We start from the raw sequence: 115343 nt of genomic DNA, 5'->3' as shown, positions 1-115343 counted from the left end.
AAGCGGATGCTGCAAGAAGCGGTGGATGCTTTAATTGACAATGGTCGCCGCGGACGGACTGTGGTGGGGGCAAATAACCGACCCTTGAAATCCTTGTCCGACATTATTGAAGGTAAGCAAGGACGTTTCAGACAAAACTTGTTAGGTAAACGAGTAGACTACTCTGGACGTTCGGTAATTGTGGTGGGGCCAAAACTGAAAATTCACCAGTGCGGTTTGCCCAGAGAAATGGCAATTGAGCTATTTCAACCATTTGTGATTAACCGCCTTATTCGCAGTGGCATGGTAAATAACATTAAGGCTGCGAAAAAGCTGATATCACGTAATGACCCCAGTGTTTGGGATGTACTGGAAGAAGTAATTGAAGGACACCCAGTGCTACTGAACCGGGCACCGACGTTGCACCGCTTGGGTATTCAGTCTTTTGAACCGATTTTAGTGGAAGGGAGAGCAATTCAACTGCATCCTTTAGTGTGTCCGGCATTTAACGCCGACTTTGATGGCGACCAAATGGCGGTACACGTACCCCTGTCTTTAGAAAGTCAGGCTGAGGCGCGTTTGTTGATGTTGGCTTCTAACAATATTTTGTCACCAGCCACAGGTAAACCTATTATCACGCCTAGCCAAGACATGGTATTGGGAGCATATTACTTAACAGCAGAAAATCCTGGTGCTACCAAAGGCGCAGGCAAGTACTTTGCTTCCTTAGATGACGTGATTATGGCCTTCCAGCAAGAGGAAATTGACTTGCACGCCTATATCTACGTGCGGTTTGACGGGGAAATGGAATCAGACCAACCCGATACAGAACCTCTTGAGGTACAAGAACACGAAGATGGCAGCCGGACATTAAAGTATAAGTTCCGCCGAGTCAGAGAAGACTCTAAGGGAAATCTCGTTTCACAGTATATACGTACAACACCTGGTCGGGTTATTTACAATAAAGCGATTCAGGAAGCGCTAGCAAGTTAGTGATGAGTGATGAGTTAGGAGTTATGAGTTAGGAGTTATGAGTTAAGAGTTATTATTCCTAACTCCTCACTTTTAACTCCTCACTTTTAACTGCTAACTCCTAACTATTAATTCAGGACTAATGACTAATGACTGAAAAAATGATTTTTCGCAATCGGGTGGTAGATAAAGGTCAACTGAGAAATTTGATTTCTTGGGCCTTTACACATTATGGTACGGCGCGAACCGCAGTCATGGCAGACAAATTGAAAGATTTGGGTTTTCGCTACGCCACTAGAGCAGGGGTTTCCATTAGTGTAGACGACCTGATGGTACCACCAACTAAGCGATCGCTCCTAGAAGCAGCTGAAGAAGAAATTCGCGCCACCGAAGCCCGTTACCAACGAGGTGAAATCACTGAAGTAGAACGCTTCCAAAAGGTAATTGATACTTGGAACGGTACCAGTGAAGCCTTAAAAGATGAAGTAGTTGTCCACTTCAAAAAGACTAACCCCCTCAACTCGGTCTACATGATGGCATTCTCCGGGGCGCGGGGTAACATCTCCCAAGTCCGGCAATTGGTGGGAATGCGGGGACTGATGGCAGATCCCCAAGGGGAAATTATCGACTTGCCCATCAAAACCAACTTCCGCGAAGGGTTGACGGTGACGGAATACATTATTTCGTCTTATGGTGCGAGAAAAGGATTGGTAGATACCGCCTTACGGACGGCTGACTCTGGTTATCTCACCCGACGTTTAGTAGACGTATCCCAGGATGTGATTATTCGGGAATTTGACTGCGGCACCACTAGAGGTATTCCCATTCGGCCAATGACAGAAGGTGCCAAAACTTTAATTCCTCTGGCAAATCGCTTAATGGGACGGGTAATTGGCGAAGACGTGGTGCATCCAGTCACAAAAGAAGTGATTGCACCACGCAACACCCCAATTTCTGACGACTTGGCCAAGGAAATAGGCAGGTCTGGGGTGGGAGAGGTTGTAGTGCGGAGTCCCCTAACTTGTGAAGCTGCACGTTCTGTGTGTCAACATTGTTATGGCTGGAGTTTAGCCCACGCCAAGATGGTGGACTTGGGCGAAGCTGTGGGGATTATTGCCGCCCAAAGTATCGGCGAACCAGGCACCCAGCTAACCATGCGGACATTCCACACAGGTGGTGTGTTTACCGGGGAAGTGGCACAACAAGTCCGTTCTAAAATTGATGGGACTGTGAAAATTCCCCGCAAATTGCGGACAAGACAATACCGTACCCGCCACGGTGAAGATGCCTTGTATGTTGAGGCCAATGGCGTCATAATTTTGGAACCGAAAAAAGAAGGCGATGCTACCCCAGCTAACCAAGAGGTGCAGCTCACTCAAGGTTCTACATTATATGTATTTGATGGCAATCAAGTAAAACAAGGCCAGTTGTTGGCAGAAGTCGCCCTTGGTGGACGTACAACTCGGACTAATACTGAAAAAGCTGTTAAAGATGTAGCATCTGACTTGGCAGGGGAAGTGCAATTTGCCGAAGTTGTTCCAGAACAAAAAACCGACCGCCAAGGCAACACCACAACCACAGCCGCACGGGGTGGTTTGATTTGGATTTTGTCGGGTGAAGTTTACAACTTGCCGCCTGGTGCCGAATTGGTAGTAAAAAATGGTGATGCGATCGCTTCTAATGGAGTATTAGCAGAAACCAAATTAACTACTCTCCACGGTGGTGTGGTGCGTTTGCCCGAAGCTACCCCAGGTAAGAGTACCAGGGAAATTGAGATTATCACTGCTTCTGTGGTCTTAGACCAAGCAACGGTAACAGTCCAAAGTTCCCAAGGCCGCAATAACTACTTAGTTTCCACTGGCAACAACCAAGTATTTAACCTCCGCGCCACACCAGGCACAAAAGTGCAAAATGGTCAAGTGGTAGCTGAGTTAATTGACGACCGCTATCGCACAACCACTGGTGGATTTTTGAAATTCGCAGGGGTGGAAGTCCAGAAAAAAGGCAAAGCCAAACTGGGTTACGAAGTTGTCCAAGGCGGTACGCTGTTGTGGATTCCGGAAGAAACCCACGAAGTTAATAAAGATATCTCCTTGTTGTTAGTAGAAGACGGTCAGTTTGTGGAAGCTGGCACCGAAGTTGTGAAGGATATCTTCTGCCAAAACAGTGGTGTCATTGAAGTTACCCAGAAAAACGACATCCTACGGGAAGTAGTCGTCAAGCCAGGGGAACTACTGATGGTGGACGATCCTGAAGCAGTTATGGGACGAGATAACACCTTCGTCCAACCAGGCGAGGAGTTTCAAGGCACTGTCGCCACGGAATTACGCTATATCCAGTATGTGGAGACACCAGAAGGCCCAGCGCTGTTAAGTCGTCCAGTTGTGGAGTTCGCCGTACCCAACAATCCCGATGTACCATCAACCACATCCGTAAGTCAACAAACTGGGCGTTCTATTCAGTTACGCGCAGTACAGCGGCTACCTTATAAGGATTCCGAAAGAGTGAAATCCGTAGAAGGTGTGGAACTGCTGCGAACCCAGCTAGTGCTGGAAATCGAACAAGAAGGCGAACAACAAGACCACAACGCCTCCCCCCTAGCAGCAGATATTGAATTGGTACAGGATACGGAAGATCCAGAAGTTCAACGCTTGCAACTGGTGATTTTGGAATCCTTGGTAATTCGTCGAGACATTACTGCTGATGCCACCCAAGGTAGCACCCAGACAACACTAGAAGTCCAAGATGGACTAACCATCGCCCCTGGTTCTGTAGTCGCACGCACTCAAATCTTGTCTAAAGAAGGGGGCATAGTGCGCGGCGTGCAAAAAGGAACGGAAAATGTTCGTCGCTGTTTGGTGTTGCGGGAAACTGATTTGATTACCGTAAATACCAGCACTCAGCCGAAAGTGAAGATGGGTGACTTACTCGTAGCAGGTACAGAAGTTGCCACTGGAATTTTTACTGAAGAATCGGGGCAAGTCACGAATGTTAAAAAGTTAGGAGTTAAGAGCGAAGAGTTAGGAGTTAATTCTGAAACTGCTAACTCCTCACTCCAAACTCAAAACTACGCTATTACTATCCGCCTTGGTCGTCCCTACCGAGTCAGCCCTGGTGCTGTCTTACAAATAGAAGACGGTGATTTGGTGCAACGGGGTGATAACTTGGTGTTGTTGGTATTTGAACGTGCCAAAACCGGAGACATTATTCAAGGTTTGCCCCGGATTGAAGAATTGCTCGAAGCTCGTAAACCTAAAGAGGCATGTATTTTAGCACGGCGGGCGGGAGAAGTCAAGGTAGTTTACGGTGATGGTGATGAAGCGATCGCCATTAAGGTCGTAGAATCTAATGGTGTGGTCACAGATTATCCTCTGGGGCCTGGACAAAACTTAATTGTCCCAGATGGCTCTCACATCTCAGCCGGACAACCGTTGACTGATGGGCCATCTAACCCCCATGAAATTTTGGAAATCTTCTTTAGCTTGGGTTCCGAAGACGGGGTTTATGCTTGTGCTAGCCATGCTTTGCAGAAAGTCCAAACATTCTTGGTGAACGAAGTGCAAATGGTGTATCAGTCTCAAGGGATTGATATTTCCGACAAGCACATTGAAGTAATTGTGCGTCAGATGACCAACAAAGTCAGGATTGATGATGGTGGTGACACTACAATGCTTCCCGGCGAATTGGTGGAACTGCGCCAAGTTGAGCAGGTGAACGAAGCAATGGCAATCACAGGCGGTGCTAGGGCACAGTATACCCCAGTACTATTAGGGATTACCAAAGCATCGTTGAACACTGACAGCTTTATTTCTGCTGCATCCTTCCAAGAAACGACACGGGTACTTACCGAAGCAGCCATTGAAGGTAAATCTGACTGGCTGCGGGGATTAAAGGAAAACGTGATTATCGGGCGATTGATTCCGGCTGGTACTGGCTACAATACCTATGAAGAAACCAGTGCCATCGATGATTATGCTACTGATATCAGCAGTAGTGTTTTAGATGAAGTTGATGACCCCCTTGATATGGTCTTAGATGACCGCACAGCTCGTACCTATAATTTAGATGCTCCGACTTTGGGAGAGCCTAGTTATGGTAGCCGACGTGCAGAAAGGTCAATTTTAGATGACGACGATGACTTAATCGCCGATGAAGTTGCAGACGAAGAATATTACGAAGACGACGACGAAGACGAAGACGATTTGGACGACGAATAAAACTCAAATCTAAATGATAAAAAGGCAAAGGAAGATTTTCTTTTGCCTTTTTTATTTGCTCTCAATAAATAGACTAATATCAATTCAAAATTCACGCATTAAGAAAACCACACATCATAAGAGTTTGAGCATGTATATTTGTCCCATTCTTTTTTCAAATTGTTATTCATCACATAAAATTGAAGTATCCAATAAGACAGAAAGTAATGAGTAATCTAAGAAGTGATTTGAATGCTTTAACTGACGAGTTACGTAATCGTCGCAGAGGTTATGATGGTTCTCGCGACCAGGGTGGGGTTAGTTATAGCGAGAATAACCACAACGACCACAGTCACGATGAACACGACCATGACGACCACGACGATGACCATCATGATATTTGTGATGACGATGACGGCAATGGAAATTGCGATGATTAGAGAGTTTTAGACAAACAATTTTCTACCTGATAGCAATTTTGTGACTCTCTAAAGATAATTGTATGATGTTACCCCATATTTTAGCGATCGCCACCAACCACGTAACTCCTTTAATTGTGGGGGTAGCACAACGGCTAGTAGCTGTTTTCTTGAGTGACGAGTTGAGGGAGAAACGTAAGAAGCCCAAAATTTCAGACTCACCAAGCAATAGTACAAATACAAATGTCAACGAGTCTCTTTTAAAGGTACTTGGAGAGCAGCAGCAGCGCATAGCAGATCTCAAAGCACAGGAGTTAGACATTCAAGAAACTGCTCTAAACATTCAAAAGGCAATTGCTATTGATAATTCTGAGTATAGAGAAAAACTGCTAGCACTAGAGCATAAAAAGCTGCGGCTTCAGGAATCAATGGCGAGGGTAGACCGAGATTTTCAGGCTAAACAAAGTGCTTTATACCGAGAATTACTGCAAAAACACAAAGAGCAGGAAATCGCTATCCAACTCACTAATCTTCAGGGTTACTGGGATCGAGAGAAGCTACCAACTATTCTAAGTCGCGCCGAGTTAAAAAGTATTTTGGTTGATGGACAGCAGCAACTTCGCCTGTTGATGTTGCTTTCTAAGCCAGAAGTAAGTGAAGCTTGTCCTGCTTTTTTAAAAGAAGAATTGGGGATGGAAGTTGAAAACGAACTTAAACAGTTCATGCAGCAACGTTATCCTGATACTAGTAAAAAGTCTCCAGTTAGGTTTTACAGTAGATTCTTCAGTCAAGCTGTGTTTGATTTAGAAATTGAGCAGCTAAGAAACATCTTGGCTCCAGTTCCCACAGCAATTATTTATAGTAACGTTACTAGTCGTAAAGTTTTTTTTCATATCAGTTTTCTAGGTTTGAGCGGACACTCTACCCTCAATATTACAGAGTCTTTAGATTGGCGATCGCTCTCTCAACAATTAAAAGCTGAAAACCCCGAAATTAGTGATGAAACAATTCTTTGTGAAATTTGTGATTTAATTGTTGTTTTAAATAAATTGCTGGCAGCATTTCTGGCAGATTTATATTACTTGATTGAAGTAGACCCTTATTATGAACCCCAGCTATTTCAAATGGATTTGGGATTGCCATTAGAAGCAGCCACATCCTTTATTCAACCCTATCTAGACCTCCTCAAGGAGATACAACAGCAGCAGCTTCAAGTGCATGAAAGGGAAATTAAAATGCTTCAACAAGCTCAGGTTTGGAAGTGTGTAAATACTTTTACTGGATTTTCTGATTCTTTATACTCAATTGAAATTAGCCCTGATGGACAAACCTTACTTGGCATAAGCCAATCTTATGAAATTGAAGTACCCAAAAAAGAAAAATATTACTACTACAATTCATTTACTAAACCTGATTATCAAAACCATACTATTGGTGGTGTAACTAAAATTTGGAATTTAAATAATGAAAAATTAATTCGTGCTTTTACTTATAATTTTGATGGATTTAGTCCCGATGGAAAACTACTTTTGAAACTGGATAAATATAGTAAAATTACTATTTTTAACCCTGTAAATGGAAAATCATTGTATCAACTATCAGAAAATTTTCATGCCTTTAGCATTGACGGAACGCTGCTGATTACTGATTCATACAATACAATTAAAATTTATAATTCTCAAACAGGAAACTTGCTATTCAATCCTTCTGAAAGAATAGCTAATGATTATCGTAAAGAGAAGCCTATTAACATTAGTCTGAATAGTAAATTGCTTGCTGCTGGTTGTGAAGACAAAAAAATTAGAATTTGGGATATATTCACTGGTGAATTACTTTTTACTCTTCCCGAACATTCATCCTCTATTCACTGTGTAACCTTTAGTCCTGATTATGAATTACTTGCTAGTAGCGACGATAATAGTATCCATATTTGGAATTTTAAGCTACAGAAGCTTGTGCATTCAATTTCTCAAGAAGATGTTTTTGGACTTACTTTTAATCCAGATGGACAGATACTCGTGAGTTCATATCGTTATAGAAACTCTCTGTGTTTGTGGAGTTCTCATACTGGAGAAAACCTCAAATCATTATCGTTTGATGCAAAAATGATTTTTGAAAAACGTCGATTTAATTATTTTGATATGAGTTCATTAATGGATAGAGGTACACCTGACACGAATTATTATATGAAACCCTCCACTATCACCTTTAATGATAATATAGTTCTTTGTAAAGATACAGATAACGTGCTTCACGTATGGAATATTGAGACAGGAGAAAAGCTTCCATCCTGTTCAAAAGATTCAATTCTAATTCCTGATAAACACACCCTCTGTACAATCATTGAAGATGAGACTACAGGTATTTGGGATTTGCAAATTCGGAATCGAGAAACAGGGAAACTGCTTCAAACACTCCCTGGCCACTCAGGTGGAATTGAGCAGGTTGTCTTTAGCAATGATGGTCAAACAATGGTAAGTCTTGGTGGAGATTTGACTCTAAAAGTCTGGAAATGCGAACCAGAAGAACTGCTAGAGGAAGATAGCAATAGAGATTAGTACGAAGATAATCTCCATCGGAATAATAGCCTCTTACACTTCATGATTCTTAATCATGTCAGCTTACTTTTGAGTACCATAATCCAATAGGCTAATCTTAAAGTGACGATTTTCACAAAGCTCAACTACTGAAAAAGGTAGGCTTTGTTTCTCAGTATTTGGGTATAAGCATGTACAAAATGTTGCCAAATTTATGTCATCACTGAGTTGTTAATTAATATCTATAGATAAAATGCCTCTAAAAATAGTTGAAAACTTTGATGGGAGTTTCACTCTCGAACCACAAGCTAAAGAAAGTTTATTCAAATTATTAACTAGTGAAGCTTTTTTAAAGCAAATATGCCAGCAATTACAGTGTGAAAAAATTGAATTTACGGAGTTACTTTTCCAGCCTGTTCCTTATAGCTTAACTACTATTAAGGGAATGCCGGCAGAGTTTGAAAAATATCATGAATCTGATGAATATATCATCATTAATGTACCACCAAATTTCATGTTTAGTGCTAAGATTTTTAAACCCAGTCGCCTTTGTGCTATTTACCGTAAATTTTGAAGAATAATTTCACGCACAGACGCAGAGAACGCAGAGAGGAGATATAAGAGAGATTTTAGTTAAGTGATTTAGGATTACTCTAGAAATTTTGAAATAGAAAGGCAATAGCAAGTTTTTGATTTATGGCTACTGAAACAAATACTCCTGCTTTGGCAAGTTTGGAATACATTCCTTATATTGGCGATCGCGGCCAACTCCCCGAACAATTTCAAGGTAAAATTGGCGTGTATGCTATCTTTAACCGAGAAAAAACTTTACAATTTGTCGGATATTCCCGTGATGTTTATCTCAGCCTGAAGCAGCATTTGATACGTCAACCACAGCAATGTTATTGGGTGAAAGTTCAAACTATAGAACGTCCCAGTCGCACGGTTTTAGAAAATATTGAAAATGCTTGGATTGTTGAAAATGGTAGTGTGCCACTAGGAAATGGAGATTATAAGGAAAAATGGACTAACCCCATTGATGTCAAAAAATTAATGACATCTGAAGAACAGGCAAATTACCAAAATCCAGCCAATGATGAATTAGCAAAAATAAAAGTTATTAAAAATGTGGCGCGGCGAGTAGAAGCGGAAATCCTAAAAGAATTAGAAGCGCGTAGTTTGCAAGTAGAAATTCGCTTTAATCCTAAATTGAAAGAACAAGGGTTACTGGATTTGAAATGAAGGTAGTTTTGGGAAAACTATCTTATGAATATTGCTGGTAATCTTTTATGACAATACAGCTGCTCAACGATCGCTATCAAGTTATCCAGACATTGGGTGCTGGTGGGTTTGGCCAAACCTACCTCGCAGAAGACACTTATATGCCTTCAAAGCGCCGTTGTGTGGTCAAACAACTAAGACCAATTCACAACAACCCGCAAATTTATCAAATAGTGCAAGAGAGATTTCAACGGGAAGCAGCGATTTTAGAAGAACTCGGTGGTGCAAATGACCAGATTCCAGCGTTGTATGCTTACTTCTCTTCAGGTGGGGAATTTTATTTAGTTCAGGAGTGGGTTGAAGGTGATACTTTAACTGCAAAATTCCAAAAGCAAGGGCAATTTAGTGAAGCTGCTGCTTTAGAATTATTCATGAATATTTTACCTGTTTTGGATTACGTCCACTCGAAAAATATCGTTCACCGCGACATCAAACCCGATAACATCATCGTGCGTTATCGTGACGGAAAACCAGTGTTAATTGATTTTGGTGCTGTGCGGGAATCAATGGGAACAGTGGTAAATTCCCAAGGAAATCCTACCAGTTCCATTGTCATTGGTACACCAGGGTATATGCCTAGCGAACAAGCCGCAGGTAGACCAGTTTATTCGAGTGATTTATATAGTTTGGGAATGACGATAATTTATTTACTGACTGGTAGAGTAGCGCAACAATTAGAAACAGATTCTCAAACTGGTGAAATTATTTGGCGACAGTACGCCAGTCATATTAGCCCCATGATGGTAGGAATAATTGACAGAGCCATTGCTTATCATCCACGCGATCGCTATCCTACAGCTAGAGCAATGCTAGATGCTTTGCAGAGCATAGCAAATCCAATTTTGCCCACGCAACCCGTCTCAACTCAAGCAACTTTAGTATCTGCACCACCACCTCAAACAGTGCATGAAAAGCCACAGCCAATTCCTCAAAGTTCTCAAAATAATAGTCAGAATAATATCCTCATCGGTAGTTTAATTGCAGCTGGATTAATTGGTGCATCTGTAATTATTGGTCAAATGCTGACAAAACCTTCTCAACAAATAACAGACAAAACGATATCACCTTCACCAACACCATCAACTATCCCTAGTCCGGTGATAGAAACTCCAAAATTTACACCAACTCCATCTATTTCCACTCAACCTACACCTTCTTCAACTGAGTTAACAACGCCAAATGAGAACACCACTGTTAATACTTATTTTTGGCTTTCTCAAAGACCTGTCATCGATGCAGATTTAGATGGTAAAAGCGGTTTTGAATTAGATATTATGCGAAATTCGATATTTGCTAGCCACGGTCGCCGTTTTGATACGCCTGAATTACAAGCTTACTTTAATAACCAACCTTGGTATCGTCCCATATATTCACCAAAAGAATTTTCACCTAAATTGTTGTCAAAATTAGAGCAACAAAATGTAGACTATATCAGCAAATATCAAGACCGTTATGGCTTGAGATATTTTAAGAAATAAATTTCTGATGCGCTTGTAACTAGAGGCAGAATTTAGACAAAATAAGCTTGTCAAGCATTTTTTTAAAGCTACGATTTCCAAATTTCCCAGTTAAATTAGCAATAGTAAATATAGACTACTTAAAGCTAATTTGAGGTAGACTTTATGACTTTATGGTTAAGGCTTTTGGGTAGGGGAAGCATACAGTCACAAGCAATTATTGAGTTGGAAGCGTTACCATTAAATCATCCATACCAGAAAGCTACACTCGAATTAATCTATAACTTGCGCGAAAACTTGAGAGTCAATCAAGAATTAGAAGCAGATGATCGGGAGTTGATTATGCGATTAGAGCCACTTTATCAAAGAGATAGAGAACAAGCCAAACAAGAAGGAAGACAAGAAGGAAGACAAGAAGGAAGACAAGAAGGCGAACAAAACTTAATACTGCGTCTACTCAATCGTCGTTTTGATGAAATTGATGCTTCATTAATCGAGCGAGTTCAAGAATTATCTATTGAACAATTAGAGAATCTAGGAGAAGCATTGCTAGATTTTACTACTGTTGCTGATTTAGAAAATTGGTTCAACCAACAATAAAGATAAATTCTCATCAGTACATAAGTTAATTTATCACCGAATTTTAGATTTTAGATTTTGGATTGAAGATTCAAAATTTAAAATCTAAACTTGCCAAGTTTTATCCAACTTTAAGCTTACACTGACATCTACTTCAAAGATTCCATGAATTCAATACACTTTTGCATCTGTTGGCGCATGGTTTCTCTATCAGCATGAAACCTCCGTCCATGACCTGGTAGCACCCATTCAAAAGAGTAATTAGCCAAGTTACGCATTGATTTAGTTTGTTCTGGCCAAGAATACCAGCAGACATCGTGGAATGCAACTAGTTGCTGCAACCTTTCTGACCAAGCGAGATGGTCGCCAGTAAAGAGAAACTTGTTTTTATAGAGTAAAACAGTGTGTCCTTTGGTGTGGCCTGGAACTGAAATAATTAATAAATCCTCAGTCAAGGTAAACGGTTCAAAACCAGTTAACTGTATTTCCACATTGCGAGTACCCGCAGAAATTTCATCAGCGTGAAGGATGCGCTGACACTGAAAATGCTCGGCAAACTTTTGATGATCTGCGACATCATCCCTGTGAGTTAGATACATATAACGAATTCCACCCATCTCTTCTATACGCTTGACTAAAGGCGGCGTAAATCGAGGAGAATCCACCAAAATATTCCCTTCTGGAAGTTGAATTAAATAGCTAGCAGCACCGTAAGACTTTTCAGAATGATAGCCACAATGATAAATATTTTCTTCTACTAAAATTGGAAACTTTTCTTGAGCAACTTTGATATCTTTTGGTTTTTCAATTGTGCCAATAGAACTAGTAGGACAAGCTAAAAGTGCTTCTAGCGCTGCTAATGTTTGGGCTTCATTTGTTGGTTGATGATAAACTGCTGACTGTTCATCAATACGGGAAAACACTTCTGGAGTCATCCAGCGACAGGTATCACAATCAATACAAGTAGTATCTACATAAAAATCGCCGTTAACATTTTGGCTGCGACGCTGATTTAAATGAGCCATATTAAAACCTCGTGCTGGGAAGTGATAAACCCTATAGCACTACGCTAGCAAAATTGACTTGAGACTGTAGACTCCTGAAGGTTAGATATAGGCTATCTTAAAAAGGACAGCCTATCTTAACTTAAAGTTAAAAATTGATCGCACCTCTAGCCAAAGAGTGAGATAACATAGGTGCAATCGCTTTATTTCAGGAAATAAATGAACTTCGTCTAGATTACTGACAAAATTCAATTTGGTTTACCATAAAAGGAAGTTCTTTGGTATCATCGACAGCCATTTTTTTCACCCAACTCTTAAGGTTAGGAATCCATTTAAAACCTGCCTTTTTTGCAAGTTCCCTATTGTCATAGGTTACAAGAGCTTTAAAGTAAGCTTTCGGTCTTAACGCCATTTGAAACATGGCGTTCAGGTTCTCCATCCGATCAAAAAGATATGCGATCAATTGACAGTCTGTTAATGCCCTATGATTTCCAAAAATACCAATATCATGCGCTGCTGCTAATTCAATAAGAGATTGACCAGATCGGATTTGACGAGGCCATTCAAATTCAGTACAGGTACAAACCCAACGAAGTGGTTCATTTTTAGAGTTCAATAAAACAGGTAGCAGACTTTTTCCATTATTTGAAGAACCAAACCACTTCTGGTCAAACTCAGCATTGTGTGCCACAATAACTTGCGCCTTCTTTGCCATCTCAGTTATCATCCACACACTTTCAGCCACTTGTTCTTCTGTTATTTCCATTAACGGTGCTGGCTTAATCCGGTTTATATGTTCTGCCGGATTATTCTGTGCTGGGAGAAGAGCTGAATATTGTTTAATGGTGGTTTGATGTTTCACCGAATACAGAATAGCTCCTAGCTCTATAACCTGCCCTGTCTTAACGTCTAAGTCTGTGGTTTCTGTATCAAGGATTAGAACTTGATCAGGTGTAGGAAACTGGGCATTGGATGAAACGAAGGAATTTTGCGTCATAATAGGAGTACAAAATAAATAATTGAAAACATGCCTACCAAGTTGAAACCTTGGGGGCATTTTTTTGGCTTTTTACAGCCGAATATATACAGATTACTTTACCAATGTTACTTTGTCAACACTAGCGTTATTAGTTTATTTAGTGTTATTACGGAAGCGTTACTAATATCTGCTAGTGGTGATATTGTTATAGACTTCTTGATTAAGTTTTAAGTACTGAATAGAGAATTTATGAGAAAAATTTGCTGTAGGTTAAAGGATTTTATGGAAAAAGGGGATTTATCCCAATACCAACTAGCCAAAATAACTGGTATTAGTGTTAATGCCATTGGGAGGCTTTACAAGGAAGAGTTTGACCGTATTGACTGTAACACGGCTGCGGTTTTGTGCGAGTACTTCCACTGTGACTTAGGCGAGCTGTTTCCACTTGTAGCTGTCTCCTCAGCACGAGTAAAAGAGGATGAAATTTTACAAAAATATCAAGCTGGAGAGAGAGACTTTTCTGGAGTAGACCTGACAGAGGCAAATCTCAGTAGTGTAAACTTAAGCGGCGTAAACCTAACTAGAGCTATTCTTGCTAGAGCCATCCTACAAAAGGCTGATTTAAGCAAGGTAAATTTGGATCAAGCAGACTTGGGACAAGCAAATATGGAAGGGGTCAACCTAAATTCTGCGAGCCTAAGAGCAGCAAAGCTTAGTTCAGCTAAATTAGTTTCTGCAAAACTGAGCTATGCCGAACTGACTGAGGCTGATCTCAGTGAGGCTGACCTAGACAAAGCAGATATGAGATGGGCAAACCTCAGTAGAGCAATCTTAAAAGGAGCAAAATTACATGATACAGATATAGTTAGAGCTAATTTAAGACAAGCAGACTTGACGAATGCCAAACTCAGAAACGCAAATTTGAGTTGGGTCGACTTACGTGAAGTCAAGCTTATGAATGCTGATCTTACTAATGCGAGGCTAGAAGGCGCCAGCCTAACTGATACTGATCTCAGTAAAGTGAATCTTACTAGAGCCAATCTTAATTACGCTGACCTTAGCAGAGCCAACCTTAATAATGCTGACCTGATTAATGCCGAATTAACTAAAGTAAATCTCAGTGGAGCTAATCTTAGCCAAGCTAATCTTAGCCAAGCTAACCTAACTCAAGCCAACTTTCAAGACACTAATATAAGTAATATCATTTTGACTGGTGCCAATTTGAGCCACACAAACTTGAGTGGCTTTAATCTCAATAGTATTAATTTAAGTGGGGCTAATTTAAGAGGTGCTAATCTCAGTAATGCCTCTCTAAAGGGTACGAACTTTAGTCACGTCAAATTGGATGATACAGATATGAAGTATGCTGACTTAACTGATGCTGACTTAACTGGGACAGATATTTATGGTAAAGACCAGTATGGTGTGATACAGCCGAAGGCGGACATAAGGGGAACAACACTACCTGAAGGAGATGTTTACAATGATGATATGAGTAATGATAATGATATGGATTATGAGCGCAGTCCTGAAGACAAGTTATCTGAACATTTCTAGTGGTTAGGCTTGAATTGATTTTTGCTCAGAGAGTGATTGCAATAGTATTTGATCGAGTTTCGTGAATTAGATAACTTACCCATCAAGTATGGGTAGAGTATGACCCAAACGCAATCCCAGTAAAATCCATCCTTCTAGACTATCTTGCAAATCTTCTCGGCAAGCTTCTAGTGTTGTAGCGTTTGCCCAAACTCCTTGACATTCTGGAATTTCGCCATAGAAAGTTCCATCTTCAAGCAACTCGTAAGTTGCTTTGTGCATTGCTGTACGAATGTAATTTGTCAACATTTATATTTTTTACAACTTCATTCAGCTTTTTAATCAATTTTGTGATAGTTAAAATTTTACTTATAATTTTTAATTTATAAAAATGCGATCGCGCCACTTTACCAAACGCGATCGCATTAATTTTTCTCGCCTTAACTAATAAAATGCAGTCTATTAATTACTGCACTAATTAGATGATGAGTAATAGGCAAACTATCAATTACCATTCCCAGACACAACAGCATCATGTAGGAAATGGAATAGAGAAATAACTCTCTAGCGACAGTACGATCTTCTGGATTTTGCAACAATCGCCAAGATTTGTGGATAAATAATCCTCCCAAACTCAGAGCGATCGCAGCATAAAAAACTCCACTCGCACCTAAGGGATAAACTAATAACACTGTTGCAACGACAGTAATCAAGGTATAGTACCAAATTTGCCGCACTGTTGCCGTATCCCCTTTAACTACTGGTAGCATCGGTATCCCGACTTTTGCGTAGTCGTCCCGAATCATCAAAGCTAGCGCCCAGAAATGTGGCGGTGTCCACAAAAAGACGATGGCAAAAATTAACCATGCTGCCCAGCTTAAAGTGCCGGTGACAGCAGCCCAACCCACCAAAGCTGGAATTGCTCCAGCCGCACCACCAATGACAATATTTTGGGTGCTGTGGCGTTTTAGCCAGTGGGTATAGACCAAAACATAAAAGACGATGCCAGAGAAAGCTAGCACCGCAGCTAACAAATTGGCGAAAACTGCCAGTAGTGTAAACGAAAGTGTTGCTAGAGCGATCGCAAAAATTAGAGCATCGCGCGGCTGCACCTTACCGGAAGGCATGGGGCGATGACGAGTCCGCTCCATGTCATAATCAATATCCCGGTCGTAGATACAATTAATTGTCTGGGCGCTTGCAGCAGCCAGAGTGCCACCAGTCAGAGTTACTAGTAACAGCAATGGGTCTACCTGTCCCTTAGCAGCAATCCACATACTGCCAGCTGTGGTAATCAAAAGCAACGGAATAATCCGAGGTTTAGTTAGCTGGTAGTAACTTTGAATTACTTGGATAAAAGTTTGGTGGTGGCGAGAGACATTAGTCTCAATCATGTTGACTCTGGTTCCTTATTTTTCAATAACTTATATGCAGCCCCCGCTCAAGCTGGCTCTTTCGGCCGAACGAAAATACTTTTTCACACCTTCGTGGGTCCCATTATCAGTGCTGAGTTAGGAGTTAGGAGTGAGGATTTATTCTCCTTGTCCCCTTGTCACCTTGTCTCCTTACTCAGCACTCAGCACTCGTGACTCAGCACTAACTGAATCACGCAATGAGAGAACTGTGAAAGCCACTAAAGTACCAAGCAAAGCAGCTCCTACAGCTTGGTGAGACACAGTGAGAGGTTCGACTTGGAGGTGTAATTTGAAAGTGGCGACTCCTAACAAAATTTGTAAGCTCAACAATGCGCCAGCCATATTTGCCAGTCGCCGCAAGGCTGGATGTAGCGCCGGTGTACGCCAACTGAAAAATACCATTGCCAAGGTTGCCACAGTTGGCGGCACCAAACCAGCAATATGGCTGTACATTACGGTACAAAGTTGAGAATCGCCGAAGCATTGGTGTAGCGCCCAACGAGATCCTACTAAAGCACCTAAGAGACTTTGCAGGTAAACCAAAACAGCAGCAGTTAAACCGACCCAAGGCAACTTACCAACGGTTCCAGTCCCCTGATAGGGTGTGAGTGCGGTGCCGATAATCAACAGAGTGGTAAAAAACAATAACGCCGTTCCGAGATGGGCGGTAACGATATCAAACCGCAACAATTCGGTGACGGTGAGTCCTCCTAAGACACCTTGGAAGACGATGAGAAACAGGGCGAATGTAGATGCCCAAGGCAGCCAACTGGGTAGCGAGCGACGGTGCCACCAGGATAAACCAAAAAGTGCGATCGCGCTGACACCAATTAAGGCAGCATCTAATCTGTGAAACCACTCTAAGAATACCTGGAAATTCATTTGCTTGGCTGGCACCAATTCGCCATAGCACAAGGGCCAATCTGGGCAAGCAAGCCCAGCATTCATCACGCGGGTGGCAGAACCTATCGCCATCAAAATCAAAGTGGCTATGCACATTCTCCACACCAAGCGACGAATCATTTCCTTGGGCTTTTGTTGCTGAAGAGCCGCTTCATTTTGTTGTTGTAGGACAATTTCATTCATGAACAGTACCTTCTGCCCGCTCTTGGTGGATCTCTAATAGATTCTTAATTTTCAATACTGAACAGACACTTTGCAAGAGCGGGGGAACCCCGACAAGCAAGTGTCCTCCCCATCTCCACCCTAGCGTATACTCTAGGGGTTTATAGATTGGCACTCACTTATACTTTGAATCACTCTCGCTATGTTTTGCCTGAAGCTTTAGGTATTTTTCAAGATGTGAAAAATTTATTGGTGGCAGTTAATTTAACCATCCTAAATTTTTCCTTAAATTTTTCTACTGATTTGCATCTATTTTTGGGAATATCTGTTAGTCACCTTGTACTCAAAATTAGTAAGATAGTCAAAAAAATTAATAAAAATTTCAGATAATTGAACTCTATGTCTCATAGCCTAGACTACCTTAGTAAGTGAGCAGCTTTAAGATAACGTAGTAAATTCAATCAAGTAAGCCGTGAAGATTCCAAGTTCAATATGGACATTACTCATTGGCATCGTGCTAACCCTCACCAGTATTTGGTACGGTCAAAATCATGGTCTGTTGCCAGCAGCAGCCACTGATGAAGCCGTCTTAGTCGATGGTCTATTCAATGCGATGATGGTCGTTTCTACAGGTATATTTCTGATAGTCGAAGGTGTTTTGATTTACTCTGCATTTAAATACCGTCGGCGTGCAGGTGATAATGAAGACGGGCCACCAGTTGAGGGCAATGTACCTTTAGAAATACTCTGGACGGCGATCCCAGCAATTATCGTTATCGGTATTTCTGTTTACAGTTTTGATGTGTACAACGAAATCGGTGGCTTCGATCCTCATGCCATCCATGAAGCCCCGATTACTCAACAACAGTCGATGACAATGCCTGGGCATGGAAGTGCCATAGCTGCAACATTGAGCGATACACCTCCTAGCACCGAACCCAACCTCAATCAAGAAAAATCTGATGAGGCTATGCAAGACCCAGCGACAGCAGAAGTCCGCAATGCTGACCAAATTCCCCAAAAGCGGGATGCTCCAGGTGTCGGTAGTGTTGCTCCCACAATTGGAGGCAGTCCCGATAAAGCAGGTAAACCAGCAGCATTGCAAGTCAACGTCACCGGTCTACAATATGCCTGGATTTTCACATATCCAGAAACTGGGATAACCACAGGTGAACTGCACGTTCCCATCGGTAAAGAAGTGCAAATTAATATGACAGCCAACGATGTGATCCACGCTTTCTGGGTGCCAGAGTTCCGTCTCAAACAAGATGCAATCCCCGGTAGGCAAAGTGAGATTCGCTTCACACCCAACACAGTAGGTGATTATGCTCTAATTTGTGCTGAACTTTGTGGCCCATACCACGGCGCTATGAGAACAACAGTGGTAGTTGAGCCACAAGAAGCATTTGAGCAATGGCAACAAGAGCAGTTAGTTGCCAGTAAAGAAACTCTAAATAAAGCTGTTGCCCTTAACCCTGCGGATTTATCCCCACATGAATTTCTTGCCCCCTACACAAAGGATATGGGAATTCAACCAGAAATGCTCCATCAAATTCACCACTAGTCAATATGTCATTTAGTCAAAATCTAATGACTAATGACTAATGACTAATGACTAATGACTCACTCCTATGACACAAGCTCAGTTACAAGAAACTGCCAATATTCCCGCTCATGGTGAAGAACCACCAGTGAGGAAATGGCAAGATTACTTTACCTTTAATACCGACCATAAGGTAATTGCGATTCAATATCTAGTCACCACATTCATTTTTTACTGTATTGGTGGCGTGTTGGCTGACTTAGTTCGTACAGAACTACGGACGCCAGAAGTAGATTTTGTCACCCCAGAAGTCTACAACAGCTTGTTTACGCTGCACGCTACAATCATGATTTTTTTGTGGATCGTGCCAGCTGGTGCGGGTTTTGCTAACTTCTTGATCCCCTTGATGATTGGGGCCAAGGATATGGCATTCCCACGCTTGAATGCTGTTGCTTTTTGGATGATTCCGCCTTCCGGTTTGTTGCTCATCGCTAGTTTAGTGGTCGGTGATGCCCCCGATGCAGGTTGGACTTCCTACCCTCCCCTGAGCTTGGTAACAGGTCAAGTAGGTGAGGGAATTTGGATTATGAGTGTCCTCCTACTCGGTACATCATCGATTTTGGGGGCAATTAATTTCCTCGTCACATTGCTGAGGATGCGTATCCCAGGCTTGGGATTCAATCAATTGCCTTTGTTCTGCTGGGCGATGTTTGCCACTTCAGCCTTGACTCTGGTATCTACGCCAGTGTTAGCAGCAGGTTTGATTCTGCTGGCTTTTGACTTATTTGCCGGGACGACATTTTTTAATCCCACTGGGGGCGGCGATCCTGTTGTTTACCAGCACATGTTCTGGTTTTACTCGCACCCAGCAGTTTACATTATGATTTTGCCTTTTTTTGGGGCAATTTCAGAAGTTATCCCCGTGCATTCTCGCAAGCCAATTTTTGGTTATAAAGCGATCGCCTACTCTTCCCTGGCCATCAGTTTTTTAGGGCTAATCGTTTGGGCACACCACATGTTTACCAGTGGTATCCCCGGTTGGCTGCGGATGTTCTTTATGATCACCACCATGATCATCGCCGTACCCACTGGTATTAAAATATTCAGCTGGTTGGCAACCATGTGGGGCGGAAAAATTCAACTCAACTCCCCTATGCTATTCGCAATGGGCTTTGTTGGTACCTTTGTGATTGGTGGTATCAGTGGTGTGATGCTAGCAGCAGTACCCTTTGATATTCACGTCCACGATACCTATTTTGTAGTGGCACACTTGCACTACGTTTTGTTTGGTGGTAGCGTTCTGGGCATTTACGCAGCGATTTACCACTGGTTCCCGAAAATGACGGGACGAATGCTCAATGAATTTTGGGGTAAAGTTCACTTTGCCTTGACAATCGTCGGTTTAAACATGACCTTCTTACCCATGCACAAACTAGGGATGATGGGCATGAACCGCCGTATTGCTCAGTACGATCCCAAATTTACTTTACTCAATGAAATCTGCACCTATGGTGCTTATATCCTGGCAGTCTCCACATTTCCCTTCATTATCAATGCAATTTGGAGTTGGTTGTACGGAGAAAAAGCTGGTAATAATCCCTGGAGGGCACTAACCTTAGAGTGGATGACTACCTCACCGCCAGCGATCGAAAATTTTGAAGTCACCCCAGTACTAGTTACAGGCCCCTACGACTACGGCTTGGAAAAGGCTAAAGAAGGTGTACCCTTATCTGACCCCAATCCAGTCTTGTCTGCTGGCCCAAACTCCGTATTAAGAGCAAAACCCGACCCAGCGGTTGCTGCTAATCCGGAAGATCGGAAATAAATTTATTGGGGCATTGGGCATTGGGCATTGGGTATGGAAAGAAGACAAGAGCAAAGACTTACTCTAACTTCTCCCCTACTTCCCCATGCCCCATACCCCATGCCCCATGCCCTATTCCCCAATCTACATTTATCAAGATTCATGCAAAGTCAGACAATTGACCCAGCTAAAACTGAACTGAATCATCACCATACAGCAGAAGCAGCTGTCGGCCATCATGAAGAACATCCAGACCATCGTTTGTTTGGGCTAATTGTCTTCCTGATTGCTGAAGGAATGATTTTTATGGGACTATTCGGAGCCTATCTGGCTTTCCGTGCTACCATACCTGTTTGGCCTCCAGAAGGTACTCCAGAGTTAGAACTGTTGCTACCCGGTGTTAACACTGTGAACCTGATTGCTAGTAGTTTTGTGATGCACAATGCCGATACTGCTATCAAAAAGAATGATACGCAGGGAGCGCGGATTTGGCTAGCAATTACCGCTGCGATGGGTGCTGTGTTCCTGGTAGGACAAGTATATGAATATACTCATCTCGAATTTGGTTTAACTACCAATTTATTTGCCAGTGCATTTTATGTTTTGACTGGTTTCCACGGACTGCACGTTACCATCGGCGTTTTAGCGATTCTGGCCGTGTTGTGGCGATCGCGCGTTCAGGGACATTACAGTAGCGAAAAACACTTTGGCATTGAAGCCGCTGAAATTTACTGGCACTTTGTTGATGTGATTTGGATTATTTTGTTCGGATTACTGTATTTGCTGTGAGTATTAATTAGTTATTAGTTGTTCACTCCACGCGAACAACTTTACAAGCCTCCTTTGGAGGCTTTTTTATTTTCAGTATTCAGTGATACCAATTTGGAATTTTATAGCAAGGAACTGGGTAATTCAAGTCTCCACTCCCGAAGACTGAAATCAGGAGTGGTGTAGTTCTGTCAAGACGTAAATCGCTCGTAAAAGCTGGATAATAAACTTTCAAGCTATTGCCTGTTATCTATTCCGTGTTACTTATTGCTTTTTATACTAATATAAAGACATAGAGTTTTCATGAGTTAGGGTATTGCATTTACTTTATTCGTCAAAACTTGTATTATTTATATTTATTTATAAATAAAAAATTCAATTTCCAGCCCAATCATAAAGCTGCCTCCAAGCTATATGAACGGGAAGATAATTGCCTCAAAATTGACAAATCAAGGGGCGAGTATTCATTTTCTCACCCAAGCTATAAGAACCTCTGAATGGTCAGCAATTAGCAGTATAATATACGCCACATGAGCCAGAACCCTCTCATTAGAAAAACATTCAGGAGTAGCTTTGAGACCGTTAAAGTGTTAGAAAGCCCAGAATCAGGTAAAAACTACTCTTTAGCAAGTGTAATACGTAATAGATATCATCAGAGTTTTGTTAGAAAAACACTTAGGAATCGCTTTGAAATCATCAAGCAATTGGGCAGCGGGGGATCTGGGGATACATACTTAGCCATAGACCTAGACCTACCGGGAAGACCGCATTGTGTTGTTAAGCATTTCCACCCAAAAGATTCTAATCCTGCGGTGGGGGCGATCGCTAAAAAATTATTTGTCAGAGAAGCAGAAGTTTTATATCAGCTGGGTAACGACCACGAACAAATTCCGAGACTGTTTGCTCATTTTGATGAAGGTGGGGATTTTTATCTAGTCCAAGAATACATTGACGGTCATTCTTTGACTCAAGAAATTATCCCAGGGCAACGGCTGAGGGAAAATGCAGTCTTGATTTTATTAAAAGACATTTTGGAAGTGTTAGTCTTCGTTCACGAACACAACATTATTCACCGAGATATTAAGCCCCAAAATTTAATGCGGCGACACTCCGATGGCAAGATTGTGTTAATTGACTTTGGGAGTATTAAAAAAATTGGTGCTTTAGGAGCGGGTTTAACAGTTGTGGTTGGTACTCCTGGTTATATGCCAAGCGAACAAGCCAAGGGAAAGCCAAAACTTTCTAGCGATATCTATGCAGTAGGTATGATTGGTATTCAAGCTCTCACGGGCTTAGTACCAAGCCAACTACAAGAAGATCCTGAGACAGGAGAAGTAATTTGGCGGCATCACGCACAGGTAAGCGATGCTTTTGCTGATATTTTAGACAGAATGATTTGCGATCGCCATAGTCAACGTTATCAATCTGCCGCCGAAGCTTTGGAAGCCATTAATTCCTGTTTGCTGGGATTAGAGTCATCGCCATCTGCTGGTCAAAAGCAAAATATTATCGATAGCTATTTTTTAGCTTACAGGAATTTTATTTTGTTGTTGGGTATTGGACTGGGTGCTAGTACTAGTTTGATAGTAATTATATTAATCTATACATTCCTGAATGCAAGTACATTCTTGCCACAGCAACCTACTCAACTAAAAAATATCATACAAAAATTTATTCATCAGTCACAGTTAACTAATTTAAATAACTTAAATAGCAACACAGAATTAAAGAAAAGCAATTGCAGCATTGCCAATAGCACCGAAGAAATTAAATTTAATTGTCTTAGAGACAATTAAGAACTTTTAAGTAAATAAATTAGGACTTACGCAAAAACTCTCTTAGACTCTTATTTCTCTGAGGGAAGCCTCTTAACCCGTTTAAAGCACTGGTTCCTGTTGATCCTTTAACTTTGTTCAGCCTTGACTGTCAACCGTCAACAGTTAACAATCTTTTGTGGAATATTTTTTTACTTGGAAGTCCCTTAACAACCGTATTAGCTTACAAATTGCACAACATCAAGTTAATTGGCTGTTAAAAATTAACTATCAACCATCAACAATCAACAACTAAGATAAAAACATACGCAAGTTAAATGCGTGACTACTTAGCTATAAAAAATTGCTTTAGGACTTACTGATAAAAGCTTTATCTAAAACTTAAATATCTACAGATTTTTATAGTGTAAATACGGAGAAATTACTGTAGTATAAATACAATCAATAAACAAAATTTAAAGATATGGACAATACAAACCAAAGAAAAACTTTAATTAACAGCGAAATAGCCCTGTTTCTCAGAGGTTTGATTATTGGTAAAGTATTAACACTGATGGTTATTGGCGGATTGCTTTGGTGGTTACTCAAGCCAAATTTCTTATCTCGTAACAGTGTTAACTCTTACTCCCCTAATCAAAACGTAAACACCTCCTTTAGTGAAAGTTCGACTTTTCAGACAATTGTGGATGTTCCTAGCGGCTCATTTAACTACGGTGGTAGTACAGCTTGGGCATCTATCCGGCAATTAGTAGATTCTCAGATTCAAAGCGATCGCCCTGAACTACAATTACGCTACATAGACCCTATAAAAGACAGTCCTGGCTCTAGCTCTGGTATTCGTATGTTGCTCGATGGCAAATTAGACTTTGCTCAGACTTCCCGTCCCCTGACAGATGAAGAACAAGCAATTGCAACACAGCGAGGCTTTACCCTCGAACAGCGCCGGGTGGGTATTGATGGAATAGCAGTGGTAGTCAACCCATCACTCAAGGTATCAGGTTTAACTGTTGACCAATTGCAGCAGATTTATTCGGGGCAAATTACTAACTGGCAACAACTAGGTGGGCCCAACTTAGCTATCACACCTTTCTCTCAACGACCAGAAAATGCAGATACACTAATATCCACGAGCAACAACAACTCAAAGGGGCAAGCACTTGGCTCCAATGTACAGTATGTCTACTCGACTACAGAGGCAGTACGCCAACTCAGCAAAACTCCTGGTGGCGTGTATTATGCTTCTGCCCGTTCAGTAATTCCTCAGTGTACTGTCAAAGCTTTACCATTGGGTCGCACTTCTGGTGAGTTAATCCCCCCCTACCGCGAACCTCTAGTATCAGCTGAAAATTGCCTACGTCAGCGCAATCAAGTAAATACTGAGGCTATTAAAAATGGTAGTTATCCAATTACTGCTGATATGTTTGTGATTATTAAGCAGAATAAAGGGCGAGAACAGCAAATAGGCGATGCCTACGCCAAACTTTTATTAACTGAACAGGGGCAAAAAGCAATTGAGCAAGCTGGTTTTGTGGGAGTTCGTTAATCAAATCTCCAAGATAATTAAATGTTATTAGTTTGTGACAGAGTGCTGCACAAAAGCTGACAACATTAGACTTCTTGCAGAAGTCGGGAAAAAGGGAAGGGGAAAGGGGGTGCATGTTTGGTATTTTCCCTTTCCCCTTTAACCCCTTCGGGGTTCGCCAGTCGCTCATGGGGGAAACCCCCAAGACCGCGCTGGCTCACCTTTTCCCTTTGACCACAAGATTCCAAAAAGCACTTTTGCAAGAGGTCTATTGATGCAGGCAATGTACAGCGCCCAGCCACAGAGAGTTTCAATCAGCCTAAATTATTACTCACTGGGCGATTGGAAATCGCAGCTACACAGATTAAATCCACCTACATAGGTTTGAAAAACTTGATTTGGTGTTAGTCCAGGCAGGTGTACTAAGCTTTGTGTAGTAGCGAATTCCATTCGCCCAATACTTTTCAAACATCCTCTAAGCAGCTGTATCGGAACGTTCTATTTGCTGCCGAATGGTTTCAATAGAAGCATTAATACCAGCCAGCTTTGACTCGAAATCATCTCGCAGCCAAATCAAGAATTTTAATTTCCGTTCTAAGCTAGCTTTGTGCGAAATGGGCTGGCTTCCATAACAGGCATTACCCCAAAAAGGAAACATAATTTACCTCTGTATTTAGCTGTTGTAGGAGTGCAGTATATTGCACCATTATATTTTGACTAATAACAATCAGACTGGTGTGTGTAATAACCGATCTTTATTGTACGGGCTTAACGAATGCTTGCTAAAAATTGTCCCAACAGATGATGAAATTATTCCATTGGATAGGCATTAATTTTTTCTAGATCTTCTTTTGGGAAACATTTGAAGTAAATATAGGAATTCTATTTCAGTTGTGAATAATATCGGTGTTGATTGTTGACTGTTGACCGTTGACAGTCAACAAACCTAACACGTAATATTTCACAAATGATTTAGGATTGCTATATTAAATTGGCAATACGGTTTGGATAAGCAGTATGAACTTCCCTTGTGGTCTGGGAAAAGGTTAAGGGGTAAAGGATGTATTTGAAACCTTTCCCCTTTGCCCTTTCCCCTTTAACCGAACCGTATTAGGAGGTATGGTATCGACTCGTTCGTGCAGTTCTTGAAGTTGTTGGTTTAATTCCCTCTGTCGTTTGATTAAAATTTCCAAATCTTGCTTTGTTGCTAAATCTGCTCTACCGGGAATGACTTGATTTAGCTGATTTAGGCACGTATCCAAGCCAGCAGCAAATTCATAGCGCGTAACTGGGCGCGAACCTTGATATGTTTCGTCAGGATACCCAGATAGACAACCTTTCTGGGGAACTGTGTTGTGTCCATCCCTTGGTATTTGTGACCAAGTTTTTGATGGATAAAAAATAATTGTTGTCAGCGCCAAGGTAGTTGTAAGAGTGGCGAGTGGAAGCAAGTTAGTAATTAATGACATCTTAAACATTGGTCACAGCTACAAAGCATTTCTTTTTCACTTTATCAACTGGAAGATAATGGAACTGCAAATCAAGGATTTGTTCGTTATTAAGAACGTAAATACACTTACAACCCTGACAAATGATAATTTTTGCTAGTTAGCTTTATTTGCATCAGTCTAGTTAATTCCTTGCATAAACACTCATTGGTTCCTTGATAAACCGGGTGTAAAGATGCTTAAACGTAGATTTAATCACGCGGGGCATACCAAAATCAATGGGCATTAATTTATCTGGTAGCCGCCAATCTTCTACTTTTAATAAGTCAGGATTTAAATGTGGAAATTCGATGTTAGCAAGTTCTGGACAAATTCCTAATTTTTGAGAAGCTGCAACTGTTGGTACTTGTTCCGGAGGAACATTGAGGATTTCCACCATTGCTCGATCTAAAGCAAATATATCTGATGCAGCTGCTAAAATGCCTAGTTGGCGAGGTTCGCCGTTACTAGGGCCGTTACCTTCATGACCGATGATGCCATCTAAGATGGTTAAGTTGGGGTTAATTGCCCTGGCGGTTTCTACTAACATTTGGGCAAATCTGTCGGTGTCTTTGCCGGCTTCCATGTGCCACCAAGCTTTCATTTTGCCGGGGACGCAACCGAACAAGTTTTTGACACCCAAGGTTAATGTTAATTGGGCATGGGATTTGACTTTCGGTAGGTTAATCACCACATCTGCTTCCATCGCTTCTTTAGACAAGCGCAGGTGGTTAAAATTCTGACTCACAGTTTGGTAACGCTGTCCGTGAAAATCGATGATGGGAAGCTTGAGTTCTTCTAAAATAGGCAGATAGCCATTGGCCACCGCTACTCCCTTGGCGCTACCAAAAGCCGGACTATCACCCAAAAATGGCTTACCGCCGACTTCAATTACCATTTGGGCAACTGCGTAAACTAGTTCGGCACGGGTGATACACTCTTTACCAGGACGCGCACCTGTGAGGAGATTGGGTTTGAGTAAAACGCGATCGCCTTTTTTCACAAATGCTGCCATTCCTCCAAAAGGTTCCAGCAATATCACTAGAGATTCCCGTAAAGCCTCTAGTTCGTAGGAAGTAGCCCGAATCAAGCTAACGGATGATTTTTGAGTTTGCATAGATAATAAATCACAAGTAATAAACAGCGCCAACAGTCAAAGCCCTTAGGGCTGTTAAAAGGTTAAAGGTTAAAGGGAACCCCATAACTCAAGTTAGGGGCTTGATACAAGCACACTGCATTTCTCGTACTACGTATCTTAAAATACATCTTTTTCTTTTTTCCATGTTTAAAAACTCTTTCTTGTATCCTTTCTCCCTTCCCCTTCCCCCTTACCCTTTTCCCTACTTCTGCAAGAAGTCTATCCAAATGTAGAGACTAGCAGTGCTACGTCTCTACAAAGATTTTGATATCATCCAGAATCGTTGTTTTTATTCTCGACTCAGAGGTAAGATAGCACTCATTTGTTCTAGATTTAACACTGTAGCTAAGTCTGCTTCATTCATTAATCCTCGTTCTAGGACGATTTGCCGTAGGGATTTACCAGTTTCTAAAGATTCTTTGGCCACAGCTGCGGCGTTTAAATAACCAATGTGAGTGTTGAGTGCAGTTACCAAAGCTAAACTGCCTTCGGCGTATGCTAAACAACGTTCTTTGTTGGCTGTAATTCCCTCGATGCAACGTTTGGTGAGGGCGGCGATGGTATTACCCAAAATTTCGATGCTGTGAATTAGGTTATAGGCAATTAACGGCATCATGACGTTTAATTCTAATTGTCCCGCTTGGGCGGCAATAGCGATCGCATTGTCGTAACCCATCACCTGAAAACATACCATTGATGTCATCTCCGCCATCACTGGGTTATATTTTCCTGGCATAATTGAGGAGCCTGGTTGCACTGGCGGCAGTTGAATTTCTTTAAAACCAGTTTTTGGCCCTGAATCCATCAACCGCAAGTCATGAGAGATTTTCGCTAAATCCTGGGCTAAGTTCCGCAAAGCACCGGAAACGTTGACAAATGGTGCCATACTTTGCATGGCAGCCATTAGGTGGGGTGCAGGTTCTAGGGGGGTGTCAATTAACTCTGAGAGAACTTCCACAACACGGGCGCGATAAAGAGGATGAGTATTTAACCCCGTTCCCGCTGCACTACCTCCCAAACCCAGCACCATCAAATCTCCGGAGGCGGTGTAAATCCGGTTTTGGTGTTCTGTGAGGATTTGTGCCCAAGCCCGAAAATTTTCACCCAAGCGTACAGGTACAGCGTCTTGTAAATGAGTTCTGCCGGATTTGACGATATCTTGAAATTCTCCAGCTTTGTTTTCTAAGGTGGCGATCGCTTCTTCTAAAGCTGGGTGTAATGTGTGAGTAAGTGCCAATAATCCACCAATTCTAATTGCTGTGGGAATTACATCATTGGTAGACTGTCCATAGTTAACGTGATCGTTAGGACTAATACGTTTATAATTGCCCTTTTCATCGCCAAGAATTTCTAAGGCGCGATTTGCTAAAACTTCATTGACATTCATGTGGTGCGAAGTTCCCGCACCCGCTTGATAAACATCCACAACAAACTGTTCCCGCAACTTCCCGGCTAAAATTTCATCGGTTGCTTGCACAATGGCCTGACTAATATCTTGGGGAATGCAACCAAGTTCACCATTCACAATTGCTGTAGCTTTTTTAATTAATAAACAAGCATCTACGTAAGTAGGTAAAGGCTTAATGCCACTGATAGGGAAATTTTCTATTGCTCGTAGTGTTTGAATGCCGTAATAAACATCACTAGCTATTTGGCGATCGCCCATTGAATCGCGTTCGACGCGAAATTCTATCTTGTCAGTCATAGTATTGTTTAGATGATCTCAAAATACAAATCATGCCATGCAAATGATACCGACGCCATTTTTACAAAAAAATATGCTGAAACTCTGTTAGCTACAAATTTTTTCAATAATTAAATATTAGTCTCAATTTTTAGGAAAACGCGACAACTAACAACTAACTAAGCGCTGTCAAATCATTTAATTTCAGCTAAACTAACGTTTAAATAAGAGCAGGAAAATATTATGATTAAAACACCAACTCGCCGTATATCTTTAGAGGCATTTTTACAATTACCAGAAACGAAACCAGCCAGTGAATTTGTTGATGGTGAAATCATTCAAAAACCTATGCCTCAAGGAAAACATAGCAGACTTCAAGGTGGATTAGCGACTGCAATTAATCATGTCACAGAACCCACAAAAATCGCCCTAGCTTTTCCAGAATTACGCTGTACCTTTGGTGGACGTTCCACTGTTCCAGATGTTGCAGTATTCGCTTGGGAAAGAATTCCTATAGATGAAAAAGGCAATATTGCCAATGTATTTAATACATATCCAGATTGGACAATTGAAATTCTCTCACCTGAACAAAGTACCACCAAAGTTACCAAAAACATTTTACATTGTTTAAATCATGGTTCTCGCTTAGGTTGGTTAATTGACCCAGAGGAATATAGTGTTTTAGTGTATCCACCACAGCAACAACCAATGTATTTAGAGAACGAAGAAGATATCTTGCCAGTACCCGATTTAGTCAGCGATTTACATTTGACATTAGGGCAATTATTTGGTTGGTTAAAATTATGAAAACAGAATTCAGGAGTCAGTCGTCAGAATTCAGAATAAATTCTGTACGAGTGGTGACTGATTGATTCTGAATTCTGAATTCTGTATTCTGTATTCTTCTTCAAAGATAATTCCTCAACCCAAATCATGACTTTACCTAACTGGATTACTTTTTCTCGTTTGCTCGGTGTACCATTTTTGCTATATGGTTTGTACAACCCTACCTCTGAGGCTAGGTGGTTATGTTTGGCGATTTTTTTAGTGGCGGCGTTGACAGATTGGTTGGATGGCTATTTAGCAAGAAAACTTAACCAAATTAGTGATTTAGGTAAATTTCTTGACCCCTTAGTTGATAAATTTTTGGTACTTGCACCGTTAATGGTGTTGATTGAACTGGGAAAAGTGCCAGCATGGGGAGTGTTTTTGATTTTAGCGCGGGAATTAGCGATCGCTGGTTGGCGGGTGAATCAAACAACAATTACCGGGGCGAACATTTGGGGTAAACTCAAAACAGTTAGTCAAATAGTGGCGATCGCACTTTTAATTGCACCATTACCTGAAGTTTGGCAAATTCCATCTTTAATTGCTTTTTGGATTTCTGTTGCTTTAACTTTAATCTCTGGCGCTATTTATCTTTTACCCCAAAAAGCTAGCACTGCTGATTGAAAACATCTAATGTTTTGTAAGTTCAAGTGTAAAATTTCTCCATGTAATAATCACAAAATATTTGTAGCTAACTCATCAATTTCTTCCAGTGCCTAAAAAAATTCGGGAACTGAAAGCAATGCTCCTAAAAGCTGGATTTACTTATCGAAGTGGCAAAGGCAGTCATACAGTATGGAGCCATCCTTTGCTAATTTACAGCCTCACTTTGTCTGGTAAAGATGGAGCAGATGCAGACCGTTACCAGGAAAAAGATGTGAAAAATGCGCTCATAGAAGTAAAATACCTTGAGCAAGAAGACGGCAAAGGAGAAGAATGAAACCACAATATAGTATTCTAATTCAGTGGTCAAATGAAGATCAAAAATACATTGTTAGCTTACCTGAGTTTGGCCCCTACGCACACACTCATGGAAACACCTACGCTGATGCTCTCAAAAATGGTGAAGAAGTGCTAGAACTTTTGATTGAAGATTACCAAGCACAAGGAAAACCATTACCAGAACCTTTGACTGCAAATGTTTCGTTTCAGTTTGTGTAATCCTCACCTAATTATTAGCAGTTGTTAGCAATGAGCGCTCATTGATGGGAAATCAAAGGACAATTACCTGCACAAAGATTTGGCGTAAAGACTAAATTTAATTACTCTTTTTGACTTGCAAGACCTTTAAAACTCCACAATTGCAGTGTCCAACTCAAAACATGAGTTTTGATTCATTTCTACACTGGCTAAATTAACTCTTAGCTCAATACCAAATTCCTAAAAACTATAGCTTGGTAATCCAGTAACATCAGTTTCAACAGCAAATAAATCACCAGAGTAGAAACTTTTGTCAATCTCGGCTTGGCTGAGTCCAACTGAAGCAGTGGTAATATAAAGTGTTTGCAAATTTTCGCCACCAAAGGTGCAACTCGTAACGAGTGGAACGGGTAGCTTTATCCGCAATATCTCTTCACCTTGGGGATTGAAACAAATCACACACCATCCATTCCACATGGCTGACCAAATATTTCCTTGGCTATCTATAGTTAAACCATCTGGATAGAAAGATTCCTGAGTTAAATCAACAAAAATTCGGCGATTACTAATATTGCCTGTTACTGAATTAAAGTCATAAGCATATATTTTTTGTTGAGGAGAATCAGTTAAGTAAAATATATTTTCATCAGGACTCCAACCCAAACCATTAGATATAGTCAATCCTGTTTCCATCACATGTAATGAGCCATCAGCATCATAACGATAAAGACTAGCTTCTGGTTTTTCGACAGTAGACATTGAGCCAAACCAAAAGCGACCTTGGGTATCGCATTTAGCATCGTTGAGACGATTATTAGGTAGATTTTTTTCAACTTCCAAAATCGGGGTAACTTCACCTGTCTTGATATTGAGGAATGCTAGGTGATGGCGCAGTGCCATCGTTAATTTATCTTGACCTGCGATGGCGATCGCACCCAGCACATCTCCCACATCAAAAAAGCGATTTTCACCCGTTATTGGGTCGAATTGATGCACTCGATGGTTAAAAATATCTATCCAGTAAAGCAGCTTTTTAGTGGAGTCCCAAATCGGCCCTTCACCCAAACGGCAACGGGCTTCTAAAATATTATGGAGTGGATATTGTAAGACCTGGCTCATTTTTTTAACCAATAATAGTATTTACAGACACTAATTTCACTGAATTTTAGGCAATTATTAAAAAAGTTTGCCAAGCGCTGAAAAATTAGCGGCGAAATTACGAGAATTGGGCATTAACCCCGATGAAGAGTAATTAGTTGACTGTTGAGAGTCAGCAGTCAACTAATTTCCTAATTAAACAGCTTTTAAAATTTCTTCATCTAGAGAGAAATCCACTTCAGCTTTATCTCGGCCAGAAGCGAGATAATCATTTTCCAAAGAATCTTGTAATCCAGAAATTAAATCATATTCGGGATGCCAGTTTAATTCTGTTTGGGCTTTGTTTACTGAAGCAAAGAAATGTTGTACCCGCATCGGAAAAGCTTTGCGCTTGCCAAAATCAAACTTTTTCGGGTCATAATGGACGATTTTAACAGCATCAGGTGATTTACCAGCTGCTATAGCACTAGCACGGGCTAAACCATCAAAAGTAACAAAGCGATCGCCAGATACATTATAAATTTGTCCCACCGCTTGTTGATTGCCCAAAACTTGAGTCATTGCCTTTGCTAAATCTTTGACATGACCTAATTGGGTGATATGCAACCCATTTCCAGGGATAGGAACGGGGCGATCGCGGACAATTCTGTCAAAAAACCAGCTTTCTAAGTCATTATAATTACGCGGCCCGTAGATATAAGTGGGACGAATCGAAGTAAAGGGCAATCCCAGTTGAGTCAGGTAAGCTTCAGTTTCATGCTTACCCAAGTGGCGACTTTTTGGATCTACTGCATCGCCCTCCACATGGGGAAGTTGGTCAGATTTGAGATACACTCCTGCCGAACTCATGTATACAAAATGTTGCACTCGGTCTTGAAAAATCTCCGCAAGTGGTTGAGTATCACTGAGTTCTCGCCCATTATTGTCAAAAATGGCATCAAAATTTTCTTGTGACAATTTTGCTTTTAATTGGGCAGCATCGGTGCGATCGCCTATAATTTGTCCTACTCCCTGTAAAGAAGGTGCTGGCCGGTTTCCACGGTTAAACAGCACCACCTCATGTCCTTGTTCCACCAATTGTTGAGTTAAATAAACACCAATGAACCGAGTACCACCAATAATTAGAATTCGCATACCATTCCCATTCCTAGATCAGTTTTCTTTCAGCCACTGGGGATTGAGGGGAATAGGGAGGTAGGGAGGTAGGGAGACAAGGGAGACAAGGCAGACAAGGGAGATGGGGAGGTGGGAGGTAAGGGAAGAATAACTTTTAACTCCAAACTCCTCACTCCTCACTCTCAATGCCCCATGCCCCATGCCCCATACCCCATACCCCATGCCCCATACCCCATGCCCCAATCTGAGGTTATCAGGTTGCAGTATCCATCTGGAACCTGTGAAGGAAAGATTGCGTCTGTGGCTATAATCTGGGGCGCTTCCCATTAATTACAAAGGGAAACTTTTCAGTTAACCTCATCAGTAGCTTAACGATTTTCTATTTATTACAAGTTAGCTGTGCCCTTGAAATATGCTCTGGTTCATGAGTGGTTGACACCCAAAGCCACAGGTGGTTCAGAACTCGTTGTACGGGAAATTTTGAATCACATTGATGCTGATTTGTATGCCCTCATCGATTTTGAATCCATCAACCCTGAAAGTTATTTATATAAACGTCAAATTGGCAAGACGTTTCTTCAACACTTTCCGTATGCTCGTAACGGTATACAAAAGTACTTGCCATTGTGGCCTTTGGCAATTGAACAAATGGATTTGCGACACTATGACGTAATTCTGTCTTCCTCCCATGCTGTTGCCAAGGGAATCCTGACCACTCCAGATCAGTTGCATATTTGCTACTGTCACAGCCCTATGCGCTACGCCTGGGACTTGACTTTTGATTATCTACGCCAAAGCAAGCTGGGTAATGGCCTACCAGGGTGGGTGACTAGATATTTATTACATCGTTTGCGCCAGTGGGATGTATTGAGTGCTAATCGTGTTGATTATTTCATCGCTAACTCGCAGCACACAGCTAAGCGGATATGGCGTTGCTATCGGCGAGAAGCAACAGTGATTTACCCACCGGTGAATATTGACAAATTTCCATTTTTTCAGGAAAAAGACGATTTTTACCTAACAGTTTCTCGGCTAGTGAGTTATAAGCAAGTATCGTTGATTATCAAAGCTTTTAATCAACTACAACGACCTTTAGTAGTAATTGGTACAGGAGATGAAATGAAAAAGATTTGTGAGATGGCAAATTCAAATATCCAAATACTGGGATGGCAACCCGATAATGTGGTAAAAAAATATATGGCTAGCGCTAAGGCGTTTGTGTACGCAGCTTGCGAAGATTTTGGTATTGCCTTAGTGGAGGCACAAGCCTGTGGTACGCCAGTAATTGCCTACGGTGCTGGGGGTGCTTTAGAAACAGTGCGAGATATTCGCTCTGATGTGGATACAGGGACAGGTATATTCTTCAGGACACAAACAGAGGCAGCTTTAGTGGAGGCAGTAGAAGAATTTGAAGTACATCAGGGTTCATTCAATTGTGAGTATATGCGATCGCACGCCGCGCAGTTTTCACCGCGAGTCTTTGCAGATCGTTATCTAGATTTTGTAAACAAGTGCAACGAAAAAAGACCTTTTTGGAATACTGGTCTTGGTTCATAGGACTTATTTTTTTAGGCTTTTGGCAATTTATCCCCAGAAGCATCTCATTTTGGCTTTAAGATTGGGACTATGTGTGGTGTGGATTATTAAGGAGTATGATGACTGCCCAGAGCTCACTCCTCTCCGGCAAGCGAGGCATACGGCAAGACACTAAAGCGTCTTTGCGTACTCTCCTAAAACGGGGTCAAAAAACAAAGACGCCTAAGGTTAAACCTAAAGGTCTATCTTTTCAGGGTTTAAACGGAGAGTTTGCTAAACGACTGTTCGATATAGTGTTTTCGCTGTCAGTGTTAATTTTATTCTTTCCTGTCTACTTAATCTTGGCCTTGTTGATTGCTTTGAGTTCAGAGGGCCCGATTTTTTATGTTCAGGAACGGGTGGGTAAAAATTACAAACCTTTTAACTGTATTAAATTCCGAACAATGGTCAGCAATGCGGACGAAATCCTCATGCAAATGATGGAAACATCGCCCCAATTGCGACAAGAATTTGAGAGCAGTTTTAAACTCAAGCAAGACCCACGAATTACTAAAATTGGTCGATTTTTGCGAATTACTAGCTTAGACGAGTTTCCCCAGTTTTGGAACGTTTTAAAAGGGGATATGAGTGTAGTCGGCCCTCGACCATTAGTAGCGCAAGAACTACCAAAATACGGTTGTTACATTGATGAGATTTTAACCATCCGGCCAGGAATTACTGGTTTGTGGCAGGTTTCTGGACGTAATGACATTCCCTACCCCCGACGAGTCCAAATCGACCTGCATTACGTAAAATTCAGGAATTTATGGCTCGATTTATGGATCATCTTAAAAACCGTTGATGTAGTGATTTTGCCTAAAAATAACGGAGCATACTGAGTAATTACTTAGGGCTGATTTTGGGGGCAGCCAATGCCCCTAAGCACTGGTTTTCAGTGTTAATAAACAGCTACACAAATGAAATAATCTTATTTTCAAAGCATTCAGAACACTAAATAGCAAAAACTTATCGAATTCAAGCAACTTTATTAACTCTTCATAAAAATCAGATAATTTATAAAATTTTTACAACCTAAAAGTGGTAGCATACCGCAGAATAATTCAGGGAAAATATTGAACTTAGGAAATTAAGTTTAACTTTTCACATCACTTGTTATTAAGTAAATATAAGTAAAATTATTTACTTAAAAATTACACTATCCGTTAGAACTAGTAGGTTTACTATTAGGCAATTCAGCAATTACCTGCTAGGTTGTATCAGATCGCTTGTAACATTTTAATCAAAAAAAATAAGGGATAGTTGAGCATGACGCAAAAAAAACGAGCCTTGATTACTGGTATTACCGGTCAAGATGGTTCATATCTGAGTGAGTACTTGTTAGAACAAGGCTATGAAGTTCATGGGATAATTCGCCGCACATCTACCTTCAACACAGACCGCATCGATCACATCTACGAAGACCCACACAAAGAAGGAGTCCAGTTATTCCTGCACTATGGAGATTTGACCGATGGAACAACACTGCGACGCATTTTAGAAGAAGTACAGCCAGTAGAAATTTACAACCTCGGCGCTCAATCTCATGTGAGAGTCAGCTTTGACTCACCAGAATACACTGTAGATTCAGTGGGAATGGGGACACTGCGTTTATTAGAAGCAATTCGAGACTACCAACACCGTACCGGAATCCAAGTGCGATTTTACCAAGCGGGTTCCTCAGAAATGTACGGATTAGTACAAGCAATCCCCCAAAGCGAAACCACACCATTTTATCCCCGCAGTCCCTATGCTTGTGCCAAAGTATACGCCCACTGGCAAACAGTAAACTATCGCGAATCTTACAATTTGTTTGCTTGTAACGGCATACTGTTTAACCACGAATCACCCCGTCGTGGTGAAACCTTCGTCACCCGTAAAATCACGATGGCAGTAGCCAATATCGTAGCCAAAAAACAGAAAAAGATCTATATGGGAAATCTCGACGCTAAGCGAGATTGGGGCTATGCCAAAGATTACGTGAAAGCAATGTGGTTGATGTTGCAGCAAGAGCAACCAGACGACTACGTGATTGCCACAGGGGAAACTCACTCAGTGCGAGAATTTCTGGAATTGGCATTTAAGTATGTCAATCTCAATTGGCAAGATTATGTCGAATTTGACGAACGTTATCTGCGTCCTGCGGAGGTAGAGTTGTTAATTGGGGACTCCAGCAAAGCACGGCAGCAGTTAGGCTGGACACCATCAGTAACCTTTGAACAATTAGTTGCCTTAATGGTAGAAGCAGACTTACAAGCCTTGGGTTACACTTCACCCAACGGCAATGGTTCGCAATTTCCCCACGAAGTTGCTACTCTTCGTCAAGAACTTGGCGCTTTGCACTTCTGATTGAGACCACAGAGGATAAAAATATGACCGCCTTAGAACTCAAAAATAAACGCATTCTGGTCACTGGTGGGTCAGGGTTTCTCGGTCGTCAAGTGATAGATCAACTGCGCCAAGCAGGTGCAGAGAATGAGAAGATTACAGTGGTGCGATCGCGTGATTGCGATCTGCGAGTTTGGGAAAATTGCCAGCGTGCAGTTGACCAACAAGACATCGTTATCCATTTAGCAGCTCATGTTGGTGGCATCGGTCTCAACCAACAAAAACCCGCAGAGCTATTCTACGATAACTTGATTATGGGCAGCCAGCTAATTCACGCTGCATATCAAGGCGGAGTAGAAAAATTCGTTTGTGTTGGTACCATCTGCGCCTATCCCAAATTTACGCCAGTACCATTCAAAGAAGATGACTTGTGGAATGGCTACCCAGAGGAAACCAACGCACCTTACGGAATTGCTAAAAAAGCGCTTTTAGTACAACTACAAGCTTACCGCCAACAGTATGGCTTTAATGGTATTTATCTACTGCCTGTGAATTTGTATGGCCCGGAAGATAATTTCGATCCGGGAAGTTCTCATGTGATTCCGGCGTTAATTCGTAAGGTTCACGAAGCCCAAGTTCAAGGAGACAAGCAACTATTTGTTTGGGGTGATGGTAGTCCGACTCGCGAGTTTCTCTATTCTGTGGATGCAGCGCGGGGCATTGTTATGGGCACCCAATTCTATAACGAATCAGAACCAGTGAATTTGGGTACGGGTGATGAAATTTCCATTCTTGATTTAGTAACTTTGATTAGTCAATTAATGGAGTTTAAAGGTGAGATTGTTTGGCAAACTGATAAGCCAAATGGTCAGCCAAGACGCCGTTTAGATACTGAACGCGCCAAGCTTGCTTTTAATTTCACCGCTGGTGTTAGCTTTGAGCAAGGGCTAAAAAACACCATTGAGTGGTATCGCCAACACGCTGCATAATCTGACGGTGGGCAGTGCCCACCGTCAGATTTTTTGAGCAAAAATTAGGTACTAAACTGTATTTTGCTATATAACTCACTTACTGTTTCACAAGTAAGTTGTTAAATGTGGACAGACTTAATTATCAACTAAATAAAACACAATTACGGCGTACTTTACTCAAAAAACGTCAATCAATGTCTGTTGAGGAGTGGAGAGAAAAAAGCGATCGCATTTGCTTTCATTTACAAAACTCTACTTTGTTTAACCAAGCAAAAACAATACTCGCTTATTTTAGCTTTCGCCAAGAACCAGACCTCAGTCCATTATTTACAAATACTCAATACCGTTGGGGATTTCCTCGCTGCGTTAATCAATCCCTGTCTTGGCATATTTGGGAGACTGATGATTCTCTTCAAAGTGGCGCTTATGGCATTACTGAACCGCATTCTGATGCGCCAACTTTAGATCCTGAGGAAGTTGATTTGATTCTCACCCCCAGTGTAGCTTGCGATTATCAAGGATATCGCCTGGGTTATGGCGGAGGTTATTACGATCGCTTACTCAGTTCACCAGAGTGGTTGACAAAGCCCACTATCGGAATTGTATTTGATTTTGCCTATTTACCCCAACTACCCATCGAACCTTGGGATAAACCATTAAAGAATATCTTAACGGAAACTGGGTTGACTCCCTAAAACTAAAGGTTGAGGATGATGATGAAACATCATCAAAATATTTTTCATGAGTAATCCAGTATCATCTACCACTGACGAACAAGCCACAATCGACGAAATTGTAGCAACTAGCCTGCAAGCTCAACAACAAACAGGCCCAGATTTGCGCCAAATCCATAGCAAAAGTCACGGACTGCTTTGGGGAGAGTTTATTATTGAACCGAACCTTCCTGAAGACCTAAGAGTGGGTTTGTTCAAAACACCCCAAACCTATCCTGCTTGGATTCGTTTTTCTAATGGTGGTGCGCCTGAAAAGCGGGGGAAATTTCGCTCGGATAGCCAACCTGATGTTCGCGGTATCGCTATCAAGGTGATGAATGTAGAGGGGCAAAAAATACTAGATGATGAGGAAAAAACTCAAGATTTTATCCTCAACAATTATCCTACTTTTTTTACTAAAGATATTCGTGATTACGCTGATATCTTTAAAGCAGGTAGCGGACAACTTAGCCCAGAACGTTTAGAAGAACTTGGTTATGCCTTTGCTTTGTTACAAAAAATTACTAGTAAGAACGTAGGCAATCCACTTTTGATTCAGTATTGGAGTATGGCTCCGTTTAAATTTGGAAATCGCGTTGTGAAATTATCTGTTAAATCTCAACAGATTGAACAGCCTCCACAAACACTTCCAGAATCAGAAAACTACCTCCGAGAAGCAATAGTTAACCTGTTGACGGTAGAAGGTCAAGAAGTATCTTTTGATTTTCTGATTCAGTTTTATGTCGATGATGACAAAACGCCAATTGAAGACCACGTTAAAGAATGGCAAGAAGCAGATTCACCATTTATTAAAGTTGCAACTGTCCGCATTCCCAGCCAGAAATTTGACTTTGAAGAACGTAAACGTTTAGATGAAGGTATATTGTTTAGCCCTTGGCATACATTACTTGAGCATGAACCTGTTGGTAGTGTAAATCTTTCTCGCAAAAAGCTTTATAGCGAACTTGCAAAGTATCGGCGAGAACAAATTGCCAAACGCTTACGAGAACCACAACCTTATGCAGAGGTTGGAGATTCACCACTATAATTTGATTGCCAATTGTAGAATGATACAGCAGAATTCAGGGGTCAGAATGGGCTACGCCCGGCTACGCTAACAGAATTCAGAAGGAATTGGAGATGTAGTTGTCGCGCAAAGCAACGCACCTTGAATTGTTGACGGTGCGTTAGCCTACTGGCGTGTCTAGACTAAAATAGTGCATTAGTAAACTCTTGTGGGGTGGGCATCCTGCCCGCCCGGACGGGTGAGGACACTCATCCCACAATAAAATCTATTGCAATATTTTAGTCCGGTCACGCTACTACTGGACTGACTCAAATCAACCTATGATTATAAAAAACGATCGATTCTTTAAAAAATTATCTTAGTCAGAAATTAATATTTATCAAACTCGCAAGTTATTAATCAAATGTTGAACTCGAAAAAATCACGATCGCAAACTCTATTAATGTATACGCTATTGGGAGCGATCGCACTGGTGATGCTGTTTCCTTTGCTGTGGCTAATCAGTACAGCCTTAAAATCACCTACAGAAAATATTTTACAGTCCCCGCCACAGTTGTTGCCTGCATCGCCTACACTGGATAACTTTTCTCGTGTTTGGCAATCTTTACCTTTTGGACAATATTTATTTAACAGCACCTTGGTGTCAGTGCTGACTGTTGGCTTGAATCTACTATTTTGCGCTTTAGCTGCTTATCCCTTGGCAAGGTTATCATTTGCGGGGCGAGATTGGATTTTTATCGCCGTCGTCTCTACAATTATGATTCCGTTCCAAATTGTGATGATTCCTCTTTACATTTTGACAGTGCAGTTGGGTTTGAGAAATACTTATTTAGGGATGATTTTCCCCAGCTTGGCTTCTGCGTTTGGGATTTTTTTGTTGCGCCAAGCTTTTATGAGCGTTCCTAAAGAAATAGAAGAAGCCGCCCGTATGGATGGCAGCTCGGAGTTGGGTTTATGGTGGTATGTGATGCTACCAGCAATTCGCCCAGCATTAGTAACCTTAGCAATTTTTGTATTTATTGGTGCTTGGAGTGACTTTTTGTGGCCTTTAATTATCATCCAAGACGAAAATTTATACACTCTTCCTCTAGGAGTCGCCAAGCTAGCCGGGACATTTTCCCTTGATTGGCGCTTGGTAGCAGCTGGTTCTGTAATTGCGATCGCCCCAGTATTGTTACTATTTATATTTGTACAACGTTACATTGTACCCACGGAAACAGGTAGCGGGGTAAAGGGATAAGAAAGACGCAAAGAGTCAGAGACGCTCTTACACGGCGAATAACCAATGCCCAATGCCCAATGCCCAATGCCCAATTCAGTAAGCACCAGTCTTTTTCAAGACTACCCAAATTGTTTTCATAATTAGACTCAAGTCGTAAGTTACAGACCACTTACGTTGATAATCCATATCCATCTTGACGATGGTTTCAAAATCTGTGATGCTCGAACGACCGTTAGCTTGCCATTCTCCAGTAATCCCTGGTTTGACTCGCAATCTATCCCAGTGGTGTGGGTCATAATTCTTGACTTCATCAAGGGTTGGTGGACGAGTACCAACTAAACTCATGTCCCCTAGCAAAACGTTCCAAAACTGTGGGAATTCGTCTAAGCTAGTACGCCGCAAAAATTTGCCCACCGGAGTAATTCGAGGATCGTCAACAGATTTAAAGATGTGACCTTTGGCTTGGTTATCAACTAGATGCTTGAGTTTATCGGCATCCATAACCATAGAACGGAATTTCCATATGCGGAAGGGCTTTCCATTCAAGCCGCAGCGAATTTGAGAATAAAATATGGGATTTGGATCGTAAATTAAAGTAACAATTCCTACAGGAATCGCCACCAAAAACGTAATAATCAGCCCGATAATGGCTCCAATAATATCAATTAATCGTTTTGCAAAGCTCACAGTTGAGGGATGTGAAGGCTGTTGCGAGCAATCAAGAGAATAAGAATAAATCACAAGAGCTAAATTATCTACAACATGAATTTTTGCATCAGTAGTGTAGACATAGACATAATTTTTATGGGAATTTTAATGTTTTTGTTTTCACTACTGAGTAATAATATACACAAAAGCACAATTAGAAAAAAACTCAAGACCTCTAGTTTACAAAATCTTTCAATTAACTATCATAATTGTAAATATATAATATACTACTGGAAAAATTCCAAAAAAATGCTATATCTGCTTTTGATGTTGACGGTTGACCGTCAATAGGCAAGGGTGCAATTTAAATGGGGAATTGCGGAGGACTAGATGGGGAGTGGGGAAGATAACTTTGAACTCGTAACTCAACAAGCAACAGTCATCAGTCATCAGTCAACACTCCCAATACCCCATAACTAATGACTGCGAACTTCCAGGGCGAAATTCACTATATATGGTTCCTCCAGTGATTGCTGATTGCTAGCTTTGATGGCATTGAGATAGCGGCGTAAAGACAAAAGTTGTTGAGAATTGGGGCGGTAGGTGAGACTGCCTTGTTTTTCAAAAAGTGGTGCAGTGGCGATCGCTTGATAGTCGGGATTTTCTTGAGAACTCTGGGTGAGCCAAGTTGAATCTGTGACTGAAGGTATCAAACCGGAAGGTAGTTCACCCTCCAAAAAAGCTAACAGGCGTTGCTGACAACTGCGAGTGTTGATACCGCGACCTTCAAATAATTGGATAACTTCACCGAAAGATAAAGGTCTTTCTGGTAGCAAACGTAGCAATTCTGTAAATAGAAAATAATCAGTGTATTGTTGTCTGGGTGTATCTAATACCTGGGGATGCAAAGGTAGCATCGCCAAACCATAGGCAACTCGACTGCAATTAGGAGCGCCGTTTTCGCCGAGATACAAATCTTGAATAATTTTCGCGCTGGGGAGTTTTTGTCGTAGCCAACGGTTCACCGTGCCTATACATGCTACGCCACCAGTGAGGATAGCTTGATTTATGGCTTCTGTGGGAATACCACGAGCTACTAATAATTTGTTGAGTTCGCGGTTCAAGCGGCGGACAAAGGGGATAAATACTTGGCTTTCTAAATCTCGTCTGTGTAAAATCCACCGCTGATCGGCTAATTCCAAGGTAAAAGAATCTTGGTGTTGTAAAATCAGCTTCAAAGCCAGTGCTGCATCTAATATTGCTTGTCCCAGCAAGGAACTCTCTAGACGCTGCTGGAGACGAATGCGAACAGCAATATCTGGTTCCCCGACTCTGGGTAGTTGCAATTCTTCTAGGCCTAAACTCTGCCACTGCATTTGGTCTAAACCAGGAATTGATGGTTGCCATTGCCAGGGATTAGTGGTAGCAGTTTTACTTTCGTTTGGGGTTGCTAAACGTGGTTGCCGAGATTTTGGGGGCAAAAGCAGCTGACAAATAATGTCTTGTTCAATTCCCTTGCCAGCATAAGCAAAACTGTGGAGCATGAAATCATTGTATGTCAGTTGTGTCAGGGTTTCTGGTACATCCACTAATAACATTTCTGTGGCAGCTGCCCCGATATTAATGACAAGGGTGTTGCCCAAAAGAGAATTTTCGCTGGTTTTTGCCGGCAGAGAATCTGCATCTGGATTTAATTTTAATTTTATTTGCTGGCCATTAGCAGCATCTAGTTCTGGGAGTAAACTGGCGATCGCTTCTTCAACAAAAAAGACTTGCTGGGGATGTTGCACAAGTTTACTAGTGAGTACAGCTTCTCTAACATTGAAACGATATTGTTCTGACCAACTAGATGGACAAGTGCAAATAACACCAGCAATATGATTAATAATTTGAGAAAAATCTTGTTCTTTAATTCCCACAGCAGCAGCTATTAAACCAGGGGTGGTACTGCCTCGATCGCACTTGAGAGTTAACAGTAGCTTTGAGAGCGATCGTACAACCCAAATTAATGGCCCTGCCGAAAATTCATTTAATTGTAAAACAGGTTCCCATTTTTGCCGTTCGCTTTTGTACGCAATGGCTACTTGTAAATAAGGTTTGAGTTGTGCTGAGTAAAGATTATTTGTTGAATCCGATCTTGGAGGTGTAGGATTCTTATCTTGGGCAACAGCCGCGGGTACTGTTTGTTCGTGTGCTTCAATACTGTCATTTTCACCTTGGGGTACGGAGGCTGTGGGCAGATAAACTTCTGTTGGTAAACGAAAGGATTGTTGAAAAGAAGTTGTTCCCCGTGAATTTTCTGCTGACCAGTAGATAGGATGTACAACCAAAGATGAACTATTTAATAAAGCTGCGGAAATTCCTGTTGTACCTAAATCAATTCCTAAATACCAAACTGATTGGAGAACATTGGTTGAAACTTCTGTGTTGTTTATTGAGGAATTTGCAGGTAAAGAGCTTTCTGAAATAGAATTTGTCTCTTGCTTTTTTTTTTCAGTTTTTGTGTCTAAATCTAAGTTAGCTTCTACTCCAGTAACTAGGAAACTATTGGTGATTTTTTCCAAATTTTCTGGTTTTTCCTCAGGCAAAATCGTGGGGATTGTTGCTTGGATTTCAGCAACAGATTCCTGAGAATTTTCTAAATTTGTAGCCGATTCCAAATCAGAATTTAGCTGGCGATGGAAATTAGCTAAATCTAGATCTAATAGTTGCAACTGTTCTTCATTTAAGGAAATATCAGGGATGACTGGAACTTGATTTGACTCTAGAGAAAGTAGGTTTTCTTGTGGCGAAGCTGGAATATAGTTTTCTAAAGCAGGTTCTTGTCCATCACTTATAGTCTCTGTGACAATAACTTCCCTTGGTTTGGGTAACTCAATGTCTGGTGTTTGGGGAGTAATTGCTGCTGTAGTTGTAGCATTAATTACAGGCAATGGTGGTTCCGGAAGTTGCCCTTCGGCACTTACCTCAGGTAATAAGTCAGTTAAAGTGTTAATTGTATCGTCAACTTCTGGCTGAGTATCGAGTTCCGTCGGCAAACTTTCTGCTGAAGCAACTTCCAGTGGCGCTGGGTTGGTATCCTCTGCAAAAAATAATTCTTCCCCTGAATCTGTGTTTTCTACGGTAGCCGGAGGGTTGGTCAAATGGAAAAAATCCGGGTCTGGCTCTGCAACTGGTGTATTGAATATCACATTTTCAGAATCTACAGTTGGAGAATCATTAATGGTAGTAAACAAACTCGCATAAAGTTGGTCTACTTCATCAGTAATTGAGTTAGAAATTTCTTCTGGTAATTCAGCTGGACTTTCAAAAGATTGAGATGAGTCTAAGCCAAGTTGCAACAAAACTGCATCTAAATCTTCTGTGAGGGTAGTAGTCTGTAACTCAGGATTAATTGATGAAGTTTCCGGCTGTATCAATTCTAAAAGTGGCAGTGGAAATTCAGCATCGATATCAGCTGGCAAAGTAGGTGATGCAGGTGGTGTTTCAGCTTCTATTCCCAAAAAAGATGACTCTGAACTAGGGGACTGTTGCTGCAAATACTCCGTCAAATTGTTGAGAAAGCTAGCCATCAACTGTTCGCCTTGGATTCCCTTGCTATGCATTCTTGCTAGTGCTTGGGATAAGGACTCGTAATAGGTATTAATGTTGCGTTGTAGTGCGTCAAAGACAACATTTACAGTTCCATCTAGTGATAACAGGCGTCGATCTAACTCCTGAGCCAGTCTTGTTAACCGCTCTACACGCTCTGGGGATTCTAAAAAAGCTTGGCTAGTAAAAGATACTGGTTCTGAGTTTGGGTCATGGATTCCTGCGGAAGAAGTGGTGGAATTAGCTAAAGTTTGTGCTAGTAATGGCGTTAGATTTGGCACAAGCCGACTCATGAGTACCTGTAAAAACTCGGTAATCATCTGTTCTTGGTTGGTCAACTGCTGTGCTAGGGAGTAGTTTTGCAATCGCTTTTGTTCTAAGTGCCGAATTTCTTGAATGAGAGTAGCTCGTTCTTGCAATAGTCCTTCTAATTCGGCTCGTAATGGCTGCATCAATGCGGAAAATTCAGTTTTGAATTCTCCAGTCTGAACAGCACTGTATTCTTGATTAACTTCAGATGGTGGTAGTAAAAGCTGCTTATGGTCTGGTTCGATAAATTTTGTTAACAAAGGCGATCGCGGTTCCCTGAGAAATTGATTTTCAACACCACCCTCTAATGCTTCTTTTTCTCGTAGCCTCAGCAAGAAGTCCCGAATTCGTTCTAAAACCTCTTTGGGTTCTTGTCCCTGATTAGGTAAAAATCGAGACAGGCGCTTACCACCACTGGCAAGTAGGTTGTCAATGTCTGCAATCAGCTTTTGAATTTCATCTGCACTGGAAGTCACTTTTGATTACCTTAGCTACAACAATATGTCAATTAATGTGAGAGTTACTTTACAGTCATTAAAGTTTTGAGTGACAACATCTGCCACTTTGACTTGTGACTGTCATTATGTTATGGATTACAGGCAGGAGTGGCAATCTTCAGTCAGTGTTTGTTTAACAAGCTTAGCTTGATTGCTCAAAACCACTAAAATATCTGAGCAATAATTTACCTTTAACAGCAAGAAGGCTCACACCACAGCAATAATAGTCACTGTTGACACAAACAAATCTCTAGAAGCGTTGATATGGTCTGATATAATACACATGGTCGTTGACCTACCAGACTGCGTGGAATCAAAAAGCTAATTTCAAACTAGTCATAATTGCCGCAGACACATGGCTAGATATGGGAAAAACATTTACCTGTTATGCCATTGCAGTAAATCCAAGAGATGTTATACATAAAACTATGAAACTGCCTATGGAAAATGGGCGGATGTGCCAGTGTTCTCCCTTGAGGAGATAAAAATCCAAAGACCTCCAGACGCTGTATGAGATTAAATCAAATATCGGTTGAATCAGGCAATGGCGTATGAGGCTGGAAACCAAGACTGTACCGTAAGGTCAGTGCAGGTACTCCACTAGCTTGAGTAGGATCTATGTTGTTTACCTATATTTTTAAGTAATCAAGAGTAAGGAACTTCCAAGTAAAAAATATCATTGCTATTGTTCGCTGTTGACCGTTCACAGTTAATACTCAACAGTCAGCAGTCAACAGCCAACGGTTAACGCCGAAAGCAGAACAATTTATTTTTTACAGTTCCCCAATCAACTTTGCACTACAGTTAGCCCCAAAATCATACTTCAGCAGCCTAGAAACTAGTTTTTGCAAAATTTTTGCCCTATTTAACCCCATAGGTAAAAATTGCTTAAAAAATCCCTCTTTTCACTTTCTTGCGAAGTATAGGTTATTTTTATTGTTAAAAGGTGGCTGTGCTTTGATGGCTTAGGCTAAAAAAATACTTTTTTATGTCGTGTGTATATAGCAGCTTGAATAAAAATGTCCTAATGGAAGACCGATATGTGCCCTCATTTTTTCAGGGTTTGCCAGATGTTGTTGTTGAAACAGCCCTTACCCATCTTGTAACCCGCACTCATCCAGCTAATCAAGTGATCGTACTAGAAAATGACTGGGGTGGTGCTGTGTATTTTATCAGAGAAGGATGGGTAAAAATTCGTACTTATAATTTAGAAGGAAAAGAGGTAACACTGAACATTCTTGGCAAAGAGGAATTGTTTGGTGAAATGGCGGTTCTCAGTGAAAAACGCCGAACTACTGATGTGATTACCCTGACCCCAACGGTAATTGGCAGTATACCAGCGTCAGATTTTAGCAATTTGCTGAAAATAGAACCCTTGGCAGGACTAAGATTAGCAAAACTAATGGCAGAGCGTTTACAGCAAGTAAATCGGCGATTACGCTTGCGGGAATCTCATAGTCAGTCACGGGTGGCAGATACATTGCTGTTTTTGGCAGAGGGACAAGGCAAAAAAGGGCAAACAGGAACCGAAATCCCGAATTTGCCTCATCGCGAATTAAGTAGTTTAAGCGGATTGGCGCGGGAAACGGTAACGCGAGTATTGACAAGGCTGGAAAGAAGAGGCTTGATTAAACGGGATCAAGACATTATCTGCATTCCTGATATGTCAGCCTTAGAAAGAATGATAGTTTAACAACTTGTCAAAATATGAGCATTTTAAATTCTCTGCCAGATGAGCCAGAGGAAGATCCATCATCAGAATCGCAAACTCCTATCAATCATTGGGCAGACAAACAAGAGTTAACCCGTCCTCAACTCAAGGCTGATACGCCCTTGAGGATGGTGGAAACAGCTTTTTTAGCCAGTACTGCTAGCCTCATTTGGTTTATTAATTTTTATTTTCCTTTAGGCCCAGTTTTGCGGATATTTTTTCCAGTACCGATCGCTTTAGTTTATCTTCGTTGGGACAAACGAGCAGCATGGATGGCAGCAATCACTTCTGGATTATTGCTAACGGTACTCATGGGGCCAGCCCGGAGTTTACTATTTGTCATGCCCTACGGTTTTATGGGCGTGCTTTTAGGTGCAACATGGTATCGTCGTCGTGTGCCGTGGCTGGTTTCCATCACCTTGGGTACGCTGTTGGGTACTTTAGGAGTCTTTTTTCGGTTGTGGTTATTGTCTGTGTTATCAGGTGAAGACCTTTGGATTTATGTGATTACCCAGGTGAGTGGCTTTATCGAATGGGTATTTCTGAAGCTGAGTTTATTAGCAACTCCCAGTGTATTTTTGATTCAAATAGGTGCCATCGCTTTGATTATCCTCAACAACTTTATTTACCTTTTTGTAGTACACCTAGCAGCATGGCTACTTTTCGATCGCCTGGGTAACCCCATTCCCCGCCCACCACACTGGGTGCAAGTGCTGATGGATTATGAAGGATAGTCATTAGTCATTAGTCATTAGTCATTGGTCATTAGTCATTGGTCATTAGTTATTTCTCCCTCTGCCTCCCCTGCTTCCCCTGCCTCCCCATCTCCCCATCTCCCCATCTCCCCATCTCCCCATGCCCCATGCCCAATTCCCAAATTCGTATTTATACTCAAAAAGAACAGGGTGAAGAATGGCTGCGACGGTATCATGGTTGTCTGCCTGTGTTTGCCTGTGTTTTAGGATTTACTGAAACTGGTTTGATTCCAGGGATTTCAGCAGCAGGCCGCACTCCAGAGGATCGAAAATATACTGCTTATGCCGATGCGGAATTTTTGTACTACGGCGCGGAACATAAACCGCAATATCCTTTACCACCATTGGCCGCTGGGGCTTCACCTGTGTTGATTTCTCGTGCTGTCTTTGAGTCACTAAAAATACCAATGCATTTGTTTAATGCTGGCTTACCCCAAGCTCCTGCTGTGCCGGTAATTGATTTGGGCGGGACTCCTGCCAGGTGTTTAAGTGGAGGTAATGCAATGGAAATCACCACGGTACATCACTTGCTCCAACAAGGATTATTTTGGGGAGAACGCCTTGCGAGCAACATCCAACAAGGATATTTGATTATTGGTGAGTGTGTTGTTGGAGGCACTACAACTGCTCAGGCAATTTTAACTGGTTTAGGCATAGAAGCCGCGGGTAAAGTTAACAGTAGCCATCCTGTTTGTAACCACGCCCAAAAGGAGGCACTAGTGCAAGCTGGATTGGAGAGAATGAGGGGAGGGGGAGACACGGAGACACGGAGACGCAAAGACAGGGAGACACGAAGACACGGAGACATGGAGACATGGAGACACGGAGACACGGAGAAAACTTTCCCCGCGTCCCCGCGTCTTTCCGTCCCCGCGTCTCTATTCGATCCTCTAAAACTCGTCGCTGCTGTTGGCGATCCTATGCAAGTGGTGGTGGCTGGAATGGCCATAGCTGCTAGTCGTAGCTGTGGTGTGCTGCTGGGTGGAGGGACGCAAATGTTAGCGGTTTATGCACTCATGAGTGCGATCGCTCAAGCTTACGCTTTATCATGGCAACCAGAGGAAGTAGTTGTGGGTACAACCCGTTGGGTGGCTGAAGATTCTACTGGCGCTACTGTTGACTTAGCCCTAAGTTTAAGTAAAGGCAGTTTCACGGAGATTGCAGCAACTCCTCCCCTATTAGCAACTGTTCTTAACTTTAGTGATTCTCGTTATCCCCAATTGAGAGCTTATGAGCAGGGCTTTGTCAAAGAAGGTATGGGTGCTGGAGCAGCTTGCATAGCTGCTCATTTAAGTCAAGATTGGCAGCAACACCAACTTTTAACGGCCATTGAAGCCCAACTTGAGCGGTTGAGCTTGGTGAATTACTAATAACAAAACCGGAAACTTATAAAGCCCCGGTTTGTATTTGAACTCATCAATATTGGCTAAATTAGCAATAGTCAGAAAAGAAATTAAATTAAAGTACGACTGATGAATTTAGCTTACTTATTTTTGGGAGTACAACTGGTGAGTTTAGCCTCCCCAATTCAAGTATTGTTGAATTGTCAATTCTGACTTGTGTTTTAATGAATTCTTTCTCTAAGTAATTGTTCTTCCAAGGCAGCAATGCGATTGTATGCTGCTGTTAATTGCGCTGTCAGTCGTTGTATTTGAATTTCTGGTGTTAAATTATTGTCTCCACCCTGACGATGCATGTCTATATAAATGCCATCTGTTAATACATCCTTGTGTTCCATTTCCGAATTTGAACTGATACGTCCTTTTAATTGGTTCCCTCCAGCAGCACTATTTTCCTGATAATTGTTCCTTGCTTGTGTATTCGCTAAGGAACACTCTGAAAAAGCTTGAGCTACTTTAATGTCAAGCTGCTCAATTACTTGGCAGAGGGCATCCAGTTTTTGGCTCAGAATCAGGATTTGCTTTTGTAGTGGCTCCATTCAATACCCTCATCGGCACATTATCTTCTATGTTATTCAATTTACTGATAATCTTAACTATACTTATGGATTATTTAAGTATTCATATTTTTTGTGGCAATGTGACATTTAAATCATTACTTCTAAATATTAAGTAAAGATTTAGCATAGGTACAACTCAGGAAAATTATTGAGAAAGATTAAACTGGAGGTAGTGATTTGCATAAAAGCTAGGCAATTTGAGTCAAATGTTCAAAATTATCGATATTACCAACAAAAAATCCTAAAAATTTTAGAACTTTACTTGTGAGACACTCAGTCTCTGTGAATCTCTGCTAAATGTAGGTATAATTAAAAATCTCAAGTCCAAAATCAATGGATCGACGGTCTTTTTTACTAGGTACAAGTACGCTGACAATTTCACAACTGCTTTTTGGCTGTAGTGGAAACAAACAAACTCAATTAAAAGTAGAGTTATTAAAAGGTTCCATACCAAGCCAGGTAGTTAATGAATTTCACAAAGGTTTGCAGCAGCAGGTGGAACTGAAGTTCACTCCTGTGGAGCAGATACAGGATTTATTTCAGCAATTACAAAATTGGCAACAAAAACCAACAACCACTGAGGAGCAGGGATGGAAGCGTTTTGTACCCTTTGGACAAGCAAAAAAAACTCCTCCAGCTGACTTAGTAACATTGGGAGATTATTGGCTAAAAGCAGCTATTGAGCAGAAATTGATTCAACCACTGCAACAGTTACAAGGAAATCAACTAAAACAGTGGTCTAATTTAGATGAAAAATGGAAAAAACTGGTAACGCGCAACGACCAAGGTAACCCAGATGCTCAAGGAAAGGTGTGGGGTGCGCCTTATCGCTGGGGTAGTACGGTGATTGTTTACAATCGTGACAAGTTACGAGAATTAGGATGGACGCCCACAGATTGGAGTGATTTGTGGCGAGAAGGGTTAAAAGGGCGTATTTCCCTACTTAATCAACCACGAGAAGTTATTGGTTTGACTTTAAAGAAACTAGGAAAATCTTACAATACAGAAAATATCGACCAAGTACCAGACTTGGAAAAAGAATTACAGACATTAAACCAACAGGTGAAGTTCTACAGTTCTATTAATTACTTAGAACCTCTGATTATGGGTGATACTTGGCTAGCAGTTGGTTGGTCAACCGATATAGTACCTATTCTAGGTCGTTATCCCCAGCTAGCAGCAGTTATTCCCCAGTCAGGAACCGCAATTTGGGCAGATTTGTGGGTACGTCCGGTAGGTATTACTACAAGTAATTTATCAGATGGATGGATTGATTTTTGTTGGCAACCAAACATCGCTAGGCAAATTTCTTTACTCACCAAAAGCAATTCGCCAATTTCTACAAATATTACCGCTGCTGATATCCACAAGCCTTTAAGGAGTTTATTACAAAGCGATGCCAACGACGGGCTAAACCTGCGCTCAGTTTTCGATAAAAGCGAATTTCTACTTCCTTTATCTCCTTCAGCAACAAAACAATACGAATCTTTGTTTGGCAAAATTAAGGTTTAATTGGGGATGGGGTGTGTTGAGTGTTGAGTGTTGAGGTGGGGAGGTGGGGAAGTGGGGAGGTGGGGAGGTGGGGAGACAAGGCAGACAAGGCAGACAAGGCAGACAAGGCAGACAAGGAGACAAATTGCAACAACTGTTTCCCCTAGTCGCCAATTACCCTTGTTCCGTTGTTTTCTTCCCCTGCCCCTCTGCCCCATTTCCCTCATCTCCCTCATCTCCCCATCTCCCTTGTCTCCCCATCTCCCTTGTCTCCCCATCTCCCTTGTCTCCCCACACTCCTCTACCTCACTGGCTCAAAGTCATATCCAGTACGAGAACGAGAGCCAGGAACAATTTTTACAAGTTGCACTGGGGCAATGCGATCGCCTGATGCTAAAAATCTAATTGAACCAGAAGCACCAGTGGCAGAAAAGTCAGAGGATAAGAGTGCTTGTTGGACTCCAGAACGTGTGGGATTGCGTTCTATGGCGGCAATCAAAGCTACTGTCGCATCATAACTGGTGGCAGTTCGCCAACTCACGTCACCACCCCATAACTGCCGGGATTTTTGAGGAAAATCTGACATCAGATTGCCTGCAATATGCCAAGGAACTGCTACTATCATTCCCACGGCTTGTTCTGTGCCAATTTCTAAAGTTTTGACGGTGTAAATATTATCTCCCCCCAGAAGGATTAAGCGTTTTTGGTTGACCTGAATGACTTGCAAGGCTTTATCTTGAGTGTTAGTGTTGGGAACTAACATCAATACTTCTGCACCTTGTTTAATAGCTTGTTCTACGCTTTTAGCGGCACTAAAATCTGCTTGGGATAAGTCAAATTCATTTGATATTTGTCCGCCTTCTAGGGAAACAGATGAAACAAATTCAGACTTTAAAGACTGGCTGTAGTTACTCTCAGAATTAAAGAACACCGCTGCATTCTTTTTCTGTAAAGTTTTTACCATGTAATTAGCTAATGTTCTGGCAGCCATGAAATCGCTGGGAACTGTCCGAAAAACGTAGCGGCTAAAGTTAGAAATTTTGACAGAAGTACTAGTAGGAGAAATGGCTACCAGTTGTCCAGAATTATAAACTGTGCCTGCTGCTAAGGTGGTGTCACTGGCATTGGGCCCGACTACACCCAATACTTGAGGATTGTTAACTAAGTTGGCAGCTATTTTTTGAGAAATTTCTGGATTATTATCATCGTTAGCTATCCCTACTTTTAATGGCACTTTCTTAATTCCACCAGAGGCATTAATAAAATTTTGAGCTTGTGCAATGCCACGCAAAATTTCTTGGGAAGTGTTGGGATCCGTGCCCATTGGGACGGAAGCAAAAATGGTATAGCTTTGGGAAGTACCAATGCGGGCATTATTCAGATATATCAGTGCTTCTGGGTCGTTGGGTCTGGCTTTTAGAGATGCTTCTAAACTAGCGATCGCTTGATAGTAATTTTTACTGGCAAATGCTTGTATTCCCTCTTTTTTGGATGGAGTAATTTCCCCAGGAGTCAAAGTTTTTTCGCCAAAACTAATGCGGTCTGCTAAAGATACATTTGTTTTTGGTTCCGGTGACTTTTCTTTAATGGTATTACTAATAACAATGCCATTTCTCGTAAACCACCAAACACCAGTTGCCACTATTCCCACTGTCAGCAATAGAGCCAAGGATAAAACTACGGTTTCATTCTTTTGTGACATGAATAAATTTTAATGAAATAAAAATGTTTATTATTTGATTTGTTGAATAATTCAGGAGTCAAAATTGAGAATCCAGAATAATTATAGAATTAAGTGTGCTATATGTATTTTGTTTTTTGAGTATCTATAGTTAGAGTGAGGTAGAGAAATTTTTGTTTTTCAATGCAAAGTGGTACAGAGTCAAGCGCAGCGAAAAATCTGAATCAAGGCTTCCTTGGATCGGAACTTTTCAAGACAGAGTTACGCTGAGGTTTCTCAATAAGATAAGTGAGGTACTCAGTAGTTCAATAAATTAGGAAACACTGACTTGTGAATTCTGAGAAGGATTATTTTATTCTGACAAATCCAGCTTTTTCAATGAGTTGTTGACCTTGAGATGTCAGCAGCCAGTTGGCATAACCTTCCCCGGCTTGTTGATCTGTTTGATTATTTTGTTTAACGATGACAAATAAATTCCGAGTAATGGGATATTCACCACTCAAAAACGCCTGACTATTTAATCGATTGCGTTTATTAGGACACTCAGATACAGGAATAAAAGGTTGTTGATAGGGAGCCACAAATTTATCATTTGTACGTCCGATTGATAGGGATTTAATCATACACTGGGGTACAATTTCTGGAGCAGAACCATAATAAATACCACCAGGGGTGATTGCTAATTTTCGCAGCGCTTCAGTGGTGGTGTCAATATAATTAATTTTGAGACTAAATTCTTCTTTATTAAGAACATTTTCGACAAAAAATTCAACTGTACCGCCGGCTTCTTTGCTACGAGAATAAATTGTAATTGGTAAATTAGGGCCGCCGACTTGTTGCCAGTTAGTAATTTTACCTGTGTAAATTTCTTTTAATTGAGTAACAGTTAAACCAGGAATATTCAGATTGTGATTTACGGCGATGGCAATTCCATCAATGGCCACTGGAATTTCTTTTAAACTAAATCCTTTTTGTTGAGCTTCTGCATTTTCTTCGGCTTTCACTGGTCGAGAAGATTGAGAAAAAGCTAATTGATTAGCTATTAACATCTTAATTCCAGTACCAGAACCTGGTTTTTCATTAATCGGTTGAGTGTAACGCAAACGAAATTCAGGACACAGGCTTTGCAATACCGAGTCTACGTCTTTACGAATAGGTGCCCAGGTTGTACTTCCACCGTAGTTGAATGTCCCCTGTGGTAGGTTGGATACTTCACATTTACGATTACTAGTTTCTGGAGAATTGGGAACAGGAATAACATCCTTGGAATTATTATTTACAGATTGATTAGTGTTCAGTTTATTTAATTGCGCCCACCGTTCCATAAAAAACCATAAGCCACCAAAAATTAAGCCGATAGTGATAATAGCGGCTAAAAAAAGAGTTAGCGTTTCATTTTTCTGAGACATAAGTTAGGTTTAGCACCAAGAGTTTTTAAAGAATGAGAGATAGTAACTTATAAATCAGTCGAAATACGGCTGTTAGAGAGATGGCGACTAAACTAGCTGCAACTGCTAAAATAATGACTGACTGTATATCAAGACCACCTTGTAAAAAGGGTAGAAAAAAAATAATCGCAAAAGTAATTGCGGGAATAATTAATAAATCAAACTTTTCAATCCATCGCCTGGTTTGGGCAAATATCAGTAACCCCAAAATGATGGATGCAACAATTAATGTTATTTCTGGTGATTTTACTAAACTGAAGAGGGCGATGGCTATCAATGCACCTTCAAATCCACTAAAAGCTGCCCCAGTGAGTAATTCCAATGTTGAAAACGTTGGTTGAGTGACTGGAGTATGGGGTTTGGAAGGAGTAGAACTTTGAGGTGATTGGGGTGGAAGTGTTACAGAAGGTGAATTAATTTGTGTCGCCGCTAAAGCTGTTGATTTTAAGGCATCTAGGACTTGTTGGGCTGATTGGAACCGTTGATTGGCAGCAGGTAGAAGCATGTTATCTAAAACATTAGCAAGGTGAGGGCTGACATTCACTTGCGATCGCCATTTCCATTGGTTAGTATAGGCATCAAAAAGTTGAGTTGCTTCTCGGTCTGTCAACAAAGTAATTATAGTCACAGCCAAAGCGTATAAATCCGTAGATGGAAATACTTGCCCCCCAGTCATTTGTTCTGGTGGTGCAAACCCCAGAGAATAAATTCCTGTGGAAGAGGGCGCGCCTGATGCTACATTTGCTACTTGCTTGACCGCGCCAAAATCTAGTAGGAAGAGTTTGCCATCACGACGACGCATAATATTAGAAGGTTTGATGTCTCTGTGGATAATGCCTCTCTCATGAACAAATTTGAGTATCTTCAGGATTTCTTGCAATACTTCTAATACCTGTTGTTCAGAAAATTGACCTTGTTGAGCTAATTCTTCTTCTAAGTTTTGCCCGTCAATATATTCTTGGACTAAGTAAAAAAATTGGTCTTGCTCTCCTGGTTGCAAGCTATTAACAATCACTGGAAAAAAGGCAAATAAATCAGGAATTTGCTCGTGTTCGTTGCCTATTTCGGCTAAAACTTCTGCCTCTCTCTCAAACATCAGTTGTGCTTGTTGCAGTTGAGTTGGGGTTAAATTTCCCGCTGGTTGAAACTGCTTGACAACGCATTGACGCATTCCGGGAATTCGGCGATCGCGTGCCAAAAATGCTGCTCCAAATCCACCCCTACCCAACAACTTAATGGTCACATATCGACCATCAAGCAAAAGTGGCATACCACAACTAATACAGTACTTTTGCTGCGTTGTTTTCAGCGTTGTAACATCATCTAAATCGGCAAAATAGTTTTGTGGGCGCGGACAACGTGGGCGAGTACAGTAAACTTCCATTTTCGTGATTAGTCATTAGTCAAAATAATTCGTAATTGAGAATGGGCTACGCTAACGTAATTCGTAACTAGTTGAGCTTACAGAGAAACTAAATTTCTTTATCAAGAACAGGAAAATTTTTTCTTTATGTCAAATCCCTAGCTTGTCTACAGCACTTGGGGTAATGATTACGAATTACGTAGCTTGCTTCTCGCCAAAGGCAAGTATTACGAATTATTTGGTCATTGATAAAAAACAAAGGACAAATGACATAGACGCTGGAAGGGCGGCTTTTCGTACTCTTGGGTCGAAGCAAGCTACGCCTTCGTACAGCGTGTTGCAGACAAGCGTCCTGTAGGTAAGGGTAAGGACTAATGACCAGATTTTAGTCTTCGCCGAGGGAGGTGGGCGTTGCTATATCCAATGTAGTTAGAACTATGTTTTTTTGTGCCAATGTTAACACATCTTGGTTCCATCCAGGGTTAGCGAACTGGGGCAGAATTTCTTGACTAAAAGCTTCTGCCGCTTTAGATCGATAGCGGTTGGGATTAAAAATCAGCCATAACGTTCGTTTAACAACGACGTTTTCAATGTTGGCACAGTGGAGAACACCCATTTGCAGTTCCTTAGCGATGGCGCTAGTGGAGACAAAGGCAGCTCCCAAACCAGATTGCACAGCGTTTTTAATGGCTTCAATGGAATTGAGTTCCATTTCCACTTTAAAACGCCTGGTATCAATTTCACAGCGTGCTAATACTTGGTCAATTACTTTGCGGATTGTCGATTGGGAATCTAAAGCGATGAATTGTAATTTATATAAGTCTTCTTTTTGGATTTTTTCAAGTTTGGCTAGGGGATGAAAAACCGGTAGAATCAGCGCTAGTTCATCTTCAGCGTAAGGAATAACTTCCAAAGATTCTGCTAGTTCGCCGGGAATCTCACCACCGATGATGGCGAGATCTACTTGTCCGTTAGCGACACTCCAAGCAGTGCGGCGAGTAGAGTGGACGTGCAATTGCACTGCCACATCTGGATATCTTTGACGGAACATGCCAATCATTCTGGGCAAAAGGTAAGTGCCAGTGGTTTGAGAAGCACCGACAATTAAAGTACCGCCTTGGAGATTTTGCAAATCCTCAATGGCGCGGCAGGTTTCCTGACACAGACTGAGGATTTTTTCGCCGTAGCTTAAGAGTAAATGCCCAGCTTCCGTTAACTGTGCGCGTCGTCCTCCACGGTCGAATAAAGGCACATCTAACTGCCGTTCGAGATTTTGCACTTGCAAACTGACGGCAGGTTGGGAGACATAGAGACTATCAGCAGCGCGCTTGAAGCTCCCTTCTACAGCGATCGCTTTGAGAATACGTAACTGATCTAAAGTGAAAGGAAGGTCAGACATAAGGCTCAACCCACAAACTTTGAAAGGAGCGGATGTAGGCAACAAATCACCTTTGCCAGCAATTGGCTGGGTGCGATTTATTGCATCTTAAACTTGACGGCTGGACTCGAAAAAGACAGTAGCACAACATGTTGACTAAAGTCCCCTTTTGAATACTTTGTGGTATTGGTTGTACTGAATTCAGTTTTCTTTAAATTACTTCACCCGTGTATTATGATGCCGATTTCTTGGTTGACACCCAGTCATTTTGTCATACTGGGGTTAGAAATAGTTTTTGCGATCGCTCACAGTGGAGGCGCTGCTTTGCGCCCTTGGGCAGAAAAATACATTGGGCCGAGGCTTTATCGTATTCTTTTTGCATTAGTCAGCCTACCATTGGCTACGATCTTAATTATTTACTTTTTTCGGCATCGCTATGATGGTTTGCAACTTTGGCAGGTACAGGGTGTGCCAGGAGTTCGAGAAATTGTTTGGCTGCTGTCAGCAATCTCGTTTTTGTTTTTGTATCCTGCTACCTTCAATCTACTAGAAATTGCAGCCATTAAAAAGCCTGAAGTCCATCTCTACGAAACAGGAATTATTCGGGTTACTCGTCACCCCCAGATGGTAGGACAAATCATTTGGTGTGTCGCCCACACTCTATGGCTCGGTACTACCTTTACCCTTGTAACCTCCATTGGCCTGATATTGCATCACCTGTTTGGGGTTTGGCATGGCGATCGCCGTTTGGGCTTGCGCTATGGGTCAGCTTTTGAAATCGTCAAACAACGGACTTCAATTATTCCCTTTAAAGCAATTCTTGACGGCCGTCAATCTATCAAATGGCAGGAATTTCTCCGCCCCGCTTATTTAGGAGTTGCGATTTTTGTGGTTTTATTGTGGTGGTCACACCCTCTATTACTGGAAGCAACTGGTACGATAAAATGGGGATTTTAATCGATCCCCACTGTCAACATAAAATTCCAAGTCGATGAAAATTTCAGCTTATCAATTGCCCCCGAATCAATGTAGGATAAATTCAAACATTTATCAGTGGGGGTACATTCAGTCAACTTGAAATTTGATATCGGTAGGTGTTGGTCGGTTGCCAATCTGGGGAGTAAATGGGCCATTGAGTCTCAATTCCCAAACAGTAAAGGCAATCAAAAATTGAATATCCAAAAAGCCACCTTAAAAGTTGTGCTAGCTTTTTAATCGCAAACACATAAATCCGCTAAGTTATATCCAAATCACTGTGTGTCTTAGGATTTGTGCCCTCAAAGCAGCGATGGCTACAGCGTGCTTTGCTAAAGCAATTTACTGGCTTGAAAATCCTTCACCGAACCTGCGCCAAGCAATGAATATTAAATACTGTGTCAAAAAATACATAATTATTCATTGCTTGGCAAATAGTCCCAGCCCCCACTTGAATCGTAAACAAAAACAATTTAGTTATGGAGTCCCATTCAGCAACGCCACTGGCTCCGCATTTGGAGACCAAATGACCGCAGTGGCTCCTCAGGACTAAAAATCCAGCACTACTGAATTCATTGCAAATAGCTAGTTTGAGATAAAAACCTTATAATCCAAGAGGCGTCATGGTGTTGTCGGTTAGTGAGCGGACATTTACTCAAGAAGTTTTAGAATCTCCAATTCCTGTTTTAGTGAATTTTGAAGCCCCTTGGTGCGGGTTGTGTCGAATTATCCACCCACTTTTATTACAATTTCAAGCCCAATGCGGGGAGGAAATAAAATTAGTGGTGGTTAACGCCGATCAGAATTTTAAATTGTCTACAACTTATAGACTCAAGTCACTGCCAACTTTGCTTTTGATTGAAAATGGCAACATTCGACATCGCCTAGAAGGTTTTCGGGGCAGAGAAGATTTACGTCTAGCGTTAGAAGATATCCAAGCCAAGTACAGCAGCTACCCTAAAATCTACAAGGGTTCTAAAACGGCTGACTTGGAGTATTGGTCAGCTTGATGTGAATGGGGTATGGGGCATGGGGCATGGGGCATGGGGCATGGGGCATGGGGCATGGAGAGACAAGGTAGACAAGGTAGACAAGGTGAATAACTCCTAACTCCTCACTTGGGACTTAGCAATGCCATTGCCCAATGTCCAATGCCCAATGCCCAATGCCCAATGCCCAATGCCCATTGCCCATTGCCCAATGCCCAATGCCCAATGCCCAATGCCCAAATCTAAAACCATGCTTAATACCCCACCCAATCAGCTTTGGGTGGGTTATTTTATCCTAAAGGGTGTGTGTCACAATTGTTAACAGTTCCGACACGCTAGTCAAGAATTCTAAAAGTAGGCGTCAGTGATGGAAGTAATCTATCAGTATGCCTGGCTGATTCCGGTATTACCTCTTTTTGGGGCAATGCTGGTCGGTCTAGGGTTAATCTCGTTGAATCAGGTGACAAATAGCCTGCGGCAGTTGAACGCTATAGTCATTATCTCCCTAATGGGAGCCGCTATGGCGCTGTCGTTTGCTTTGTTGTGGAGTCAAGTTCAAGGACATCCGGCTTACACCCATAACTTGGAGTGGGCTGCGGCAGGCAATTTTCACCTGAGCATGGGCTACACTGTTGACCACCTGACAGCCCTAATGCTGGTGATTGTGACAACAGTAGCTTTATTAGTCATGGTTTATACTGATGGCTACATGGCTCACGATCCCGGTTACGTGCGGTTTTATGCTTATCTCAGTTTATTTGGCTCTTCAATGTTAGGTCTGGTGCTTAGCCCCAACCTAGTACAGATTTATATATTCTGGGAACTTGTCGGGATGTGTTCCTACTTGCTGGTCGGTTTTTGGTACGATCGCAAGTCAGCCGCAGATGCCGCACAAAAAGCATTTGTAACCAACCGCGTGGGCGACTTTGGTCTTTTGTTGGGGATTTTAGGGCTGTTCTGGGCAACGGGAAGCTTTGATTTTAACATTATGGGCGATCGCCTCGCCCAACTCGTAGAAACAGGTTCTATCAGCAATTTTCTCGCTGTCCTGTTTGCGATTTTAGTTTTCCTCGGCCCGGTGGCAAAATCCGCCCAATTCCCTCTGCATGTCTGGCTACCAGATGCAATGGAAGGCCCCACCCCCATTTCTGCTTTGATTCACGCAGCAACAATGGTGGCGGCGGGTGTTTTCCTGGTAGCCCGGATGTACCCAGTATTTGAACATGTCCCAGCAGCAATGACAGTCATTGCCTTTACTGGGGCATTTACGGCGTTTTTGGGGGCAACTATCGCCATTACCCAAAACGACATCAAAAAAGGCTTGGCTTATTCCACCATTTCCCAACTCGGTTACATGGTGATGGCAATGGGAGTGGGTTCCTACAGTGCTGGATTATTCCACCTGATGACCCACGCTTATTTTAAGGCGATGCTGTTCTTGGGTTCTGGTTCCGTAATTCATGGTATGGAAGGTGTCGTCGGTCACGACCCCGCCTTAGCCCAGGATATGCGCCTGATGGGCGGACTGCGGAAGTATATGCCAGTGACGGCAACTACCTTTTTGATTGGTTGCTTGGCAATTTCTGGTATCCCCCCCTTCGCTGGTTTCTGGTCAAAAGATGAAATTTTGGGACAAGCTTTTCAAGCTAACCCATTCCTCTGGTTGGTTGGTTGGTTAACCGCCGGTATTACTGCTTTCTACATGTTCAGAATGTATTTCATGACATTTGAAGGCAAATTCCGCGGAACTGACGACAAAATCAAGCAAAAGCTGAAGAAGGCAGCGACAATCGTCCTAGAGTTAGAGTCAGAAGAACCAGTGCCGAATTATGGCCCTGGAGCCATGAAAAAAGGAGAATTGGCGGCACACTCCCATGACACCCATGACTCCCACGGACATCACAGCGATTCTCCCCACGAGTCGCCGTGGACAATGACTCTGCCTTTAGCGGTTTTGGCAGTACCTTCGATTTTGATTGGTTTGGTGGGAACTCCCTTTGCCAATTACTTCGAGCATTTTATCTTTCCACCAACCGAAACCCTCTCAGAAGTTCTAGAAAAAACTGCCGAGTTCGACCCGACAGAGTTTTATATTATGGCGGGTGCTTCAGTAGCAATTTCGGTAGTTGGCATTAGTTTGGCTTTCTTAATGTACTTGCAGGGTAAAATTGACCCAGCTGCGATCGCTGCTAAAATCAAACCACTTTACGAGTTATCCCTCAATAAGTGGTACTTTGATGACATTTACCATCGTGTTTTTGTCCTCGGCCTGCGTCGCGTGGCTAGACAAGTTATGGAAGTTGACTTCCGCGTTGTCGATGGTGCAGTTAACCTCACAGGCTTCTTCACCCTTGTCAGCGGCGAAGGTCTAAAATACCTCGAAAACGGTCGCGCTCAATTCTACGCCTTGATTGTGTTTGGCGCTGTTTTGGGTTTAGTGATTGTTTTTGGTGTCACCTGATTTGAATAGGGGTGGGCGGTTGTCCGCCCCTACATTATTTTTAGATTTCCTGGTTTGGTTGCCAGATGTAATTGTCTATGTTTCAAACCATTTATCCCTACGTGCTATCTCCCCTACAGGAGTCGTTTTAGATGCCACAAGATTCTTACATATAGCTTCCGCTACAGCAACCAAAAATCCAGGATAGCGATCAGGGTGTTCGGCAATCTCCTCAGCAAGATCAGTTGGCAAAGGATTTTTTTCTCCTCTTCTAGCAACACGACGTGCAAACAAGTAGGAAGCATATTCCTCTGATATTGCTCCTTTAGCATAACTTTGAGCAATCACTTCCAATACAGGATGCCAATCGGTTTCATTTCTTTGAAGAAGATCAAGTGCAAACTCCTGGCAAAGTTTTAGTACCAATGGATCAGATTCAGTATACGCACTCAGATATGAAACATAAAGCTTTCTTTTACTTTGCTCTTTCGCACGTAAAGTAAATAAAGTAACAGTCCTCGCACCTAGAGTTTTTGGCATTGAATCTACATTAAGGTAGATCATGCGTTCGTGCAAGTCTTGTATTAAAGCAATTGTATCTTCTACAGAGCGATGCAGACGCTGCCAGTTATCTAGAGATAATTTTTCAATGTAAGGATCTATGAATATAGCCAAATTTTCTAAAGTTTTTGAACTACCCCATGTTACAAGAACCAATGTAATGAACATGGCATCCACTTCGTTATTCACTTTATTTAACTGTTGCTGCCACCAACTTGGTCTACCAGCTTGCAATCTTGCATATCGTGTTCGTCGGCACAACGATTTTGAGTGTTCAAGAAGTTCAGGAAATTCTTTGCATGTTTCAGTTTTAGATTTAATTCCACTACCTATATTTGCAAGATGAAACAATGCCCAGCGATCCCCACAAACTTGGCGAGCTTTTTCAATGATATTGTCCCAAGGAACAATATTAGTTGCCCATTCTTGGACATTCCGCTGTGATTCTTGTTGAGATATTTCTACAATTTCGTAATACTTAGAAACTTCAGCAAATTGAGGGATAGATTGGACGCTATCTTTATTAAGAGATTGTAAAAAGTATCTTCCATTATTAACTATGTGTGAAATCTGATGTTTCCAAATTTCAAAAAGTGTAAGGTTTAAATTTCTTGCTCTGAAAGCTAATGCATATCGACTTGCGTCAATGGAGTGACTGAAAAGCTCTATAACGGTACTTATTTGAATGTTGCGACGATTGTCAACTACAATATTTCTCTGTAAAATTTCATCTATAGTTAAAATAAAGTTTTTTTGAGTCATTTCGCAATAATCAAATCGCCGAATTTTAAAAAGAAGAGACACACATTTTGAACGGTTAATCTCATCTGATAAAATCTTCATTATGTCAAAAAAACTAATTTTATTCAAAATACCTAAATAGTATCCATACTCCAGCCAGTTACCTTGATCAATAATACTTTGACTATAAAAATATTTATTCCACAAATTTAAAATTTCGTCTGATGTAGCATTTGCTCTGATTAAATCTATTATTTCTAAAGCATAGTCTTTAGGAGGAATTTTTTCTAGGCTCTTAAAGCAGTGATTTATTAGTTCTTCCTGTCCACAATCTTTTGGAAGCAATAAAGGGTTTCCTAGTCCAAGTCGGCGACTATTGGATGGTAATACATATCGTAATCCAATCTCATCTAGTATTAGTTCAACAACAGCTTTAACAGATTTAGGATGTTGCTTAAAGACCCAGTCAGAAAGTAAGGTAGCGGCTAATATTCTTGGATGACTAATTAGTCGATATCCTTCCTGTTCAATTAAATCTTGTAACCTATCAATGAGCGAAGGGAGTTCACCTTTGGTATAGCAACCAGCATAAAATCTCGTAACGTTGAACCAGTAAAAATTACGTGCTATGGCATCAAAACGATCAGGTAATGTGCCTGTTTTTTCATTTCCAGTTGGAGAATAAGGGGCAGTATCATAAAGGTATCGCGCCGTGAAGTACTCTCGCAGTGGTTGAACTTCAAATTCATACATACCTTCAACACGTTGTACCAGCGCCATTATGCGTTCTACCATGCCTCTAAACAATTCGTCTAATAATGATTTAGAATGACCTTCATCATCAAGATATTTTGAAAGAAGCTCATAAAGTTTATCTTTCGAGATGCTACCATTACCTCCCTGTTCTGCTTCTGTATGAAGTATCCAAGCAAAATATCTTTGAACATTTATTAAAAGTTCTCGGTGGTCACGAACTATAGGAGTCTTTGCTGCTTCACGATCTAGAAAATGCTTTATGTAATCATCGTAAAGAGCCGTTCTTTTTTCTGGAAGCGATAAACCTTGACTACGAATAAGGCTTAGTAATATTGTCAACTGCATTGGGTTTTTGGATAAATCACGCAGATGTGGTTGATTTAGCTTTTCTTTTATAATTTTTCTAATTTCCGCAGCTTCTTTATTATCAAGCCTTCTTGCCTTAATCCAATTCGTTGTATATTCGTCAATCAGAGTACGAGTTAGGGAATCAAGCTGATAGTGGGGAAACTTATCCTGTGGAAGGCCAGGCGAATTAGCAAATGCTGCTGGGCGACTTGTCACAACAACTTGAAGTGATTCAGCTATTGTTTCAAGACGATTTACACCAATGACAATCTCATTAACAACTTCCTGCCTTTTTAAGATATCAGCAACTTCATCAAGCCCGTCAAAAACAAGTAGTACTGGACTGAGTTTTATTACAGCACGCAGATCGCTGACATCAAAGTCACCACCGCCTGAATCATGCCGTACTAAAGCAGCAAGAAATGATTCTAAAGATTTTTGCCAATTAGAAGGAAGCTCTTCTTCTTCTTCAAGTGAAAAAGGATTTTTTTTGTCAAGCCAAGTTGCCAGATCTCTCAAATCAATTTTAAATGGTAGACGAACTGGAGAGTATCTATGTATTGCAGGCAATTTTTCTAAAGTTTCATCTTTATGATCTGTGGATAAAGAACGGAATACTTCATCATTGCCCAATACTCGCATCCGATGTACTTGGCACACATATTGAGTTATTGTCGATTTACCTTGTCCAGGTGCACCTTCGAGAACTATTAAAGGGATATTTTTTTGAACCAAGACATGAAGTAGAAATGTTGCTGTACCAACTATCTCCCGTTCATCTGGTCTAATATTAGAGTAAAAATTGACATCACGGTAAGTAGTATTTATTTGAGTATTTATATGTCTTTCAATATTTGAAGCAATCTCATGATAAGTTCTATATAATTTATTTTCTTTTTTGACAGTTGTATCCCTTTGAGGTGGAGAAATTGGAACATCTATAAATAAATCCAACAGTCTGTTTTGTAGTTCTACCTGCCGGAATTTTACCTCTTGCTCTTGACAAAATTGATGTTTGACAAAAGAACGAATTGCATCAGACCTGCGCTCACTATTTTCTGAAAGCCTAGACTCAATGACTGCTCTAATTAAATCTGGCCCTGTCATCAGCTCAGGATATACCCACTTTAGATCCCAAGCATTATCCAGTCTGCGGTTCAAATCATCACGCCACCAGCACACTGCTGGTACACCAAGCTCACTATTAAGTAGTTGATTAGCTTTATCTATGGAGCCTGAGTCAGGATGTGCAGTTCCAGGAATATCAGTAATCAACACAAACTTAGTTGCTCCCTTAGGAATTTGCTCCTTAAGTTTTGGAGCTTCAGCTTCTAAAATCCCTATAAGCCATTTGTGAGGATCAATTTCTGTAAATGGTCGTCTCACAAACTTAATTTGGTACATTATGAAGCTAGGGTTAGAATCAATGGTCAAATACACCACTGCATCTCGTCCCCCATCTGGTTGTGCAACAGGAAAACATTGGACGTTAGGATACTCTTTTGTTAGTAGTGCTTGGCAGAACTGCTGGAACTTTTCTGGGTTTAGATTCTGAAATGGGTAATCCATGTACTTAATAATACTGAGGGGAAGTTATGCAAATTTCTACACTCTATCTGCACTTACAGAATTTAAGAGTGTCGTTTGGGTAGTGATTGTTTAATTACATCTTCAATCTCTTCTAAACTCACATCTGCCTGATCCGATTTTGCATAAATGAGTAGAAATAAGACGCATTCAGGTGAGACAACTTGATAGATTACCCTGTATCCGCCACTTTTGCCTCTAGGGATATCACTGTTTTTTGGTCGAACTTTAAAAACGGTCAAGTCTATGCCAGAGATTTGATTGCTGATAAAATTTCCAGCTTGTAGCCGCTTGGTAATGGGTTGAATGTCAATTTGAAGAAAAATGATCGCGTTTACTCTGAGTTTTGAGACGGTCTTTGAAAGGAGGAGTAAACCTAACTTCTGCCATAAATTTAGGCTTTGATATCGTCTTAAAGCTCTGAAACTAGGAAAGTTTTTTCTGCTGCTACTTGTCGCACAGACTCTTGCAGATCGGCTAATATTTGTGCTTTTGGTTCTTTTTCATCAATGCAAGCTAAACCACTGGCGTTATCAGAATTTATGGAACTGATAAGCTGTTGCTAAAGTTCTATAGGAAGAAGTACATCTGTTGTTTGTCTATTTGCGTTGGTGACATAACAAATCTGATTTTTAATTTGTGCCATTATCGTAGGGTTGTTTCTCCTCTAATAGTTTTTGCACCAAATTGCTTTTTCGACAACCAGCAAACAGCATCGTGTATTTTTAGCGACACCTGGGTTAGACTAGGCGATCGCATCTTTCAAACCCTAGTTTACCGACTTTTTCGGGTAAACTTTTGACGGTAGCTGTGAATAATTTGAGGTGAAAAGCAAGGACTACGGTGTTTTGCTTGAAGGTGATAGGGGAACTCTTTGCTCACAAGAAAGTTGGTTTAAAGAATTTAATCGTCATTTAAGATCCATGAGGTAATCTAGCGATAGAGGATCTAAGCATCAGTAGGTTAAATTTCCCTAGTTCAGAAAAAGGCAGCGAATAGGCGAATGATCAAGAAGAAATACATTTACTGGCAAGATGATGATATGTGGTTAGGTTATCTCGAAGAATATCCTGATTATTGGACTCAGGGTGAAACCGAAGAGGAGCTAAGAGAAAATCTACTCGATATTTACAGTGAATTAACAAGTGGAACTATCCAAAATATTCGCAGAGTAGCAGAACTTGAAGTCTCATGAAACGAAGAGACTTAATCAGTAAGCTTGAAGAAATGGGTTGTATCTTCGTTCGTCATGGTGGCAAACATGATTGGTATCAGAATCCAATAACAAAAATTTCTCAAGCCGTTCCCAGACATAGAGAAATCAACGAGCAACTTGCCAAACATATTATTAAGATGCTTAGCGAGGAAGCAGGCTAACACTGCGTTAGAGCCGAGTTAAGCCACTGGCGTTATCAGAATTTATAGAACTGATAAGCTGTTGCTAAAGTTCTATAGGAAGAAGTACATCTGTTGTTTGTCTATTTGCGTTGGTGACATAACGAATCTGATTTTTAATTTGTGCCATTATCGTAGGGTTGTTTCTCCTCTAGTAGTTTTTGCACCAAATTGCTTTTTCGACAACCAGCAAACAGCATCGTGTATTTTTAGCGACACCTGGGTTAGACTAGGCGATCGCATCTGCAAAACCCTAGTTTAGCGGCTTTTTTTGGGTAAATTTTTGAATAGAGCGGGAGTATCCTAACCCACATTGCGTACTCTAACTGTCAAAAAATACTCACAAAAAGAAAAATCAGGGATTGCTAATTTAATTAAATCAACCTAACGAGTAAGACCAAATCCCCAAAAAGCTGTTAGTTAATAACTAGTGACTTTTTGCCAAACATGATTTTGATAGCAGACGAATTGCGATGAATACAGCTAATTTCCCGTGGCTGACGACGATCATTCTATTTCCGATAGCGGCGTCACTACTGATTCCCATCATCCCAGATAAAGACGGCAAAACAGTGCGCTGGTACTCCCTGATTATCGGGCTGATAGATTTTGCACTGATTGTTTACGCTTTTTATACTGGGTATGATTTCTCCAATCCAGATTTGCAGTTGGTGGAGAGTTACCCCTGGGTACCGCAACTCGATTTGAATTGGTCAGTAGGGGCTGATGGCTTGTCCATGCCTCTGATTATTTTGACTGGATTCATTACCACCCTAGCGACTTTAGCAGCTTGGCCTGTGACCTTCAAGCCGAAGCTATTTTACTTTTTGCTGTTGGCGATGTATGGCGGTCAAATTGCCGTCTTCGCCGTCCAGGATATGCTGCTGTTTTTCCTAGTGTGGGAATTGGAGTTGATTCCGGTTTACCTGCTGCTGGCAATTTGGGGAGGCAAAAAGCGGCAATATGCAGCGACCAAGTTTATTTTGTACACTGCTGGCGGTTCGCTGTTTATTTTAGTCGGTGCTTTGACAATGGCCTTTTATGGCGATACAGTCACTTTTGACATGCGATCGCTTGGCCTCAAAGATTACGCCCTCAATTTCCAACTTTTAATTTACGGTGGCTTCCTCATTGCCTACGCCGTCAAGTTGCCGATTATTCCCTTACACACCTGGCTTCCAGATGCCCACGGTGAAGCTACAGCCCCCGTACACATGTTACTGGCAGGTATTCTGCTGAAAATGGGCGGTTACGCTCTGATTCGGATGAATGCCCAAATGTTACCTGATGCCCACGCTTATTTTGCCCCCGTGTTAGTGGTTCTGGGGGTGGTAAATATCATCTACGCCGCCCTGACATCCTTTGCCCAGCGCAACCTGAAGCGAAAAATTGCCTACTCATCAATTTCTCACATGGGTTTTGTTACCATTGGCATTGCTTCCTTTACCGATTTGGGATTAAGTGGAGCAGTATTACAAATGGTTTCCCACGGATTAATTGGGGCGAGTTTGTTCTTCTTGGTGGGCGCAACTTATGACCGGACACACACCTTGATGTTAGATGAAATGGGTGGTGTCGGTAAGAGAATGCAGAAAATTTTCGCTATGTTTACCACCTGTTCAATGGCATCTTTAGCATTGCCAGGAATGAGCGGTTTTGTAGCAGAATTAATGGTATTTGTGGGCTTTGCTACTAGCGATGCTTATAGCTCTACCTTCAAAGTTATTGTAGTTTTCTTGATGGCAGTTGGGGTGATTTTAACTCCGATTTATCTGCTGTCGATGTTGCGAGAAATTTTCTACGGTCAAGAAAACGAAGAATTAGTTTCTCACCAAGCTTTGATAGATGCCGAACCCCGTGAAGTATTTATCATTGCCTGTTTGTTAGTGCCAATTATTGGTATTGGTTTCTATCCCAAATTGCTCACTCAAATGTACGACTCTACAACTGTACAATTGACAGCAAGATTGCGTAATTCAGTGCCGACATTAGCACAACAAAAACCAGAAGCAACAAAAGTTTCTTTGAGTGCGCCAGAAATTGCTAATTAAATAGCGATCGCTAATTTTTAATATTAGTTTTGGGGCGGGTTTTATACCTGCCTTTTTTGTCACTAATCATTAGTCATTAGACTTCTACAAGAAGTCTAATGATTTAGGATTGCTGTAGTTCGTCAATTTGCTGTAATGTTTGCCAGCCAGCTTGCCACTGGGAGTTATCTTGTAACAATTTGGCATTTATCCAGAAACGAACTTTAGGATCGCAAGCAGCCACCATTTCAGCGTATACCCACTTACCCTGATTTTTACGGTTGACAACTTGGAAGTGTCTCCAGCCATCAACTTTTTTCTGTGCTGTCCACTTAGAACCGAGTAAGTAAGGAAATTTTTGTTTTTTAGTCATTGGTCATTAGTCATTGGTCATTGGTCATTAGAGTGTTGACTGTTGACTGGTGACTGGGGAATTATATTCTCCCCTGCCCCCTGCCCCTCTGCCTCATCTCCCCCATCTCCCCATTCACTCTACTTAACGCGTTACTAAATTACCGTTGCGGGTAAATGTTTGACAATGCAATTCACCATCTTGCTGGACACATAGCGAAAACCATCTGATATGACTCCAGCAAGTGTTGATGTTGTTGGTAATTTTGCGCTTTTTTTTGGAAAGGCGTTGCCTCACAACTTCATTAGGACAGAGAATTTCCAAAGTACCCAAACCATCTTCGCGAACGACAATCCGAAATAGGCAATCTTGCAACATGGCACGGCTGCTGCTGTCGAAGAAACGCTTAAATCGCTGTAGCTTTTCTCCTTCAGTCATTTGACTGATGGGTTTTATTTCAAATAAATCCTCATTCTCTAAGTCAAAGTCATCATCCTCAAAGTCGTAGGGGTCAATCATTTTCAGCATCCACTAGGCGACCTGGAATTATGGTAACTCTGTCTGGGGACAGGGGAGATGGGGAGGCAACGGAGATGAGGTAGAGGGGCAGGGGAGAATATAAGTAGGCCGATGTAAATAATTATTGTTGGGATAAGGCAGGGGGCAGGGAGCAGGGAGCAGGGGGAGAAAGAGTTTGAGCCTTATTTATTTTTCTTTACATAGTTTTGGTTTTATTTCACCGACTTACTTAATTCCTCAGTCAACGGTCAACGGTCAACAGTTATCAGTGAAATTCTCTAAAACTGACTTGTCGTTCTTTATATAACCTTTATACTGTAATTAAGAGTATAGTGACCGAACAATTCGCAATTCGCAGTAACCCAAAGCAGCAGACAAGCAACCCAATTTTCAATTTGCAGATGTAATTGTAAATTGATTAATTTCAGCTTGCAGAAAAACTAATTTAAATTACGAAAAACAACAAAACTGTATTATTGCGAATTTGTTTGACCAGCTTTTTAGATGCCAATTAACACTTATGGGGTTTAACCTACCGCGAATTCCCAACTGGGTGAAAACAGGTGTCAGTTTTATTGCGTCTTTACCGCTTGCAGTTTTTACTAGTATTATTACCACTCAAGTAAATAAAGCTTTTCCAGAAAAGTTTTTGAATTTAATTAATAAACCAGCCCCAGTTCCACTATGGATTTTGGTTGTATTTTTATTAATTACTCTATTACCGCTTTTATGGACTGCAAGACATTATCACAAGGCACATCAAATCGTTATCAAGCTTAACGAATTAGATGATTCGTTACTGTTACTTTTACCTGAGTTGGATGTCAACTCAAATATTCATGAATCATTGAAGCGATTATTAGAGCAATTTATTGAAAAAACACATAATATCATGCCACTTCTCGATGATTGTGGTATTGCTATTTATGCACCAGACCCTAGTAATCCAGAGTTTTTAACTACTTGGTGTCAATCACAATCACCAAATGAATACGGGAATAAAGTACGTTTCTATATTGGTCAAGACCCTAATCAACATCGCGGATGCGCGGGTTGTACTTTCGTGGATGGGAAACGAAGAATTGTACATCTGTCACGAATTAATAAGATGTGGCAGGCTGACGATCCGCAATACATTTTTAGCAAGGATAGAAATCGCCGCATTTTAGATTACATGACATTGATTACTATACCAATTATCGGTCGTACAGATAGTTTAGGAGTTTTGTGTCTTTACAGTAAAGATGTAACAACTTTTGATTCTAAAGCTATTCAAGAGTTGCTATTTGTCATTGCAAATCGTTTAGCAACAGTGATGCTAGTAGCTCGTAATTACCAGCTACAACATTCTACTACTAATTAAAATCACCAAGTGTATGGTTAGGTAAAAGAAAGTAGGGAATAGAGAATCAGGATTTTAAAGTTTTACCAAATTTTTTAGTCATATCAAATCATAGTCCTATATCTGATTTGAGTTAAATATTTATCTTTAATTTTGCCGCCAGGATGATGCCAGAAAACGCCACAGCTTTGGTAGCATTTTATCTTTACTGGCTAATTCTAGTGTAACTGAACCATAATCTGTACCATACTTGCGCTCAGCCTCTTGAAATTGTCTGAGGCTTTTTTTACCGCGCATATATTCTTTAGATTCTTTAATCAATAGAAACTGGCGTTCTTCGGCTGTTAAACCTGTTATTGGCAAATTTTTCACTTTTTTCATCGTTATATAAATAAGGATAAATAAATTTACTGGTTTATTTTCAAAATTTATGCATTTGGTAATAAAAATTTGATAACCAAAGTCATTATTATATCTTTATTGTACTCACGCTATCAACAAAACTAACTATGGTTCTCGAAAAAAGAAACTGGGAAAACAGGCTGTTTCTTTGATTCATGTAGTGTGTCAATTGTCACTCCTGCCAAGAAACTTAGTTATATTCATTGTGCTAGCAATCAGTTAACAGAAATTTACTAATATCAGTAATCAATTAATTTAAATTAAATCTACAGTGGAGAATGTAAGATGCTCGCGGCGATCGCTTTGCTGTGGAGACAAATGTTTCCTCCCCCAGCAACAAAAGCCAAAAAACCACCAAAAGCGGTAATACTACTACTCTAGGAAGACGTGAAGACCGATCCAACTAGGTGCTTACATGTTTTTACAATATTTTTATCAAAGAACATTACTCTGTATGCCTTGTGCCCCTAAAGTGGTTTATCGAATAGCTTATGCAACCTACTAATCCAAACCAATTTACGGAAAAAGCTTGGGAAGCGATCGCCCACACGCCGGATATTGTTAAACAATATCAACAACAACAGATTGAAAGCGAACATTTGATGAAAGCACTGCTAGAACAAGATGGTCTAGCTAGCAGTATTTTGACGAAAGCCAGCGTTAACTTGCAAAAACTCAGGGATCGCACCGATCAATTCATCCAACGTCAGCCGAAAGTGTCTGGTAGCAGTACTTCCGTCTATTTAGGACGCAGCTTGGATACACTACTAGATCGTGCAGACGGATATCGCCAAGAATTTAAAGATGAATATATTTCCATAGAACATTTATTGCTGGCTTATGCTAAAGACGATCGCTTTGGCAAAAGTTTATTTCAAGAATTCGGTTTAGACGAAAAGAAACTAAAAAATATTATTAAACAAATTCGTGGGAGCCAAAAAGTGACCGACCAAAATCCAGAAGGCAAATATGACGCACTGGAAAAATATGGGCGTGACCTTACAGAAGCAGCCCGAAAAGGTCAACTCGATCCAGTGATTGGACGGGATGATGAAATTCGTCGCACCATCCAAATTCTCTCTCGTCGTACTAAGAATAACCCTGTATTAATTGGCGAACCTGGTGTTGGAAAAACTGCCATCGCTGAAGGTTTAGCACAGCGCATTGTGGCTGGTGATGTGCCCCAATCCCTCAAAGACCGCAAGTTAATTGCCTTAGATATGGGCGCTTTAATTGCGGGGGCAAAATTTAGGGGTGAATTTGAAGAACGTCTGAAAGCAGTATTAAAAGAAGTCACCGAATCTGGCGGTAATATTGTTTTATTTATTGATGAAATTCACACCGTTGTTGGTGCTGGCGCTACCCAAGGAGCGATGGATGCTGGGAATTTATTAAAACCAATGTTGGCACGCGGCGAATTGCGCTGTATTGGAGCCACAACCTTGGACGAATATCGCAAGTATATCGAAAAAGATGCAGCATTAGAAAGACGTTTCCAACAAGTTTATGTGGATCAGCCTAGTGTCGAAGACGCGATTTCGATTTTGCGGGGTTTGAGAGAACGCTATGAAAACCACCACGGGGTGAAGATTTCCGATAGTGCTTTGGTTGCAGCGGCGATATTATCGAGTCGTTATATTAGCGATCGCTTCTTACCAGATAAAGCCATTGACTTAGTAGATGAAGCCGCCGCTAGATTAAAAATGGAGATTACCTCCAAACCAGAAGAACTCGACGAAATCGACCGCAAGATTTTGCAATTGGAGATGGAAAAATTATCACTGCAAAAAGAAAGTGATGCTGCATCTCGCGAACGTTTAGAAAGACTGGAAAAAGAAATTGCTGACCTCAAAGAAGAACAAAGTACTCTCAACGCGCAATGGCAATCTGAAAAAGATATTATTACTAAAATTCAGTCCGTTAAAAAAGAAATTGAACGGGTGAATTTAGAAATTCAGCAAGCAGAACGCGATTACGACCTCAATCGGGCTGCGGAATTGAAGTATGGTAAATTAACAGATTTACATCGCAAATTAGAAGCAGCAGAAAGCGAATTAGCAAATGCCCAAAAAACCGGCAAATCTTTGTTGCGAGAAGAAGTAACCGAAGCCGATATTGCTGAAGTAATTTCTAAATGGACGGGAATTCCCATTAGCAAATTGGTGGAATCTGAAAAAGAAAAACTGCTACATTTAGAACATGAATTGCACCACCGCGTGGTTGGACAAGAAGAAGCAGTCACAGCTGTAGCCGATGCAATTGTGCGATCGCGTGCTGGATTAGCCGATCCCAATCGTCCCATCGCCAGCTTTATTTTCCTCGGCCCCACTGGTGTCGGTAAAACCGAATTGGCGAAAGCCTTGGCGGCGTACATGTTCGACACCGAAGAAGCTTTGGTGCGAATCGATATGTCGGAATATATGGAGAAACATGCCGTCTCAAGACTTATCGGTGCGCCTCCAGGATACGTAGGTTATGAAGAAGGCGGACAATTAACTGAAGCAATCCGTCGTCGTCCTTATGCGGTGATTCTCTTCGATGAAATCGAGAAAGCCCACCCCGATGTATTCAATATTTTCCTACAAATACTCGATGATGGTCGGGTTACCGATGCCCAAGGTCATACAGTGGACTTCAAGAACGCTATTATCATCATGACCAGCAACATCGGTTCTCAATATATTCTCGATATCGCTGGTGATAACGCACACTATGAAGAAATGCGCCGTCGGGTAATGGAGGCGATGCGAAATAGCTTCCGTCCAGAATTCCTCAACCGCGTAGATGAAATGATCATCTTCCACGGTTTAAACAAGCACGAATTACGTCAAATCGTACAATTGCAAGTACAAAGACTGCGCCAAAGACTGAGCGATCGCAAGATTTCTCTGAAACTCTCCGATGCTGCTCTTGACTTTTTAGCAGAAGTAGGGTATGACCCAGTGTTTGGGGCCCGTCCATTGAAACGGGCGATTCAACGAGAGTTAGAAACGCAAATTGCCAAAGCCATCTTGCGCGGCGAATTCAACGACGGTGACACCATCTTTGTCGATGTGCAAAATGAGCGTCTTTCCTTTAGCCGTTTACCGGTTGTGGAGATTTTTAGTAGTTGAGGCGATTTTGGATTGTGGGAGGCAGGGAAAGGGGAAGGGGGAAGGGGGAAAGGGAAAAGGGGAAAGGGGAAAGGGCAAAGGGCAAAGGATAGACTTCTAAGAGAAGTCGAGAAAAGGGGCAGGGGAAAGGGGGAAAGGTTTGGTATTTTCCCTTTCCCCTTTAACATGTATTTCTTTTCCCTTTGACCACAAGAGTGCAAAAAGCAATTGATTGCAAGAGGTCTGATATATTTAAAACCTTTCCCCTTTCCCCTTTCCCCTTTCCCCYTTCCCCTTCCCCCTATTGACCTTTACAAAGTACTTGTCGCATTTTCCGCATATTCGCGGGCAATTCAAAGTTCATTGCTTGTTGAATGAAAATTGACGGAATTGGGATATTAGGTGTAGCTTGCACAGTATAAGCGAGTAAAGTGCCATTACCGCAATCTTTGAGTTCTAAATGAGCATCAAAATCCTCAAAAGTTCCTTTTTCCATACGAAATTGGATTTGTTGCCCTAGTACTTCTACAACATTGAGGTAAATTTCCACTTGAGCCGTGAAAAACAGAAAGGCTTTTTGTGCTGCTTGGTACAGGCGCTTGACTTCACCGCGATGTATTACTTCACTCTTGGTAATATCGGGGAAATACTGCACCCAGCGCGGGTAATCGGTTAATTGCTGCCAGACTTGCGATCGCACCATCGGCACATACATCCAAGCTGTGACAGCGCCACCCCATGCTTTGTGCGATCGCGTTTCGACTAAAATTTCACCCTGTACCAGTAACCTTTGCTTGTCTTGACTCCAAGCCATATCTGAACCTGCAATAATTGAACTTAAAATATGAGACGCAGACATAATGATTTCACTAACTCCTCAACTCATCCACCTAAAAATGTTGAAATTCCAAGCCATCAAAACTTGATTCAACCCAACCCACTCAATTTTAGTTCCAGTTTAATACTTGTCCTTTCCGGAAACTGTTATTTTTGGTAATTATTTCAGTCAGTTTACTGGTAAAACTGTATTTCTAAACACAATTAACACAATCAACACTTAAGTAAAAATTTATCAAAGCAATACTCATAAATAAAAAATCAACTTTTTAACAGCTAAAATGGCACAAATACCAAGTAACATCCAGGGTCAAGACTAATTCTAGAAGTTTTCACGGTGGTAACTTGCATCCACCTTAATGAAATTTTAGTAATTAGCCTCTGCGAATTTTTGCGTGTTATTTCTGATTAAACTGAAACTTCATTGTATTTTCATACTGAAATATCAACACTAAGTCCAATGTCTGTTGAATTGAGAGGAAAACTTAAGTGAGTCAATCATCCTTAAACCGTAGATTAATTCAGATTTTCGGAGTTCTTCTGGGTATGAGTTTCGCAGTGTGGATACTCCGAGGCTTTGGGATTCTGACTTTTATTCCGGGTGGAGTGATTTGGCTACTGTTACTGGGGGCGATCGCGATCGCGATTATTAGTTATGCTCAAAGAACTTGGTGGCGTTTTTAATTATTGGGTATGTTGACTGTTGACTGTTGACTGTTGACTGGGGAATTATATTTTCCTTTGCTCCCCATCTCCCCATCCCCCCATCCCCCCATCTCCCCATCCCCCATGCCCATTTAATTAACCTAGTACCTGCTGATGGAAGCTTCCGAGCTATTAGAAACAATTACACTTTTAATTCATCAAGCCGAGCAGGGGGAAATTGACCCTTGGGATGTGCAAGTAATTGAGGTGATTGACCGTTATATAGAACTGATGGCACCAGAGGCAATCAGGAAAGGCTATGAAACAGACTTGTCTCAATCTGGACAAGCCTTTTTGTCAGCATCAATGCTTGTATTGTTCAAAGCCAATACTTTAATGCAGTTGTCAACAGTAGAAGATGTACAAGATGGTGTACTAGATGATGCTCTATTGACAGATGAAGACGGTGTATACCATCATGGCCCTCGGCTACCATTAGAACGGCAATTGCGTCGTCGTCCAGCAGCTATGCCACCGCCAAAACGCCGGGTAACTCTGCAAGAGTTAATCGAGCAATTGCAAATTATGGCGAACCAGCTAAAACTCGTAGAGAAAACCAGCAAACCTGCACGTCCCAGGCGTCAGCCTAGTATCCAAAGTATGCGGCAGGCTCTAGAGTTGGCTCACCAGGAAAATCTGACAGAAGTGGCTGGAGAACTAGAGCAGGTTTTGAAATTATCGTCAAAAGAACTATGTTTAGAGCAAAATTGGTTGAATTTAGAACAACTTGTAGATTTGTGGACTCACAGGAGCCAATCATCTCAAAATGAGTCTGGACACCATTCTGAACACAGTCATTTAGTTAGCGTTTTTTGGGCGCTATTACTACTGTCGGCTCAATCTAAAGTAGAGCTGTCTCAAGAGGAATTTTACAATGAGATTAAAGTCCGCTTACTCACAGATTCAGCTAACAATTCCCCAGCTTGTGAGCAGCCAATTAACTCAGTAAGCCATAACTAGCTTTAACGATAGTTTAGAGATTTTTGCGTCAGCTTCAAAATCCGAGTAAATTGAAAAGATAAGCGATCGCTTGTCATCTAAGTGTACCTATGGTTGCAATAACTACTAAATTATTGTTATCCCTATTTCGAGGGATAACTTAGAGCAGAAATAAAAATGATGATTAAGTATCACTCAATGAAAGTAAACTGGCTTGTGGTTGAGGAATAAACTTTTATGAAAGCGATGATTCTCGCGGCTGGCAAGGGTACTCGCGTGCGTCCCATTACGTACACTATGCCCAAACCGATGATGCCCATCCTGCAAAAGCCAGTGATGGAGTTCTTGCTGGAACTATTACGCCAACATGGATTTGACCAGATATTGGTCAATGTGAGTCATTTGGCTGAAGAAATAGAAAACTATTTCCGCGATGGTCAGCGGTTTGGGGTACAAATTGCCTATTCTTTTGAAGGGAAAATAGACGACGACGGTAAACTGGTGGGTGAAGCCATTGGTTCGGCTGGAGGAATGCGCCGCATTCAAGACTTTTCACCATTTTTTGATGACACTTTCGTCGTGTTGTGCGGTGATGCTTTGATTGACCTGGATTTAACTGCCGCAGTTAAATGGCATAGAGCTAAAGGATCCATCGCTACTATTATTACGAAATCTGTCCCCAAGGAAGAAGTTTCTAGTTACGGTGTGGTTGTTACTGACGAAGATGGCCGTGTTAAAGCTTTCCAAGAAAAACCATCAACTGAAGAAGCCCTCAGCACCAACATTAACACCGGTATTTATATCTTTGAACCAGAGGTATTTAACTATATCCCCTCTGGCGTTGAATACGACATTGGTAGCCAGTTGTTCCCCAAACTAGTGGAAATCAAAGCTCCATTTCATGCGATCGCTATGGACTTTGAATGGGTAGATATTGGTAAAGTACCAGACTATTGGCGGGCAATTCGGGGCGTACTGTTGGGTGAAATCAAAAATGTACAAATTCCCGGTTATGAAGTCGCCCCTGGAATTTACACTGGCTTAAATGTTGCCGTCAATTGGGACAAAGTCGATATCACAGGCCCAGTTTACATTGGTGGGATGACAAGAATAGAAGACGGAGCAAAAATTGTCGGCCCAGCAATGATAGGCCCCAATTGTTGGATATGTAGTGGCGCAACTGTAGAAAACAGCGTCATTTTTGAATGGTCGCGCCTCGGCCCAGGCGTCCGCCTAGTCGATAAGCTAGTGTTTGGACGTTACTGCGTTGATAAAACCGGCGCTTCAATAGATGTCCAAGCCGCAGCATTAGACTGGCTGATAACCGATGCTCGTCAAACAGTACCATCCCATACCCCTGTTGAACGACAAGCAATAGAGGAATTGCTGGGGACAAGCGCGAATTAGGGCATAGGGCATAGGGCATTGGGCATGAGAAGAGGACAAGGGAGACAAGGGGGACAAGGTAGCAATCTTTCTCTCCGAAGTTCTGAGCGGAGGTTTCCTCCGCTCAGACTTCTCTCCTTGTCTCCCCCCTCTGCCTTGTCTCCCCCTCTCCCTAACTATTTAGATAAGTGTATCTTCTGAGACTCTGCTCGTAGGTTTGTAGGAGTCGCTGGGATTCCGCTAGAGTGATGCGCTTTTCCTCTAAGGCTTTTTCGCAACGCTGACGGATGTTTTCCACCATATCTTCAGAATCATATTGAACGTAGCTAACCACTTCACTCATGGTGTCGCCTTTGACTACGTGTTCTATTTGGTAGCCTTTGGGCGTTAATTGGATGTGAACGGCGTTGGTATCGCCAAATAAGTTGTGCAAGTTACCCATGATTTCCTGGTATGCTCCATTGAGAAACATACCCAAGTAATAGGGTTCTCCAGCTTTATAGGGGTGGAGTTCTAAAACTGATTTGACATCGCGCAAGTCAATAAAGCGGTCTATTTTACCGTCGCTGTCGCAGGTCAGGTCTGCTAAAATTCCCCGGCGCGTTGGTTCTTCGTCCAAACGGTGGATTGGCATGATGGGAAATAACTGGTCGATCGCCCAACAATCTGGTGCTGATTGAAACACTGACATGTTGACGTAATAGATAGAAGCCATGATTTTTTCTAGGTCTTCCAGTTCGTCTGGTACGTATTCTTGCTGTCTAGTAATGTTTAAAATCTTATGACAACAAGCCCAGTAGAGACGTTCGGCTTTGGCTCGTTCCCTGAGGCGTAAAATTCCCAAATTAAAGCGGCTGATGGCTTCTTCTTTGAATTGTGCCGCGTCGTGGTAAAGCTCTTGGTAATTTTCTTTGTTGATGGATTGGTAGCTTTCCCAGAGGTAATTAATGATTGGGGATTCTCCCTCTTGGGGTGGTTCTGGCGGGTCGAGGGGGACATCACTGGTGCTGAGAACGTCAAAAATCAGTACAGATTGATGGGAAGCGATCGCTCGTCCACTTTCACTAATTAGTGTTGGTACGGGAATTTGCCGTTCAGCACAGGTATCTTTTAACTCTGCCACAATATCGTTGGCATAGTTTTGCATATTGTAATTTTTCGATGCGTAGAAGTTGGTTTGGGAACCGTCGTAATCTACACCCAAACCGCCACCGACATCGAGGTATTTCATGTCTGCCCCCAGCATTGCCAATTCTACGTAGATGCGACTGGCTTCTTGGATGGCATCTTTAATGACATTAATGGCAGAAATTTGTGAGCCGATATGGAAGTGCATCAGCTGTAAAGAATCCAGCAGATTAGCTTCCCGTAGCTTGTCAACTGCCTCGATGACCTCTGGCATAGTCAAACCAAATTTAGCGCGATCGCCACTGGAGGTTCCCCACCGTCCCATACCTTGAGTGCTGAGTTTCGCCCGGACGCCCAAAATCGGCTTAATTCCTAATTGGCGATTGGCTGCAATCACCAAATCCACCTCTTCAATTTGTTCTAGAACAATGATTGGTGTTTGTCCTAGTCTTTGGGCTAACATTGCCGTTTCAATGTATTCCTGGTCTTTATAGCCATTGCAAACTAACAATGCTCCTGGTGTATCCAGAATCGCTAAAGCAATCATTAATTCTGGCTTAGAACCGGCTTCTAAACCAAATTGATGGGGCTTGCCGAATTTGACTAAATCCTCAATCAAATGCCGCTCTTGGTTACATTTGACAGGAAACACGCCACGGTAGACACCAGGGTAGTTGTAACGGGCGATCGCTTTAGCAAAACAAGCGTTCAACCGCTCAATCCGGTCTTCTAAAATATCGGAAAAGCGAATCAGCATGGGTAATCCCAAATTGCGCTGCTTCAAGGCGTTGACTAATTCAAACAAATCTAGAGAACCCCCGCGATCGCCTTTTGGCGCAACGGTAACATGACCAGCAGCATTAATGGAAAAATAAGGTTGTCCCCAACCTTCGATGCGATATAATGTTTCGCTATCCTCAATTTTCCAGGAGCGAGGTAAATCTCCTGTGTTCGTACTTGGTGGTAACAGCTTTTTTTGTTGATTCTTTTTCACTTCGGATTTGTGTCCATTGGACGGTAGTAGTACCACCTCGTCAGATGTAGCAGTTGACTCAACACCCATTTCTTCCTAACCTCTGTGTTTCACCCACGAATTAACAATTTAGCGCATTCGTTTCAGAACCGATATGCACCCAAGGTTAATTTCTGAGATAAACTCTGATTGGTCAAGGTCATGTCTTATTTGTGATTGGTGATTCGCCATTAGTCATGAGTGCAAAACCCTTGAATAAAGGACAAAAGACAAAGGACAATTGACTAGATAAAAACTTTATTAAGTTTTGGGAGATAGCTTTGGAACGCACATTTTTAGCAATTAAACCAGACGGCGTACAACGCAAATTGGTGGGTGAAATTATCCGTCGCTTTGAAACTAAAGGTTTTACCCTAGTTGGTTTGAAGTTCCTCAAAGTCAGTCGGGAATTAGCCGAACAACATTACGATGTTCACAAAGAACGTCCCTTTTTTGGTAGCCTAGTGGAATTTATTACTTCTGCACCCGTTGTAGCGATGGTGTGGGAAGGAGATGGCGTTGTTGCAGCTGCCAGAAAAATCATTGGTGCAACAAACCCCTTAACAGCCGAACCAGGAACAATTCGCGGCGATTTTGGTATTAATATCGGCCGCAACCTCATCCACGGTTCCGACGCTCAAGAAACCGCCCAACGAGAAATAGCTCTCTGGTTTAAGGATGAAGAATTAGTCAATTGGCAACCCCATTTAACGTCCTGGTTGCGCGAGTAGGAAAATAGAGAGACAAGGGAGAGGGGGGAGACTAGGGAGACAAGGAGAGAAGTCTGAGCGGAGGTTTCCGACCATCAGAACTTCGGAGAGAAAGAAAGATTGCTACCTTGTCCCCCTTGTCCCCCTTGTCTACCTTGTCTACCTTGTCCCCCTTGTCCCTTCTTATTTCGGTACTTCAGTCTTTTCCTGTTCTACTTGCGGCAATTCAACGCCAACCCGTTTGGCAAATCCCCAGCCTAATATCAGGAAAATGGCTGTAATCATTGCCCATTCTGGTGGGACTAAATTATCGTTGACTACTTTTAATAACAGTCGCAAGCCCACTAAAGCCACAGTTATATAGCCTGCATCTTCTAGATTTTCATACTCATCTAGCCAACGGATAAACAATCCCGCCATAAATCGCAGCGTAAGAATACCGATTGTGGCACCGGTCAGCACTAGCCACTTTTCTTGAGAAACAGCGATCGCAGTTGTGACGCTATCCAAGGAAAATGCTAAATCTGTAAATGCAATCACAGGGATGGCTTGCAATAGGGAACTAAAACGCGGCCCGTGATGATGCTCGTCCTTGCCTTCTTCTGAGGTAAAGTGTTGGAATACCAGCCATAGCAAGTAGGCAGCGCCCAATAATTCAAATTGCCAGAATTGTTGTACCCAAGTGGCAGTAAGAATCAGGGTAATTCGCAACACATAGGCAACCACTAAACCAAAGTTTAAAGCTTTACGCTCAAGTTCTTTGTCTTCTAATCCTTGGGCGATGGCTGCAAGGGCAATGGCATTGTCAGCAGATAGCACCGCTTCTAAAAACACCAGTATCAGCAAGACTATCGGGGCTTCAACACTGAAATGAAAGTGGAGGTAATCAAAAATTCGGTCTAGCATTCCAATTTTCTCAAGCAGGAAAAAGTTAAAATTTGACAGGAAACAGAGATTTTTTTATTCAAGATTGCAGTAAATTGCCACCTCGATCCAGCTTAACGTGGTTCTGGTGGATTCTGAAGAGGGTTCAATTGGTGCGTTCCCCCTACTACTGGCTCATTTAGGGTGTAAGTCAATACACCGAAAGTTTTAATATTTTTCCAATGTTATGTCAATGCAATGCCATCATCTGGCATCTAAGTAATTGTGCAGAATAAATGACTTAAGCAACTCCAAAAAATCAATTATTTCCGTTCAAGCGTTCACAGTTAACAGTCAACAGTCAACAATGAACAATCTTATATATAGGACTTACGCAACGCTGATATTGTCATTGCGACCGAAACGGAGTGTAGGGAAGCAATCCCAGCGTTAGGGGGGATTACTTCTCTACGAGACGCTGTGCGTAGCTTGGTTCTTTGTAGTAGTACGCTATCGCTCGTAATGACCCAATTACGTTATTTTTGCGTAAGTCCTGATATAGAATATTTTTTTACTTGAAAGTCCCTTATTCCATAAGTTCTGAATATTTTTGCCATGCCAACTTTGCTGCACCCACCATCCCAGCAAATTTTCCTAACTGGGCTGGCAAAATTTGTAAACCCTCTCGTGATAAAGGCTGCACTCGCTTCTCAACTTCTGCCTTGACTGCTGGATAGAAAAACTCAAAGCTACCACTGATACCCCCACCGATGACGATCGCTTGCGGTGTTAGCACATAAACCAAAGTTGTCAAACCAATCCCCAAACACTTACCATATTCTTCCCAAAAAGTCAAAGCTTCGCTGTCTCCTTGTTGGGCAAGGATACCCAATTCGATTGGTTCCTTGAGAGTACGGCGACGAATGGCAGTAGCAGAAGTATATTGTTCCAAAGAACCTTGATTGCCGCTATTGCACATTGGCCCCTCAGGGTTAAATGAAATTAAACCGAGTTCTCCAGCAGCTCCTTGGTGTCCAACAAATAATTTGCCATTGAGCATAACTGCGCCACCAACCCCAGTCCCTAAAGTCAGAAGAATCAAATTTTGAAATTGGCGACCAGCTCCCAACCAAGCTTCTCCCAAAAGAGCGCAATTAGCATCATTGCCAATTACAGTTGGTTTACCAGTTTTAGCTTCCAACCAATCTGCTAGAGGTACATCAATCCATCCAGGTAAATTAATAGCAATTTTCGCAATCCGCGCTGGCGCATCAGCCGGGCCAGGAGTTCCCACACCAATGGCAACACTTTGATTATCTGGATCGATTTGAGCGATAGCATCTAGCAACACTGCCAGCACAGCCTCCGGTGTTGTTGGTTGTGGAGCTGTCAAAGTCAAAGATTGCAGGCAAGTACCATCAGCTGTAAAACGCCCCAGCTTAATCGCTGTTCCCCCCACATCAATGCCAATTACGTCATTAGTCATTAGTCATTAGTCATTAGTCATTAGTTATTGGGCATGGGGCATTGGGCATGGGGCATGGGGTTAGTTATTCTCCCTTGTCTCCCTTGTCTCCCTTGTCTCCCTTGTCTCCCTTGTCTCCCTTGTCTTCCCCATCTCCCACCCTGCGGGTTCGCGCTAGCGTCTCCCAAAGAGAAGCTAAAGCTACATCTTTCCACCCTCCAGTTCAAAATCGACAATTCCTCACGGTTTTGGGATTTTGGTACGAAAATATTCTAAATTTTCTGTTTTATTGGGTGCGAGTCGTAAGTCAGCAACAGTCGTGGTACGAATATTTGATTGCTCTTGCCAAGTTGTAATTGGAGTACCTCTTAAGATACCAGCAAGGGCTACTGAAAGCATAAACCCGCCAGTAGCGGCGGCAATTAATGTCAGGTTATCTTTCACAAAAATCTCTCTTTTAGTATTTGTCATTAGTTATTAGTTATTAGTCATTAGTCATTAGTCATTAGTGGAAAACTAATTACCAATGCCCCATGCCCCATGCCCCATGCCCAATAACTACTTTCGGATTCTATTTTCTCTTCGTAAACGAGGATTGACAAATTCATTTAACCCTTCACCAAGTAGTGATAACCCTACTACCATGCATGTCATTGTTAAACCAGGGAAAAGGGTAGTCCACCAAATGCCAGTAGGTAAAGCTTCTAGTGCTTGTTTTAAATCGTATCCCCATTCTGGCACTTCTTCTGGAAGTCCTAGCCCCAAAAAGCCCAAACCGCCCAATACTAAGATTGCATCGGCGGCGTTGAGGGTGAATAGTACCGGTACACTTTGAATGACGTTGAAAAATAGATATCGAGAAAGCACAGTCCAAGTAGAAGCACCCATCGCTTGAGCGGCTTCGATAAACACTTCAGTTTTGACGCTAACGGTATGGTTGCGGACAACTCGGTAATATTGGGGAATGTAAGCAATGCTAATGGCGATCGCTGCATTAAAAATCCCACGCCCCACCACAAAGGCCAGTGTCACGGACAACAGCAGCCCTGGTAAAGTGTAGATGCTATCCATAATAAACAGCAACGCTTTATCCAATTTACCGCCGAGATAACCACTGAGCATCCCCAAAGGCACACCGATAATCATACTCAATGCGGTTGCCAAAATCACCACTTGCAAAGCAGCTTGAGCGCCGAACAATGTGCGAGAAAAGACATCATAACCCAGACGGCTAGTACCAAACCAATATTTAGCCGATGGTGGCTGGTGAATTGGATTTGACAGAAAATCTTTCGGATTTTGCAACCATCCCCAAGCTTGGAATACAGGAGCGAAGAATGCCAGGAAAATGAAAAATAGGGTAATGGCTAACCCTATCAGCATGAGTTTCTGGGAAAGATTGGGATTTTTAGCGAACTGGAAAAATATCGGCAACTGCCGTTTTGTAATGGCCATAAAGCAAGTTAGGAGTTATGAGTTATAAGTTATGAGTTATAAGAGTAATTTTGTCAACTCAAAATTCAACACTACCTTGGAAGATGTTTGAAAAGTCCTGTTGTTGGTAGCAAAAAATTTTAGCTCCCCCTAAATTCCCCTTAAAAAGGGCGACTTTAAGAAGTTTTCCTTTTTAAAAGGGGCTAGGGTGGATTGAGACGTACTGAAAATCACATCCGACCACTTTTCAAACCATCTCTAACTCCAAACTCCAAACTCCAAACTCCTAACTCCCAACCCCAATTACAGATTACTTTCAATCAATTGCCGATATTCGCTCTTTTGCTTCACGCCTTTGACTTCCTTCAACAATTCCTTGTTTTTGAACAATTGAACGGTTGGCGTTCCAGTAACGTTAGCATTTTCAGCAATTTCTCGGTCTTTGTCGATATCAATTTCTACAAAGTGGATTTTGCTGTCAAATTCATCGACTACTTTATTTAAAATTGGCTTCAAGGTATGACAAGGGCCGCAACCAGGAGCAACGTATTTCACTAGGAGTAAGCGATCGCTTTCATGAAATAATTTCCGTAAAGCGTAACCACCTTCATGGCGAGTTGCACTCAAGTTAAATCCAGCTTCTTCCTCAGCTTCGGTCTTTTTAGCTGGCTGATGTTGTAATTCGTTATCTGTTGTTTCTGGCTGTTGATGGAATTCTTGAATCAAGCCACTGGAAGATAACCAACGTTCTGCCAACATCGCCGCCATACAGCCAGTACCCGCAGCGGTAATTGCTTGGCGAAATTCATGATCTTGTACGTCGCCAGCAGCAAAAACGCCTTCGACGCTGGTTTCTACAGAACCCGGTTTGGTGACAATGTAACCTACTTCATCCAGTTCCAATTGTCCTTTAAATAAGGAAGTATTGGGAGTGTGACCAATGGCGTAGAATAAGCCTTTAGCACTGAGTTTGCTCTCTTGGCCGGTTTTGGTGTTGCGGATTTTCACTCCTTCCATGTGACCGTTACCGAAGATATCCACGGCTTCTGTGTTCCAATGCACCTGGATTTTCGGGTTGCTCAAAACTCGGTCTTGCATAGCTTTGGAAGCCCGCATTTTATCAGAACGCACTAACATGTTTACCTTAGAACCATACTTGGTCAGGTAAATAGACTCTTCTGCTGCTGAGTCGCCAGCACCAATCACAGCCAATTCCGCACCGTGAAAAATCGGTGTTGCACCATCGCAAATTGCACAAGCTGAAATACCCCGACTCCAAAATTCATGTTCGTTGGGTAAACCCAAACGTTTTGCTGTTGCACCGGTAGCAATGACGATGCTGTTGGTTTTGATTTCTCTTTCTTGCGATCGCACCGTAAATGGACGCTGACTCAAATCAACTGATATAACATCTTCAGTATATAGTTCAGCCCCCCAGCGCTCTGCTTGGGCCTTCATCTTATCCATCAATTCCGGCCCGGTAATCCCTTGGGGAAACCCAGGAAAGTTTTCGACTTCCGTCGTCGTCATTAATTGCCCACCAGGCAATCCCCCGGCTTGGAAACCTTCAAATACAACGGGTTTCAGGTTAGCACGTCCAGCATAAATAGCCGCTGTGTACCCTGCTGGCCCAGAACCGATAATTACTAAGTTTTCTACTGTGGGATTACTCATGACAATATATAAACTCATAACGACTACGCTTAATATAGCATAACAAATTAGGATTGGCTATATCAGATGGGAAGCGGTGGGAAAACGCCTACAGTACTGTGCGCTCAATACTTGCCAAAAATGCTCTTAACTACTACAAGTTTTCTCGCAGATATTTCCTGATAATTTCAATATCTATTTCTAGGAATTCTGCCATTTCTTGAACACTCATACCTTTATCAACACATTTTGGGGCTAATTTCAATTTTGTTTGTAGTTCTGTTTTCGCCTTTATCTTTGCCACGATATTCTCGAACAATTCACTGTTTTTGAATTCATCTAAATCTAGCATGGCTTCAATTGACCCTAATATTATGATGTGCCAGTAGCGTAACTCATGATATTTTGAACCACTAAGACTGTTCTTGTAGATATTTCTTGATAATTTCAGCATCTACTTCTAAAAATTCAGCTATTTCTTGAACGCTCATACCTTTATCAACACATTTTGGAACTAATTCTAATTTTGCTTCTATTTTTGTCTTTGTTAAGATGCTCTGGTACAATCGAGTTTTTGTGAATGCATCTAAATTTAGCATGGCTTCAATTTCCTTTAAAGTCACTTGAGCTAAAGAAATAGCTTTAGTAGGTGGCTCTATAAAGAGTTTAGCAATTCCTCTCGTCAAGGAATCATCAGTTATAGTAGAAAGTTCATTCAGATAAATGCAGCGTAGATGTTGTTCGACTAAAACTTGATAGCGGGGATGGGGTGGGGTTTCATGGATGCGTTTGTCGTAAATAACAATTGCGTACCAGTCTGAGTTGGCTGGTTTATATTGACGAAAGTAAACAAAAATTTCCCCAAAAAGTCGTTCGTAAAATTCTTCATCTTTGTATGTTTGTAACTCTACAAAGTATAAAGGTTCATTTTCAAATCCCTGGATAGTCGAAAAGATCCCGTCTAAACGAAATGATTGTTGTTTGACTTCCGGTGCAATAAATGTGTAGATATTGGGATTAGTATCAGGTTTATCAATAAGTTCAAAAAATATCTGTGGTAGTTCCTTAATCAGTTCATAAAAAATTACATCTGTTTTCATTGATGCTACTAATGGCAAGCTATACAGGCGTTGTTTATTGAATACAATACATTCTAGCTTTCAGAAGTTGAGGTACGTATGATAGATATCAAAGCCTTATTTGGTGTATTATTATGTCCCTCACCATCAGGGATTTAGAGCAGCTACAAACCGAGCATCCAGAATGGCAGATGGAACTGGTAGAGGGAAAAATCATAGTTTCTGGGCCATCAGATTACGAGTCAGAGGAAATTGGCACTCGTCTAATTACCTTCTTAAATAACTGGGTCATGTCGCGCAAACTGGGACGTGTGACTGGTTCTGGCGCTGGTTTTATCTTGCCAAGTATAGAAGAAGACGACTTGGAAAAAAGAAACCTGCGATCGCCTGATGTGTCTTTTGTGAGGAGCGATCGCTTGAAAAAGACCAAGCGCGACTTTGTAGAGTTAGTTCCAGACTTGATGGTTGAGATTAAATCTAAAAGCGACAGAATTAAACCCCTGGAAGAGAAAATTCAGTTATTTTTGCAACTTGGGTCTGTAGTTGGCATACTGATTGATCCTGACAATTTGACAGTAACGGTTTACCGACTAAACCAAGCCCCAGTAGTGTTGCACAATGGAGACACACTTACACTACCAGACTTGCTACCAGGTTGGGAACTAGCGGTATCAGAACTGTGACCACCTGAATTTGAATAAGTTACTCCACAAAAAAAATTGAAAATCTACTCAGGTAGGCAAACTCATATTTTTAAGTTGTGGGCAGTGCCGATCCCACTCTTATTGAAAAAGTTTCAGGTTTTCAATACATAGATTTTGAGATTGTGATAGAAGTTCTTAGAAGTTGGGAATACTCAAAGTTGGGTGTGCCACTAACTTGGGCAGCATAGAAAATTTCCCGTGATGCCGTAGTTACACAAATGAATTTTTGTAGCGGTGGAATGCACCATAAAAAAATTCGTAACAGGAGCAATTTCAATGATTAGCCCAACATCTGAATTATTAGAAAAAATTCGTCAACAATTTGATGCTTCTCCTTATCCCAGAGTTCCTCTAGATAAATCTCCTAAAGATAATATTAGTTCGCTATACATTCATAACTTAGTGACACCTTATTATTTAAGAAATCAAAAAATTACTGAACCTAAAGGAAAAGTAATTTTAGATGCAGGATGTGGAAGTGGATATAAATCATTAGTTTTAGCGGAAGCTAATCCAGGTGCGAAAATTGTAGGAATTGATATATCAGAAGAATCGATTAAATTAGCTCGAAACCGTTTGGAACATCACGGTTTTGACAATGCAGAATTTCATGTATTACCAATTCAAGAATTAGCAAAACTAGATTACAAATTTGATTATATTAATTGTGATGAACTGCTGTATCTGTTTCCTGATATAGCTGTTGCCTTGCAAGCAATGAAATCCGTTTTAAAGCCTCATGGAATTATTCGTAGTAATTTACATAGTTCAATACAAAGATTTAATTATTTCTGCGCTCAGAAAGTTTTCACAATGATGGGTTTAATGGATGAAAATCCAGCAGAATTAGAAATGGATATTGTAGTTGAGTTTATGAAAGCTTTGAAAGATAATATTCATCTCAAGGCTAGGACTTGGAATTCTGGTTACGAAGGAGAAGATGGCAAAGAGCGAATTTTAATGAATTACTTGTTCCAAGGAGATAAAGGTTACACCATATCTGATATGTTCGCTGCTTTGAGAACTGCCGATCTAGAGTTTATCAGTATGGTTAACTGGCGACAGTGGGACTTAATGAAGTTATTTAAAGATCCAGATAATTTGCCTGCTTTTGTGGGTATGAGCTTACCAGAAATATCTATAGAAGAACAGCTTCAATTATTTGAACTGATACATCCTGTTCATCGGCTAATTGACTTTTGGTGCGGTCATTCCAACCAAACAAATTTTATCCCAGTTTCAGAATGGACTGACTCTGATTGGCAAAGTGCGAAGGTGGATTTACATCCTCAGTTAAAAACTCAGAATTTTCAAGAAGACCTCATAGCCTCTGTGACAGAGTGCAGAATATTTCCCATCAGTAACTATTTATCGTTTGTTGAAGAATTTATCGGTATAGATAGTTCATTGGCGCTTTGCTTATTACCTTTGTCAGAGCAATCTCAGCCAATCAATGCTCTGGTGGAACGCTGGAAACAATTTAGACCTTTAGATCCTGTAACCTTAAAGCCTACAGATGAAGAGCAAGCCTTTTATATAGTGCAACAGTTACTACTAAGGCTGGAAAGTCTAGGTTATGTAATGTTGGAGCGCCAATCTAGTTGATACAAAAATTTTCTCTGGAATACACTGGGGACGCACATCTGTGCGTCCTATCGCGTAACAATCCATAAATGTGTAGCGGTGGAATGCAGGGTATGAGAAAGATTATTGCTTAGTCAAAAATTTTTTTATTGGTCTGATAGGAAAGCGATCGCAGGTGGGTAAGTTACATTCAGAACACACAAGCACTTCCTACCCCAGGGAAAACACTTATGAAAAGCGAATTGAAAGCAAAGTTTCTCCAACACATCATCGGCAAAAAGAAGGAAAACGAAGGTTTTACACTTATTGAATTACTAGTAGTAATTATTATTATCGGGATTTTGTCAGCTATTGCTCTACCTTCTTTCTTGAACCAAGCTAACAAAGGTAAGCAATCAGAAGCTAAACAGTACTCAGGCTCCATGAACCGCTCTCAACAAGCATTCTTCCTAGAAAATGGTGAATTCACTAGTGAACTGAATAAATTAGGGATGGGTATTAGAAGCCAAACTGAGAACTACATATACGAAATTAGTGGAAATTCGACTGGCGTTGCTAACAATGGTAGGTCTCTAAAAGCACCACTGAAATCCTACGTAGGCGTTGTGGCTTTGTCTACACAGGGAGGTACTAGTGAAGCAACCACTTTGGCAGTTTTGTGTGAGTCTGATGCAGTTGGTTCGCAAGCGACAGCATTGGCTCCAGCATTTGATGGCACACAACCCTCTTGTCCAGCCAACTTCGCGCAACTGAAGTCTAAGTAAAATACTTAGTCGGATCAAATTGATTGAAACATCCATAGAGTGGGTAGTATATACTACCCACTTTGATTTTTTTTTAATTCCTGCAATAGTACTTTTGTAAAAATTCTTAGCTATGACTTCTGTACAACTTTATACTAGTATCACCTCCCTAGAACAGCAAGCCCAACAATATTTCATTAAAGGCAACTACAACCAAGCTGCTAGCTACTATGAACAAGCTATTGAAACAGAACCAGAAGTGAAATCTCACTACTGGAACTTAGGATTAATGTTGCTATTGCAGGGGCAAGAGACAGAAGCACAGATGACTTGGCTGCTAGGTATAGGTGAGGGAGAAGTTCAAGAGGTTGAGCAGTGGACAGTTGAATTAATAGAGGTGCTGCAAACCGAAGCTGAACGCAGACAGACGTTAGCAGACTATAAAGTTGCTTGGGCAATTCGCCAGCATATCCGGGAAATAAATCCTACAGATGTTAACAATCTGTTGTGTTTAATTGATCTAGCTATCAAACAGGAAACGCTTATTGATGATGAATTAACTTCTTTAGGAGTGATTGAGTTAATTCAGTCAGAACCAATTGTAGATACTCAGCTGTTGTTGCATGTGTTGGAAAGTATTCTTAATTACGCTCCTTTGCATCCCGCAGTCCTAGCATTTGTAGAAGCTTGTCTAGTTCATGTTCACGATCCTCAACTTTTCATTAAAATTTTACTTCCAGCTACAATTAAAATTGCCCACTCAATGCGGCAACCAAAACTTGCGGCATTACTCCTTGAGCTATATTTACGTCTCGAACCTGAAAATTTAGCAATTTTGCGCCATTTGGCTGCTTTTTATATTAAAGCTAATGATTATTATAAAGGGATAGAAGTAGCAAGGTTATGCTACTCGCTATCAAATACATTAATTGATCAAATTTTTGCAATACACCTACTCCATCGAGGATTAATGGATTCTCCTGATTGTTGGAAAGAAGCCTGTGAAGTTTTTCAACAACAGCAAAATCTGATGATGTTACTGTTAGAAGAAAAACCTCTAAGTTTGCACTCTAACGAGGTTTTACATCTATTTAATTCCAACTATTTCGCCCCATATTTGCAAGATAATATTCAAAAAAATAGATATATTCAGAATCAAATTGCCCATCTTTGTCAGCTTAATGTAGAAAACTATGCTGGCCAAGAAGTACAGCGATATCAACAGCGAACTTCCAAAGGGCGAAATAGCAAACTAAAAATTGGATACTTGTCGCATTGTTTATCTAGGCATTCAGTCGGTTGGTTGGCGCGGTGGTTGATTCAGCATCAAAACCGCGAACAATTTGACATATATGGTTATTTTATAAATTATAAACAGATAAACGATCCGCTACAAGAATGGTATGTTCAGCAATTCAGTCAAGCTTATAAAGGTGGAATTTATAGTGAAGATATTGCTGAAAAAATTTACCAAGATGAGATTGATATTTTAATTGATTTGGATAGCATTACGCTAGATATAACTTGTGAAATCATGGCGCTAAAACCCGCACCTGTGCAAGCAACATGGTTAGGTTGGGATGCTTCGGGAATATCAGCAGTTGATTACTTTATTGCCGATCCTTATGTTTTGTCAGAATCTGCTCAGGAGTACTATACAGAAAAAATCTGGAGATTACCCCAAACTTATATAGCAGTAGATGGTTTTGATGTGGGTGTACCAACTTTACGCCGGGATTCTCTAGATATTCCTAATGATGCTGTCGTCTATCTCAGCGCTCAGAGAGGATTTAAGCGCCACCCTGATACAGCAAGACTGCAAATGAAAATTATCAAAGAAGTTCCCAATAGCTATTTCTTAATTAAAGGATTAGCAGACTCTGAAGCGGTGCAGAAATTTTTTATGCAGTTAGCAGAAGAAGAGGGTGTAGAATGCGATCGCCTGCGGTTTTTGCCCCAAGATCCTGCTGAGACTGTCCACAGAGCAAATTTAACTATTGCTGATGTTGTATTAGATACTTTTCCCTACAACGGAGCTACGACAACTCTAGAAACGCTATGGATGGGTATTCCCTTAGTAACCAGAGTTGGACAACAATTTGCCGCTCGTAATAGCTACACCATGATGATGAATGTAGGTGTGACAGAAGGTATTGCTTGGACAGATGAAGAATATGTAGAGTGGGGTGTGCGCTTGGGGAAAGATGAAGCTTTACGCCAGCAGGTGGCTTGGAAATTGAAAGCATCTCGACAAACAGCACCCCTGTGGAATGGTAAGCAGTTTACCTATGAAATGGAGAAGGCTTACAAAGAAATGTGGCAGAATTATCTTGACAAAAAATAAGCTCGTAGTAAGGTAGGACTTACGCAAGTGTCACAAAAAATTAAACCTTTTAGTTTGTAGTAAGGGCTTCAGCCCTGATTTTGAGGACTAAAGTCCTCACTACAAACTAAAAATAATATACCAGTTGCATAAGTCCTATAAGGGATTTAGCCCTCACTACAAACATTAGAAATTATCCCAATCTTTACCATAATCTTGGACTGGATATTGAGTCCAACAATCACGCAGCCATTGCCGTCCACAAGCTTGTAAATACCAATGAACACTACTATCAACCCAGTCGTAAGGAGATTTGACTAAACCATGTTTGACTGGGTTGTAATGAATATAGTTAACAGTTGTATAGTAATGTCTTTGGGAGCGAATAGCGCGATCGCTCCAACGATACCAAATTTTTCTCTTAGTAATATTGTCCTCTATATTCCACTGTCGAGAAAGCGCACCATGTATTCTACGAAATAATTCACTTAATACATCAAAATTTTCAACATAAACCAGTAGATGATAGTGATTAGGCAAAATAACCCAAGCACAAATTCTTAAGTTCGTAGTGAGCGCTTCAGCGCTATTCTCTTCATTTACACTCCCAGCAAACCGATCAAAAATCATATCTAGCAATTGCTGACGACGAGATTCAGTGTGTATATGACACTGATGTTCATAACAAGCTACCGTTAATAAATAAAATTGCTTATCTTGTACAAGATGTGGTGGAGAGTGGGGTGGATAACCCTGGCTTAAGCGATATTGAACTAGTTCAGCTTTTTGCTCTGTTGTCAGCTTACGATACTCATACATAGATTTTTTTAGCACTGAAGTGCTTACTACAAACAATTCAAAAGTTCGTAGTGAGGACTTTAGTCCTCTTCCTCTATAATTACAAATTTAAGCACTGAAGTGCTTACTACAAACAGTTCAAAAGTTCGTAGTGAGGACTTTAGTCCTCTTCCTCTGTAATTACAAATTTAAGCACTGAAGTGCTTACTACAAACTTCTTTATAAAAGGCTTCTAAACCTATGACACAAGCTTTATCATCAAAAAGACGATCGTGATTTTGCCTCATTCTTCCCGCAATATTGCTTCGCAAAGCTGGATCTAGTCCTAATTTGACAGCAATTTCAATGTATTCTGCTTCATTTTCACCAATGGTATCTGTCACCCCCAGCATTTTCAGGAAGCTGTCAGAGTGACGACCCCGCATAAATTCTCCTGGACAGGTAACAATGGGGAGATTACAAGCGATCGCTTCTAAGCTAGTATTACCACCAGACCATGTAAATGTATCTAGATAAACATCTGAAAGCAAGTTAATCATTAGATAATCTAGTCGCTCTGGAATACTCAGAAACACACAATAATCTTCACTGTTCAAACCAATAGCAGCAAAAGCCCGCTTCAGGCGTGGCTGAAGTAAAGTACCACGCAAAAATACAAATTTAGCTTGTGGAACGCGATGAGCAATTTCTGCAAAAATAAAATCATATTGCGGTAGATACTTGAAAGGAGCTTGGCAGCATAAATAGATGACTGCATCATCTGATAGCTGAAAATCTGAGCGAGTTTTTATAACTGGTGGAATATATGGTTTAGGATAAGAAACGCCAATATTAGGCAAACGAATTAATTTTTCTGAATAATGTTCTTGGGCATTTTCCGGTTCCATTAACTCACTAGATAAAAAGTAATCAATTGTAGGTAAACCAGTTGTCACCGGATGTCCCCAAGCTGTACATTGCACAGGCGCAAGCCGCAAACCTGCCATTTGCATCGTTTGCGGATTCATCCCAATTTCAGGAAAAACTAAAATGTGCAGCTTATCAGCAATTATCTGTTCACAAGCTGCTGATAAATTATGAGGAATATGGTGGAAAACATCACTATATTCTTTAAATTGTTCAGTAACTTGATCTGGTTCATTTCCTGTGTAATAACAGTAAATTTCAAAGTTTTCATGATTGCTATGACGCAACCAACCTGTTAACCAAAGTGTTCCACTATAAGAATGAAGGTAATGTGAAACGTAACCAATGCGAATTTTTTCTTGATGCTGAAGTTTAGGTATTGATAAAGGTACACACCATTGAGGAAAGTTAGCAGCCATAATTTTATGTACTAACTTGCCGTATTGACATTGCAACTCTATATCATTTTGTGCTTGATATGATAGGTAAAAATTAGTGAGCCGACCTATACCTGCTAAAGCACTATTTTGCTCTTCTGTAGTTTTAAGAGACGTATGCTGAATTAAATATTGCAGTCCTTGAGTAAAGCGCTGACGATAAAAGTTTATTTCCTCTTTATTTTCGTATATTGATGGAACTGTTAAATGTTTGAGGATTTGAAAAGTATAATCATTAGGTAAGCAGTTAGCAGCATTCTCTGCACTTAAAATTGCTTCTTGAATACGTCCATTCCGCCGCAAATCGATGATTAATGAAAAATGTAGTCTTCCATCTGTAGGGTAAAGTTTAATTCCTTGCTGGAGAGTATTAAAATATTCGTCTAGCAGGTTTAATTGTCTATAACAATGGCTTAAGTTCCAATAAATATCTACATCACCTGATTGGATTTCTAGGAGTTTTTGATATTGCGCGATCGCTTCCTGATATTTACCTTGAACAAATAAGCTATTACCTAACTTAAAAAAAAACTGTGCTGTACTTACTTCTTTTAAATTTTTTAGAAAATATGAAGGAATTTGCTCTAGTTGTTTGCTGACAATTATCTTTTGATTTTCATTTTCTAAACAAACTCTCGCATTGATAAGAGGGAGTAAAGTTTGCCACTGAATTTCCGTCAAATCAACTACTAAGGAAATTGTTAACTCCTCAGTTATATCTATTTCTTCTTCCATCATTAGATTCATAGCTATAGCCGCTAGAAAAATATCGGCTTCTTCACCCGAAGTATCGCTGGTATCAATTAAAAGTGTAATTTTGCTCTTATCTGGGTGAGTAGCTATACTTTGAATAACTTGTTGTATTTCAACACCTAAATCGTCTTCATCTACTGACCAGTCTGGAAAAATGACTATATTTATTTCCTTCAATTTAAAATTATTTATAAAATTGCTGTTTTGCTGTTTTTCTGAAGTAAAATCTAAATTAAAATCTTGAGATAATTTATTTAAGACAGGAATAACAGAAGTTTTTCCATGAAATCCAAAAGTATTTTCCCAAGAAAAGTTGTCTATTTCTTCTATGGGTTGCTCAAAACTAAATTTAACAGCTATTTCTAAAGGTGCAAATTTAATATCTTGATCTTTAAACCAGTCATGAAAATAATGGCAGATAACCAAGTCTTCTGATAAAGAAGATGTTTTTAGGTTATCAAAATCTAACTGTGAAGATACTTCTAGTAACTTTTTACTTCTTAGGGAAAAACCACCATTGCCTACTCTATTTTTAGTTAAGTCAAGTATATCTACAGTTTTACCTTGAGAATTAACTAGATGAGTTTGTTTACGCCAAGGTGCACCAATATAATCATAATTTAAAAATTCCTCTGACCACAGTTGAGGATTGATAATAAAACCATCTCCTTGTGTAACTAAGCAAAATTCAGTATTTATAAATGAATTAAGCTCTTTAATAACAAATCGGCTATATTCAACTAAATTTTTTATAGGAGCAATTTTAATAATTTCTAATTGTGGTAAAAATTCCAAATACCTTTGATCAATTTCCTCAGATGTGAAAAATAATACTCTATTAAAGTTTACGTTTAAATTAGAAATCACTAAGCTCAGTAAAGTGAGTTCTATCTCTACGGAAGATATGGTTACTAAAGTTGTATTTTGCAGATTTATTTTATTTGTGTTTATAGCAAGTAAATAAATAGCATTATTCAATAATTCTGTGATATTAATAGCCTGTTCTATTTTAGGTAAAGTTCCACTATAAAAAGTTCTTTCAGTAAAATTATCTGCTAGGGTATCTCTGATTACAAAAGGAGGATGTTTTAAGGGAAACTGTATTTCTTCAACAGGTATATTAGATAGGATACTATTTGAATCTGTTGCATGAGTTCCTTCTTTTCCAAAACCAATATTAGAAACTAAATTTATATTTGGTAAAACACTTAAACCTTGATTTATATAACAAGCAAATAGCCAAGGATAATCCCAAGTATCAAATCCTTCATAGATACTTTGGAAAGTTGCTGACCAGTATCTAAATGCTTGTTCATCTTGGAGAATATCAAATAGCCAATTTTCATCTCTCACTTGAGGCCAAAGTGCCATAGTATCATCATAATATTGCCATGCTCTTTTCCAAGTAGCCCATCCCCAACAATGGTTATAACGAGAAAAATAATAACTATAATTTCGTGTTCTTTGTCCAAACTGGAGATTCTGTCCAGAAACCAACATGATTCTGGAATTATGACGATAGTTTTCTAATAACTCTTCACAAAAGCGGAAAAAGCTAGAGTGAGGAAGACAATCATCTTCTAAAATAATGGCTTCTTCAACTTGAGAAAATACCCAATCTAAGCCACTATAAATTCTTTTTCTACAGCCTAAATTAATATCAGAGTAATTAGTTAATACTTCACATTCCCAATCAACTTGATTAATAATAGCCCTAGCAGCAGCACACTTTTCTGCTTCACCGGGCTTATCTGTCCTTGATCCATCAGCTACCACTAATAATTTAGGGGGTTTAGCTTGACGAATTTTTTGAAAAACTTGCTCTGTTACATCAGGACGGTTAAAAATGATGAAACAAACTGGAGTTTTTAATTGCCATTCACTCATAAACTTTTACTTCTTAAATTGCAATTACAGGACTGGTAATCTGAAAACAGGATCTTCCTAAACAAGAACGTTTTTCACTAGGTAATCCCCCTCTTGATAACAGCTTAATATCTTTAAAGAAGATGGAAGTGCAGTTTTTATAAAGATAGCTGGGAATCATTCCATAAAAATCAATCCTTATAAATCCAGATTCTAGTATTTTTTTAACACCTTCTGCGTATCTGTGATCGTCTGTGTTATCAAAAATGATAAATCCCTGATACTTTACTTTAGATAAGGCAAATTCAGCACACTGATTTATATTAATGTGAAGCGTTTTGGAATTCTTCTAAAGTGCAAGAAGGTAACTGTTCTAATCCTGTTTGATTAATAAATTCTTTGTTTTCATGCTCTAAAACAATTCTAGAGGACAAAACTGGTAACAAACCTTTATATTCATCCGTTGAATGGATATTTAGTAAATTAAATTCTGGGAATTTATCATTATTAATTCCTGTATTCTTATCATAGCAAAGGTTAATTAAAACATCTGCTAATAAAAATTGTGCGTCTTCAAGATTGGTCTTTTGAGTATCAATAAGTAAAGTAATATCACTATTTTTGGGGTGATCAATAATGGCTTGGCATACATTTATCATCTGTTCAAATATTATATTTATGGATTGATTCCAATCGGGAAATATTATTAAATTTATATCTTTAAAATTTAGTTGATAACTGGTTTCTTCTGATTTTATTGCTTTTAGTACAGCATGAACGTGAATAACTTGATGTGCCGACTGTTTTTCTTCAATGCTAACAATACTAAATTCCCCCTTAAAACCATAATGACTTTGACAACCTGCTAAATAAAGAGGAAATTCTTTGCAATAATACATAAAAGAATTAATATTCCAAAAACTGACATGGGTAGGATCTTGAAATGCTCCCCTTCCATCTGTTGATGGTACACTAATGTCAATTATTGCATCTGGTTTACAGATTCTCCATATTTCGTTCATGGTATGAATCCTATCAGGTAGATGCTCAATAAAATCATGTGCTTTGATAAAATCAACACTATTATCAGGAAATGGAAAATTACCATTTAAATCAGCAATAACATCAACTTGATGACCAGCAATAACATCAACTCCTATAAAACCTTCTTCTTTATGAGTTCCACATCCTAAATCCACACAAATTAATTTTGATGGTGCCAATGGCTCAGAATTATCCATAGTGCCAATTTCTTCATTTTTATTATCAAACTTTTGTTGTTCCAAATTAATTATTTTATTTTTTTGCTTACTAGCAATTAATAATATACCATTGTTTTGAAAATATTTTCTTCCCGGATACAAGTGTTCTAATTTAATTTTTGCTTCTAATTCTATAGGATGCATAAAAATTAGATCAATTTTATCAATTGCAAAAGAACTTTGATTAATATATGCTAAATAATCTTCTGTAAATAAGCGATTAATATGAGGTGAATGGTAAATATAATAAACCATTAAATTCGCAGTTTCTATGTCAGTAAATTGGCATAGATATTTATACATTTCTGGTGGAGTCATTAAGAGATGACCCCAAGGAGGTATGGGAGAGTCACCAAAATGGAACTTTCTCCCTTGTTGATCAACAAGATTAGGTAAATGATGTCCATCATAAGCAGACCAGATGGGTGAAAACATTGAAAATAATTTGCCTCCTGGTTTAAGAGCCAGAAACATTTTATCCAAAGCTAATGGTAATTTATGAATATGCTCAAAAGTCGCAATGGAAAAAATTAAATCGTATTTCTGATAATATTCTTCGGGTAAATCTTCAATATTTTCTAGATAAAAGTTATATCTGGTTGGTGGTCTATTATTAAACTTGTAATCAGAAATATTTTTAATATCTTTAATAATTGTGCCTGTGTGAGTTATTCCTCCGGTTTCTTGTAGTGATTTTTCATAATCCGGGGTTTCAATTCCTGTCCATGATTTCACACCGAGATAGTCAAAAACAAAATCAGGAGGTAAACTTCCCCCTACTTCAAGCACATCTTTATTTTCTAATCCCACTAATTCCTGACAGATATGGGCGAAATTGACATGATAACTAAGGTTAAAATTAGATTGGCATTCTTGTATTTGTTCTTGTGTTAGCATTTGTCCCTCCAAATATATTAATTAATTTAAAAAATTATCAAACTGCTGTAGATTTTCTTTTACTTTGCTCCTTCCGCCACCCTCTTCTTCACATCCACCAACACAGTCTGATAATCCTGCCTGTTAGGATGCAATTTCACCAACCTCTCCATCAGGGCGATCGCACCCTTTATTAATTAGACTTCGGCTCGTTATTTGTCTGGGAATCGCCCTTCCCCTCTTGCTTCTTAATCTGCTCTAATACAGTTTTGTAATCTTGCCGTTCGGGGTGCAATTTCACTAGTTTTTCTAAAGGTTTCATCGCACCTTTAGGATCGTTCAATTTCAACCGCAACACAGACAGTTTTTCTAAAGCAAGTTGGTTTTCTGGTTCCCGTTGTAATACCAACTCGTAGCCCTTCGCCTGCTGCTGTAACAAAGATTCAGGAGAAACAGACGCAGCTACTGGCTTGGGACTTTGAAGAGCCTGTTGAATTGACGGAATAGTTGAAAATAGCATAGAACCCATAAACGACGCTATTGACACCATCGTTAAAATCCTTTGTCGCCGCTCAATCTGCTTTTTGCGGGTAGTTAAATATTCTTCTCCTTTACCTGGCATGTCTTAATATTTGCTGCGGTAAATACTTAGGTATCAGCAAACCTCCCGCTATGAGGATACCCACCTGTTCAACAGAAACTAACATCTTGGCTATAAATTTTTCACACAAAATTCAAAACCTGACTCTCAATCTGATGGGGGTTTGTGGTATGTCAATGCTGTGTGAAGAATTTAATCCAGCGCGCCCCCTCACCTTCAAAGCAAAATCCTCTACAGCACCTAAACACAGCAACTTTAGAACTTTACGTGGTTGACTGTTGACGCTTCACAGTCAACAGCGAACAGTCTTCTTTAGTTGAAAGTCCCTTAGAAGTTTTATTCTCTGGCCAAAAGATTAAAATTATATAAAGATTTGCGATAAACATGCTTAACTTACGGATGTTTGCGATATTGTAAATAACGTTTAAAGAAATATAAAGAGTAGACATTCCTACTCAATTGCAAACTTCATAATCAGTCAAAAACTTGCAAATTAGCCTGTGTTCTATCGTTAATTCGACAAACGCATTTGTTTTTTGTGACTAAAACAAATAAACTTTTCCGAATCGCCCTGACTCAGGCGAGCTTTTCTACCTAAGGAATTCCAAGAAAACATTCTATAGAAGACTGTTGGCTGTTGACAGTTCACAGTCAACAACCAACTACCTAAAGCTGTTGTTTATTTTTTGGAGTTCCCTTATACTTTACCCACCTCATACTTTAACCCTTAGTGGGTTTATGTAAGAAGTTGAAGGAGTGCTTAGCACAATTAAAGCCTTCTGGTGGTGATTACCGTACAAAAATCAATTTTCCAGTAATTGAGTAGAGTTTGTTATGGTATAGTTAGAAAGTTAAGACTAGCTTTACCAAATTACACCACTCTACGAGCCGGCAACAATTGCAGAATGGAAAGCAGTTTTAATTAAGCATTTACCAAACAAAATCTGAATTCAATCGAGGTTATGACTCAGCAAGTAATTCACCCAATGGTGAAATTGCAGCGTAACGTGCAATCACTCATAGAATCGAATATTATCAAGCCAAGCGATAGTATCTGGAAAATCGCTTTGCTCTACGGCAACGATTGGCAGCACTGGAAACAAGAACTATTGGACTTTGGCTTTAGTATGCAAGACCCAATTAGCGAATTGCTAGCTGTGGAAGCTTGGGATGAAGAATAGGGAATCGGGCATGGGGCATTGAGAGTGCTGAGTGAGGAGTTAAGAGTTATTCTCCGTTATCTCCCTCATTTCCCTCATCCGTCTTGTCTCCCCATCTCCCCACCTCCCTATCTGCCAATTTTCTAAGCTTTACAAGCAGCTAGAGCCGCAGCTAATTCCTGAGCAGTCTGATAGCGATCGCGTGGCAATGGTTCGGTAACGCGATCGATAACATCTCTCAATTGGGGACTAATGGTGGGAACTTTTGCCACATCAAACCTGAAGTGTCGCCCCCGTTGGCGGTAATACTTGAAGGGATTTTCGCTGGTGAGCAGAAAAATCAGTGTTGGCCCAATTGCATATAAATCAGATTGCGTCAAAGGTTGTCCTCGTTCTTGTTCGGGAGCGCAGTAACCTTCTGCGCCAATACGAGTACCTGGTGCTGTGCCTATTTCTTTAACTGCACCAAAATCCAGCACCACTATGCGATTTTGAAAATTCCGCACCATCAAGTTAGCGGGTTTAATATCGCGGTGGATGAGTGGAGGATCTTGACTATGAAGATAGTCTAAGATATCGCATGTTTGGCTCATCCAAGCGATGGCTTGGGCTGGGGTTACTGGGCCAGTGGTGGAAACACGTTTTTCTAAATCTTGTCCGTGGATTAATTCCATTGCCAAGTATTTTTTTCCACCTTCCACAAAAAAATCATAATACTTGGGAATTCCAGGATGCTTAAGAGATTTGAGAGTGTACGCCTCACGCTCGAATAATTCTTGAGCTTTGGCGATTCTCACCATATCAGCATTCATTTGCTTCAACACCAACAGTTGTGGCGTACCCGCAATTAAACCCGCCGCATCCCAAGCCAGATAGGTAGTACCCATACCTCCTTGTCCTAGAGTCCGCAACACCTGATAATGGCGAATCGTTTGTTGCACTGACAACGGTTGACCGCAGTGGATACAAAACAAATTATTTGGGGAATTACCTTCATGGGTGCAGGTGTAAGATACAATCCCAGGATTTCTGGCTGAGGAGACTGTTGGAAATGCATTTTCTGGCGTTTCTTGTGTCTCTTGCCAGGATAACGAAACATCCGGTGATTTTAGCTCCCGAATTTGAAATAGTAGTATTGGGCCTCCCTGGGCGAGTTGCAAAATAGAATTGTCTGGTAGAAGGCTTTGAATTACCAGGACACCATTGAGGAAAGTTCCGTTTGTACCCTGACTAATTAATTGCCAAGTATCACCATTGCTAGCAGAATCAACTTGTCTTAGTTCCAGATGATGCCGAGAAACCAAACTATCAGTTAAAACAACGTGATTGTCTGCTGCTCGACCAATGCGAATTATGGAAGAGTTTTCAAAGCACCACTGATGGAGCGGCGTTTTCTGTTGCGGTTCTAACAGGGTCAGAGTAACCACAATACAACCTTTGAGGTAAGGGATTAGGGAGTAGGGGGAAATGAAGAAGATGAGGGAGGTGGGGAGATGGGGAGACAAGGAGAGGGGGTAGACAAGGAGAGAAGTCTGAGCGGAGGTTTCCTCTGATCGGAACTTCGGAGAGAAAGATTGCTACCTTGTCCCGTTCCCATGCCCCATGCCCAATGCCCCATGCCCCATGCCCCATTAATGTTTAACTTTCAAGATTTGGACGCACTTTTGCCCGAATCAGTATAGCAGTAATATTATCGTGACCATTGTGTTGGTTCGCCAAATCGATTAAGTCTGTAACGCCGCGTTCTAAGTTGGCGCTAGAACTCAGTAACGGTTCCAGGTGAGTTTGCCAATGGGTTTCTAGGAGATCGTTATCTGATAAACCGTCTGATGCCAATACTAGAAGGGTATCTTCATTGATCTCGAAAAACCCCACATCGGGATTAATGGAGTTTTCATCACGTGGCCCCAAGGCTTGGGTGAGTTGGTAGGCATCAGGCCGAGCGTAAGCTATACTTGCTTCCACTCCCCTGGTAATTTCCCGTTGCCCGACTTCGTGATCTATTGTGACTTGTTCTAATCCCTGCTTGCGCGTCACGCGATACAGACGACTATCTCCCACATGAGCGACTGCTGCTTGGGTGTCTTGAATTAAAAGCATGACCAGAGTTGTGCCCATACGCCCAACTCCAGAACGAGCATCTTGTTGATTGAGCTTGTAAATCGCGTCATTAGCTAAATAAACTGCCTCACGAATGCTATTTTCTGTTGGCAGTTGATTGGGAGTCCAATGTTCTTGAAAATATTGCCTGAGAGTGTTGACTGCTAATTCACTGGCTACCTCGCCGCCAGCGTGTCCGCCCATCCCATCACAGAGAATGTACAAACCATGCCCTTGCAAAATTCGAGTTTTGGGCAACTCCAACTTTTCAATTTTGGTTTCAATACCAAAGTAGTCTTCGTTATGATGGCGTTGACGCCCAACATCTGTGCGTCCTGCATCTTCTAAACTACTTAACTGCATTGCCAGCACGACGGTTGGCATATCATCAGTTTTACTAATGATATCTTCTGGGTCTTCTGATTGCACAATAGTAGGCACAACAGTATGTTTCTCCTGTACTGGGGGCAAAGTTCCACTTCCTAGTGCTTCTAGTTCTACGGAAATTTCCTGCAAACGCGATCGCAACTGTGCAATAGTTTCAATTTTACCTGCCTCCAAATCCCCTAACATCTGCACCACTGAACCAAATTGAGTGCGTTGAGTTTGTCTAAATAGCGTTTGCCAAACCCGCCCCAAAGCTTGGATATTTAACGGTTGTTCTGAACTCACAGATAGACTTTGGTCATCTTCCTGATTATTCAGTGAATCTACATACAATCTTTGTAGCGCCAGCGTTTGATCTTCATCCAATCGCAAATTCGACAATTCCAATAAACTTTGACGACAATTCACTGGTTCCAATACTGACCAAAGTAGGGTCATTTGATAACACCAGTGTAAAATCTTTAACGAACTCGTTGTTTCTTCTTGCCACGAATCAAGTAAAAGCTGCCAATTCGAGCGGTCTTGGATTACTATTACCTGTTTATCTCCTTGCTGCCATGCATCGTGAATCGGTGGTATTCCTGGGTGGTCTTGGTATTGTAAAGCAATGTAAAGTTTAGCAACACTGGGAATTGCATTTGCAGCCACTGATGGCGTTACCACATCCGATTGCTGATTTCCTAATATTGCTTCAATAGGTGATATTTGATACGGTTGACAGTCTAAAACCCTGGCCTCTACCTCTGTAATATTTTCTAGACAAGGCAGGGATTCTAACAATTGGTAGCGCTCCTGAGAATCTAAATAGGAGCCTGATGTCATTTCCAAAGTAGCAGGTGGAGGAGATGAGGGGGATGAGGAGGATGAGAAAGATAAGGGAAAATTTACTTCCCCTGCTTCCCCATCTCCCCGATCTTCAGTTGTTTCTTGAGTAATAATTGCCCAAAATACTGTTCCACATTCCGTACCACAGTTGTGACAGCGTAGCGCATTCACTGGAACATCGGTACTGCATTCAGGACAGACTTTATGAGTCAGGGACGTGCCACATTTTTGACAAAATTTGTTGGTATTAGGGTTTTCAAATTTACACTGAGGGCAAATCAGCATAGTGGAAGTTCCTTAATTCCCGTTCCAAGGTGGTTCTAGCCACTAAAATCCAAGGTGCCAAATTGGCTGCCCCTGACTACAGTAGACTTACAATAGATTGTAGTTTTAACGGTGAGTTTTGGTGGCAGTATTAATTCTGACGCAGAAAAAATTTTAATGGAAATGGGGCATGGGAGATGGGGAGATGGGGAGATGGGGTGATGGGGTGATGAGGGAGAAAGATTGCTACCTTGTCTACCTTGTCTACCTTGTCTACCTTGTCCCGATTGCCCATTCCCCATGCTCAAGATTCTGGCAACTGCGGCGGTTCGGCATCAAACCATTTTTGATAAATTTGCTTGTAGGTGCCATTGGATAACAAAGCGGCTAAAGCTTTGTTAATTGTCTCCAGGTGGGGGGAGTCTTTGGGTGTGGCAATACCGTAGTATTCTTCGGTGAGTAGGTCGGCAACAACTTTGATGCCTTTGAGTTTGCCGTTTTTAATTGCATACAAGGTGGCGAAAGCATCGCTAACTACAGCGTCAACATTGCCGTTGAGCAAGTCTTGAAAAAATTCAGGCCCGGAGTTAAAAGTACTGATTTTGGCGTTGGGGATGGTTTTGACGAAGTCTGCCCCAGTGGAACCTATTTGTACGGCAATTTTTTTTCCTTGGAGACTGTTGAAGTCTCTGATATTTTGATTGTCTTGGCGGACAGCGATCGCCAGTCCGGCTTTAAAATAAGGTCGTGAAAAAGCAATTGTTTTTAGGCGTTGAGGGGTAATTGTAATCCCACTAATTGCGGCATCAACTCTTTTGGCTTGCAAAGCTGATATCATGCCATCAAAGGGTAAATTTTCAAAATCAACTTTAAACTCTGCCACTTGGGCGATGGCATTCATCAAATCAATATCAAATCCCTCTAACTTGCCGCTAGCTGTTTGGATTTCAAAAGGGATAAAAGTCGGGTCTGTAGCAATCTTGAGAAATTTAGCGTCTTGCTTGGTACTGGGATAGAAACTGTTACAAGCAAGAATCAGCAACAGACAACCTAAGCTCGAAATTAGCTGCTGCCACTTCCACTTAATTAATTTCACTATAGTAATTCTGTTCTATCAGTCAATTTTTGTGATGCTTGTGATGATGTTATAAGAAAAAATACATTCATCAACAAACAAAATCTACACTGGATTCTAATTACTGGCAAAATTCACCAATTCAGCAGTCAGAATTGGCTAACTCCAAAAAGTAAATTATTGTGCTTTGGGCTGTTGACTGTTGACCGAAGGAAACAAACGATACAAGCCCCTAAATTTATTTATGAGGATAATAATTTTGAATTTCCTTGTATTGTTCTTTAATTGTTGATTTTGAATTGCTTATGGCTTCTATCATGCATACTTATCAAATTGCTGATTTGTTTACCGAACAAGCCAAAAACCTCGCACCTTTAACCTATGGCACAGAGTTAACTAAAATCGTTACTGTCAGTTTTACATATGGTTTAGCTGACCCAACTCTTTTTCCTTATGCTGATTTGGCAGCTGCCACTGCTAGTGTACTGGCACAAGAAGCTGCGGCCGCTCTTAATTACGGCCCGCCTTCAGCTCAACTCTACGAGCAAATTATCCTCCGGTTACAGGCTCAAGGAATTGCTGCCGATCGCGATCGCCTCCTTATTGGCTACGGTTCTGGGCAGATTCTCGGCTTACTACCAGATGTATTTATCGAACCTGGTGATGTGGTAATTGTGGAAGGCCCTACCTTCTTGGGAGTAGTTGTGAGATTTGTCCACGCTGGTGCAAGCTTGGTTACCATTCCTGTGGATGAATTGGGAATGAATGTGGATGTTCTAGAAGAAACTTTAAGGGATTTGAAAAAACAGGGCATTCGACCCAAGTTTATTTACACCATTCCCACCTTTCACAATCCCACAGGCACTACTATGCCTTTATCTCGCCGCCAAAAATTAGTAGCACTGGCGGCTGAATATGGTGTACTGGTGGTGGAAGACGATGCTTATAAGGATTTGCGTTTTCAAGGAGAAACAGTGCCTTCCTTGGCATCCCTTGACCAAGAAGGGTGGGTGTTATACGTGAGTACCTTCTCAAAAATTATTGCGCCTGGTGTCAGGTTGGGGTTTGCTTGTGGCGATCGAGCTATTATTGAGCGCTTGGCAATGTTCAAAAGCGAGGGGCCTGTGGGGCCTTTTGTGAGTCATGTAGTTGGCTGCTATTGTGCCACAGGCAAGTTAGATGCTCACATTCAGAAGTTAATTGTATCCTACAAACATAAGTGCAATTTGTTGTTAGATGCGATCGCTGCTGAATTTCCCAGCGATGTAGTTGCTTTGTCACCAGACGGTGGCTTTTTCGTTTGGTGTAAATTGCCACAGAATATCAGCGCCAAAGCACTCCTGAATGCTTGTGCAGAACACGGCGTGAGTTTTCTACCAGGAACTCGGTGCTACGCCAACGGCCAAGGCGATGATGCTATCAGGTTAGCTTTTAGCTTTCAACCAAATGACAAAATTGTTGAGGGAATCGCTACCCTTGGAAAAGTGTTGCGCCAATGGCAGCGATGAGCAAGAGAGGACAAGGGGAGTTATACCATTTCACTTTAAAATTGATACAAATATACGGCAGGGGGCTGGGGGGCTGGGGAGAGAAAGAAAATATGATGTGAATAAATTGGGTAATTTATTCTCTGGAAATCCCCAATATCATATCCGGTTGAATACTTAGCAATTAAGTTGAGGCTCTGAGACTGAGAGTTTTTAACTATTAAGTAATGAAGCGAACTTGATTCATTCTGAATTCTGAATTCTGAATTCTGTATTCTTCTTCAAAAAATTTGTTCTAAACGCTCGAAATCCCGCTGCACTTCATACCAGAGGCTTTTATTATGGGGGTCTGTTTTCAGGGCTTTTTTAAGATAAATTCTAGCTTTGAGCAGCTGGTTTTCGGAAATTAACGCCCGTCCCCAGAGTTGGTAGGCAACTGCTAGCCATTGGCGGACTTCTGCATCACCTGATAACCGATCTGATAAAGCTTCCGCTAGGGCAATGGCTTGGGGAAATCGTCTTTCTTGCAAAAATCGCTGCAATTGTTCGTAAGTCTTCCACTTTAGCCGCTGTTCTATTTCCACCAAATTCGGCGGCTTTGGTGTTCCTGGTTGCTGGGGTTGTGCTTTTGTGCTAGGTGTTTTTTCCCGATGCGTTGCTTTGGGGCGATCGCGTCCCGACGACGTTGACACCCGATCTTTATGTGCTGCTGTTTCCTCTTCTGGCAGTACTACCGTCAGCAGGAGTTTGTAAGCCTCTGTCAAGGCAATGAACTTATCTTTGGCTTTATTGTCATCTGGGTTGATATCGGGGTGATATTGCTGTGCCAGTCGTCGATAAGACGCCTTAATGTCAGCAAAAGAGGCTCCCGACCTTAAACCCAATAAACGGTAGCAATCTCCAAGATCCATCTTGAGCTACGAGCTATCGAATATTTATCTAAGGGCTATCAGCTATGAGAGCGTCAAAGCCTGAGATTTTAATCATAAAGGTTAATTCGCTATTTTAAAGTTCAATTTTGACAGTTTTTTTAACGTGGGGCAAAGGGCATGGGGCAAAGGGCAAAGGGAAAGGGGCAAAGGGCAAGGGGAAAGGGGCAAAGGGCAAGGGGCAAAGGGCAAGGGGAAAAGGGCGAGGGGCAAACGGCAAGGGTCAAAGAGCAGGGGAGAAAGCGAAGACCTCTCCTTTCCCCTTTTCCCTTTCCCCTTTTCCCTTTCCCCTTTCCTACGGTCTCTCTTCTATCACACGGTCAATTAAACCGTATTCTTTAGCTTCTTGGGCAGACATGAAAAAGTCGCGATCCATGTCTTTTTCAATTTTGGCTAGGGTTTGACCGGTGTTGTCAGCATAAATTTGGTTTAGCTGGTTGCGAATCCGGAGAATTTCTCTAGCTTCAATTTCGATATCGCTTGCTTGTCCGCGAGTACCGCCGGAAGGTTGGTGAATCATAATCCGTGAGTGAGGCAATGCTAAGCGCTTGCCTTTGGCTCCACCTGCTAGTAAAAATGACCCCATAGAGGCTGCTAAGCCTGTGCATATTGTGACCACATCTGATTTGATGTGCTGCATGGTGTCATAAATTGCCAGCCCAGAGGTGACCATACCACCAGGTGAATTGATGTATATGTAAATATCTTTGCCTGGATCTTCGGAATCCAGATATAGCAAGAAGGCTATAATCTCATTGGCAATTTTATCGTCAATTTCTTCACCCAAGAATATAATTCGTTCCAGGGAAAGACGAGTATAAATGTGAACCCATTCCTCCATCTGCCCCCCTGGCAAACGATAGGGGACGCTGGGGTAACCAATAGGCATAATTTGCTCCGTTATTACAATGATTTATAGCAACGATGAAGCCTGATAGCTCCTGTGGGTTGGAGTGAGTTGAAATCACAAGAAATCAGACTCACTTCATGTTTTAAAGGACGCTAGCAGGTAGCGGGGGATTGGCGACTTCTTCTTTCTCAAAAACTCGGTCAATCAAACCGTATTCCTTAGCTTGATAGGGAGTCATGTATAGCAGACGATCCATATCTTTGCTAATTTTTTCTGGCGATTGTTCGGTGTTGCGAGACAAAATGTCAACCAATGATGCCTTGTTAGCTAGAACTTCCTTAGCCCGAATTTGAATATCGGTTGCTTGGCCTTGGGCGTAGCTCTTCGGTTGGTGCAGGATGATGGAAGCATGGGGTAAGCTAGCGCGGCAACCTTTTGTACCAGCACTGAGGAGCATCGCTGCCATACCCATAGCGGAACCGATGCAGATGGTGTGGATTGGCGGCTTGATATATTTCATTGTGTCATAGATGGCGAAGGCTTCGGTTTCAAAGCCTATGGGTTCGCCACTGTAACCAGAAGTGCCTGTGGAGTTAATGTAAATTTTAATTGGTTTTTCTGGGTCATCGGACTGCAAGTACAGAAGTTCGGCGATGATCAGTTTTGTGATTTGGGGAACTAAAGGAGTTCCTAAGTAGACGATTCGCTCCTTTAATAGTAGAGATGGTAAATCTGGCGGCGGTTTCCGGTAAAATCGATCGCCGTAATAAGGGGATTGAACAGCCTTGATGGCGGAAATGTCCATAGCAACTGATCGCCTGAAATTATGCCGTTAACTGTAATACATCCTAGCGTGATGCCAACTCTGTTCAAGGTGTGGATTTCTCCCTAGTGGTCTGCCAACCCAAAAATGTTAGGTGGAGGTTGGGTAAAGGTTAAAGGGTAAAGGGTAAGGGATTTAAAACCTTTCCCCTTTCCCCTTTCCCCTTTCCCCTTTAAAGAGCCAAGTGAACTTGGCGAACTACTAGTGGTCTGCCAACCCAAAAATGTTAGGTGGAGGTTGGGTAAAGGTTAAAGGGTAAAGGGTAAGGGATTTAAAACCTTTCCCCTTTCCCCTTTAAAGAGCCAAGTGAACTTGGCGAACTACTAGTGGAGAAGGGGGGCTGGCATCTGCCAATATTTGGCTTCTAAGATATTCTGATTATATTAATGTATTGCATGGGTTTTCCGTAGCGCTAAATTAGTGCTTTGAAGTTATTTACAAATATCTATATTCTCAATAGGAATTTGGGGTTATGAGGGTCAGCTTACAGCCTGCCTTGAATGATAGTAATTTAGACGCCAATCAAGTCAACTCTCAACGTCAGTTGGGAATTTCGATTTCGGCCATTGCCGAGGTTCAAGACCGCAATGTGCCACTGAATTTATGTTTAATCCTCGATCGCAGTGGTTCGATGAATGGCCGACCGCTAGAAACGGTAAAAAATGCCGCGAATCGTCTGGTGGATAGATTAAATCCTGGCGATCGCCTGAGTATTGTAGCTTTTAATCATCGTGCTACAGTGTTAGTACCCAGTCAAGCCATTGAAGATCCAGAAAAAATTAAGCAGCAAATTAACCGCCTAGCTGCTGATGGCGGCACTTCCATTGATGAAGGATTGCGGTTGGGGATTGAAGAATTGGCTAAGGGAAAAAAAGATAGCGTTTCCCAGGCCTTCTTATTAACCGATGGCGAAAACGAACATGGTGATAATAATCGCTGTTTAAAATTTGCCCAATTGGCTGCTAGCTATAATTTGACTTTAAATACCTTGGGTTTTGGTGACAATTGGAACCAAGATGTTTTAGAAAAAATTGCGGATGCTGGTTTGGGTACTTTGTCTTATATCCAAAAACCCGATCGCGTGGTGGATGAATTTAGCCGTTTGTTTAGCCGCGTCCAAGCAGTAGCTTTGACTAATGCTTATTTGATATTCTCCCTCATGCCCAATATCCGGCTAGCAGAACTCAAACCAGTTGCCCAAGTTTCTCCGGACACCATTGAATTACCACTGCAACAAGAACCAGATGGACGTTTCTCTGTGCGTTTAGGAGATTTAATGAAAGATGCAGAACGGGTGATTTTAGCTAATATTTATTTGGGACAATTGCCACCAGGGAAACAAGCCATCGCCAACGTGCAAGTCCGCTACGACGACCCAGCGACGAACGAAACGAGTATATTTACGCCAAACATCCCAGTTTACGCCAATATCGTGGGAGATTACCAACCAAACCCCAATCCCCAGGTGCAACAATCGATTTTGGCATTAGCCAAGTATCGCCAAACCCAGTTAGCCGAGACGAAATTACAACAGGGCGATCGCACTGGTGCGGCGACGATGCTACAAACGGCTGCCAAAACCGCTTTACAGATGGGAGATACTAGTGCAGCGACAGTGTTACAAACTTCTGCCACTCAGTTACAATCTGGTGGAGATTTGTCGGAAAGCGATCGCAAGAAAACCAGAATTGTCTCCAAAACAGTTTTGCAAGATACCCCTTTGCAATGAAAGTTAAATTGCTCTCGGCGCTAAATGACAATCGTGTTGATGTGGCTCAAACAAGTAGTCAACGTCAATTGGCCATCACAATTTCGGCTATTGCTGGTGAGTTGGACAAAAACCTGCCCCTTAACCTCTGCTTGATTCTCGATAAAAGTGGTTCTATGCATGGAAAACCAATTACAACGGTGATTCAAGCAGTGGAAGGATTAATCGACCGATTGAAAGCTGGCGATCGCATTTCAATTGTGGCTTTTGCGGGTTCTGCGGAGGTCATTATCCCCAACCAAATTATTCAAGACCCCGAAAGCCTCAAATCTGAAATTAAAAAGAAACTCAGTGCTAGTGGCGGTACGGTAATTGCTAATGGTTTGGAGTTGGGAATTACAGAACTTATGAAGGGCACAAGAGGTGCTGTGTCCCAGGCTTTTCTGCTGACGGACGGTCACGGTGAAAGCAGCTTGCGAATTTGGAAGTGGGATATCGGCCCGGATGACAACAAGCGCTGTTTGGAACTGGCGCTAAAGGCTGCCAAGCTGAACTTAACTATCAGCACTCTCGGATTTGGTAATAACTGGAATCAGGATTTGTTAGAAAAAATTGCCGATGTTGGTGGCGGTACTTTAGCTTATATTGAGCGTCCCGAACAAGCTCTAGAGCAGTTTAACCGTTTGTTTGGGCGGATTCAATCTGTGGGGCTAACCAATGCCTATTTGTTATTATCTTTAGTGCCTAATGTCCGACTAGCAGAATTTAAACCCATTGCCCAAGTTTCCCCAGACACAATTGAGTTACAAATGGAACCACAAGTTGACGGTAGCTTTGCTGTACGCTTGGGAGACTTAATGCAAGATGTAGAACGTGTAGTTTTGGCTAATATTTATTTGGGACACTTGCCAGAGGGAAAACAAGTAATTGGGCATTTGCAAATTCGCTACGATGACCCCTTGGTTAACCAGCAAGGCTTACTTTCCCCCATTGTGCCAGTGTATGCAGATGTGGTCAAGGAGTATCAACCAGCATCTAATCCTCAGGTGCAGCAATCGATTTTAACATTAGCCAAGTATCGCCAAACTCAGTTGGCGGAGGCGAAATTGCAAGAAGGCGATCGCACTGGCGCAGCTACAATGTTACAAACAGCCGCCAAAACTGCACTACAAATAGGAGATAAAGGGGCGGCGACAGTGTTGCAAACTTCCGCCACTCGCCTGCAAGCCGGGGAACAACTTTCCCAAGCTGACTTGAAGAAAACTAGGATTGCATCAAAGACAATTTTACAGGAATAGTAATCCAGCATTACTGGTTAACGGTATAAAAGTTTCGCCTCAAGGCGCAAAGCGAGAAACAAGCTACGTGAAACAAATCTAAAATCCAAAATCTAAAATTAAATGACAAGCCTCTGACTTTAGTTATGGGGTCAATCTAAAATCTAAAATCTAAAATCCAAAATTGTTTGACTTATGCCGATCCAGAAGATTGTCCAAGAATTGCAAGAGATCCCTGAAGACAAACTAGCAGAACTTTATGACCTAATTCACTACTTTCGGTTAGGTTTAAGTCAAGAACATAGACAACCTCTTGCGGTGAGCGAAGTCGAACCGCGCACCCCCGGTTTATTGAAAGGACAACTCGGCGATGCTTTCTTTGAACCACTACCAGAAGAGGATTACCTGTCATCACCTACGACAAAGCTTTCCAGACTGGACTGATTCAGGTAATTCCCGACCTCAAGTAAAGCCAAGTATCGCCAAACTCAGTTAGCGGAGGCGAAATTGCAAGAGGGCGATCGCACTGGCGCAGCTACAATGTTACAAACAGCCGCCAAAACTGCACTACAAATAGGAGATAAAGGTGCAGCGACAGTGTTGCAAACTTCAGCTACTCGCCTACAAGCCGGGGAACAACTTTCCCAAGCCGACTTGAAGAAAACTAGGATTGCATCAAAGACAATTTTACAGGAATAGTAATCCAGCATTACTGGTTAACGGTATAAAAGTTTCGCCTCAAGGCGCAAAGCGAGAAACAAGCTACGTGAAACAAATCTAAAATCCAAAATCTAAAATTAAATGACAAGCCTCTGACTTTAGTTATGGGGTCAATCTAAAATCTAAAATCTAAAATCCAAAATTGTTTGACTTATGC

95 protein-coding genes and 2 pseudogenes (1 of these 97 running past the window's edge) are annotated in these 115343 nt (G+C 41.2%); 53 read left to right on the top strand and 44 right to left on the bottom strand.

Annotation, left to right across the window (positions count from 1 at the left end; all coding sequences use genetic code 11):
• The 8 genes and pseudogenes from VF06_RS02810 to VF06_RS02780 form a co-directional block, all read left to right on the top strand.
• Nucleotides 1-972: the 3' portion of a DNA-directed RNA polymerase subunit gamma gene (locus VF06_RS02810; RefSeq protein WP_099067222.1), read on the top strand. It extends 906 nt beyond the left edge of the window; only the last 972 of its 1878 coding nucleotides appear in the window; its start codon lies beyond the left edge, outside the window; the stop codon is at nucleotides 970-972.
• Between the two features lie 128 nt (nucleotides 973-1100).
• Nucleotides 1101-5168: a DNA-directed RNA polymerase subunit beta'' gene (locus VF06_RS02805; protein WP_099067206.1), complete on the top strand. Its 4068-nt coding sequence runs from the start codon at nucleotides 1101-1103 to the stop codon at nucleotides 5166-5168.
• 206 nt (nucleotides 5169-5374) lie between these two features.
• Nucleotides 5375-5587, top strand: a complete 213-nt coding sequence (locus VF06_RS38875) for a hypothetical protein (RefSeq protein WP_099076639.1) — start codon at nucleotides 5375-5377, stop codon at nucleotides 5585-5587.
• A 62-nt stretch (nucleotides 5588-5649) separates the two neighbouring features.
• Complete coding sequence (locus VF06_RS02800) at nucleotides 5650-8124, top strand: hypothetical protein (protein WP_099067205.1); 2475 nt, start codon at nucleotides 5650-5652, stop codon at nucleotides 8122-8124.
• A gap of 232 nt (nucleotides 8125-8356) precedes the next feature.
• Nucleotides 8357-8677, top strand: coding sequence for a hypothetical protein (locus VF06_RS02795; protein ID WP_099067204.1), 321 nt, complete (start codon nucleotides 8357-8359; stop codon nucleotides 8675-8677).
• Between the two features lie 122 nt (nucleotides 8678-8799).
• Nucleotides 8800-9345 (top strand): GIY-YIG nuclease family protein, encoded by a 546-nt coding sequence (locus VF06_RS02790; RefSeq protein WP_099067203.1) that lies wholly within the window; start codon nucleotides 8800-8802, stop codon nucleotides 9343-9345.
• Between the two features lie 47 nt (nucleotides 9346-9392).
• Nucleotides 9393-10862 carry a protein kinase domain-containing protein gene (locus VF06_RS02785; protein ID WP_099067202.1) on the top strand — a complete coding sequence of 490 codons (1470 nt, stop codon included), beginning with the start codon at nucleotides 9393-9395 and terminating at the stop codon, nucleotides 10860-10862.
• 147 nt (nucleotides 10863-11009) lie between these two features.
• Nucleotides 11010-11441, top strand: a pseudogene (locus VF06_RS02780) (DUF4351 domain-containing protein); the annotation flags it as partial.
• A 128-nt stretch (nucleotides 11442-11569) separates the two neighbouring features.
• Here VF06_RS02780 and VF06_RS02775 read toward each other — a convergent pair.
• Nucleotides 11570-12445 carry an MBL fold metallo-hydrolase gene (locus VF06_RS02775; protein ID WP_099067201.1) on the bottom strand — a complete coding sequence of 292 codons (876 nt, stop codon included), beginning with the start codon at nucleotides 12443-12445 and terminating at the stop codon, nucleotides 11570-11572.
• 214 nt (nucleotides 12446-12659) lie between these two features.
• Nucleotides 12660-13421, bottom strand: coding sequence for a 3'-5' exonuclease (locus VF06_RS02770; protein ID WP_180267243.1), 762 nt, complete (start codon nucleotides 13419-13421; stop codon nucleotides 12660-12662).
• A gap of 231 nt (nucleotides 13422-13652) precedes the next feature.
• Here VF06_RS02770 and VF06_RS02765 point away from each other — a divergent pair, with 231 nt between their 5' ends.
• On the top strand, nucleotides 13653-14960 hold the full coding sequence (locus VF06_RS02765) for a pentapeptide repeat-containing protein (protein ID WP_099067199.1): 1308 nt from the start codon (nucleotides 13653-13655) through the stop codon (nucleotides 14958-14960).
• A gap of 75 nt (nucleotides 14961-15035) precedes the next feature.
• Here the strand turns inward: VF06_RS02765 and VF06_RS02760 are convergent, their stop codons facing one another.
• From VF06_RS02760 to VF06_RS02750, 3 genes are all read right to left on the bottom strand, one after another.
• Nucleotides 15036-15248 carry a type II toxin-antitoxin system HicB family antitoxin gene (locus VF06_RS02760; protein WP_099067198.1) on the bottom strand — a complete coding sequence of 71 codons (213 nt, stop codon included), beginning with the start codon at nucleotides 15246-15248 and terminating at the stop codon, nucleotides 15036-15038.
• Nucleotides 15249-15379: 131 nt separating this feature from the next.
• Entirely contained in the window at nucleotides 15380-16333 is a 954-nt protein-coding gene (locus VF06_RS02755; RefSeq protein WP_099067197.1) for a heme o synthase, read from the bottom strand.
• Nucleotides 16334-16504: 171 nt separating this feature from the next.
• Nucleotides 16505-17440 carry a COX15/CtaA family protein gene (locus VF06_RS02750; RefSeq protein ID WP_099067196.1) on the bottom strand — a complete coding sequence of 312 codons (936 nt, stop codon included), beginning with the start codon at nucleotides 17438-17440 and terminating at the stop codon, nucleotides 16505-16507.
• A 451-nt stretch (nucleotides 17441-17891) separates the two neighbouring features.
• On the opposite strand from VF06_RS02750, the gene VF06_RS02740 reads away from it, so the two are divergent.
• The 5 genes from VF06_RS02740 to VF06_RS02720 all read left to right on the top strand — a co-directional run bounded on the left by VF06_RS02740 (nucleotide 17892) and on the right by VF06_RS02720 (nucleotide 24852).
• Nucleotides 17892-18983, top strand: coding sequence for a cytochrome c oxidase subunit II (locus VF06_RS02740; protein WP_099067194.1), 1092 nt, complete (start codon nucleotides 17892-17894; stop codon nucleotides 18981-18983).
• A 67-nt stretch (nucleotides 18984-19050) separates the two neighbouring features.
• Nucleotides 19051-20787, top strand: coding sequence for a cytochrome c oxidase subunit I (gene ctaD, locus VF06_RS02735; RefSeq protein ID WP_099067193.1), 1737 nt, complete (start codon nucleotides 19051-19053; stop codon nucleotides 20785-20787).
• A 141-nt stretch (nucleotides 20788-20928) separates the two neighbouring features.
• On the top strand, nucleotides 20929-21555 hold the full coding sequence (locus VF06_RS02730; RefSeq protein ID WP_099067192.1) for a cytochrome c oxidase subunit 3: 627 nt from the start codon (nucleotides 20929-20931) through the stop codon (nucleotides 21553-21555).
• 566 nt (nucleotides 21556-22121) lie between these two features.
• Nucleotides 22122-23330: a serine/threonine-protein kinase gene (locus VF06_RS02725; RefSeq protein ID WP_244917964.1), complete on the top strand. Its 1209-nt coding sequence runs from the start codon at nucleotides 22122-22124 to the stop codon at nucleotides 23328-23330.
• Nucleotides 23331-23772: 442 nt separating this feature from the next.
• Nucleotides 23773-24852, top strand: coding sequence for a PstS family phosphate ABC transporter substrate-binding protein (locus VF06_RS02720; protein ID WP_099067190.1), 1080 nt, complete (start codon nucleotides 23773-23775; stop codon nucleotides 24850-24852).
• 454 nt (nucleotides 24853-25306) lie between these two features.
• Here the strand turns inward: VF06_RS02720 and VF06_RS02715 are convergent, their stop codons facing one another.
• The 4 genes from VF06_RS02715 to VF06_RS02700 form a co-directional block, all read right to left on the bottom strand.
• A complete protein-coding gene (locus VF06_RS02715; RefSeq protein ID WP_099067189.1) occupies nucleotides 25307-25489 on the bottom strand; it encodes a hypothetical protein in 183 nt (60 codons plus the stop codon).
• A 388-nt stretch (nucleotides 25490-25877) separates the two neighbouring features.
• Nucleotides 25878-26309, bottom strand: a complete 432-nt coding sequence (locus VF06_RS02710) for an S-layer homology domain-containing protein (protein ID WP_244917963.1) — start codon at nucleotides 26307-26309, stop codon at nucleotides 25878-25880.
• A gap of 154 nt (nucleotides 26310-26463) precedes the next feature.
• Complete coding sequence (locus tag VF06_RS02705) at nucleotides 26464-27435, bottom strand: Npun_F2552 family protein (RefSeq protein ID WP_099067188.1); 972 nt, start codon at nucleotides 27433-27435, stop codon at nucleotides 26464-26466.
• Nucleotides 27436-27745: 310 nt separating this feature from the next.
• Nucleotides 27746-29161 carry an aspartate ammonia-lyase gene (locus tag VF06_RS02700; RefSeq protein WP_099067187.1) on the bottom strand — a complete coding sequence of 472 codons (1416 nt, stop codon included), beginning with the start codon at nucleotides 29159-29161 and terminating at the stop codon, nucleotides 27746-27748.
• 222 nt (nucleotides 29162-29383) lie between these two features.
• Between VF06_RS02700 and VF06_RS02695 the strand changes: the two genes are divergently transcribed.
• The 4 genes from VF06_RS02695 to VF06_RS02680 all read left to right on the top strand — a co-directional run bounded on the left by VF06_RS02695 (nucleotide 29384) and on the right by VF06_RS02680 (nucleotide 31129).
• Entirely contained in the window at nucleotides 29384-29947 is a 564-nt protein-coding gene (locus tag VF06_RS02695) for a Uma2 family endonuclease (protein ID WP_099067186.1), read from the top strand.
• Nucleotides 29948-30073: 126 nt separating this feature from the next.
• Nucleotides 30074-30592: a CDP-diacylglycerol--glycerol-3-phosphate 3-phosphatidyltransferase gene (gene pgsA / locus VF06_RS02690; RefSeq protein WP_099067185.1), complete on the top strand. Its 519-nt coding sequence runs from the start codon at nucleotides 30074-30076 to the stop codon at nucleotides 30590-30592.
• A gap of 88 nt (nucleotides 30593-30680) precedes the next feature.
• Entirely contained in the window at nucleotides 30681-30908 is a 228-nt protein-coding gene (locus tag VF06_RS02685) for a type II toxin-antitoxin system HicA family toxin (RefSeq protein WP_099067184.1), read from the top strand.
• Nucleotides 30905-31129 (top strand): type II toxin-antitoxin system HicB family antitoxin, encoded by a 225-nt coding sequence (locus VF06_RS02680; RefSeq protein WP_099067183.1) that lies wholly within the window; start codon nucleotides 30905-30907, stop codon nucleotides 31127-31129. The genes VF06_RS02685 and VF06_RS02680 overlap by 4 nt, the downstream gene beginning before the upstream one ends.
• A 219-nt stretch (nucleotides 31130-31348) precedes the next feature.
• On the opposite strand, the gene VF06_RS02675 is transcribed toward VF06_RS02680, so the two are convergent.
• Nucleotides 31349-32227: an SMP-30/gluconolactonase/LRE family protein gene (locus VF06_RS02675; protein WP_099067182.1), complete on the bottom strand. Its 879-nt coding sequence runs from the start codon at nucleotides 32225-32227 to the stop codon at nucleotides 31349-31351.
• Nucleotides 32228-32401: 174 nt separating this feature from the next.
• Nucleotides 32402-33340, bottom strand: coding sequence for an NAD-dependent epimerase/dehydratase family protein (locus tag VF06_RS02670; protein WP_099067181.1), 939 nt, complete (start codon nucleotides 33338-33340; stop codon nucleotides 32402-32404).
• Nucleotides 33341-33451: 111 nt separating this feature from the next.
• Between VF06_RS02670 and VF06_RS38865 the strand changes: the two genes are divergently transcribed.
• The 8 genes from VF06_RS38865 (at nucleotide 33452) to VF06_RS02635 (ending at nucleotide 41173) form a co-directional block, all read left to right on the top strand.
• A complete protein-coding gene (locus VF06_RS38865; protein WP_143861643.1) occupies nucleotides 33452-33652 on the top strand; it encodes a hypothetical protein in 201 nt (66 codons plus the stop codon).
• A gap of 69 nt (nucleotides 33653-33721) precedes the next feature.
• Complete coding sequence (locus VF06_RS02665) at nucleotides 33722-34879, top strand: glycosyltransferase (RefSeq protein WP_099067180.1); 1158 nt, start codon at nucleotides 33722-33724, stop codon at nucleotides 34877-34879.
• Nucleotides 34880-34977: 98 nt separating this feature from the next.
• Nucleotides 34978-35736 (top strand): undecaprenyl-phosphate galactose phosphotransferase family protein, encoded by a 759-nt coding sequence (locus VF06_RS02660; RefSeq protein WP_099067179.1) that lies wholly within the window; start codon nucleotides 34978-34980, stop codon nucleotides 35734-35736.
• 427 nt (nucleotides 35737-36163) lie between these two features.
• Nucleotides 36164-37243, top strand: coding sequence for a GDP-mannose 4,6-dehydratase (gene gmd, locus VF06_RS02655; protein ID WP_099067178.1), 1080 nt, complete (start codon nucleotides 36164-36166; stop codon nucleotides 37241-37243).
• A gap of 23 nt (nucleotides 37244-37266) precedes the next feature.
• Complete coding sequence (locus tag VF06_RS02650) at nucleotides 37267-38211, top strand: GDP-L-fucose synthase family protein (protein ID WP_099067177.1); 945 nt, start codon at nucleotides 37267-37269, stop codon at nucleotides 38209-38211.
• Between the two features lie 107 nt (nucleotides 38212-38318).
• The gene (locus VF06_RS02645) at nucleotides 38319-38888 is read left to right on the top strand and encodes a 5-formyltetrahydrofolate cyclo-ligase (protein WP_099067176.1); all 570 of its coding nucleotides are present in this window, start codon (nucleotides 38319-38321) and stop codon (nucleotides 38886-38888) included.
• Between the two features lie 46 nt (nucleotides 38889-38934).
• Nucleotides 38935-39954 (top strand): catalase family protein, encoded by a 1020-nt coding sequence (locus tag VF06_RS02640; protein ID WP_099067175.1) that lies wholly within the window; start codon nucleotides 38935-38937, stop codon nucleotides 39952-39954.
• Nucleotides 39955-40336: 382 nt separating this feature from the next.
• Nucleotides 40337-41173, top strand: a complete 837-nt coding sequence (locus VF06_RS02635; RefSeq protein WP_099067174.1) for a carbohydrate ABC transporter permease — start codon at nucleotides 40337-40339, stop codon at nucleotides 41171-41173.
• A 75-nt stretch (nucleotides 41174-41248) separates the two neighbouring features.
• On the opposite strand, the gene VF06_RS02630 is transcribed toward VF06_RS02635, so the two are convergent.
• Nucleotides 41249-41923: a sugar transferase gene (locus VF06_RS02630; RefSeq protein ID WP_099067173.1), complete on the bottom strand. Its 675-nt coding sequence runs from the start codon at nucleotides 41921-41923 to the stop codon at nucleotides 41249-41251.
• 356 nt (nucleotides 41924-42279) lie between these two features.
• Entirely contained in the window at nucleotides 42280-46179 is a 3900-nt protein-coding gene (locus tag VF06_RS02625; RefSeq protein ID WP_099067172.1) for a hypothetical protein, read from the bottom strand.
• 1048 nt (nucleotides 46180-47227) lie between these two features.
• Between VF06_RS02625 and VF06_RS02620 the strand changes: the two genes are divergently transcribed.
• The 3 genes from VF06_RS02620 (at nucleotide 47228) to VF06_RS02610 (ending at nucleotide 50036) form a co-directional block, all read left to right on the top strand.
• Entirely contained in the window at nucleotides 47228-47893 is a 666-nt protein-coding gene (locus tag VF06_RS02620) for a Crp/Fnr family transcriptional regulator (protein ID WP_099067171.1), read from the top strand.
• 14 nt (nucleotides 47894-47907) lie between these two features.
• Nucleotides 47908-48645 carry a DUF2232 domain-containing protein gene (locus VF06_RS02615; RefSeq protein WP_099067170.1) on the top strand — a complete coding sequence of 246 codons (738 nt, stop codon included), beginning with the start codon at nucleotides 47908-47910 and terminating at the stop codon, nucleotides 48643-48645.
• 128 nt (nucleotides 48646-48773) lie between these two features.
• Complete coding sequence (locus VF06_RS02610) at nucleotides 48774-50036, top strand: nicotinate-nucleotide--dimethylbenzimidazole phosphoribosyltransferase (protein WP_099073125.1); 1263 nt, start codon at nucleotides 48774-48776, stop codon at nucleotides 50034-50036.
• Nucleotides 50037-50230: 194 nt separating this feature from the next.
• Here the strand turns inward: VF06_RS02610 and VF06_RS02605 are convergent, their stop codons facing one another.
• Nucleotides 50231-50605, bottom strand: coding sequence for a hypothetical protein (locus tag VF06_RS02605; RefSeq protein WP_099067168.1), 375 nt, complete (start codon nucleotides 50603-50605; stop codon nucleotides 50231-50233).
• Nucleotides 50606-50959: 354 nt separating this feature from the next.
• Between VF06_RS02605 and VF06_RS02600 the strand changes: the two genes are divergently transcribed.
• Nucleotides 50960-52138, top strand: coding sequence for an extracellular solute-binding protein (locus VF06_RS02600; RefSeq protein WP_180267245.1), 1179 nt, complete (start codon nucleotides 50960-50962; stop codon nucleotides 52136-52138).
• A gap of 153 nt (nucleotides 52139-52291) precedes the next feature.
• Here the strand turns inward: VF06_RS02600 and VF06_RS42325 are convergent, their stop codons facing one another.
• The 5 genes from VF06_RS42325 to VF06_RS02580 form a co-directional block, all read right to left on the bottom strand.
• Nucleotides 52292-52414 carry a hypothetical protein gene (locus VF06_RS42325; RefSeq protein ID WP_257207459.1) on the bottom strand — a complete coding sequence of 41 codons (123 nt, stop codon included), beginning with the start codon at nucleotides 52412-52414 and terminating at the stop codon, nucleotides 52292-52294.
• A gap of 4 nt (nucleotides 52415-52418) precedes the next feature.
• Nucleotides 52419-53819 carry an ABC transporter substrate-binding protein gene (locus VF06_RS02595; RefSeq protein ID WP_099067166.1) on the bottom strand — a complete coding sequence of 467 codons (1401 nt, stop codon included), beginning with the start codon at nucleotides 53817-53819 and terminating at the stop codon, nucleotides 52419-52421.
• A gap of 326 nt (nucleotides 53820-54145) precedes the next feature.
• Nucleotides 54146-55207, bottom strand: coding sequence for a PstS family phosphate ABC transporter substrate-binding protein (locus VF06_RS02590; RefSeq protein WP_099067165.1), 1062 nt, complete (start codon nucleotides 55205-55207; stop codon nucleotides 54146-54148).
• A gap of 25 nt (nucleotides 55208-55232) precedes the next feature.
• Complete coding sequence (locus tag VF06_RS02585) at nucleotides 55233-56630, bottom strand: serine/threonine-protein kinase (RefSeq protein WP_099067164.1); 1398 nt, start codon at nucleotides 56628-56630, stop codon at nucleotides 55233-55235.
• Nucleotides 56631-56994: 364 nt separating this feature from the next.
• Nucleotides 56995-58008 carry a LysR family transcriptional regulator gene (locus VF06_RS02580; protein ID WP_099067163.1) on the bottom strand — a complete coding sequence of 338 codons (1014 nt, stop codon included), beginning with the start codon at nucleotides 58006-58008 and terminating at the stop codon, nucleotides 56995-56997.
• A 213-nt stretch (nucleotides 58009-58221) separates the two neighbouring features.
• On the opposite strand from VF06_RS02580, the gene VF06_RS02575 reads away from it, so the two are divergent.
• The 4 genes from VF06_RS02575 to VF06_RS02560 all read left to right on the top strand — a co-directional run bounded on the left by VF06_RS02575 (nucleotide 58222) and on the right by VF06_RS02560 (nucleotide 62412).
• Nucleotides 58222-58944, top strand: a complete 723-nt coding sequence (locus VF06_RS02575) for an NnrU family protein (protein ID WP_180267246.1) — start codon at nucleotides 58222-58224, stop codon at nucleotides 58942-58944.
• Nucleotides 58945-59585: 641 nt separating this feature from the next.
• Complete coding sequence (locus VF06_RS02565; RefSeq protein ID WP_099067160.1) at nucleotides 59586-59972, top strand: thioredoxin family protein; 387 nt, start codon at nucleotides 59586-59588, stop codon at nucleotides 59970-59972.
• A 121-nt stretch (nucleotides 59973-60093) separates the two neighbouring features.
• The gene (locus VF06_RS38860; protein WP_143861826.1) at nucleotides 60094-60273 is read left to right on the top strand and encodes a hypothetical protein; all 180 of its coding nucleotides are present in this window, start codon (nucleotides 60094-60096) and stop codon (nucleotides 60271-60273) included.
• Nucleotides 60274-60318: 45 nt separating this feature from the next.
• Nucleotides 60319-62412, top strand: coding sequence for an NAD(P)H-quinone oxidoreductase subunit 5 (locus VF06_RS02560; RefSeq protein ID WP_099067159.1), 2094 nt, complete (start codon nucleotides 60319-60321; stop codon nucleotides 62410-62412).
• A gap of 75 nt (nucleotides 62413-62487) precedes the next feature.
• Here the strand turns inward: VF06_RS02560 and VF06_RS02555 are convergent, their stop codons facing one another.
• Nucleotides 62488-66366: an NACHT domain-containing protein gene (locus tag VF06_RS02555; protein ID WP_099067158.1), complete on the bottom strand. Its 3879-nt coding sequence runs from the start codon at nucleotides 66364-66366 to the stop codon at nucleotides 62488-62490.
• Between the two features lie 1021 nt (nucleotides 66367-67387).
• Here VF06_RS02555 and VF06_RS02540 point away from each other — a divergent pair.
• The 3 genes from VF06_RS02540 to ndhD1 all read left to right on the top strand — a co-directional run bounded on the left by VF06_RS02540 (nucleotide 67388) and on the right by ndhD1 (nucleotide 69830).
• Entirely contained in the window at nucleotides 67388-67579 is a 192-nt protein-coding gene (locus VF06_RS02540; protein ID WP_099067157.1) for a type II toxin-antitoxin system HicB family antitoxin, read from the top strand.
• Nucleotides 67576-67761 (top strand): type II toxin-antitoxin system HicA family toxin, encoded by a 186-nt coding sequence (locus VF06_RS02535; RefSeq protein ID WP_099067156.1) that lies wholly within the window; start codon nucleotides 67576-67578, stop codon nucleotides 67759-67761. Before VF06_RS02540 ends, VF06_RS02535 begins: the two co-directional genes overlap by 4 nt.
• 491 nt (nucleotides 67762-68252) lie before the next feature.
• Nucleotides 68253-69830: a photosynthetic/respiratory NAD(P)H-quinone oxidoreductase subunit D1 gene (gene ndhD1 / locus VF06_RS02530; RefSeq protein ID WP_099067155.1), complete on the top strand. Its 1578-nt coding sequence runs from the start codon at nucleotides 68253-68255 to the stop codon at nucleotides 69828-69830.
• Between the two features lie 103 nt (nucleotides 69831-69933).
• Here the strand turns inward: ndhD1 and VF06_RS02525 are convergent, their stop codons facing one another.
• Nucleotides 69934-70182, bottom strand: a complete 249-nt coding sequence (locus tag VF06_RS02525; protein ID WP_099067154.1) for a TIGR02450 family Trp-rich protein — start codon at nucleotides 70180-70182, stop codon at nucleotides 69934-69936.
• 123 nt (nucleotides 70183-70305) lie between these two features.
• A complete protein-coding gene (locus VF06_RS02520; protein ID WP_099067153.1) occupies nucleotides 70306-70680 on the bottom strand; it encodes a hypothetical protein in 375 nt (124 codons plus the stop codon).
• 520 nt (nucleotides 70681-71200) lie between these two features.
• On the opposite strand from VF06_RS02520, the gene VF06_RS02515 reads away from it, so the two are divergent.
• Nucleotides 71201-72043 (top strand): GAF domain-containing protein, encoded by an 843-nt coding sequence (locus VF06_RS02515; protein ID WP_099067152.1) that lies wholly within the window; start codon nucleotides 71201-71203, stop codon nucleotides 72041-72043.
• A gap of 126 nt (nucleotides 72044-72169) precedes the next feature.
• On the opposite strand, the gene VF06_RS02510 is transcribed toward VF06_RS02515, so the two are convergent.
• Nucleotides 72170-72394 (bottom strand): hypothetical protein, encoded by a 225-nt coding sequence (locus VF06_RS02510; RefSeq protein WP_099081357.1) that lies wholly within the window; start codon nucleotides 72392-72394, stop codon nucleotides 72170-72172.
• Nucleotides 72395-72915: 521 nt separating this feature from the next.
• On the opposite strand from VF06_RS02510, the gene clpB reads away from it, so the two are divergent.
• Nucleotides 72916-75537, top strand: coding sequence for an ATP-dependent chaperone ClpB (gene clpB / locus VF06_RS02505; RefSeq protein WP_099067150.1), 2622 nt, complete (start codon nucleotides 72916-72918; stop codon nucleotides 75535-75537).
• A gap of 280 nt (nucleotides 75538-75817) precedes the next feature.
• Here the strand turns inward: clpB and VF06_RS02500 are convergent, their stop codons facing one another.
• Complete coding sequence (locus VF06_RS02500) at nucleotides 75818-76375, bottom strand: SRPBCC family protein (protein ID WP_099073001.1); 558 nt, start codon at nucleotides 76373-76375, stop codon at nucleotides 75818-75820.
• Between the two features lie 467 nt (nucleotides 76376-76842).
• Here VF06_RS02500 and VF06_RS02495 point away from each other — a divergent pair, with 467 nt between their 5' ends.
• The 3 genes from VF06_RS02495 (at nucleotide 76843) to VF06_RS02485 (ending at nucleotide 79404) form a co-directional block, all read left to right on the top strand.
• Nucleotides 76843-77037, top strand: coding sequence for a hypothetical protein (locus VF06_RS02495; RefSeq protein ID WP_099073000.1), 195 nt, complete (start codon nucleotides 76843-76845; stop codon nucleotides 77035-77037).
• A gap of 135 nt (nucleotides 77038-77172) precedes the next feature.
• On the top strand, nucleotides 77173-78018 hold the full coding sequence (locus tag VF06_RS02490; RefSeq protein WP_099070624.1) for a segregation/condensation protein A: 846 nt from the start codon (nucleotides 77173-77175) through the stop codon (nucleotides 78016-78018).
• A gap of 216 nt (nucleotides 78019-78234) precedes the next feature.
• Nucleotides 78235-79404 (top strand): nucleotidyltransferase family protein, encoded by a 1170-nt coding sequence (locus VF06_RS02485; RefSeq protein ID WP_099070623.1) that lies wholly within the window; start codon nucleotides 78235-78237, stop codon nucleotides 79402-79404.
• Between the two features lie 151 nt (nucleotides 79405-79555).
• On the opposite strand, the gene speA is transcribed toward VF06_RS02485, so the two are convergent.
• Entirely contained in the window at nucleotides 79556-81574 is a 2019-nt protein-coding gene (speA, locus tag VF06_RS02480) for a biosynthetic arginine decarboxylase (protein WP_099070622.1), read from the bottom strand.
• A gap of 230 nt (nucleotides 81575-81804) precedes the next feature.
• Here speA and ndk point away from each other — a divergent pair, with 230 nt between their 5' ends.
• Nucleotides 81805-82254: a nucleoside-diphosphate kinase gene (gene ndk, locus VF06_RS02475; protein ID WP_099070621.1), complete on the top strand. Its 450-nt coding sequence runs from the start codon at nucleotides 81805-81807 to the stop codon at nucleotides 82252-82254.
• 162 nt (nucleotides 82255-82416) lie between these two features.
• Here the strand turns inward: ndk and VF06_RS02470 are convergent, their stop codons facing one another.
• From VF06_RS02470 to VF06_RS02435, 8 genes are all read right to left on the bottom strand, one after another.
• Nucleotides 82417-83139 carry a TerC family protein gene (locus tag VF06_RS02470; RefSeq protein WP_099070620.1) on the bottom strand — a complete coding sequence of 241 codons (723 nt, stop codon included), beginning with the start codon at nucleotides 83137-83139 and terminating at the stop codon, nucleotides 82417-82419.
• A gap of 544 nt (nucleotides 83140-83683) precedes the next feature.
• Nucleotides 83684-84583 (bottom strand): ROK family protein, encoded by a 900-nt coding sequence (locus VF06_RS02465; RefSeq protein WP_099070619.1) that lies wholly within the window; start codon nucleotides 84581-84583, stop codon nucleotides 83684-83686.
• A 20-nt stretch (nucleotides 84584-84603) separates the two neighbouring features.
• Nucleotides 84604-84777 carry a hypothetical protein gene (locus VF06_RS40185; RefSeq protein ID WP_180267795.1) on the bottom strand — a complete coding sequence of 58 codons (174 nt, stop codon included), beginning with the start codon at nucleotides 84775-84777 and terminating at the stop codon, nucleotides 84604-84606.
• A 25-nt stretch (nucleotides 84778-84802) separates the two neighbouring features.
• On the bottom strand, nucleotides 84803-85006 hold the full coding sequence (locus tag VF06_RS02455) for a hypothetical protein (protein ID WP_099070627.1): 204 nt from the start codon (nucleotides 85004-85006) through the stop codon (nucleotides 84803-84805).
• 114 nt (nucleotides 85007-85120) lie between these two features.
• On the bottom strand, nucleotides 85121-86017 hold the full coding sequence (locus VF06_RS02450) for an ABC transporter permease (RefSeq protein WP_099070617.1): 897 nt from the start codon (nucleotides 86015-86017) through the stop codon (nucleotides 85121-85123).
• A gap of 282 nt (nucleotides 86018-86299) precedes the next feature.
• Entirely contained in the window at nucleotides 86300-87688 is a 1389-nt protein-coding gene (gene trxB, locus VF06_RS02445; protein ID WP_099070616.1) for a thioredoxin-disulfide reductase, read from the bottom strand.
• A gap of 115 nt (nucleotides 87689-87803) precedes the next feature.
• Nucleotides 87804-88001, bottom strand: a complete 198-nt coding sequence (locus tag VF06_RS02440; RefSeq protein ID WP_099070615.1) for a hypothetical protein — start codon at nucleotides 87999-88001, stop codon at nucleotides 87804-87806.
• A gap of 61 nt (nucleotides 88002-88062) precedes the next feature.
• On the bottom strand, nucleotides 88063-88749 hold the full coding sequence (locus VF06_RS02435; RefSeq protein ID WP_099070614.1) for a DUF2887 domain-containing protein: 687 nt from the start codon (nucleotides 88747-88749) through the stop codon (nucleotides 88063-88065).
• Between the two features lie 113 nt (nucleotides 88750-88862).
• On the opposite strand from VF06_RS02435, the gene VF06_RS02430 reads away from it, so the two are divergent.
• From VF06_RS02430 to VF06_RS02415, 4 genes are all read left to right on the top strand, one after another.
• A complete protein-coding gene (locus tag VF06_RS02430; RefSeq protein ID WP_099070613.1) occupies nucleotides 88863-89411 on the top strand; it encodes a Uma2 family endonuclease in 549 nt (182 codons plus the stop codon).
• Between the two features lie 297 nt (nucleotides 89412-89708).
• Nucleotides 89709-91037 carry a class I SAM-dependent methyltransferase gene (locus VF06_RS02425; RefSeq protein WP_099070612.1) on the top strand — a complete coding sequence of 443 codons (1329 nt, stop codon included), beginning with the start codon at nucleotides 89709-89711 and terminating at the stop codon, nucleotides 91035-91037.
• Nucleotides 91038-91246: 209 nt separating this feature from the next.
• Entirely contained in the window at nucleotides 91247-91780 is a 534-nt protein-coding gene (locus VF06_RS02420) for a type IV pilin-like G/H family protein (protein WP_099070611.1), read from the top strand.
• A gap of 112 nt (nucleotides 91781-91892) precedes the next feature.
• The gene (locus tag VF06_RS02415; RefSeq protein WP_099070610.1) at nucleotides 91893-94103 is read left to right on the top strand and encodes an O-linked N-acetylglucosamine transferase, SPINDLY family protein; all 2211 of its coding nucleotides are present in this window, start codon (nucleotides 91893-91895) and stop codon (nucleotides 94101-94103) included.
• Nucleotides 94104-94268: 165 nt separating this feature from the next.
• Here the strand turns inward: VF06_RS02415 and VF06_RS02410 are convergent, their stop codons facing one another.
• The 4 genes from VF06_RS02410 to VF06_RS02390 form a co-directional block, all read right to left on the bottom strand.
• Nucleotides 94269-94901 carry a transposase gene (locus VF06_RS02410; RefSeq protein ID WP_099070609.1) on the bottom strand — a complete coding sequence of 211 codons (633 nt, stop codon included), beginning with the start codon at nucleotides 94899-94901 and terminating at the stop codon, nucleotides 94269-94271.
• A 167-nt stretch (nucleotides 94902-95068) separates the two neighbouring features.
• Complete coding sequence (locus VF06_RS42320) at nucleotides 95069-98863, bottom strand: DUF5672 family protein (protein WP_221642765.1); 3795 nt, start codon at nucleotides 98861-98863, stop codon at nucleotides 95069-95071.
• A 302-nt stretch (nucleotides 98864-99165) separates the two neighbouring features.
• Nucleotides 99166-101001 (bottom strand): class I SAM-dependent methyltransferase, encoded by a 1836-nt coding sequence (locus VF06_RS38855; protein WP_143861830.1) that lies wholly within the window; start codon nucleotides 100999-101001, stop codon nucleotides 99166-99168.
• 172 nt (nucleotides 101002-101173) lie between these two features.
• Nucleotides 101174-101602 (bottom strand): tetratricopeptide repeat protein, encoded by a 429-nt coding sequence (locus VF06_RS02390; protein WP_099070608.1) that lies wholly within the window; start codon nucleotides 101600-101602, stop codon nucleotides 101174-101176.
• Nucleotides 101603-102543: 941 nt separating this feature from the next.
• Here VF06_RS02390 and VF06_RS02385 point away from each other — a divergent pair.
• Entirely contained in the window at nucleotides 102544-102762 is a 219-nt protein-coding gene (locus tag VF06_RS02385) for a DUF4327 family protein (RefSeq protein WP_099070607.1), read from the top strand.
• Nucleotides 102763-102884: 122 nt separating this feature from the next.
• Here the strand turns inward: VF06_RS02385 and VF06_RS02380 are convergent, their stop codons facing one another.
• The 4 genes from VF06_RS02380 to VF06_RS02365 form a co-directional block, all read right to left on the bottom strand.
• Nucleotides 102885-104168 carry an FHA domain-containing serine/threonine-protein kinase gene (locus VF06_RS02380; RefSeq protein ID WP_099070606.1) on the bottom strand — a complete coding sequence of 428 codons (1284 nt, stop codon included), beginning with the start codon at nucleotides 104166-104168 and terminating at the stop codon, nucleotides 102885-102887.
• A gap of 211 nt (nucleotides 104169-104379) precedes the next feature.
• A complete protein-coding gene (locus tag VF06_RS02375) occupies nucleotides 104380-106338 on the bottom strand; it encodes a serine/threonine phosphatase (RefSeq protein WP_099070605.1) in 1959 nt (652 codons plus the stop codon).
• A 35-nt stretch (nucleotides 106339-106373) separates the two neighbouring features.
• On the bottom strand, nucleotides 106374-106619 hold the full coding sequence (locus VF06_RS02370; RefSeq protein ID WP_099070604.1) for a hypothetical protein: 246 nt from the start codon (nucleotides 106617-106619) through the stop codon (nucleotides 106374-106376).
• Nucleotides 106620-106621: 2 nt separating this feature from the next.
• Nucleotides 106622-107413: a basic amino acid ABC transporter substrate-binding protein gene (locus tag VF06_RS02365; protein WP_099070603.1), complete on the bottom strand. Its 792-nt coding sequence runs from the start codon at nucleotides 107411-107413 to the stop codon at nucleotides 106622-106624.
• Nucleotides 107414-107697: 284 nt separating this feature from the next.
• Between VF06_RS02365 and VF06_RS02360 the strand changes: the two genes are divergently transcribed.
• Nucleotides 107698-108900, top strand: coding sequence for an aminotransferase-like domain-containing protein (locus VF06_RS02360; protein WP_099070602.1), 1203 nt, complete (start codon nucleotides 107698-107700; stop codon nucleotides 108898-108900).
• Between the two features lie 260 nt (nucleotides 108901-109160).
• Here VF06_RS02360 and VF06_RS02355 read toward each other — a convergent pair whose 3' ends face one another.
• The 3 genes from VF06_RS02355 to VF06_RS02345 form a co-directional block, all read right to left on the bottom strand.
• Entirely contained in the window at nucleotides 109161-109790 is a 630-nt protein-coding gene (locus VF06_RS02355) for a J domain-containing protein (protein ID WP_099070601.1), read from the bottom strand.
• Between the two features lie 313 nt (nucleotides 109791-110103).
• Complete coding sequence (locus tag VF06_RS02350; RefSeq protein WP_073642384.1) at nucleotides 110104-110697, bottom strand: ATP-dependent Clp protease proteolytic subunit; 594 nt, start codon at nucleotides 110695-110697, stop codon at nucleotides 110104-110106.
• Nucleotides 110698-110800: 103 nt separating this feature from the next.
• Nucleotides 110801-111463 carry an ATP-dependent Clp protease proteolytic subunit gene (locus VF06_RS02345; protein WP_099070600.1) on the bottom strand — a complete coding sequence of 221 codons (663 nt, stop codon included), beginning with the start codon at nucleotides 111461-111463 and terminating at the stop codon, nucleotides 110801-110803.
• Between the two features lie 490 nt (nucleotides 111464-111953).
• Here VF06_RS02345 and VF06_RS02340 point away from each other — a divergent pair, with 490 nt between their 5' ends.
• The 4 genes and pseudogenes from VF06_RS02340 to VF06_RS02325 all read left to right on the top strand — a co-directional run.
• Entirely contained in the window at nucleotides 111954-113210 is a 1257-nt protein-coding gene (locus tag VF06_RS02340) for a vWA domain-containing protein (RefSeq protein ID WP_099070599.1), read from the top strand.
• Nucleotides 113207-114487, top strand: coding sequence for a vWA domain-containing protein (locus tag VF06_RS02335; protein ID WP_099070598.1), 1281 nt, complete (start codon nucleotides 113207-113209; stop codon nucleotides 114485-114487). Before VF06_RS02340 ends, VF06_RS02335 begins: the two co-directional genes overlap by 4 nt.
• 174 nt (nucleotides 114488-114661) lie before the next feature.
• Nucleotides 114662-114910: a hypothetical protein gene (locus VF06_RS02330; RefSeq protein WP_099066631.1), complete on the top strand. Its 249-nt coding sequence runs from the start codon at nucleotides 114662-114664 to the stop codon at nucleotides 114908-114910.
• A 27-nt stretch (nucleotides 114911-114937) separates the two neighbouring features.
• Nucleotides 114938-115165: pseudogene (locus tag VF06_RS02325) on the top strand (hypothetical protein); the annotation flags it as partial.
• Nucleotides 115166-115343: the final 178 nt, after the last annotated feature.

The organism is Nostoc linckia z4, from assembly GCF_002608075.1.
Taxonomy (GTDB): domain Bacteria; phylum Cyanobacteriota; class Cyanobacteriia; order Cyanobacteriales; family Nostocaceae; genus Nostoc; species Nostoc linckia.
The sequence above is the reverse complement of the archived record's forward strand: the minus strand, read 5'-3'. Positions and strand labels throughout refer to the sequence as shown.

Coding starts and splice junctions, on each gene's coding strand:
- gmd (WP_099067178.1), top strand. CDS start 36,164: ATGACGCAAAAAAAACGAGCCTTGATTACTGGTATTACCGGTCAAGAT.
- clpB (WP_099067150.1), top strand. CDS start 72,916: ATGCAACCTACTAATCCAAACCAATTTACGGAAAAAGCTTGGGAAGCG.
- VF06_RS02435 (WP_099070614.1), bottom strand. CDS start 88,749: ATGAAAACAGATGTAATTTTTTATGAACTGATTAAGGAACTACCACAG.
- speA (WP_099070622.1), bottom strand. CDS start 81,574: ATGGGTGTTGAGTCAACTGCTACATCTGACGAGGTGGTACTACTACCG.
- VF06_RS02700 (WP_099067187.1), bottom strand. CDS start 29,161: ATGACTGACAAGATAGAATTTCGCGTCGAACGCGATTCAATGGGCGAT.
- ndhD1 (WP_099067155.1), top strand. CDS start 68,253: ATGAATACAGCTAATTTCCCGTGGCTGACGACGATCATTCTATTTCCG.
- VF06_RS02555 (WP_099067158.1), bottom strand. CDS start 66,366: ATGGATTACCCATTTCAGAATCTAAACCCAGAAAAGTTCCAGCAGTTC.
- VF06_RS38860 (WP_143861826.1), top strand. CDS start 60,094: ATGCCATTGCCCAATGTCCAATGCCCAATGCCCAATGCCCAATGCCCA.
- VF06_RS02755 (WP_099067197.1), bottom strand. CDS start 16,333: ATGATTGAGACTAATGTCTCTCGCCACCACCAAACTTTTATCCAAGTA.
- VF06_RS02470 (WP_099070620.1), bottom strand. CDS start 83,139: ATGCTAGACCGAATTTTTGATTACCTCCACTTTCATTTCAGTGTTGAA.
- VF06_RS02670 (WP_099067181.1), bottom strand. CDS start 33,340: ATGCGAATTCTAATTATTGGTGGTACTCGGTTCATTGGTGTTTATTTA.
- VF06_RS02360 (WP_099070602.1), top strand. CDS start 107,698: ATGGCTTCTATCATGCATACTTATCAAATTGCTGATTTGTTTACCGAA.
- VF06_RS02675 (WP_099067182.1), bottom strand. CDS start 32,227: ATGAGCCAGGTCTTACAATATCCACTCCATAATATTTTAGAAGCCCGT.
- VF06_RS02390 (WP_099070608.1), bottom strand. CDS start 101,602: ATGCCAGGTAAAGGAGAAGAATATTTAACTACCCGCAAAAAGCAGATT.
- VF06_RS02775 (WP_099067201.1), bottom strand. CDS start 12,445: ATGGCTCATTTAAATCAGCGTCGCAGCCAAAATGTTAACGGCGATTTT.
- VF06_RS02680 (WP_099067183.1), top strand. CDS start 30,905: ATGAAACCACAATATAGTATTCTAATTCAGTGGTCAAATGAAGATCAA.
- VF06_RS02605 (WP_099067168.1), bottom strand. CDS start 50,605: ATGGAGCCACTACAAAAGCAAATCCTGATTCTGAGCCAAAAACTGGAT.
- VF06_RS02575 (WP_180267246.1), top strand. CDS start 58,222: ATGATGCCGATTTCTTGGTTGACACCCAGTCATTTTGTCATACTGGGG.
- VF06_RS02485 (WP_099070623.1), top strand. CDS start 78,235: ATGAAAGCGATGATTCTCGCGGCTGGCAAGGGTACTCGCGTGCGTCCC.
- VF06_RS02565 (WP_099067160.1), top strand. CDS start 59,586: ATGGTGTTGTCGGTTAGTGAGCGGACATTTACTCAAGAAGTTTTAGAA.
- VF06_RS02450 (WP_099070617.1), bottom strand. CDS start 86,017: ATGGCCATTACAAAACGGCAGTTGCCGATATTTTTCCAGTTCGCTAAA.
- VF06_RS02415 (WP_099070610.1), top strand. CDS start 91,893: ATGACTTCTGTACAACTTTATACTAGTATCACCTCCCTAGAACAGCAA.
- VF06_RS02375 (WP_099070605.1), bottom strand. CDS start 106,338: ATGCTGATTTGCCCTCAGTGTAAATTTGAAAACCCTAATACCAACAAA.
- VF06_RS02765 (WP_099067199.1), top strand. CDS start 13,653: ATGAGAAAAATTTGCTGTAGGTTAAAGGATTTTATGGAAAAAGGGGAT.
- VF06_RS02385 (WP_099070607.1), top strand. CDS start 102,544: ATGACTCAGCAAGTAATTCACCCAATGGTGAAATTGCAGCGTAACGTG.
- VF06_RS02410 (WP_099070609.1), bottom strand. CDS start 94,901: ATGTATGAGTATCGTAAGCTGACAACAGAGCAAAAAGCTGAACTAGTT.
- VF06_RS02425 (WP_099070612.1), top strand. CDS start 89,709: ATGATTAGCCCAACATCTGAATTATTAGAAAAAATTCGTCAACAATTT.
- VF06_RS02585 (WP_099067164.1), bottom strand. CDS start 56,630: ATGGAAGTTTACTGTACTCGCCCACGTTGTCCGCGCCCACAAAACTAT.
- VF06_RS02805 (WP_099067206.1), top strand. CDS start 1,101: ATGACTGAAAAAATGATTTTTCGCAATCGGGTGGTAGATAAAGGTCAA.
- VF06_RS02490 (WP_099070624.1), top strand. CDS start 77,173: ATGGAAGCTTCCGAGCTATTAGAAACAATTACACTTTTAATTCATCAA.
- VF06_RS02525 (WP_099067154.1), bottom strand. CDS start 70,182: ATGACTAAAAAACAAAAATTTCCTTACTTACTCGGTTCTAAGTGGACA.
- VF06_RS02430 (WP_099070613.1), top strand. CDS start 88,863: ATGTCCCTCACCATCAGGGATTTAGAGCAGCTACAAACCGAGCATCCA.
- VF06_RS02660 (WP_099067179.1), top strand. CDS start 34,978: ATGACTGCCCAGAGCTCACTCCTCTCCGGCAAGCGAGGCATACGGCAA.
- VF06_RS02695 (WP_099067186.1), top strand. CDS start 29,384: ATGATTAAAACACCAACTCGCCGTATATCTTTAGAGGCATTTTTACAA.
- VF06_RS02730 (WP_099067192.1), top strand. CDS start 20,929: ATGCAAAGTCAGACAATTGACCCAGCTAAAACTGAACTGAATCATCAC.
- VF06_RS02760 (WP_099067198.1), bottom strand. CDS start 15,248: ATGTTGACAAATTACATTCGTACAGCAATGCACAAAGCAACTTACGAG.
- VF06_RS02330 (WP_099066631.1), top strand. CDS start 114,662: ATGCCGATCCAGAAGATTGTCCAAGAATTGCAAGAGATCCCTGAAGAC.
- VF06_RS02515 (WP_099067152.1), top strand. CDS start 71,201: ATGGGGTTTAACCTACCGCGAATTCCCAACTGGGTGAAAACAGGTGTC.
- VF06_RS02595 (WP_099067166.1), bottom strand. CDS start 53,819: ATGTCACAAAAGAATGAAACCGTAGTTTTATCCTTGGCTCTATTGCTG.
- VF06_RS02800 (WP_099067205.1), top strand. CDS start 5,650: ATGATGTTACCCCATATTTTAGCGATCGCCACCAACCACGTAACTCCT.
- VF06_RS02440 (WP_099070615.1), bottom strand. CDS start 88,001: ATGCTAGATTTAGATGAATTCAAAAACAGTGAATTGTTCGAGAATATC.
- VF06_RS02345 (WP_099070600.1), bottom strand. CDS start 111,463: ATGGACATTTCCGCCATCAAGGCTGTTCAATCCCCTTATTACGGCGAT.
- trxB (WP_099070616.1), bottom strand. CDS start 87,688: ATGAGTTTATATATTGTCATGAGTAATCCCACAGTAGAAAACTTAGTA.
- VF06_RS02580 (WP_099067163.1), bottom strand. CDS start 58,008: ATGTCTGACCTTCCTTTCACTTTAGATCAGTTACGTATTCTCAAAGCG.
- VF06_RS02340 (WP_099070599.1), top strand. CDS start 111,954: ATGAGGGTCAGCTTACAGCCTGCCTTGAATGATAGTAATTTAGACGCC.
- VF06_RS02720 (WP_099067190.1), top strand. CDS start 23,773: ATGGACAATACAAACCAAAGAAAAACTTTAATTAACAGCGAAATAGCC.
- VF06_RS02590 (WP_099067165.1), bottom strand. CDS start 55,207: ATGTCTCAGAAAAATGAAACGCTAACTCTTTTTTTAGCCGCTATTATC.
- VF06_RS02540 (WP_099067157.1), top strand. CDS start 67,388: ATGATCAAGAAGAAATACATTTACTGGCAAGATGATGATATGTGGTTA.
- VF06_RS02560 (WP_099067159.1), top strand. CDS start 60,319: ATGGAAGTAATCTATCAGTATGCCTGGCTGATTCCGGTATTACCTCTT.
- VF06_RS02790 (WP_099067203.1), top strand. CDS start 8,800: ATGGCTACTGAAACAAATACTCCTGCTTTGGCAAGTTTGGAATACATT.
- VF06_RS02335 (WP_099070598.1), top strand. CDS start 113,207: ATGAAAGTTAAATTGCTCTCGGCGCTAAATGACAATCGTGTTGATGTG.
- VF06_RS02620 (WP_099067171.1), top strand. CDS start 47,228: ATGGAAGACCGATATGTGCCCTCATTTTTTCAGGGTTTGCCAGATGTT.
- VF06_RS02635 (WP_099067174.1), top strand. CDS start 40,337: ATGTTGAACTCGAAAAAATCACGATCGCAAACTCTATTAATGTATACG.
- VF06_RS02640 (WP_099067175.1), top strand. CDS start 38,935: ATGAGTAATCCAGTATCATCTACCACTGACGAACAAGCCACAATCGAC.
- VF06_RS02355 (WP_099070601.1), bottom strand. CDS start 109,790: ATGGATCTTGGAGATTGCTACCGTTTATTGGGTTTAAGGTCGGGAGCC.
- VF06_RS42320 (WP_221642765.1), bottom strand. CDS start 98,863: ATGAGTGAATGGCAATTAAAAACTCCAGTTTGTTTCATCATTTTTAAC.
- VF06_RS02600 (WP_180267245.1), top strand. CDS start 50,960: ATGGATCGACGGTCTTTTTTACTAGGTACAAGTACGCTGACAATTTCA.
- VF06_RS02350 (WP_073642384.1), bottom strand. CDS start 110,697: ATGCCTATTGGTTACCCCAGCGTCCCCTATCGTTTGCCAGGGGGGCAG.
- VF06_RS02520 (WP_099067153.1), bottom strand. CDS start 70,680: ATGATTGACCCCTACGACTTTGAGGATGATGACTTTGACTTAGAGAAT.
- VF06_RS38875 (WP_099076639.1), top strand. CDS start 5,375: ATGAGTAATCTAAGAAGTGATTTGAATGCTTTAACTGACGAGTTACGT.
- VF06_RS02465 (WP_099070619.1), bottom strand. CDS start 84,583: ATGACTAATGACGTAATTGGCATTGATGTGGGGGGAACAGCGATTAAG.
- VF06_RS02615 (WP_099067170.1), top strand. CDS start 47,908: ATGAGCATTTTAAATTCTCTGCCAGATGAGCCAGAGGAAGATCCATCA.
- VF06_RS02420 (WP_099070611.1), top strand. CDS start 91,247: ATGAAAAGCGAATTGAAAGCAAAGTTTCTCCAACACATCATCGGCAAA.
- VF06_RS02785 (WP_099067202.1), top strand. CDS start 9,393: ATGACAATACAGCTGCTCAACGATCGCTATCAAGTTATCCAGACATTG.
- VF06_RS02750 (WP_099067196.1), bottom strand. CDS start 17,440: ATGAATGAAATTGTCCTACAACAACAAAATGAAGCGGCTCTTCAGCAA.
- VF06_RS02535 (WP_099067156.1), top strand. CDS start 67,576: ATGAAACGAAGAGACTTAATCAGTAAGCTTGAAGAAATGGGTTGTATC.
- VF06_RS02610 (WP_099073125.1), top strand. CDS start 48,774: ATGCCCAATTCCCAAATTCGTATTTATACTCAAAAAGAACAGGGTGAA.
- VF06_RS02710 (WP_244917963.1), bottom strand. CDS start 26,309: ATGTTTAAGATGTCATTAATTACTAACTTGCTTCCACTCGCCACTCTT.
- VF06_RS02715 (WP_099067189.1), bottom strand. CDS start 25,489: ATGTTTCCTTTTTGGGGTAATGCCTGTTATGGAAGCCAGCCCATTTCG.
- VF06_RS02705 (WP_099067188.1), bottom strand. CDS start 27,435: ATGCAAACTCAAAAATCATCCGTTAGCTTGATTCGGGCTACTTCCTAC.
- VF06_RS02370 (WP_099070604.1), bottom strand. CDS start 106,619: ATGGGGAATGGGCAATCGGGACAAGGTAGACAAGGTAGACAAGGTAGA.
- ctaD (WP_099067193.1), top strand. CDS start 19,051: ATGACACAAGCTCAGTTACAAGAAACTGCCAATATTCCCGCTCATGGT.
- VF06_RS02770 (WP_180267243.1), bottom strand. CDS start 13,421: ATGACGCAAAATTCCTTCGTTTCATCCAATGCCCAGTTTCCTACACCT.
- pgsA (WP_099067185.1), top strand. CDS start 30,074: ATGACTTTACCTAACTGGATTACTTTTTCTCGTTTGCTCGGTGTACCA.
- VF06_RS02500 (WP_099073001.1), bottom strand. CDS start 76,375: ATGTCTGCGTCTCATATTTTAAGTTCAATTATTGCAGGTTCAGATATG.
- VF06_RS02650 (WP_099067177.1), top strand. CDS start 37,267: ATGACCGCCTTAGAACTCAAAAATAAACGCATTCTGGTCACTGGTGGG.
- VF06_RS02795 (WP_099067204.1), top strand. CDS start 8,357: ATGCCTCTAAAAATAGTTGAAAACTTTGATGGGAGTTTCACTCTCGAA.
- VF06_RS38855 (WP_143861830.1), bottom strand. CDS start 101,001: ATGCTAACACAAGAACAAATACAAGAATGCCAATCTAATTTTAACCTT.